The 112,558-nt window shown below is 68.0% G+C and carries 110 protein-coding genes, 1 pseudogene and 1 riboswitch (1 of these 112 cut by a window edge); of the genes and pseudogenes, 68 read left to right on the top strand and 43 right to left on the bottom strand.

The window, feature by feature from the left end; all coding sequences use genetic code 11:
* The first annotated feature begins 314 nt into the window (after positions 1-314).
* The gene (locus NJ1_RS24835) at positions 315-1,556 is read left to right on the top strand and encodes a PucR family transcriptional regulator (RefSeq protein ID WP_067698794.1); all 1,242 of its coding nucleotides are present in this window, start codon (positions 315-317) and stop codon (positions 1,554-1,556) included.
* Positions 1,557-1,569: 13 nt separating this feature from the next.
* On the opposite strand, the gene NJ1_RS24840 is transcribed toward NJ1_RS24835, so the two are convergent.
* Positions 1,570-1,836, bottom strand: coding sequence for a DUF2277 family protein (locus NJ1_RS24840; RefSeq protein ID WP_067698529.1), 267 nt, complete (start codon positions 1,834-1,836; stop codon positions 1,570-1,572).
* Positions 1,837-1,963: 127 nt separating this feature from the next.
* On the opposite strand from NJ1_RS24840, the gene NJ1_RS24845 reads away from it, so the two are divergent.
* Complete coding sequence (locus NJ1_RS24845; protein WP_067698531.1) at positions 1,964-2,809, top strand: DUF1266 domain-containing protein; 846 nt, start codon at positions 1,964-1,966, stop codon at positions 2,807-2,809.
* 120 nt (positions 2,810-2,929) lie between these two features.
* Here NJ1_RS24845 and NJ1_RS24850 read toward each other — a convergent pair whose 3' ends face one another.
* Complete coding sequence (locus NJ1_RS24850; RefSeq protein WP_245717573.1) at positions 2,930-3,796, bottom strand: hypothetical protein; 867 nt, start codon at positions 3,794-3,796, stop codon at positions 2,930-2,932.
* A gap of 401 nt (positions 3,797-4,197) precedes the next feature.
* Between NJ1_RS24850 and ftsH the strand changes: the two genes are divergently transcribed.
* The 20 genes from ftsH (at position 4,198) to NJ1_RS24950 (ending at position 24,769) form a co-directional block, all read left to right on the top strand.
* Complete coding sequence (ftsH, locus tag NJ1_RS24855) at positions 4,198-6,612, top strand: ATP-dependent zinc metalloprotease FtsH (RefSeq protein WP_067698535.1); 2,415 nt, start codon at positions 4,198-4,200, stop codon at positions 6,610-6,612.
* A gap of 174 nt (positions 6,613-6,786) precedes the next feature.
* Positions 6,787-7,407, top strand: a complete 621-nt coding sequence (gene folE, locus NJ1_RS24860; protein WP_157574191.1) for a GTP cyclohydrolase I FolE — start codon at positions 6,787-6,789, stop codon at positions 7,405-7,407.
* Positions 7,408-7,418: 11 nt separating this feature from the next.
* Positions 7,419-8,321 (top strand): dihydropteroate synthase, encoded by a 903-nt coding sequence (gene folP, locus NJ1_RS24865; protein ID WP_084478803.1) that lies wholly within the window; start codon positions 7,419-7,421, stop codon positions 8,319-8,321.
* A 131-nt stretch (positions 8,322-8,452) separates the two neighbouring features.
* Positions 8,453-8,815 (top strand): dihydroneopterin aldolase, encoded by a 363-nt coding sequence (gene folB, locus NJ1_RS24870; protein ID WP_067698801.1) that lies wholly within the window; start codon positions 8,453-8,455, stop codon positions 8,813-8,815.
* A 3-nt stretch (positions 8,816-8,818) separates the two neighbouring features.
* Entirely contained in the window at positions 8,819-9,352 is a 534-nt protein-coding gene (folK, locus tag NJ1_RS24875) for a 2-amino-4-hydroxy-6-hydroxymethyldihydropteridine diphosphokinase (RefSeq protein WP_067698537.1), read from the top strand.
* A gap of 193 nt (positions 9,353-9,545) precedes the next feature.
* Entirely contained in the window at positions 9,546-10,016 is a 471-nt protein-coding gene (locus NJ1_RS24880) for a DUF3180 domain-containing protein (RefSeq protein ID WP_067698539.1), read from the top strand.
* Positions 10,017-10,085: 69 nt separating this feature from the next.
* Positions 10,086-11,423: a DUF6779 domain-containing protein gene (locus NJ1_RS24885; protein WP_067698541.1), complete on the top strand. Its 1,338-nt coding sequence runs from the start codon at positions 10,086-10,088 to the stop codon at positions 11,421-11,423.
* A gap of 238 nt (positions 11,424-11,661) precedes the next feature.
* On the top strand, positions 11,662-12,591 hold the full coding sequence (locus NJ1_RS24890; RefSeq protein WP_067698543.1) for a Rossmann-like and DUF2520 domain-containing protein: 930 nt from the start codon (positions 11,662-11,664) through the stop codon (positions 12,589-12,591).
* Positions 12,591-13,517: a pantoate--beta-alanine ligase gene (panC, locus tag NJ1_RS24895; protein ID WP_067698545.1), complete on the top strand. Its 927-nt coding sequence runs from the start codon at positions 12,591-12,593 to the stop codon at positions 13,515-13,517. The genes NJ1_RS24890 and panC overlap by 1 nt, the downstream gene beginning before the upstream one ends.
* A 13-nt stretch (positions 13,518-13,530) precedes the next feature.
* Positions 13,531-13,953: an aspartate 1-decarboxylase gene (gene panD / locus NJ1_RS24900; protein ID WP_067698547.1), complete on the top strand. Its 423-nt coding sequence runs from the start codon at positions 13,531-13,533 to the stop codon at positions 13,951-13,953.
* Between the two features lie 18 nt (positions 13,954-13,971).
* Complete coding sequence (locus NJ1_RS24905) at positions 13,972-14,766, top strand: type III pantothenate kinase (RefSeq protein WP_067698549.1); 795 nt, start codon at positions 13,972-13,974, stop codon at positions 14,764-14,766.
* Between the two features lie 208 nt (positions 14,767-14,974).
* Entirely contained in the window at positions 14,975-15,580 is a 606-nt protein-coding gene (locus NJ1_RS24910) for a cupin domain-containing protein (protein WP_084478776.1), read from the top strand.
* Positions 15,577-16,008, top strand: coding sequence for a rhodanese-like domain-containing protein (locus NJ1_RS24915; protein ID WP_174557116.1), 432 nt, complete (start codon positions 15,577-15,579; stop codon positions 16,006-16,008). Before NJ1_RS24910 ends, NJ1_RS24915 begins: the two co-directional genes overlap by 4 nt.
* Positions 16,009-16,165: 157 nt before the next feature.
* Positions 16,166-17,632, top strand: coding sequence for a lysine--tRNA ligase (gene lysS, locus NJ1_RS24920; RefSeq protein WP_067698807.1), 1,467 nt, complete (start codon positions 16,166-16,168; stop codon positions 17,630-17,632).
* Positions 17,633-17,750: 118 nt separating this feature from the next.
* Positions 17,751-18,113 carry a histone-like nucleoid-structuring protein Lsr2 gene (locus NJ1_RS24925; protein ID WP_067698552.1) on the top strand — a complete coding sequence of 121 codons (363 nt, stop codon included), beginning with the start codon at positions 17,751-17,753 and terminating at the stop codon, positions 18,111-18,113.
* Between the two features lie 259 nt (positions 18,114-18,372).
* Positions 18,373-18,933 (top strand): FHA domain-containing protein, encoded by a 561-nt coding sequence (locus NJ1_RS24930; RefSeq protein ID WP_084478805.1) that lies wholly within the window; start codon positions 18,373-18,375, stop codon positions 18,931-18,933.
* A gap of 163 nt (positions 18,934-19,096) precedes the next feature.
* Positions 19,097-19,774, top strand: coding sequence for an anthrone oxygenase family protein (locus NJ1_RS24935; RefSeq protein ID WP_084478778.1), 678 nt, complete (start codon positions 19,097-19,099; stop codon positions 19,772-19,774).
* Positions 19,775-20,021: 247 nt separating this feature from the next.
* A complete protein-coding gene (locus NJ1_RS24940; RefSeq protein ID WP_422615777.1) occupies positions 20,022-20,996 on the top strand; it encodes an esterase/lipase family protein in 975 nt (324 codons plus the stop codon).
* A gap of 249 nt (positions 20,997-21,245) precedes the next feature.
* Positions 21,246-23,798 (top strand): ATP-dependent Clp protease ATP-binding subunit, encoded by a 2,553-nt coding sequence (locus NJ1_RS24945; protein WP_067698556.1) that lies wholly within the window; start codon positions 21,246-21,248, stop codon positions 23,796-23,798.
* 200 nt (positions 23,799-23,998) lie between these two features.
* Positions 23,999-24,769 carry a phytanoyl-CoA dioxygenase family protein gene (locus NJ1_RS24950; RefSeq protein WP_067698558.1) on the top strand — a complete coding sequence of 257 codons (771 nt, stop codon included), beginning with the start codon at positions 23,999-24,001 and terminating at the stop codon, positions 24,767-24,769.
* Between the two features lie 40 nt (positions 24,770-24,809).
* Here NJ1_RS24950 and NJ1_RS24955 read toward each other — a convergent pair whose 3' ends face one another.
* Together NJ1_RS24955 and NJ1_RS24965 are read right to left on the bottom strand one after the other, a co-directional pair.
* Complete coding sequence (locus NJ1_RS24955) at positions 24,810-25,475, bottom strand: response regulator (protein ID WP_067698560.1); 666 nt, start codon at positions 25,473-25,475, stop codon at positions 24,810-24,812.
* Between the two features lie 196 nt (positions 25,476-25,671).
* Positions 25,672-26,889, bottom strand: coding sequence for a sensor histidine kinase (locus tag NJ1_RS24965; RefSeq protein WP_067698564.1), 1,218 nt, complete (start codon positions 26,887-26,889; stop codon positions 25,672-25,674).
* 126 nt (positions 26,890-27,015) lie between these two features.
* Here NJ1_RS24965 and NJ1_RS24970 point away from each other — a divergent pair, with 126 nt between their 5' ends.
* A complete protein-coding gene (locus tag NJ1_RS24970; RefSeq protein WP_084478780.1) occupies positions 27,016-27,975 on the top strand; it encodes an ABC transporter ATP-binding protein in 960 nt (319 codons plus the stop codon).
* On the top strand, positions 27,972-28,820 hold the full coding sequence (locus tag NJ1_RS24975; protein ID WP_067698566.1) for an ABC transporter permease subunit: 849 nt from the start codon (positions 27,972-27,974) through the stop codon (positions 28,818-28,820). The genes NJ1_RS24970 and NJ1_RS24975 overlap by 4 nt, the downstream gene beginning before the upstream one ends.
* A gap of 120 nt (positions 28,821-28,940) precedes the next feature.
* Here the strand turns inward: NJ1_RS24975 and NJ1_RS24980 are convergent, their stop codons facing one another.
* Positions 28,941-29,573, bottom strand: coding sequence for a TetR/AcrR family transcriptional regulator (locus tag NJ1_RS24980; RefSeq protein ID WP_084478782.1), 633 nt, complete (start codon positions 29,571-29,573; stop codon positions 28,941-28,943).
* A gap of 105 nt (positions 29,574-29,678) precedes the next feature.
* Between NJ1_RS24980 and NJ1_RS24985 the strand changes: the two genes are divergently transcribed.
* The 4 genes from NJ1_RS24985 to NJ1_RS25000 all read left to right on the top strand — a co-directional run bounded on the left by NJ1_RS24985 (position 29,679) and on the right by NJ1_RS25000 (position 31,695).
* The gene (locus NJ1_RS24985; protein ID WP_067698568.1) at positions 29,679-30,326 is read left to right on the top strand and encodes an FMN-dependent NADH-azoreductase; all 648 of its coding nucleotides are present in this window, start codon (positions 29,679-29,681) and stop codon (positions 30,324-30,326) included.
* Position 30,327: 1 nt separating this feature from the next.
* Positions 30,328-30,648, top strand: coding sequence for a DMT family transporter (locus NJ1_RS24990; protein ID WP_067698570.1), 321 nt, complete (start codon positions 30,328-30,330; stop codon positions 30,646-30,648).
* 25 nt (positions 30,649-30,673) lie between these two features.
* The gene (locus NJ1_RS24995) at positions 30,674-31,120 is read left to right on the top strand and encodes an SRPBCC family protein (protein WP_067698573.1); all 447 of its coding nucleotides are present in this window, start codon (positions 30,674-30,676) and stop codon (positions 31,118-31,120) included.
* 131 nt (positions 31,121-31,251) lie between these two features.
* Positions 31,252-31,695 (top strand): OsmC family peroxiredoxin, encoded by a 444-nt coding sequence (locus tag NJ1_RS25000; protein ID WP_067698575.1) that lies wholly within the window; start codon positions 31,252-31,254, stop codon positions 31,693-31,695.
* A gap of 99 nt (positions 31,696-31,794) precedes the next feature.
* Here NJ1_RS25000 and NJ1_RS25005 read toward each other — a convergent pair whose 3' ends face one another.
* From NJ1_RS25005 to NJ1_RS25015, 3 genes are all read right to left on the bottom strand, one after another.
* Positions 31,795-32,589, bottom strand: coding sequence for a CbtA family protein (locus NJ1_RS25005; RefSeq protein WP_067698577.1), 795 nt, complete (start codon positions 32,587-32,589; stop codon positions 31,795-31,797).
* A complete protein-coding gene (locus NJ1_RS25010) occupies positions 32,580-32,774 on the bottom strand; it encodes a CbtB domain-containing protein (protein ID WP_067698579.1) in 195 nt (64 codons plus the stop codon). The genes NJ1_RS25005 and NJ1_RS25010 overlap by 10 nt, the downstream gene beginning before the upstream one ends.
* Before the next feature lie 29 nt (positions 32,775-32,803).
* A riboswitch (cobalamin riboswitch) is annotated at positions 32,804-32,937 on the bottom strand.
* A gap of 41 nt (positions 32,938-32,978) precedes the next feature.
* Positions 32,979-33,299, bottom strand: a complete 321-nt coding sequence (locus tag NJ1_RS25015; RefSeq protein ID WP_067698581.1) for an antibiotic biosynthesis monooxygenase family protein — start codon at positions 33,297-33,299, stop codon at positions 32,979-32,981.
* A gap of 72 nt (positions 33,300-33,371) precedes the next feature.
* Between NJ1_RS25015 and NJ1_RS25020 the strand changes: the two genes are divergently transcribed.
* The 3 genes from NJ1_RS25020 (at position 33,372) to NJ1_RS25030 (ending at position 36,287) form a co-directional block, all read left to right on the top strand.
* Positions 33,372-34,154 (top strand): alpha/beta fold hydrolase, encoded by a 783-nt coding sequence (locus tag NJ1_RS25020; RefSeq protein WP_067698583.1) that lies wholly within the window; start codon positions 33,372-33,374, stop codon positions 34,152-34,154.
* Positions 34,155-34,232: 78 nt separating this feature from the next.
* On the top strand, positions 34,233-35,402 hold the full coding sequence (locus NJ1_RS25025) for an acyl-CoA dehydrogenase family protein (RefSeq protein ID WP_067698585.1): 1,170 nt from the start codon (positions 34,233-34,235) through the stop codon (positions 35,400-35,402).
* A 72-nt stretch (positions 35,403-35,474) separates the two neighbouring features.
* A complete protein-coding gene (locus tag NJ1_RS25030) occupies positions 35,475-36,287 on the top strand; it encodes an enoyl-CoA hydratase/isomerase family protein (protein WP_067698587.1) in 813 nt (270 codons plus the stop codon).
* A gap of 1 nt (position 36,288) precedes the next feature.
* Here NJ1_RS25030 and NJ1_RS25035 read toward each other — a convergent pair whose 3' ends face one another.
* The 6 genes from NJ1_RS25035 to NJ1_RS25060 form a co-directional block, all read right to left on the bottom strand.
* The gene (locus tag NJ1_RS25035) at positions 36,289-36,564 is read right to left on the bottom strand and encodes a DUF4190 domain-containing protein (protein ID WP_067698590.1); all 276 of its coding nucleotides are present in this window, start codon (positions 36,562-36,564) and stop codon (positions 36,289-36,291) included.
* A gap of 301 nt (positions 36,565-36,865) precedes the next feature.
* Complete coding sequence (gene rlmB / locus NJ1_RS25040; RefSeq protein ID WP_067698592.1) at positions 36,866-37,849, bottom strand: 23S rRNA (guanosine(2251)-2'-O)-methyltransferase RlmB; 984 nt, start codon at positions 37,847-37,849, stop codon at positions 36,866-36,868.
* 145 nt (positions 37,850-37,994) lie between these two features.
* The gene (gene cysS, locus NJ1_RS25045; protein WP_067698594.1) at positions 37,995-39,395 is read right to left on the bottom strand and encodes a cysteine--tRNA ligase; all 1,401 of its coding nucleotides are present in this window, start codon (positions 39,393-39,395) and stop codon (positions 37,995-37,997) included.
* Positions 39,396-39,559: 164 nt separating this feature from the next.
* Positions 39,560-40,027, bottom strand: a complete 468-nt coding sequence (ispF, locus tag NJ1_RS25050) for a 2-C-methyl-D-erythritol 2,4-cyclodiphosphate synthase (protein ID WP_067698815.1) — start codon at positions 40,025-40,027, stop codon at positions 39,560-39,562.
* 14 nt (positions 40,028-40,041) lie between these two features.
* On the bottom strand, positions 40,042-40,743 hold the full coding sequence (gene ispD, locus NJ1_RS25055) for a 2-C-methyl-D-erythritol 4-phosphate cytidylyltransferase (RefSeq protein WP_067698596.1): 702 nt from the start codon (positions 40,741-40,743) through the stop codon (positions 40,042-40,044).
* A 2-nt stretch (positions 40,744-40,745) separates the two neighbouring features.
* Positions 40,746-41,234 (bottom strand): CarD family transcriptional regulator, encoded by a 489-nt coding sequence (locus tag NJ1_RS25060; RefSeq protein ID WP_067698598.1) that lies wholly within the window; start codon positions 41,232-41,234, stop codon positions 40,746-40,748.
* A 531-nt stretch (positions 41,235-41,765) separates the two neighbouring features.
* Between NJ1_RS25060 and NJ1_RS25065 the strand changes: the two genes are divergently transcribed.
* From NJ1_RS25065 to disA, 3 genes are all read left to right on the top strand, one after another.
* Positions 41,766-42,431 (top strand): copper chaperone PCu(A)C domain-containing protein, encoded by a 666-nt coding sequence (locus tag NJ1_RS25065; protein WP_084478807.1) that lies wholly within the window; start codon positions 41,766-41,768, stop codon positions 42,429-42,431.
* 318 nt (positions 42,432-42,749) lie between these two features.
* Positions 42,750-44,144: a DNA repair protein RadA gene (gene radA / locus NJ1_RS25070; RefSeq protein WP_084478784.1), complete on the top strand. Its 1,395-nt coding sequence runs from the start codon at positions 42,750-42,752 to the stop codon at positions 44,142-44,144.
* Positions 44,144-45,313 (top strand): DNA integrity scanning diadenylate cyclase DisA, encoded by a 1,170-nt coding sequence (gene disA / locus NJ1_RS25075; RefSeq protein ID WP_084478786.1) that lies wholly within the window; start codon positions 44,144-44,146, stop codon positions 45,311-45,313. Before radA ends, disA begins: the two co-directional genes overlap by 1 nt.
* Positions 45,314-45,534: 221 nt before the next feature.
* Here the strand turns inward: disA and NJ1_RS25080 are convergent, their stop codons facing one another.
* Both NJ1_RS25080 and NJ1_RS25085 read right to left on the bottom strand, forming a co-directional pair.
* Positions 45,535-46,203, bottom strand: a complete 669-nt coding sequence (locus NJ1_RS25080; protein WP_067698602.1) for a DUF4232 domain-containing protein — start codon at positions 46,201-46,203, stop codon at positions 45,535-45,537.
* 150 nt (positions 46,204-46,353) lie between these two features.
* The gene (locus NJ1_RS25085) at positions 46,354-46,977 is read right to left on the bottom strand and encodes a carbonic anhydrase (RefSeq protein WP_067698821.1); all 624 of its coding nucleotides are present in this window, start codon (positions 46,975-46,977) and stop codon (positions 46,354-46,356) included.
* A gap of 368 nt (positions 46,978-47,345) precedes the next feature.
* Here NJ1_RS25085 and NJ1_RS25090 point away from each other — a divergent pair, with 368 nt between their 5' ends.
* Positions 47,346-48,215 carry an iron-sulfur binding domain-containing protein gene (locus tag NJ1_RS25090; protein ID WP_245717575.1) on the top strand — a complete coding sequence of 290 codons (870 nt, stop codon included), beginning with the start codon at positions 47,346-47,348 and terminating at the stop codon, positions 48,213-48,215.
* A 143-nt stretch (positions 48,216-48,358) separates the two neighbouring features.
* Here the strand turns inward: NJ1_RS25090 and NJ1_RS25095 are convergent, their stop codons facing one another.
* The 5 genes and pseudogenes from NJ1_RS25095 to kstR form a co-directional block, all read right to left on the bottom strand.
* Positions 48,359-49,237, bottom strand: coding sequence for a metal ABC transporter permease (locus NJ1_RS25095; protein WP_067698604.1), 879 nt, complete (start codon positions 49,235-49,237; stop codon positions 48,359-48,361).
* A 149-nt stretch (positions 49,238-49,386) separates the two neighbouring features.
* Positions 49,387-50,160, bottom strand: a pseudogene (locus NJ1_RS25100) (metal ABC transporter ATP-binding protein); the annotation flags it as partial.
* Between the two features lie 509 nt (positions 50,161-50,669).
* On the bottom strand, positions 50,670-51,584 hold the full coding sequence (locus NJ1_RS25105) for a metal ABC transporter solute-binding protein, Zn/Mn family (protein ID WP_157574198.1): 915 nt from the start codon (positions 51,582-51,584) through the stop codon (positions 50,670-50,672).
* Positions 51,585-51,848: 264 nt separating this feature from the next.
* Positions 51,849-54,431 carry a trehalose-phosphatase gene (otsB, locus tag NJ1_RS25110; RefSeq protein WP_067698608.1) on the bottom strand — a complete coding sequence of 861 codons (2,583 nt, stop codon included), beginning with the start codon at positions 54,429-54,431 and terminating at the stop codon, positions 51,849-51,851.
* A 327-nt stretch (positions 54,432-54,758) separates the two neighbouring features.
* Positions 54,759-55,424 (bottom strand): cholesterol catabolism transcriptional regulator KstR, encoded by a 666-nt coding sequence (kstR, locus tag NJ1_RS25115; RefSeq protein ID WP_084478789.1) that lies wholly within the window; start codon positions 55,422-55,424, stop codon positions 54,759-54,761.
* A gap of 126 nt (positions 55,425-55,550) precedes the next feature.
* On the opposite strand from kstR, the gene NJ1_RS25120 reads away from it, so the two are divergent.
* The 7 genes from NJ1_RS25120 to NJ1_RS25150 all read left to right on the top strand — a co-directional run bounded on the left by NJ1_RS25120 (position 55,551) and on the right by NJ1_RS25150 (position 62,985).
* Positions 55,551-57,740 carry an acyl-CoA dehydrogenase family protein gene (locus tag NJ1_RS25120; RefSeq protein ID WP_067698610.1) on the top strand — a complete coding sequence of 730 codons (2,190 nt, stop codon included), beginning with the start codon at positions 55,551-55,553 and terminating at the stop codon, positions 57,738-57,740.
* A gap of 35 nt (positions 57,741-57,775) precedes the next feature.
* The gene (locus NJ1_RS25125; protein ID WP_067698612.1) at positions 57,776-58,843 is read left to right on the top strand and encodes an acyl-CoA dehydrogenase family protein; all 1,068 of its coding nucleotides are present in this window, start codon (positions 57,776-57,778) and stop codon (positions 58,841-58,843) included.
* Positions 58,828-59,997, top strand: coding sequence for an acyl-CoA dehydrogenase family protein (locus NJ1_RS25130; RefSeq protein ID WP_067698614.1), 1,170 nt, complete (start codon positions 58,828-58,830; stop codon positions 59,995-59,997). Before NJ1_RS25125 ends, NJ1_RS25130 begins: the two co-directional genes overlap by 16 nt.
* 10 nt (positions 59,998-60,007) lie before the next feature.
* Positions 60,008-60,955 (top strand): bifunctional MaoC family dehydratase N-terminal/OB-fold nucleic acid binding domain-containing protein, encoded by a 948-nt coding sequence (locus NJ1_RS25135; RefSeq protein ID WP_067698616.1) that lies wholly within the window; start codon positions 60,008-60,010, stop codon positions 60,953-60,955.
* Positions 60,952-61,371 (top strand): MaoC family dehydratase, encoded by a 420-nt coding sequence (locus NJ1_RS25140; protein ID WP_067698618.1) that lies wholly within the window; start codon positions 60,952-60,954, stop codon positions 61,369-61,371. The genes NJ1_RS25135 and NJ1_RS25140 overlap by 4 nt, the downstream gene beginning before the upstream one ends.
* On the top strand, positions 61,368-62,540 hold the full coding sequence (locus NJ1_RS25145; RefSeq protein WP_067698620.1) for a lipid-transfer protein: 1,173 nt from the start codon (positions 61,368-61,370) through the stop codon (positions 62,538-62,540). Before NJ1_RS25140 ends, NJ1_RS25145 begins: the two co-directional genes overlap by 4 nt.
* 133 nt (positions 62,541-62,673) lie before the next feature.
* Positions 62,674-62,985 (top strand): hypothetical protein, encoded by a 312-nt coding sequence (locus tag NJ1_RS25150; protein ID WP_067698622.1) that lies wholly within the window; start codon positions 62,674-62,676, stop codon positions 62,983-62,985.
* On the opposite strand, the gene NJ1_RS40665 is transcribed toward NJ1_RS25150, so the two are convergent.
* Positions 62,969-63,676 carry a TetR/AcrR family transcriptional regulator gene (locus tag NJ1_RS40665; protein ID WP_067698624.1) on the bottom strand — a complete coding sequence of 236 codons (708 nt, stop codon included), beginning with the start codon at positions 63,674-63,676 and terminating at the stop codon, positions 62,969-62,971. The two genes, NJ1_RS25150 and NJ1_RS40665, sit on opposite strands and share 17 nt — an antisense overlap.
* An 80-nt stretch (positions 63,677-63,756) precedes the next feature.
* Here NJ1_RS40665 and zapE point away from each other — a divergent pair, with 80 nt between their 5' ends.
* The 9 genes from zapE to NJ1_RS25200 all read left to right on the top strand — a co-directional run bounded on the left by zapE (position 63,757) and on the right by NJ1_RS25200 (position 72,946).
* Positions 63,757-64,725 carry a cell division protein ZapE gene (gene zapE, locus NJ1_RS25160; protein ID WP_067698625.1) on the top strand — a complete coding sequence of 323 codons (969 nt, stop codon included), beginning with the start codon at positions 63,757-63,759 and terminating at the stop codon, positions 64,723-64,725.
* 226 nt (positions 64,726-64,951) lie between these two features.
* On the top strand, positions 64,952-66,106 hold the full coding sequence (locus tag NJ1_RS25165) for a glycosyltransferase family 4 protein (protein ID WP_218025262.1): 1,155 nt from the start codon (positions 64,952-64,954) through the stop codon (positions 66,104-66,106).
* A complete protein-coding gene (locus NJ1_RS25170; protein ID WP_067698629.1) occupies positions 66,106-67,581 on the top strand; it encodes a UDP-glucose dehydrogenase family protein in 1,476 nt (491 codons plus the stop codon). The genes NJ1_RS25165 and NJ1_RS25170 overlap by 1 nt, the downstream gene beginning before the upstream one ends.
* 509 nt (positions 67,582-68,090) lie before the next feature.
* Positions 68,091-69,014 (top strand): DUF4129 domain-containing protein, encoded by a 924-nt coding sequence (locus NJ1_RS25175; protein ID WP_245717576.1) that lies wholly within the window; start codon positions 68,091-68,093, stop codon positions 69,012-69,014.
* Positions 69,015-69,066: 52 nt separating this feature from the next.
* The gene (locus NJ1_RS25180; protein WP_067698631.1) at positions 69,067-69,570 is read left to right on the top strand and encodes a hypothetical protein; all 504 of its coding nucleotides are present in this window, start codon (positions 69,067-69,069) and stop codon (positions 69,568-69,570) included.
* A 41-nt stretch (positions 69,571-69,611) separates the two neighbouring features.
* Positions 69,612-70,574, top strand: coding sequence for an AAA family ATPase (locus NJ1_RS25185; RefSeq protein WP_067698633.1), 963 nt, complete (start codon positions 69,612-69,614; stop codon positions 70,572-70,574).
* Positions 70,571-71,845, top strand: a complete 1,275-nt coding sequence (locus tag NJ1_RS25190; RefSeq protein ID WP_067698635.1) for a DUF58 domain-containing protein — start codon at positions 70,571-70,573, stop codon at positions 71,843-71,845. Before NJ1_RS25185 ends, NJ1_RS25190 begins: the two co-directional genes overlap by 4 nt.
* Positions 71,842-72,306 (top strand): hypothetical protein, encoded by a 465-nt coding sequence (locus NJ1_RS25195; protein WP_067698637.1) that lies wholly within the window; start codon positions 71,842-71,844, stop codon positions 72,304-72,306. The genes NJ1_RS25190 and NJ1_RS25195 overlap by 4 nt, the downstream gene beginning before the upstream one ends.
* 94 nt (positions 72,307-72,400) lie before the next feature.
* Complete coding sequence (locus NJ1_RS25200; RefSeq protein WP_067698639.1) at positions 72,401-72,946, top strand: RNA 2'-phosphotransferase; 546 nt, start codon at positions 72,401-72,403, stop codon at positions 72,944-72,946.
* Positions 72,947-73,013: 67 nt separating this feature from the next.
* Here NJ1_RS25200 and NJ1_RS25205 read toward each other — a convergent pair whose 3' ends face one another.
* Positions 73,014-73,361: a hypothetical protein gene (locus tag NJ1_RS25205; RefSeq protein WP_067698641.1), complete on the bottom strand. Its 348-nt coding sequence runs from the start codon at positions 73,359-73,361 to the stop codon at positions 73,014-73,016.
* Between the two features lie 176 nt (positions 73,362-73,537).
* Here NJ1_RS25205 and NJ1_RS25210 point away from each other — a divergent pair, with 176 nt between their 5' ends.
* Complete coding sequence (locus NJ1_RS25210; RefSeq protein ID WP_157574192.1) at positions 73,538-74,572, top strand: AraC family transcriptional regulator; 1,035 nt, start codon at positions 73,538-73,540, stop codon at positions 74,570-74,572.
* 114 nt (positions 74,573-74,686) lie between these two features.
* Here the strand turns inward: NJ1_RS25210 and dmpG are convergent, their stop codons facing one another.
* Genes dmpG through NJ1_RS25225 form a run of 3 tightly spaced genes read right to left on the bottom strand, consistent with a single transcriptional unit; the run spans position 74,687 to position 77,474 of the window.
* Complete coding sequence (gene dmpG, locus NJ1_RS25215; protein ID WP_067698645.1) at positions 74,687-75,733, bottom strand: 4-hydroxy-2-oxovalerate aldolase; 1,047 nt, start codon at positions 75,731-75,733, stop codon at positions 74,687-74,689.
* A gap of 12 nt (positions 75,734-75,745) precedes the next feature.
* A complete protein-coding gene (locus tag NJ1_RS25220) occupies positions 75,746-76,654 on the bottom strand; it encodes an acetaldehyde dehydrogenase (acetylating) (RefSeq protein WP_067698647.1) in 909 nt (302 codons plus the stop codon).
* 34 nt (positions 76,655-76,688) lie between these two features.
* Positions 76,689-77,474: a 2-keto-4-pentenoate hydratase gene (locus NJ1_RS25225; protein ID WP_067698829.1), complete on the bottom strand. Its 786-nt coding sequence runs from the start codon at positions 77,472-77,474 to the stop codon at positions 76,689-76,691.
* A 143-nt stretch (positions 77,475-77,617) separates the two neighbouring features.
* Between NJ1_RS25225 and kstD the strand changes: the two genes are divergently transcribed.
* From kstD to NJ1_RS25245, 4 genes are all read left to right on the top strand, one after another.
* A complete protein-coding gene (gene kstD, locus NJ1_RS25230; protein ID WP_067698649.1) occupies positions 77,618-79,336 on the top strand; it encodes a 3-oxosteroid 1-dehydrogenase in 1,719 nt (572 codons plus the stop codon).
* Between the two features lie 568 nt (positions 79,337-79,904).
* The gene (gene chsH3 / locus NJ1_RS25235) at positions 79,905-80,768 is read left to right on the top strand and encodes an enoyl-CoA hydratase ChsH3 (RefSeq protein WP_067698651.1); all 864 of its coding nucleotides are present in this window, start codon (positions 79,905-79,907) and stop codon (positions 80,766-80,768) included.
* Between the two features lie 442 nt (positions 80,769-81,210).
* Positions 81,211-82,158 (top strand): NADP-dependent oxidoreductase, encoded by a 948-nt coding sequence (locus tag NJ1_RS25240; protein WP_245717577.1) that lies wholly within the window; start codon positions 81,211-81,213, stop codon positions 82,156-82,158.
* 36 nt (positions 82,159-82,194) lie between these two features.
* Positions 82,195-83,127 carry an AraC family transcriptional regulator gene (locus NJ1_RS25245; RefSeq protein ID WP_067698652.1) on the top strand — a complete coding sequence of 311 codons (933 nt, stop codon included), beginning with the start codon at positions 82,195-82,197 and terminating at the stop codon, positions 83,125-83,127.
* Positions 83,128-83,290: 163 nt separating this feature from the next.
* Here the strand turns inward: NJ1_RS25245 and hsaB are convergent, their stop codons facing one another.
* Genes hsaB through hsaA form a run of 4 tightly spaced genes read right to left on the bottom strand, consistent with a single transcriptional unit; the run spans position 83,291 to position 86,833 of the window.
* On the bottom strand, positions 83,291-83,863 hold the full coding sequence (gene hsaB / locus NJ1_RS25250; RefSeq protein WP_067698654.1) for a 3-hydroxy-9,10-secoandrosta-1,3,5(10)-triene-9,17-dione monooxygenase reductase subunit: 573 nt from the start codon (positions 83,861-83,863) through the stop codon (positions 83,291-83,293).
* Between the two features lie 16 nt (positions 83,864-83,879).
* Positions 83,880-84,779, bottom strand: a complete 900-nt coding sequence (gene hsaC, locus NJ1_RS25255) for an iron-dependent extradiol dioxygenase HsaC (protein WP_067698657.1) — start codon at positions 84,777-84,779, stop codon at positions 83,880-83,882.
* A 2-nt stretch (positions 84,780-84,781) separates the two neighbouring features.
* Positions 84,782-85,660, bottom strand: a complete 879-nt coding sequence (gene hsaD, locus NJ1_RS25260; protein WP_067698659.1) for a 4,5:9,10-diseco-3-hydroxy-5,9,17-trioxoandrosta-1(10),2-diene-4-oate hydrolase — start codon at positions 85,658-85,660, stop codon at positions 84,782-84,784.
* 3 nt (positions 85,661-85,663) lie between these two features.
* Positions 85,664-86,833: a 3-hydroxy-9,10-secoandrosta-1,3,5(10)-triene-9,17-dione monooxygenase oxygenase subunit gene (gene hsaA / locus NJ1_RS25265; RefSeq protein ID WP_067698661.1), complete on the bottom strand. Its 1,170-nt coding sequence runs from the start codon at positions 86,831-86,833 to the stop codon at positions 85,664-85,666.
* A gap of 226 nt (positions 86,834-87,059) precedes the next feature.
* Here hsaA and NJ1_RS25270 point away from each other — a divergent pair, with 226 nt between their 5' ends.
* Together NJ1_RS25270 and NJ1_RS25275 are read left to right on the top strand one after the other, a co-directional pair.
* Entirely contained in the window at positions 87,060-88,280 is a 1,221-nt protein-coding gene (locus NJ1_RS25270; RefSeq protein ID WP_067698663.1) for a 3-ketosteroid-9-alpha-monooxygenase, oxygenase component, read from the top strand.
* Complete coding sequence (locus tag NJ1_RS25275; RefSeq protein WP_067698665.1) at positions 88,280-88,609, top strand: hypothetical protein; 330 nt, start codon at positions 88,280-88,282, stop codon at positions 88,607-88,609. Before NJ1_RS25270 ends, NJ1_RS25275 begins: the two co-directional genes overlap by 1 nt.
* 63 nt (positions 88,610-88,672) lie before the next feature.
* On the opposite strand, the gene NJ1_RS25280 is transcribed toward NJ1_RS25275, so the two are convergent.
* Positions 88,673-89,083 (bottom strand): cupin domain-containing protein, encoded by a 411-nt coding sequence (locus tag NJ1_RS25280; RefSeq protein ID WP_067698667.1) that lies wholly within the window; start codon positions 89,081-89,083, stop codon positions 88,673-88,675.
* A gap of 144 nt (positions 89,084-89,227) precedes the next feature.
* Here NJ1_RS25280 and NJ1_RS25285 point away from each other — a divergent pair, with 144 nt between their 5' ends.
* Positions 89,228-90,151, top strand: coding sequence for an AraC family transcriptional regulator (locus NJ1_RS25285; RefSeq protein ID WP_067698669.1), 924 nt, complete (start codon positions 89,228-89,230; stop codon positions 90,149-90,151).
* Between the two features lie 111 nt (positions 90,152-90,262).
* On the top strand, positions 90,263-91,000 hold the full coding sequence (locus NJ1_RS25290; RefSeq protein ID WP_067698670.1) for an SIR2 family NAD-dependent protein deacylase: 738 nt from the start codon (positions 90,263-90,265) through the stop codon (positions 90,998-91,000).
* 13 nt (positions 91,001-91,013) lie between these two features.
* Here NJ1_RS25290 and NJ1_RS25295 read toward each other — a convergent pair whose 3' ends face one another.
* On the bottom strand, positions 91,014-91,766 hold the full coding sequence (locus NJ1_RS25295; RefSeq protein ID WP_067698672.1) for a DUF427 domain-containing protein: 753 nt from the start codon (positions 91,764-91,766) through the stop codon (positions 91,014-91,016).
* Between the two features lie 161 nt (positions 91,767-91,927).
* Between NJ1_RS25295 and NJ1_RS25300 the strand changes: the two genes are divergently transcribed.
* The gene (locus NJ1_RS25300) at positions 91,928-93,343 is read left to right on the top strand and encodes an amino acid permease (RefSeq protein ID WP_067698675.1); all 1,416 of its coding nucleotides are present in this window, start codon (positions 91,928-91,930) and stop codon (positions 93,341-93,343) included.
* A 148-nt stretch (positions 93,344-93,491) separates the two neighbouring features.
* Here the strand turns inward: NJ1_RS25300 and NJ1_RS25305 are convergent, their stop codons facing one another.
* The 7 genes from NJ1_RS25305 to NJ1_RS25335 form a co-directional block, all read right to left on the bottom strand.
* Positions 93,492-94,739, bottom strand: coding sequence for an MFS transporter (locus tag NJ1_RS25305; protein WP_067698677.1), 1,248 nt, complete (start codon positions 94,737-94,739; stop codon positions 93,492-93,494).
* 65 nt (positions 94,740-94,804) lie between these two features.
* Complete coding sequence (locus NJ1_RS25310) at positions 94,805-95,257, bottom strand: MarR family winged helix-turn-helix transcriptional regulator (protein ID WP_067698679.1); 453 nt, start codon at positions 95,255-95,257, stop codon at positions 94,805-94,807.
* Positions 95,258-95,488: 231 nt separating this feature from the next.
* Entirely contained in the window at positions 95,489-96,529 is a 1,041-nt protein-coding gene (locus NJ1_RS25315; protein ID WP_067698681.1) for an acyl-CoA dehydrogenase family protein, read from the bottom strand.
* A gap of 85 nt (positions 96,530-96,614) precedes the next feature.
* Positions 96,615-97,682, bottom strand: coding sequence for an acyl-CoA dehydrogenase family protein (locus NJ1_RS25320; RefSeq protein ID WP_067698682.1), 1,068 nt, complete (start codon positions 97,680-97,682; stop codon positions 96,615-96,617).
* A 28-nt stretch (positions 97,683-97,710) separates the two neighbouring features.
* Complete coding sequence (locus NJ1_RS25325) at positions 97,711-98,841, bottom strand: acyl-CoA dehydrogenase family protein (protein ID WP_067698684.1); 1,131 nt, start codon at positions 98,839-98,841, stop codon at positions 97,711-97,713.
* Positions 98,842-99,813, bottom strand: a complete 972-nt coding sequence (locus NJ1_RS25330; RefSeq protein WP_084478793.1) for an enoyl-CoA hydratase — start codon at positions 99,811-99,813, stop codon at positions 98,842-98,844.
* Positions 99,810-101,357, bottom strand: coding sequence for a FadD3 family acyl-CoA ligase (locus NJ1_RS25335; RefSeq protein WP_067698686.1), 1,548 nt, complete (start codon positions 101,355-101,357; stop codon positions 99,810-99,812). The genes NJ1_RS25330 and NJ1_RS25335 overlap by 4 nt, the downstream gene beginning before the upstream one ends.
* 69 nt (positions 101,358-101,426) lie before the next feature.
* Between NJ1_RS25335 and NJ1_RS25340 the strand changes: the two genes are divergently transcribed.
* The 6 genes from NJ1_RS25340 to NJ1_RS25365 all read left to right on the top strand — a co-directional run bounded on the left by NJ1_RS25340 (position 101,427) and on the right by NJ1_RS25365 (position 108,236).
* Positions 101,427-102,647, top strand: coding sequence for an acyl-CoA dehydrogenase family protein (locus NJ1_RS25340; protein WP_067698834.1), 1,221 nt, complete (start codon positions 101,427-101,429; stop codon positions 102,645-102,647).
* Complete coding sequence (locus tag NJ1_RS25345; RefSeq protein WP_067698688.1) at positions 102,644-103,468, top strand: SDR family oxidoreductase; 825 nt, start codon at positions 102,644-102,646, stop codon at positions 103,466-103,468. Before NJ1_RS25340 ends, NJ1_RS25345 begins: the two co-directional genes overlap by 4 nt.
* Positions 103,469-103,772: 304 nt before the next feature.
* Positions 103,773-104,528: a hypothetical protein gene (locus NJ1_RS25350; RefSeq protein ID WP_067698690.1), complete on the top strand. Its 756-nt coding sequence runs from the start codon at positions 103,773-103,775 to the stop codon at positions 104,526-104,528.
* A 205-nt stretch (positions 104,529-104,733) separates the two neighbouring features.
* Positions 104,734-105,357: a TetR/AcrR family transcriptional regulator gene (locus NJ1_RS25355; protein ID WP_157574201.1), complete on the top strand. Its 624-nt coding sequence runs from the start codon at positions 104,734-104,736 to the stop codon at positions 105,355-105,357.
* 40 nt (positions 105,358-105,397) lie between these two features.
* Positions 105,398-106,582 carry an acetyl-CoA C-acetyltransferase gene (locus NJ1_RS25360; RefSeq protein ID WP_067698694.1) on the top strand — a complete coding sequence of 395 codons (1,185 nt, stop codon included), beginning with the start codon at positions 105,398-105,400 and terminating at the stop codon, positions 106,580-106,582.
* 268 nt (positions 106,583-106,850) lie between these two features.
* On the top strand, positions 106,851-108,236 hold the full coding sequence (locus NJ1_RS25365) for a uracil-xanthine permease family protein (protein WP_067698696.1): 1,386 nt from the start codon (positions 106,851-106,853) through the stop codon (positions 108,234-108,236).
* Positions 108,237-108,385: 149 nt separating this feature from the next.
* On the opposite strand, the gene NJ1_RS25370 is transcribed toward NJ1_RS25365, so the two are convergent.
* Entirely contained in the window at positions 108,386-109,255 is an 870-nt protein-coding gene (locus NJ1_RS25370; protein ID WP_157574193.1) for a metallophosphoesterase family protein, read from the bottom strand.
* 84 nt (positions 109,256-109,339) lie between these two features.
* Between NJ1_RS25370 and NJ1_RS25375 the strand changes: the two genes are divergently transcribed.
* Positions 109,340-110,173 carry an SDR family oxidoreductase gene (locus NJ1_RS25375; RefSeq protein ID WP_067698836.1) on the top strand — a complete coding sequence of 278 codons (834 nt, stop codon included), beginning with the start codon at positions 109,340-109,342 and terminating at the stop codon, positions 110,171-110,173.
* Positions 110,174-110,361: 188 nt separating this feature from the next.
* Here NJ1_RS25375 and NJ1_RS25380 read toward each other — a convergent pair whose 3' ends face one another.
* The 3 genes in view from NJ1_RS25380 to NJ1_RS25390 are tightly spaced (each overlapping or abutting the next) and all read right to left on the bottom strand, a layout consistent with a single transcriptional unit that may run on beyond the window.
* Entirely contained in the window at positions 110,362-111,444 is a 1,083-nt protein-coding gene (locus NJ1_RS25380; RefSeq protein ID WP_067698700.1) for an NAD(P)H-dependent flavin oxidoreductase, read from the bottom strand.
* On the bottom strand, positions 111,441-112,214 hold the full coding sequence (locus tag NJ1_RS25385) for a CoA-transferase subunit beta (protein ID WP_067698702.1): 774 nt from the start codon (positions 112,212-112,214) through the stop codon (positions 111,441-111,443). Before NJ1_RS25385 ends, NJ1_RS25380 begins: the two co-directional genes overlap by 4 nt.
* A protein-coding gene (locus NJ1_RS25390; protein WP_067698704.1) for a CoA transferase subunit A crosses the window boundary here: on the bottom strand, positions 112,214-112,558 show its 3' end. It continues 534 nt past the right edge of the window; the window shows 345 of its 879 coding nt (coding positions 535-879); its start codon lies off the right edge, out of view — the gene reads right to left on this strand; its stop codon occupies positions 112,214-112,216. The genes NJ1_RS25385 and NJ1_RS25390 overlap by 1 nt, the downstream gene beginning before the upstream one ends.

Here is a 112,558-nt window from a genome sequence, read left to right on the forward strand (position 1 = left end):
CTTGCGCGTCCCGGTCTTGCGGGTGGTCCCGGTGGCTCGTTCGGTATTTGTCACGTTGTGCTCTCCCACGTGCGCGGCGTCGTTGCCTTGGTGCAGGGCCCTACGGTCGTGCTGTTCCATGCGGTGCGCTGACCCAGAGGCAAGTGCGGGCGTGCAGTGCCCCCGAATGGCAGGCAGTGCGAACAGCGAGCTGTGCGACAGCTCACTGGACTATGATCGTGACACAATTTCGGCCGGACATTCTTGGCTCATCGGGTCAATTATTCGGTTCGGTTTTGTGCTTTGGATACAAAATTGGAGGCCGACTGGTGGCGATGACCGCGCCCAGCGCCGAGATTCGGCAGTGGATCGCCGACTTCGTCGCCGAGACCCTGCACGCCGAGGCGCTCGAACAGGTCGTGACCCGGCTCGACACCGCGATCATCGCCCGCGTCCCGGAACTGCGTGACCCGGACATCCGCCGCGACCTCGCCGCCAGCAGCCGCGCGCACGCCCTGGAAGTGCTCAGCGGCCTCACCCAGGACCGGATCGACTATCCGGTCCCCGCCGAAGCCCACGCCTTCGCCCGCACCCTCGCCCGGCGCGGTCACGACCTCCGGCTGCTGCTGCGCGTCTATCACTTCGGGCAGGAGGCGGTCATCGACTACATGACCGACATCCTCGAGGAGCGCCGACTGCCGCACGACATCGAACGGGCGGTGCTGCTGCGCCTGTTCGAGCGCACCACCCGCTGGGTCGGCACCTCGGTCGAGGCCCTCACCGACACCTACACCGAGGAGCGCGAACGCGGTCTGCGCGCGGCCCTGACCCAGCGCGCGGAGGTGGTGCGCAGCCTGCTCGACGATGTGGACCTGGACCTCGAACAGGCCTCGACCCGGCTCGGATACCGCCTGGCGCAACGACATCTGGCCCTGCTGCTGTGGACCGACGAGGACGCCGCACCGGCGCCGCCGGGCGGCAACGGCGACGCGGCCGGTCTGCTGGAGCGGATCGCCACCCGCTTCGCCCTGTCCCTCGGCAACGGCAGCGTCCTGACGATGCCGTCCGGCGCCACCGCGCTGTGGGCGTGGATCGGTGTGGACGATGGGCTGCCGGAGCCGTCAGAGGCCGCCTGGGCGGTCGAAACGCCTGTCCGGGTGGCGGTCGGAATCCCGGCCACGCACCTCGCCGGGTTCCGGGGCAGTCACCGGGAGGCCGTCGCGGCGCGGCACGTCGCCGAACGCGCGCGGCCCGGACGGCCCCGCGTCGTGCACTACCGGGATGTGGAGGTCGCCTACCTCGCGGGCGCCGACGAGATCGCCATGCGGGCCTTGATCGACAGGGAACTGGGGGCGCTCGCCGCGAACGACGCACACTCGGCGCGATTACGCGACACGCTGCACGCTTATCTGCGCGCCCGGCGCAGCCCGGACGCCGCCGCCAAAGCGCTCGGGGTGCACAAGAACACGGTGCGCTATCGGATCCAGCGCATAGAGGAACTCCTGGGTCACTCCATCGACCAGCGAGGATCGCGACTCGAGATCGCGCTCGACTGCGTGGCCGTCTACGGCGTCTGAACGCTCGCGGAACTCAGCTCGCGTCCTCGGCGACCGCCTCCCGGCCCCGTCGCGCCGGCGGCTCGTCCGGCACCGGCAAACCCCGCTCCGGCAGTTCCGCCAGCAGTGCGGTGGTGGCCGCCGCGATCGTCGCCACCGCCTTGTCGACCGCCGTCTTCGTCGCCGTCGTCAATCCCGATACTCCGCCGACCTTGCGCACGAACTCCTGTGCCGCCGCGTAGATCTCCTGCTCGGTGGCCGGTGGTTCCAGCCCTCGCAAGAGGGTGATATTCCTGCTCATGCCCCAGAGGCTAGTGCCCGATTTCCTTGTGTGACAGGGCAAGAATCAGACACGTGCGCAGGAGAGCCGCCACACGCGATCGGCGAATACTCGGCCACCCCAAGATCGATGAGACACAATCGAGGGTATGCCCGCCCGCGACGTGCCCACGCTGACGACCTTCCCCTACCCGGAGCTCGACCAGCGCGAGGACGACCACTGGTCCGGCGCGCAGGTCGCGGACGACGAATTGCGCGCCCTGGCGCTCGGCGGTTTCTACTCCGCCCGGTGGGACGCCTTCCACGACGCCCTGCTGCTCGGCCCCGAGCGCGAGCATCCGCTCGGCGATCGCCGCGAACTCGCCATCGACACGCTGACCGGAGCGTGGGGCATCACGGACGGCACCGAGGCCATGGCATCCATGGAGCAACTACTGGAAGGCATGCACTCACCGCTCTACGCACTCGTGCACCCACTGGTGCAGGCCGCCCTCGATTCCCCCGAGCGCGACCGCTTCGGCGAGCGCGCCGACCGGCACCGCGCCTTCCTGCGTCAGGTCGGCTCGTTCCGCGGCATGGAGAATCCCGAAGCGCTGGTTCGCGATTACGACATCTGGTCCCAGGCCATCAAGCTCGGCCTCACCGACCATCTGGTGCGCCCGCTGCCCACCGACATCCAGGCCTGGGATCTGGCCCGGGTGGTCGCCGTCGCGCGAATGGCGTACACCGCCGGATACCTGGACGCCGAGGTCGCCTGGGACTACCTGCTGCGCGCCCTGCCGCTGGCGCAGCGCAAGTACCGCAACTGGCGGCAATTCGGCGACGCCTACCTGGCCGGCTGGACCTACTGGCAGGCGTGCGAGGACCTCGCCGAACTCAAGTCCGGCGGCGTGGACCGGCGCATGGAACTGCTGCGGCTGTGGATGCGTCCGACCAGCCCCTGGCGGCGCATCACGCTGCAGCCCGAGGAACAGCAGCCCGCTCCGAGCGAATAGCGGCACGCGCACCTGCCCGGCTCCGGATCGCTCCGGCCGGGCAGAAATCCAGCGGGCCGGAAATCCAGCGGGCGGAGCGAAGTCGGATCGACCGATCTTTTCCGGAGAGCCGGGTGGTGCTCAGTCGGGTAGCGACCGCAGAATTCCGCGACCGTAACGCTGGAATTGCGCGTCGTCGACCATGCCGAGCGAATGCCGCTCGACGAGCAATTCCCATTCGGAATACAGCTTCGAGACGCCGGGGTCCGCGGGCCCGGCCGCACCATCGGCGACCTCGCGCTGAATCGCGAAATTCAGTGCGCCCGTTACCCTTTCGGTATCGGCGCGATCCGTTCCGATGAAATGCCAGGTCTGATTGCCGTCATTGACCTCGACACCGTATTCGCCCGGCGCGACGCCCGAGGTTCCGGAATCGTCGGTGGTGCGAGCCCACAGCAGCGCGGCGATCGGCAGTTCGTGCGCGAAGCGCTTGGTTGCACCGAGTGAAACGAAGATCAGCCGGGTGGTGGTGACGGCGAGCAGGCCGGTGCCGCGCGCGGTGGGCGGCTGCGCCGAGACGATCGCACTCTCGAGCACGAATTCGTCGGGCGTGACGTAGCGGTGCAGCGCGGCGACGGCCGGTTTGGCATCGCGCCTGGGAACCATGCGGCGGACCGCGCGATCCACATCGGCACGAGCCGGCCCGGTACGACCCCAGGACGGCGTGGGCGGGGTCAGGTCGGGGGAGGCGACATCCAGACGCTGGGTGGCCAGAATCTGATTGTTGATCCGCTCGACGATGACCGTGGCGGTGGGCACGTCGTGTTCGGCGATGAGCACCGGCAGGGGAGTCCGGTCGGCGGGAACGCCGGTGAGCACGGGGGTGGGGTATCGCAGATAGATCTCGATGACGACGGCGTCATCCGCGCGCCGGTTCAACCGAACCTTGAGAAGTTCGGCGACCGGCACGTCGAGCACGCGCTCGCCGTCGGTTCCGGGTCGCAGCACCGTCAAACGCCCGTTGCCATGACGCACAATCGCTGTGGGTGTCCGTAGCTCGACTATGTCCATACCCCCTGCGCTCTGTTGTGTCGTCGATCGTTGTGTCGTCGATCACGATAAGACGACCATGCCATCATTGTGACCACTCGGTCCGACACCAGGGGGTGCTCGCTCCGAAGTGTTGCCGCAGATGATCGGGGAACCACCTGCGTTCTTCAGCCGTTTACCTGTTGAACTGCACCAGCTGCCGAACTGCGCGATGTAACGACTAGACCGTACGCGGTAACGTGGCATGTCCGCATCCGTTCGCCGGAACGGGCGCGCCCCGCCCCTCGAACTCATAACGACAAGCATCGCAGGCAACCGGATACACCCCCCGGAAAGGATTGGCCGCCGGCCGACGCTCTATGACCCGCAAGAATGTGTTCCGCAACCTGGCCATAGTCGCGGGCTTTCTGCTCGTGATCTACCTGGTCAGCATCTTCAGTGACAACACGCGCGGCTGGAAGAGCGTCGACACGTCGGTGGCGCTCTCCCAGCTGCAAGACAAAGGCAATATCGACACCGTCCAGATCGACGACAAAGAACAGCAGATTCGCATCACGCTGAAAAACGGCAACGATGCGACGGGCAACGAGAAGAAGATCATCGCCAAGTACCCCGGCGGTGGTGAGGTGTCGCAGCAGGTCTTCAAGGCCGCGCAGGACACCGGCGCGAAGGTGAACACCAGCGTCAAGCAGGACAGCTGGCTCAGCCAGATCCTGCTCTTCATGCTGCCCATGCTGATTCTGCTGGGCCTGTTCATCTTCGTGATGTCCCGCATGCAGGGCGGTGGCCGCGGCGGCATGATGGGCTTCGGTAAATCGAAGGCCAAGCAGCTGTCCAAGGACATGCCCAAGACCACGTTCGCGGACGTGGCCGGTGCCGACGAGGCCGTCGAAGAGCTGTACGAGATCAAGGACTTCCTGCAGAACCCGACGCGCTACCAGGCGCTGGGCGCGAAGATCCCGAAGGGCGTGCTGCTGTACGGCCCGCCCGGTACCGGTAAGACGCTGCTCGCCCGCGCTGTCGCGGGTGAGGCCGGAGTGCCGTTCTTCACGATCTCCGGCTCGGACTTCGTGGAGATGTTCGTCGGCGTCGGCGCGTCCCGCGTGCGCGATCTGTTCGATCAGGCCAAGCAGAACAGCCCCTGCATCATCTTCGTCGACGAGATCGACGCGGTCGGCCGCCAGCGCGGCGCCGGCCTCGGCGGTGGCCACGACGAACGTGAGCAGACGCTGAACCAGCTGCTGGTCGAGATGGACGGCTTCGGTGAGCGCACCGGCGTCATCATCATCGCGGCCACCAACCGGCCCGACATCCTCGATCCCGCGCTGCTGCGCCCGGGCCGCTTCGACCGGCAGATTCCGGTCAGCAATCCGGACCTGGCCGGTCGTCGCTCGATCCTGCGGGTGCACTCGCAGGGCAAGCCGATCGCGCCCGACGCGGACCTCGAGGGTCTGGCCAAGCGGACCGTCGGCATGTCCGGCGCCGACCTGGCCAACGTGATCAACGAGGCCGCCCTGCTCACCGCCCGTGAGCACGGCACGGTCATCACCGGCGCCTCGCTCGAGGAATCGGTGGATCGCGTGATCGGCGGCCCGCGCCGCAAGTCCCGCATCATCAGCGAGGAAGAGAAGAAGATCACCGCGTACCACGAGGCCGGGCACACCCTGGCCGCGTGGGCGATGCCGGACATCGAACCCGTCTACAAGGTCACCATCCTGGCTCGCGGCCGCACCGGCGGCCATGCCATGACGGTGCCCGAGGACGACAAGGGCCTGATGACCCGCTCGGAGATGATCGCCCGCCTGGTCATGGCCATGGGTGGTCGCGCGGCCGAGGAACTGGTGTTCCACGAGCCGACGACGGGCGCGTCCTCCGATATCGACCAGGCCACCAAGATCGCCCGGGCCATGGTCACCGAGTACGGCATGAGCGCTCGCCTGGGTGCGGTGCGCTACGGCCAGGAACAGGGCGACCCGTTCCTGGGCCGCTCGATGGGCACCGCGTCGGATTACTCGCACGAGGTCGCCCGCGAGATCGACGAGGAGGTGCGCAACCTCATCGAGGCCGCGCACACCGAGGCCTGGTCGGTGCTCAACGAGTACCGCGACGAACTCGACGCCCTGGCCACCGCCCTGCTCGAGCGGGAGACCCTGCACCGCAAGGATCTCGAGGTCGTGCTCGCCACCATCGACAAGCGCCCGCGCATCACGGCGTTCAACGATTTCGGCGGCCGCACTCCCTCGGATCGCCCGCCGGTGAAGACCCCGCGCGAGCTGGCCACCGAACGCGGTGAGCCGTGGCCCGAGGAGCCGGTGCGCCAGGAGCGTCCGGTCACCGCCGGAGCCCCGGCCAACGGTGGGTACGCCGATCCGGCGTACGGCGCGCCGCAGCCGCAGTACGGCTACCCCGCGCCGGCCGGTTACCCGGCGCCGCCGCAGCAGCAGCCCGCGTACCCGCGGCACGGCAGCGGCACGCACGGCTCGCGTCCGGACTACGGCGCTCCGGCCGGGTGGTCCGCTCCGGGCTGGCCGCCGCAGGAGGATCAGCCGCAGACTCCGGCCCGTCCCGCGTACGGCGGCTGGGCGCCCGCCGGTGGGCAGCGTTACCAGCAGCCGCCCGAGTACGGGCAGCAGCCGGGAGCGCAAGCGCCGCAACCGGAGTACCCGCAACCGGGTTACGGCCAGGCTCCGGACCGTGAATCCCCGCAGCCCCCGGCCTCCGGGAATGACGAGGACGACAACAACGGTTGGGACGGACCGAACGGTCGTCGCTGACCGGGGCCCGGATATTCTCTACATGTTCGTGGCCCGGCTCGGGTCTGCTCGACCGGAGGGGTGACGCCCGCCGCCGGCCACACAGGTCGGCGGACCGGCGGGCAGCCCGAGCCGTCTTGGCGTCACGAACACGCCGCCCCTCACGGGCGCGGCATTTCACACAGGAGGTGTCGATTGTCGGCAAACAGCCGTGTCGTCTCCGGCCCGATCGCGCTCGACACCGGTCGGCCGTTCGATCAGGCGCGCGCGGAAGCCGCCGTGCGGGAGCTGCTGATCGCGGTCGGCGAGAACCCGGATCGTCCCGGGCTCGCCGATACCCCGGCCCGGGTGGCCCGGGCCTATCGCGAAATGTTCGCGGGACTTTTCACCGACCCGTCCGAGGTGCTCAACACCACCTTCGACGAGGGGCATCAGGAATTGGTGCTGGTGCGCGACATTCCCATGTACTCGACCTGTGAGCACCATCTGGTGTCCTTCCACGGGGTCGCGCACGTCGGGTACATCCCCGGCCCGCACGGCCGTGTGACGGGTTTGTCCAAGCTGGCCCGCGTGGTGGATCTGTACGCCAAGCGCCCGCAGGTGCAGGAGCGCCTCACCAGCCAGATCGCCGACGCGGTCATGAAGAAGCTGGATCCGCGGGGCGCCATCGTGGTGGTCGAGGCCGAGCATCTATGCATGGCGATGCGCGGTATTCGCAAGCCGGGCGCCAGCACCACCACCTCGGCGGTACGCGGGCTGCTGCAATCCAACGCCGCCTCGCGTTCCGAGGCGCTGGACCTCATTCTGCGAAAGTGAGCGCCCCGACCATGACGCAGAGCGGAGCGCGGGGGGCGGGACTGATCGTTCCTCGCGCGGGCCGCTCGTGTGTGGTGATTGGCGTCGTGAACGTCACCAGCGACTCGTTCTCCGATGGTGGCCGCTACCTGGATCAGAGCCTGGCGGTGGCGCACGGTCTGGAGCTGTACGACATGGGTGCGGACATCGTCGATGTCGGCGGTGAGTCGACCCGTCCCGGCGCGCACCGCATCGATCCGGAAACCGAAGCGGCGCGGGTGGTTCCGGTGATCCGGGAACTCGTCGCGGCGGGTGTTCCGACCAGTGTGGACACCATGCGGGCCTCGGTCGCGGAGGCCGCCATCGCGGCGGGCGCGTCGGTGGTCAACGACGTGTCCGGCGGTCGCGCCGACGTCGATATGGTGAAAGTCGTCGCGGCGGCGCATGTTCCGTGGATTCTCATGCACTGGCGGTCCGAGGCCGACTACGTGCACACCGGTGCGGCCGATCACTACGACGATGTCGTGGCCGAGGTGTGGCGGGAGTTGCGCGCCCAGGTCGATCTGGCCATCGCGGGCGGGGTCGACTTCGGCAATCTGATTCTCGATCCGGGACTGGGGTTCGCCAAGAACGCCGGGCACAACTGGGAATTGCTGGGCGGCATCGACGAATTCGTCGACAGCGGGCTGCCGATCCTGATCGGCGCGTCCCGCAAACGCTTCCTCGGGTCGCTGCTGGCCGATGGTGAGACCCCGCGTCCGCCGAGCGGCCGCGAGGTCGCCACGGCGACCATTTCCGCGCTGGCGGCCGAGCACGGGGCCTGGGGCGTGCGCGTGCACGATGTGCGCGGTTCCGTGGATGCCATCACCGTCAGCGATGCCTGGCGGCGGGCCTCCGGGCGCTCGCAGCGCCATTCGCAGAGGGAGAACCGGTGAGCACCGACCGTAGGGAGACTTCGGGGGCTGACCGTAGGGAGACTTCGGGCACCGACCGGAGGGAGACTTCGGGCGCTGACCGAGGGGAGACTTCGGGCGCTGACCACCGCGACGCCTGGGGTGCCGACCGCATCGAGCTGCGCGGGCTGCGCGTGTTCGGCCATCACGGGGTGTTCGATTTCGAGAAGCGCGACGGCCAGGAGTTCGTGGTCGACGTGACGGTCTGGACCGATTTCACCGCCGCGGCGAAGTCCGACCATATCGGCGACACCATCCACTACGGCGAACTGGCCGATCGGGTGGTCGCCATCGTGTCCGGTGAGGCGCGCGATCTGATCGAGACGGTGGTCTCCGAGGTCGCGGATCAGGTGCTGGTGTTCGATCCGCGGATCGCGGCCGTGGAAGTGGTGCTGCACAAGCCTTCCGCGCCGATTCCGCACACTTTCGAGGACGTCCGGGTGGTCACCTCCCGGCGTCGCGAGGCAGGGGAGTAGCCGGTGAGCCGTGTCGTCCTGTCGATCGGATCCAATCTCGGGGATCGGCTCTCGCACCTGCGCAGCGTCGTCGACGCCCTGCGTCCGCGCCTGCTGGCCGTGTCCTCGGTGTACTCGACTCCGCCGTGGGGCGGCGTGCCGCAGCAGGACTACCTCAATGCCGTTGTGGTGGCCGAGGATCCGGCCCTGGAGCCCAGCGATTGGCTGCGGCTGGGCCAAGAGCTCGAACAGGCCGCCGAGCGTGTCCGCGAAGTGCGCTGGGGCGCACGCACTCTCGATGTGGACGTGGTCTGGGCCGCCCAGCTGCGCCGCGACGTCCAGGTCGAATTCCGCAGTACCGATCCGACTCTCACCCTCCCGCATCCCCAGGCCCACAATCGCGCCTTCGTGCTGATCCCGTGGCTGGAGGTCGAGCCCGCCGCGGTCCTGGACGCCACCGGCACCCCGCGTCCGGTCCACGAGTGGCTCACCGCCCTGCCCGCCGACGAGCGGGTCGGGGTGCGCCGCACCGAACTGTCCCTGGGCTGGAATTCGTGACTTCTCGCTCGCGGTCGACGCACGGTTGGGTGCGAGATGACCGCACGTCGGCCCTGCGCCGGTGTGGGTGTCACGCGGCCGTCGGCGGCGAGTCCGGTGCCGCGGGGAAAATCCGGCGGCGCGGAGTCGGTGCCGTACGGCACTCTGGTGGAGTGTGGGCGAATGGTGACGGTGTGCGGGTGAGGTCGGTGCGGTGAGGCCGACCCGGGTGTGGGATCTGTGTGCGAACGTGGCGCTGGCGGCGGTGATCGCCTGGCTCGCGACCAATCTCGCGTATTCGAGCTTTCCGCCGATCTCGGTGTTCTCCGGCGCTTCGCTGCTGCCGGTGGCGGTGCTGGAGGTGGTGCTGGCGTTCATGATTCGCCAGCGCGTGGAGAACCGGGGGATCGGCGACGGGTCGCGGCAGTTGCATCCGATCACGGCGGCGCGGGCGATGGCGCTGGCGAAGGCGTCGGCTCAGGTGGGTTCGCTGGTGGGCGGCATCTGGCTGGGGTTCGTGATCTGGCTGCTGCCGCAGTATTCGGCCCTGCGTGCGGCGTCCGCGGATATGCCCGGAGCCGTGGTGGGTCTGGTGGCCGGAATCGCCTTGGTGGCGGCCGCGCTGTGGCTGGAGTATTGCTGCCGTGCACCGATAGATCCGCCCGATGAGGCAGCTACCTCGTAGCTAACGGATTGGTTGTGAAGACCACCAAGGTAGGAGCCGTTGTCGGAAGATCACGCTACGCTGGCTGACATGGTTTCACCCTCCCGTAGCAGTGCTTCCCGTCGTCGGCGGGACGACGCGGGAAAATTCTTCACCGGCCTGCTGCTGCTCCTCGGTCTGGTTGCCAGTATTTTCCTGGTCTTCAGCGAGAACGTCCACATGGTCCGGATCGGGCTCGTCGCGGCGCTCTGGGCGGCCGCCATCGGAGCCCTCGCCGCGACCCGTTTTCGCAGGGAATCGGCCATCGACAAGGCCAAAGTGGGTGATCTACAGAAGGTCTACACACTGCAGCTGGAGCGCGAGGTTGCTGCCCGCCGCGAATACGAGCACTCGGTCGAGGCACGGGTCCGCGGCGAGGTCGGCGCCGACGCCGAGGAGATGGCCGCGCTGCGCACCGAACTGACCGTCCTGCGTGAGAGTCTGCAGCGCCTTTTCGACGGCGACCTGCTCTTCGAGCGGCCCGCACTCCATGCCGAGGCCGTCCGAGTCCAGGAACTCCCGCGCCGGGCGAGCACGGCGGACTCCGATGCGGCGAACGATAACTGGGACGATGCGGAGCCGTGGGACCCCTGGTCCGCTCCCGATGATTCCGACGCGCGCAGCCGCATCACGCCCGTCTTCGAGCCCGATCACCCCGAGCCGCCCGCCTTCGCCACCCCCTTCGACGACCCCGTCACCGCCGAGACGTCGGTGGTCACCGAGTCGATGCGCCTGGACTACGAGCGGGCCGAAGCCCTCAAGGCGGAGGGTCTCCGCAAAACCGCCGAGCCCACCCGCCCGACCCCCAAGCCCGACCGCGAGTCGACCCCGGCGTCCGCCTCGGCAGGCGCGACTGCACCGGGTGCGGCCACCGACCCGGCGGACACGAGTACCTCGGCAGGCACGCCCGCCTCGGACAGCGTTCCCGCCCCGGCCTCCGCCTCCGCCTCCGCCTCGGCGTCGTCCCACCCCGCGAACTCCTCCGACGCGCTCTCCTCGACCGAGTCGAAGTCCACCCGCCGCACCGAGCCGATCCCGGTGAACCGCGACAACCTCCAAGAGGTCCCGTGGTTCGAAACCGATCTCTCCCCGGCCGGCAACGCCTCCCTCACCAACCTCGGTGCCGCATCGAACGACGCCGGCGAACCCAAGCAGACCACCGGCAACTCCACCGGCGCCCCCGCGGCCCGCAACGGCGCCCCCGAATCCACCGGCAAATCCAACCCCCCGGTCCCGCGCCTGGCCCCCCAACCCGAACCCGCCGCCCCCATCGGCACAGCCAGCGCCCGCCGCCGGCGCCGAGCCGACGAAGACAACCCCACCACCGGCCCGCGCCTCTCGGTAGCGGAGATCATGGCCAACCTCCGCTCCGAAAAAAGCGAGCCCTGACCGTCTCGACCAATTCGAGTCCGGCCGCGGGACTCGGCGAGCAGGTCGAAGCCTCGGATTCGGCGGGGTCCGGGGCGGAGTCCCGAGTCTCGAGGGGGTGCGGGGGCGAAGCCCCTGAGAGCCACGAGAGTTGTTTATCCCACAGTCGATGGCCTCGGCGAATCGTCGGCGATATTCTCGGGCGGTAACGTCCGGTACCCGCAGCGCGGGACTGGAACGACTTTTCGAGAGGACAAGGGTGACCTCGGACAAGGATGTCTGCGGAACCGATCTTGCGCCTGCACGGTTGACGGTGGGAATCGTCTCGGCGGGACGCGTCGGGTCCGCTCTGGGTGTGGCGCTCGAGCGCGCCGGTCATGTCGTCTTCGGTGTTTCCGCGATTTCGGATGCGTCGTTGCGGCGGGCCGAGTCGCGGCTTCCCGATTCGCGGGTGTTGCCCGCGGAAGAGGTGGCAGCGCGCAGCGAGCTGCTGATTCTCGCGGTGCCGGACAGTGAATTGGCCGGTCTGGTTTCGGGTTTGGCGGCCGCGGGTGTGGTGCGGCCGGGCACGATCGTGGTGCACACCTCGGGTGCGAACGGTGTCGGAATTCTGGCTCCGCTGACCGAATCGGGTGTGCTGCCGCTGGCGATTCATCCGGCCATGACGTTCACCGGTCACGACGAGGACATCGCCCGGTTGGGCAATGCCTGCTTCGGGGTGACCGCCGCGGACGACATCGGCTATGCCATCGCGCAGTCGCTGGTGATCGAAATGGGTGGTGAGCCGGTCCGGGTGGAGGAGGCGAACCGCCCGCTCTATCACGCGGCGCTGGCGCACGGCAGCAATCACTTGGTGACCTTGATCGTGGATGCGGTCGAGGCCCTGCGCGCCGCACTGGCCGGCCCCGGCCTGCTGGGCCAGCAGCTGATCGACGATCAGCCGAACGGCCTGGCCGAACGCATGCTGGCCCCGCTGGCCTCGGCCGCTCTGGACAATGCGCTGCGTCGCGGCCAGGCCGCGTTGACCGGTCCGGTGGCGCGCGGTGACGTGGCCGCGGTGGCCGCGCACCTGACCGCGCTGGACCAGGTGGATCCGCGCCTGAGCGCCGGTTACCGCGCACTCTCGTTGCGCACGGCCGAGCGTGCCCGGACCAATCCCGCCTTGATCGATCTGTTGGAAGGACGCTGATGGACGCGACTTTGCGCGGAACCTACCGCCGAGGTGAGTTGACCGTGCTGCACGATCCCGCGATCGTGCAGAAGGTCGTCGGCGCGCTGCGTTCGGTCGGCCGCACGGTAGCGCTGGTTCCGACGATGGGGGCCCTGCACGAGGGTCATCTGGAATTGGTGCGCCGCGCCAAACGCACCAACCAGGTCGTCGTCGTCTCGATCTTCGTGAATCCCTTGCAGTTCGGCGCGGGCGAGGATCTGGACAAGTACCCGCGCACCCTGGACGCGGATGTGGAACTGCTGCGCGGCGAGGGCGTGGAACTCGTCTTCGCCCCGAGCGCCGCCGATATGTACCCCGACGGACCGCGTACCACGGTGCACCCCGGCCCGCTCGGTGACGAGCTCGAAGGGGCAACGCGCCCAGGGCATTTCGCGGGCGTGCTGACGGTGGTGGCGAAGCTGTTCCAGGCCTGCCGACCGAACGAGGCGTTCTTCGGCGAGAAGGACTACCAGCAGCTGACCATGATCCGCCAGATGGTCCGCGACCTGAACTTCGATCTGAAGGTCATCGCGGTCCCGACCGTCCGCGAGCACGACGGGCTGGCCCTGTCCTCACGCAATCGGTTCCTCGACGCCGAGCAGCGCGAACTCGCCACGGCCCTGTCCGCGGCGCTGATCGCCGGTCGGCACGTCGCCGGTTTCGGTGCGGACGCCGTGCTCGAGGCCGCGCGTTCGGTGCTGAGCACCGCGCCCGCGATCGAACTCGACTACCTGGAGCTTCGCGGCTCCGATCTCGGCGCGGTGCAGGCCAGCGGTAATGCCCGCCTGCTGGTGGCGGCCCGCGTGGGCAGCACCCGCCTGATCGACAACATGCCCGTCACCATCGGCATCACGATGGACGGGCACCCGACCACTCCCGCTGCGCCGGCCTCGGCGAATCTCTAGGAAGGCGACGACGATGTTGCGCACCATGATGAAGTCGAAGATCCACCGCGCCGTGGTCACCCACGCCGACCTGCACTACGTCGGTTCGGTGACGGTCGATCAGGACCTGCTCGACGCCGCCGATCTGCTCGAGGGCGAGCAGGTCTGCATCGTCGATATCACCAACGGCGCCCGCCTCGAGACCTATGTGATCGCGGGTGAGCGTGGTTCCGGCGTGATCGGAATCAACGGCGCCGCAGCACATCTCGTGCACCCGGGCGATCTGGTGATCCTGATCGCCTACGGCATGATGGACGAGGCGGAGCTGAAGGAATACGCCCCGCGCGTGGTCTTCGTGGACGACCGCAACCGTCAGGTGGAGCTGGGTTCGGATCCGGCGCACGCGCCCGAGGGCTCGGGTCTGACCTCGCCGCGTTCGCTGACCTTCGCCGGCTGAGCGGCGGCGGGCACAGCCATGCTGCTGACCATCGACGTCCGCAACACCAGTATCGAGCTGGGCCTGTTCTCCGGCAGCGGTGAGCACGCGAAGCTGGTGCGGCAGTGGCGGACTCACACCAACCCATTGCTCACCGCCGATGAGTTCGCCATGCAGGTGCGCGGCCTGATCGGCGCGGATGCCGAACAGGTGGTGGGCGTTTCGGCATTGTCGACGGTGCCGCCGGTATTGCGCGAGCTACGCGAGATGCTGTCGCGCTATTGGGGTCATGTCCCGAATGTGGTGGTGGAACCCGGTGTGCGCACCGGTATTCCGCTGCTGGTGGACAATCCCAAAGAGGTCGGCGCGGACCGCATCGTGAATTGTCTTGCGGCATATCACCGTTATCAGTCGCCGTCGATCGTGGTGGATTTCGGCACGGCGATCTGTGTGGATCTGGTGTCGGCGAAGGGGGAGTTCGTCGGCGGCGTCATCGCTCCGGGCGTGGAGATCTCCACCGAGGCGCTCGTGGAGCGCAGCGCACTGCGTCGCGCGGAATTGGCGCGCCCGCGTTCGGTGGTCGGCAAGAACAGCATGGAGTGCATGCAGTCCGGCGCGGTATTCGGTTTCGCCGGCATGGTGGACGGTCTGATCGACCGCATCCGGGACGAATTCGACGCCTTCGCCGGCGACGACGTGGCAATCGTGGCGACCGGCGCGACGGCCCCGCTGATCGTCCCGGAGTCCGAGACCATCGAGCACCACGAACCCCATCTCACCCTGGACGGCCTGCGCCTGGTCTACGAGCGCAACCAACAGCGTCGCCGCCCGTGAGGCGTCGGAGGGGACGGGTCGCAAGAACATGCCGGTTGGTCGGAATGTGATGCGGTCGGTGTTTGCCAGGCCGCGAACCGCTGTTAGACTCCCTCTCGTGTATTCCAGCGTGACCACCCAGGAGTGTTGTCGAGGCTAATTCGCCTCGGCTCGTCGAGGCATGAATTTTTCTGCCCCGACCGCTGACACACTCTTTGGAGTTTCGCTGATGCGTTCCTCTTTACTTTCCCTGTCCGGCCGCACGCCGTCCTCGCGTCTTTTGCCCGAGGTGACCGAGCGCGCGACCGCTTCCGCACTTCCCACCCGGTTGCGTCCGGCCGATCTGTTGCGCCTGACCGATGAGGGCGCCGAGGACGTGCTGGCCGGCCGCTACGATCACCTGCTGCCCGAGGGTGGCCTGTGGCCCACCGAAAAGCGCTGGGCCGCAAGGCTTATCGCCGATGACGAGGTGGACCTGTGGTTGATTTCCTGGGTCGGTGAGAAGTCCACCGAACTGCACGACCATGCCGGTTCGCTCGGCGCATTGACCGTATTGTCCGGTGCGCTCTCGGAATTCCGCTGGAACGGCTCGGAACTGCGCCGTCGCGTTCTTTCCGCGGGCGATCAGGCGTCTTTTCCACTCGGCTGGGTGCACGACGTCGTGCGTGCCCCTGATTCCGAGGCCGGAATTTCCGGCCCACTCGATCCGACTTTGAGCGTGCACGCCTATTCGCCACCGCTGACGGCCATGTCCTATTACGAGGTCACCGGTCACGGCACCCTGCGGCGCACTCGTTCCGTCCTCACCGACCAGCCCGAAGGTGAACTCGAATGACCTACTTGACCATCGACGGCATGCTCGCCGAGGCGCGGCAGCGGTTGCGACGTGTCCTGCCGATCGAATTGCCGCAGGCCCTCGCGCGCGGCGCAATTCTGGTCGATATTCGCCCGCAGGCGCAGCGCCTGCGCGAAGGCACGCTCCCGGGCGCGCTGGTGATCGAGCGCAATGTCTTGGAATGGCGTCTGGACCCGACCAGTTCGGCGCGTCTGGCGCTGGCCGTGGATCACGACGTGGAATGGATCATCGCCTGCTCGGAGGGCTACACCTCGAGCCTCGCGGCGGCGTCGCTGCAGCAGTTGGGGTTGCGTCGCGCCACCGATCTCGAGGGCGGTTATCAGGGTTTGAAAGCGGCCGGACTGCTGACCGTAGCCGCGAGCGCGGCGCACTTCGAGCGTGAGGTCGCGACGCTCGCCTGGTTGTAATCCTGGTTTGCCGGGCGGCGGAAAAAACCGATTCCGCCGCAGGATAGGCTTGGACTCCGTGAGCACCCCCACCCCCTCTTCTCCCGTCGGCGCCAAGGTTTCCGCAGGGCAAACCGGTTCGGCGGCCGCCGCTGTCGATCACGATGTTCCCGAGCAGATGCGGATTCGCCAGGAGAAGCGCGAGCGGTTGCTGGAGTCGGGTCGCGAGGCCTACCCGGTTGTGGTGCCGCGCACGCACAGCCTCGGCGAAATTCGCGCCGCGTACCCGGATCTGGAAGCCGATACCCAGACCGGTCTGGTCGTGGGTGTCGCGGGCCGCGTCATTTTCGTCCGTAATACCGGCAAGCTGTGTTTCGCCACGCTGCAGGAGGGCGACGGCACCAAGTTGCAGGCGATGATCAGCCTCAACGGTGTCGGCGCGGACGCGCTGGCGGCCTGGAAGTCGGATGTGGATCTCGGTGACTTCGTTTTCGTGCACGGTGAGGTGATCTCCTCGCGCACGGGCGAATTGAGCGTCATGGCCGACGAGTGGGAGATGGCGGCCAAGTCGCTGCGCCCGCTGCCGGTGGCGCACAAGGAGATGAACGAGGAGTCCCGCGTCCGTCAGCGGTACGTGGACCTGATCATCCGCCCGGAGGCGCGCGAGAACGCCCGCACCCGGGTGGCGGCCGTGCGCGCGCTGCGTAATGCGTTGGAGCGCAGGGGTTTCCTCGAGGTCGAGACGCCGATGCTGCAGACCATCCACGGTGGTGCGGCCGCGCGTCCGTTCATCACGCACTCCAATGCGCTGGATCTGGAGCTGTTCCTGCGGATCGCACCGGAGCTGTTCCTCAAGCGCTGTGTGGTCGGCGGCATCGAGAAGGTTTTCGAGATCAACCGGAACTTCCGCAACGAGGGTGCGGACTCCACGCATTCCCCGGAGTTCGCAATGCTGGAAACCTACGAGGCGTACGGCACCTACGACGATTCCGCGCGGATGATGCGGGAATTGATCCAGGAAGTCGCACAGGAGGTGTACGGAACGCTGGTGGTGACGCTCGCGGACGGCACCGAATACGATCTGTCGGGCGAGTGGACGTCGGTCGAGATGTACCCGTCGCTGTCCGAGCACATCGGTGTGGAGGTCACGCCGGAAACTTCTGTCGAGGAATTGCTGGCACTCGCCGAACGCGAAGGTCTGGAAATTCCGCAGGACAAGGGCTACGGTCACGGGAAACTGGTCGAGGAACTCTGGGAGCACGTGTACGGCGACAAGCTGTACGCGCCGACTTTTGTCCGCGACTTCCCGGTCGAGACCTCCCCGCTGACCCGCCAGCATCGGAGCAAGCCCGGGGTTACCGAGAAGTGGGACCTCTACGTGCGTGGTTTCGAACTCGCCACCGGCTATTCGGAACTCGTCGATCCGGTGATCCAGCGGGAACGGTTCGTGGACCAGGCGCGTTTGGCCGCCGCCGGTGATGACGAAGCCATGCGCCTGGACGAGGACTTCCTTGCCGCGATGGAGCACGGTATGCCGCCGACGACCGGAACAGGTATGGGAATCGACCGGTTGCTGATGGCCCTGACTGGCTTGGGAATCCGGGAAACGATACTCTTTCCAATTGTGCGTCCGGCTGCTCGTTAGAGTTCGTGGGATTGCATTTCCGAGGCCCGTTCTGGGACTATCGGAATTAGCGGTATTCTGGCGTCGGGTAATCGGCCTGACTATGCGGGTCGCACGATTTCGAGAGGACGTTCATCTCATGGCAAAGAAGGTCACCGTTAGCTTGATCGACGATGTCGACGGTGAGTCCATCGCGGACGAGACCATCGAGTTCGCAATCGATGGCGTCTCGTACGAGATCGACCTGTCGACGGCAAATGCGGCCAAGCTGCGGGACGGGTTGGAGACCTGGGTCTCCGCCGCTCGCCGGGTGAGCGGCCGTCGGCGCACCAAGGTCGCCGCCACGGCGACCGCGGGCCCGAAGAACCGGGTGTCGATCGATCGCGAGCAGAGTGCGGCCATTCGTGAATGGGCGCGCCGAAATGGACACAAGGTGTCGGCGCGGGGGCGTATCTCCGCGGACATCACCGAGGCTTACAACAAGGCTGCTGTCAAGAACTAGTCGCCGATTTCGACTGCCGCTCGGGCGTTTCACTCCCGGGCGGCAGTGGTTTATTCATACACTTTGCACATAACTCTCATAGGTGACCACTGCCTATCTTCGGGGTACGATCTTGCTCGCGCCGGGGTGGGCCGGGCACCATTGAATCCGTGCGGACGATGTCACTGGCTGTGGGGAGAGACGAGGTATCGGCGCAGTGACCGCATTCCATGGTTCACTCTTGCGATTCAAGGATCACGAGGGGCGTCAGCACGATCTGATGCTGTCCCCGGACCTGCCGCGCATCACCATCGGCCGCTCACCGCAGGCCGATCTGTCGCTGTCCTGGGACGCCGAGGTGTCCCGGCTGCACGCGACCGCGGAGTACCTGGGCTCGCACTGGACGATCGTGGACGACGGGCTCTCGCGCAACGGCACCTTCGTCAACGGTGATCGCCTGGTCGGGCGGCATCGGTTGCAACCCGGCGATGTGATCCGGATGGGCACCTCGCGCATCACCTTCCATGATTTCCGCGCTGTCGCGGGCGATGTCACGCAGACCTCCACCGGCGGCCTGCCCACGCTGCGCTCGCTGACCGAGACCCAGCGTTCGGTGCTGGTCGCGCTGTGCCGCCCGTTGCGCGGCAGCGACGGTTTCGCCTCACCCGCCTCGAATCAGCAGATCGCGGCGGAGCTGTTCCTGAGCGTGGACGCGATCAAGACGCATCTGCGCGCGCTGTTCTCGAAGTTCGGCGTGGAGGACCTGCCGCAGAACCAGAAGCGGGTTCGCCTCGCGAGTCTGGCCATGCAGAGCGGCGTCATCTCCGAACGCGATCTCTGAATCCGTTTTCCCGTTGTCGCGTCTCCGATTTCCGTGGTCCGGTGGACGCTCGCTGATGTGTGCGAGCTTCTCGACGATGGAGGCTCGCGCTCGGGAACGGTTGACTGTTGGTAGTTGATCGCCCGGGAAGCATGCGGGTGGCAGACCCAGTCAGGAGAGAACGATGTTCGCACTTCGCATGGCAGCCCTGGTGGCGGCGACACTGTCGTCCGGCCTGATCGCCGGCCTTTTCTACGGCTACGCGAATTCGGTTATGCCGGCGCTGAATCAGAGCGACGATCGCACCATCGTCGATGTGATGCAGCGCATCAACGTGGTGATCATCAACCCGTGGTTCATGATCGGCTTCATGGGCACGGTCGGCTTCTCGATCCTGGCCGCGGCGCTGCATCTGGGCAAGGACGTGCGCACCACATTGATCTGGATCAGCGTGGGCCTGGTGCTCAATCTGATCGCCTTCATGGTGACCTCGGGCCTGAACGTGCCGCTCAACAATCAGCTGGCCGCGGCCGGTGACGTCGGGCAGATCGGTGATCTGGCGGCGGTCCGGGCGCAGTTCGAAACCTCTTGGGTGCGTTGGAACATCGTTCGGGCGGTCCTGCACACCCTGGCCTTCCTGGCGCTGATCGGCGCGCTGTTCGTGGCCGGCGTGCAGCACGGCCGGGCGGACGCCTCGGGTGCGGCGGCCGGTGCGGGCCACGCGCTCGCCGGGCAGTCGGGATTCCGGGCGCTGGGGAACTACTCCGCGCCGATCGTGGCTCGTCAGCAGTACGTCGCTCCGGCCGGGCAGCAGGCGTATTTCCAGGCTCCGCGAACGGGTTTCGCACCCGGTCAGCGGTGATCCGATAGCAGGTGGGACCGGCGCGGGCCGGAATCCTCGGTGCGGCAACACAAGCCGCTCGGGGGTTCCGGCCCGCGCCGTATGTCGCTGGGTGGGGCGGATTTTCGGTGGTCGGGGTGGTTTCCGGCGGGTGTGCCGCGTCCCCACGGGCGATAACGAGTTCCAGAAACCTACTCGCCGGTAAGCCATCTCTCGTGCTTGTTTTCCGTTTACGTTATCGGAACACGTTCTATTTCTGGGAGGGATCATGTCCACCACCGGACAGGCCGGACGGCGCGTTCCGTTACGCCGCTCACTGCTCTCGCTAGTGGTGCTGGCGGTGACCGCGATGCTGTCGATCAGCATGAGCGGCACCGCGAGCGCGGACTATCGGGTCGACTACAACTTCTTCGCCGGCATCCCTTTCGAGCTCACGAATCCCGGTGGCTCGCTGCCCGGTTCGAACGATTGGTCCTGCAAGCCCAGCGCCGCCCACCCCGACCCCGTGGTGCTGCTGCACGGCACCGCGGGCAGTCGCCAGACCAATTGGGGCCTGTACGCCCCGCTGCTGGCCAACGAGGGCTACTGCGTGTACGCCCTCACCTACGGGCAGTTGGACGTGCCGTGGCCGCTCTCGGAGCTGGCCGGCATGCGCACGATCCAGAGCAGCGCCGCGGAGGTGGCGACGTTCGTCGACCGGGTGCTGGCCTCGACCGGGGCGGCGAAGGTGGATCTGGTCGGCCATTCGCAGGGCAATGTGGTCGGCCAGTATTTCGTCAAGCGACTCGGCGGCGCGGATGTGGTGAACCGGTTCGTCGGGATCGCCGCGCCCTGGGAAGGCACGTACGCCGATCAGATGAGCGTGATTCGAACCATGGGCAAAGCCCTCGGCGTCCAGAACGTGGATCCGCTGCTGAGCCTCGGCGTCTGTCAGGCGTGCGGTCAGATGCTCGGCGGCGGGGAATTCATGACGGCGCTGACCGCCGACGGCGTCTACGCCCCGAACGTCACCTACACCGGCATCGGTACCGTGTACGACGAGCTGGTGGTGCCGGTGACCATCGGCCTGGTCCCGGCCCCGAACGCGACGAACTTCCTGATGCAGGACGGTTGCCCGATCGACTTCTCCGATCACCTCGGCATCGCGGGCAGCCCGCGCGTGGCCGCCATCGTGCTGAACGCGCTCGACCCCGATCACCAGCGCCCGGTGCCGTGTCAGTTCGTGGCGCCCTTCACCGGCTGATCCCTCGAGTGTTCGCTGTGGGCGTAGCCGAGATGGAAACGTTCCCGGCTATGCCCCCGTTATGAGGGAATGGGTCGTGTTGTCGCCGGTTCGCAATAGGGTGGACGGGCGACGTGCGACACCCCCGCCAACTACAGTGGAGGCGGGGGATGCAACCCCAGGGCTTCATGGCAGGCTGGCGACCAGAAGGGCAGCACAGGGTCTGAAGCGCCGGATGCCTTTGATGGCGGAGCAGGAAGTGAGGGAGCGATGTTCGAGAGGTTCACCGACCGTGCGCGGCGGGTCGTTGTCCTGGCCCAAGAAGAGGCCAGGATGCTCAACCACAACTACATCGGAACCGAGCACATCCTGCTGGGTCTGATCCACGAGGGTGAGGGCGTCGCGGCGAAGTCGCTGGAGTCCCTTGGGATTTCACTCGAGGGTGTGCGTTCGCAGGTCGAGGAGATCATCGGTCAGGGCCAGCAGGCGCCGTCCGGTCACATCCCCTTCACCCCGCGGGCCAAGAAGGTCTTGGAGCTGTCACTGCGCGAAGCGCTGCAGCTCGGCCACAACTACATCGGCACCGAGCACATTCTGCTCGGCCTGATTCGTGAGGGCGAGGGCGTCGCGGCCCAGGTCCTGGTGAAGCTGGGCGCCGATCTCAACCGTGTGCGTCAGCAGGTCATTCAGCTGCTGTCGGGCTACCAGGGCAAGGAGCCGGTCGGTGAGTCCGGCACTCGCGGTGAGGCGGGTACCCCGTCCACGTCGCTGGTGCTCGACCAGTTCGGCCGCAACCTGACCCAGGCCGCCCTCGAGGGCAAGCTGGACCCGGTCATCGGTCGCGCGAAGGAAATCGAGCGCGTCATGCAGGTGCTGTCTCGCCGCACCAAGAACAACCCGGTCCTGATCGGTGAGCCCGGCGTCGGTAAGACCGCCGTCGTGGAGGGTCTCGCTCAGGCCATCGTCAACGGCGAGGTGCCCGAGACGCTCAAGGACAAGCAGCTGTACACCCTCGACCTGGGTTCCCTGGTCGCGGGCAGCCGCTACCGCGGTGATTTCGAGGAGCGCCTCAAGAAGGTGCTCAAGGAGATCAACACCCGCGGCGACATCATCCTGTTCATCGACGAGCTGCACACCCTGGTGGGTGCGGGCGCGGCCGAGGGCGCCATCGACGCGGCCTCGATCCTCAAGCCCAAGCTGGCTCGCGGTGAGCTGCAGACCATCGGCGCGACGACTCTCGACGAGTACCGCAAGTACATCGAGAAGGACGCCGCACTCGAGCGCCGGTTCCAGCCGGTGCAGGTCGGCGAGCCGACCGTCGAGCACACCATCAACATCCTCAAGGGCCTGCGGGACCGGTACGAGGCGCATCACCGCGTCTCGATCACCGACTCCGCGCTGGTGGCCGCGGCGACGCTGGCCGACCGGTACATCAACGACCGGTTCCTGCCGGACAAGGCGATCGACCTCATCGACGAGGCGGGCGCGCGCATGCGCATCCGCCGGATGACCGCACCGCCGGACCTGCGCGAATTCGACGACAAGATCGCCGATGCTCGTCGCGAGAAGGAAAGCGCCATCGACGCGCAGGACTTCGAGAAGGCCGCTCGCCTTCGCGACAAGGAGAAGCAGCTCGTCGCCAAGCGGGCCGAGCGTGAAAAGCAGTGGCGTTCGGGCGATCTGGACGTCGTGGCCGAGGTCGACGACGAGCAGATCGCGGAGGTGCTGGCCAACTGGACCGGTATCCCCGTCTTCAAGCTCACCGAGGAGGAGACCACCCGTCTGCTCCGCATGGAGGACGAGCTGCACAAGCGGATCATCGGCCAGGAGGATGCCGTCAAGGCGGTCTCCAAGGCGATCCGCCGCACTCGTGCCGGCCTGAAGGATCCCAAGCGTCCCTCGGGCTCGTTCATCTTCGCCGGCCCGTCCGGTGTCGGTAAGACCGAGCTCTCCAAGGCGCTGGCGAACTTCCTGTTCGGCGACGACGACGCGCTCATCCAGATCGACATGGGCGAGTTCCACGACCGCTTCACCGCCTCGCGGCTCTTCGGTGCCCCTCCGGGCTACGTGGGCTACGAAGAGGGCGGCCAGCTCACCGAGAAGGTGCGCCGCAAGCCGTTCTCGGTCGTGCTGTTCGACGAGATCGAGAAGGCACACCAGGAGATCTACAACACCCTGTTGCAGGTCCTCGAGGATGGTCGCCTGACCGACGGTCAGGGTCGCACGGTCGACTTCAAGAACACCGTGCTGATCTTCACCTCGAATCTGGGGACATCCGACATCTCGAAGGCAGTCGGCCTCGGCTTCGCCCAGAGCAACGCCGAGGGCTCGAACTACGAGCGGATGAAGCTCAAGGTCAACGACGAGCTGAAGAAGCACTTCCGCCCCGAGTTCCTCAACCGCATCGACGACGTGATCGTGTTCCACCAGCTGACTCAGGATCAGATCATCCAGATGGTGGACCTGATGATCGCTCGCGTCGCCAAGCAGCTGAAGAACAAGGACATGGAGATCGAGATCTCCGAGCAGGCCAAGAGCCTGCTGGCCAAGCGCGGATTCGATCCGGTGCTCGGTGCGCGCCCGCTGCGTCGCACCATCCAGCGCGAGATCGAGGATCAGCTCTCGGAGAAGATCCTCTTCGGCGAGCTCGGCGCCGGTCAGGTCGTCGTGGTCGATGTCGAAGGCTGGGACGGCGAAGGCCAGGGCGACAAGGCGAAGTTCACCTTCACCGCCAAGGCCAAGCTCACCAAGAAGGACGCTCCGGAAGAGGACAAGCCGGTCGTCGCCCTCGCGGGTGACGCGGCTGCCGCCTCCGGCGAGTAAGTCGTAAGACAGGAAAGCCCCGCATCCATTCCGGATGCGGGGCTTTCCTGTGTACCCAGGGCTGTGGATGCCTGTGGATGAATTCGCGAGAACGGTTTTGTCGCAGCTGACCGAGAGCGTGCCGCCCGGAAATTCGATGGCGCGCCGGGGCAGGCATCGGTCATTGTCGATGTCGCCCGCTGGTGCGACGGAAGGACCGCATGCTCACCGATGCTCAGGTGCAAGGTTTCATCGCCGACGGCTTCGTGAAGGTCGAAGGGGCCTTCCCGCGCGAACTGGCTGATGCCTGCCGCGAGATCCTGTGGCGCGAATCCGGTTGCGACCCCGACGATCCAGGCACCTGGACCAGACCGGTGATCCGCCTCGGCGAGCACGGCGAGGAGCCCTTCGCGCGCGCCGTGAACACCCCCGTCCTGCACGCCGCCTTCGACCGCCTGGTCGGCGCGGGTCGCTGGTTCCCTCGAAACAGCCTCGGCAGCTTCCCCGTTCGCTTTCCCGCCACCGAATCCCCGGGCGACGACGGCTGGCACCTGGACGTCAGTTTCCCCGGCGACGACCCCACCGACTACTTCACCTGGCGCGTCAACCTCCACTCCCGAGGCCGTGCCCTCCTGATGCTCTTCCTGTTCTCCGACGTCACCGACGACGACGCCCCCACCCGCATCAGCTCGGGTTCGCATCTCCGCATCGCCCGGCAACTACGTCATTTCGACGACGACGGCGCCACCCTCGGCCACCTGGACTTCCCCGCCGCCATCGCCGACCTCCCGGTAACCCTGGCCACCGGCCACCCCGGCGACGTCTACCTCTGTCACCCCTTCCTCGTCCACGCCGCCCAACCCCACCGCGGCCACACCCCCCGCTTCCTGGCCCAACCACCCCTGATCCTCCGCACCCCCTGCGTCCTCGACCGCGCCGACGGCGACCATTCCCCGCTCGAGCAAGCGATCAACCTGGGCCTCGACACCTAGCGACACCGCACCGAATCCTCGCGAACCCCACCGCCGGTGATCATTGCCAGCCGGGGCGGACGAGGCCGGATTCGTAGGCCAGGACTACCAGTTGGGTGCGGTCTCGGGCGTTGAGTTTGAGCAGGATTCGGCTCACGTGGGTTCTGGCGGTGGCGGGGCTCATGTAGAGGCGCTGGGCTATTTCGGCGTTGGTGAGGCCCTCGGCGACGTGGGTCATGACCTCGCGTTCGCGGTCGGTGAGGTCGGCCAGGGGGGTGGCGGCGGGGGCGGGTTTGGCGTGGGTGGCGAATTCGGCGACGAGGCGGCGGGTGACGCTGGGGGACAGCAGGGCATCACCGTCGGCGACCACGCGGACGGCCTTGACCAGATCGGCGGGTTCGGTGTGTTTGACGAGGAAACCCGTCGCGCCCGCGCGCATCGCCTCGAAGACGTACTCGTCCAGTTCGAAGGTGGTCAGGACGACCACCCGCACGGTGGAGAGGTCGGGGTCGGCGGCGATCGCGCGGGTGGCGGCGAGACCGTCCAGCACCGGCATGCGGATATCCATCAGGACGACGTCGGGTGCGAGTTCGCGGGCCTTGCGCACGGCCTCCTCGCCGTCCGCGGCCTCGCCGATCACCTCGATATCGTCCTGCGCGTCCAGTAGAGCGGCGAAGCCGCCGCGAACCAGCGCCTGGTCATCGGCGATCAGCACTCGGATCGTCATCGGATCTCCTGTCTCCGCCGGAATATCGTTCGTGGGCAACACATGTCGAGTCTTTCGGGCAGCGTGCGCTCCCACCTCGTGGCCACGCGGTCAGCCGAGCTGTCGAGCTGCGTGATCACGCAATCGGTCGGGGCGCTTTCGGACCCATACGCCACGCAATCTTTGGCCCCGAGCCCGATGCCGTCGAATCTCACGGCTACACAACCGGTTCCGGTAGTGAGAGGTGGGTGGGGAGTCGGGCTTTGACGCGGAATCCGCCGTCCGCCTTGGGCTCGGCGGACAGTTGTCCGCCGAGGGCTTGGGCGCGCTCGGTCATGCCGGTGATGCCGTGTCCGCCGGGGGCCGCCAGGGTCGGGGGTTGACCCGGGGGAGTGTTGTCGACGGTCAACTGCAGCCTGTCCTTCGCATAGTGCAGGGTGACAAGCACATTCGCGCCGGGGGCGTGCCGCACCACATTGGTGAGCGACTCGCGCACGATCCGCGCCGCCGCCACATCCACGACGGCGGGCAGCCGCTGCTGCCGCCCCGTCACCATGGTGTGCACGACCACGCCCGCCGCCCGGGCCGGGGCGGTGAGCCCGTCCAGATCGCTGATGCCGATGGTCGGTGCGACGGGGGCGGCGACGGTCGCGGTCCCGCCGCGAATCGAGCGCAGCAGCGCGTGCACCTCACCGAGCGCGTCCTTGCTGGCGGACTTGATGGCGGCCAGCGCGGTCGCGGCCTGCTCCGGCTTGCGGTCGATGAGTTCCAGTGCGACCGAGGACTGCACATTGATCATCGAGAGACTGTGCGCGAGAACATCATGCAGCTCGCGCGCGATCTCGAGCCGTTCCTCGCTGGCCCGCTGCTCACGCTGAGCGAGCTCCCGCGCCCGGTCGGCGTGATCGCGCTCGCGCTGCGCCTGCTCCCCGCGTCGCGCGGACTCCTCTTTCTGCCGCCGTGCCTGCGCGGCCGCTCGCCGCTGCCGGATGCCCTCGGCGATGGCGACCAGCACGACCAGCCAGGCCAGCAGTCCGAACTGCTGCCAGGTGTTCTGCTCGTAGTCCCGCCAGCCCGGCACCGGCCACACCATCAGCAGATACCCGATAACCACGAAAGGGTAGCTGTACCAGCGTGATCCGACGATTCCGGCGCCCAGGAAACCGGCGATCAGCGACAGGAAGATCGGCCCGTAGCCGTAGCCCGTCACGATGAACGCGGCGGCGGCCGCGAGCGTCACATAGAACACCGCGTGCGGGTACCGCCCGCGCATCAGCAGCGCCACCGGCCCGGCCGCGAGCAATAGGTATCCGAGCAGGTCCAGCCCCCGCATCCCGGTCTGATGCTCGTTGGCCAGGGTCCCCACACCGAGTTGAATCGTGGCGATCACCAGCGCGAGCAGCACATCCCACCATCGTGCCGCACTACTTCCCATAGCTGCACGGTAGCGCCGCAACACCCTTCTCGGCACTGTCCGACGCGGAAATACGTCCAGATACGTACACCGGAACGCGCTGCTCGGCGGATGTTTCCCCGTCGGTCGGAGCGGATCGTTGACCTCATGAACCAAGCAGGGATCCACGGCCGCGAAACAGCCGTCGCCGCGCCGGATGCCGCTGCGGCCGAGCCGGATACGGTCGTCCGCACCACCGGGCTGACCAAGCGCTACGGCTCCCATACCGCCGTGGACGCCGTGGGCATGAGCGTCCGTCGCGGCGAGATCTACGGTTTCCTCGGCCCCAACGGCGCGGGCAAGACCACCACGCTGCGCATGCTGGTGGGCCTGATCCGCCCGACCGCCGGTACCGCGACGGTCCTGGGACATCCTCCAGGTGACCGGAAAGCTCTGCGCCGCATCGGCATTCTCATCGAGGGCCCCGGTTTCTATCCGTACCTGTCCGGCCGGGACAACCTGCGCGTGCTGGCCCGCTACCGGGGCGTCGGCCGCGAGGAGGTGGAGCGCGCCCTGAACCGTGTCGCGCTCGGTTCGCGCGGCGAGGACAGGTTCCGCACCTACTCCCTCGGTATGAAGCAGCGCCTGGGTGTCGCCGCCGCCCTGCTCGGCGGGCCAGACCTGCTGATTCTCGACGAGCCCACGAACGGCCTGGACCCGGCGGGCATGGCCGAGATGCGCGAGCTCATCACCGGACTCGCCGCCGACGGGCACACCGTCGTGCTGTCCAGTCACCTGCTCAGCGAAGTGCAGGAGATCTGTGATCGCGTCGGCGTCATCTCCGCGGGAGCGCTGCTGACCGAGTCCACCGTGCGCGAATTGCGCGGCGCGGCCGCGTTGTTCGTTCGCGCCGATCCGCTGGAACCGGCCTTCCGGGCGGTGTGCGGGGTGGTCGGCGATCGGTCCGCGCAGCTCACCGCCACCGGCATCAGAGTCGATGCCGGTGTGGCGAAGGCGCCTGCGGTGGCTCGCGCGGTGATCGAGTCGGGTGCGGACCTGCTGGAGCTGCGCAGCGACGAAAAGTCCCTGGAGGAAGTCTTTTTCGAGATGACGGAGCAACCGACATGACCGACCTGATCGCCAGTACCCGCGCCGAACTGCTGCGCCTGCGCAAGTGGCCGGCGTTCTGGATCGTGCTCGGGACGTGGATCCTGTTGAATCTCACGTTCGCCTACCTGTTCAACTATCTGGCCTATTCGACCGGCAGCAGTTCGCGAATGTCGAACGGACTGCCGCGCGAGGCCCTGCTGCGGCAGATGCTCCCGGCGGCGGTCCCGGAGGTCTTCACCCAGGGCATGGCCATGTTCGGCGGTGCGCTCATGCTGGTGCTCGGCGCGCTCGCGGTGGGCAGCGGGTACGGCTGGGGAACCTGGAAAACCGTTCTCACCCAGGGTCCTTCGCGCACGGCGGCGATCGGTGCGGTGGTGCTGAGCCTCGCGGTGACCGTATTCGCCCTGGTGGTGGTCGCCTTCACGGTCGACACCGGCGTGGCGGCCCTCATAGGCGGAACCCAAGGACAATCCCTGGCGCTGCCGTCGATGAATCGCATTCTGCTCGGAATACTCTCGGGCACAGCCATTCTGGGTATGTGGACCTTGGCGGGCGCACTGATCGGCGCGCTCGCCAGGGGCCCGGCCCTCGCGGTCGGATTGGGTGTGGTCTGGGTGCTGGTGGTGGAGAACCTGCTGCGCGGGGTGGCCGGAATCTTCTCGCCCATCCAGGCGATCACCGACCACCTGCCCGGCACGGCGGCCGGATCGCTGGCAGGGTCCCTGCGCACCGTGGACGGTCCGGCCACGCCCGGAGTGCTGACCATCCTCGGGCGCGGCGAATCCCTGCTGGTCCTGGCCGTCTATCTCGCGGTATTCGCGGGCGGCACGGTGTGGCTGATCCGGCGCAGGGACATGATCTGAGAATCCCGCCGGTCGAGCGCCGATCGTCGACAGATTTCTGTTGCGGTCGGCGCTCGAGGGTGCAGGAGACGGATCGCTCGGGAGCCGGTAACGCAGGCGGCTATCGGAGTCCGCGAGTGGTCAGGACTCGCGTCCCGGTCCCAGCATCCGATGCGCGAGCCTGGCAAGCCCGCCGGTGATCGCGTCCGGGGTCAGCCCGCGCTCCCGTTGACGCAGATACACCTCGGCGGCCAACGGCGCCAGCAGCGTGTCCACCAGTGAATCCGGTTCCGGCACAGCGGCTTCGGTCAGCAGCGACCGCACATGCACCGCCCAGAACTGATACGCCCCGGTGCGGAACCGGGTGCCCCCGGTTTCGGCTCCGAGCACCAGATGCGCGTGGGTGTCGAGAAGTTCGATCATGGCGGCGTAGAACGCGGCGAGCCGCTCGGCGGGTGGTGCGCCGGGACCCAGCGGCGGTTGCCCGCCCAGCAGCTTCTCCTGCAGCGCCCGCTCGTGTTCGTCCAGCAGCGCGACCGCGATGGACGCGACATCCGGGTACCGGCGATACAGCGTCCCGCGCCCGACGCCCGCGGCCTTGGCGACATCGTCCATGGTGATCGCGCGCGGATCTCGCCCGGCGAACAACTCCGCCGCCGCCGCGAGCACCTTGGCTCGATTGCGCGCCGCGTCCGCCCGCTCGGACGGTGCGCCGCTCGCTGATCCGGCGTCCGGGGCCGCCGAGTCGAACAGGGGTCGGCCGACAAGATCCATGCAGCTCACTGTAGTCACCGGACGGTAAGTGGACAAACTGTCCGTTTACCTCGTACCGTGGAACCGTCAAACGGACACACTGTCCACTTGAATGGAGACTCGCTCATGACCGCCCTGCTGCACCTCGACGCCAGTGCCCGCCGTAACTCCGTCAGCCGCGAACTCGGCGCCGCCTTCGCCGAGTCCTGGCGCGCCCAGCACCCCGGCGGCGCCTACGCGCACCTGGACCTGTCGGCCGATCCGATCCCGTTCATCGGCGAGGGCTGGACACAACTGTGCGATCGAGTGCTCGCTCACGGCAGCACCGATCTCGATCACCTCGCCGAACTGGCGAATTCACCTGAGCAGCAGCGGGCCTGGGCCGTCGTGGAACCGCTGCTGGCCGAGGTTCGCGCCGCCGACGTCGTCCTGATCGGCACCCCGATGTACAACTACTCGATCCCCGCATCCCTCAAGGCCTGGCTGGACCAGATCACCTTCCCGCGAATGTCGCTGGCGCCCAGGCGATTCGTGGTCGTCACCGCGCGCGGCGGTTCCTACGCCCCGGGTGCGCCGAAGGCTGCCTACGACTACCAGGAGCGCTTCCTGCGGGACTTCTTCGCCGGCCACTTCGCGGTCCAGGACTCGGTGTTCGTCAATGCGGAACTGGTGAACTCCCGCCACGATCCCGTTCTCGCGCACCTGCGCGAGCGGCATGAACAGTCCTACGCCGCCGCACTCGCGCAGGCCCGCCGACTCGGTAAGGAGTACTGAGATGGCCTGGCTGATACTGATTTTGGCCGGTGCGGTGGAGATCGCCTGGTCGCAGTCCATCAAACCGACGGAGGGTTTCACCAAGCCGCTGGCGACGCTCGTGTGCTTCGCGCTGGCCGCCGTGGCGGTGTACCTGCTCTCGTATTCGATGAAGACCCTGCCCGTCGGCACCGCCTACGCGGTGTTCACGGGTATCGGCGCGGTGGGCGCGATCGGCCTGGGCGTGGCGGTGCAGAAGGATCCGATGAGCGTGGGCCGCGCGCTGGCGCTGGCGCTGATCGTCGGCGGCATCGTGCTGGCGCGGGTCACCGATCCGGAGTGATTCGGGACGAGTATCGTGCTCGCGCATGGACGTAGCGCCGATCCGGCCTCCCGACCTCTCCACGCGGCCATTCTCGCTGGTCGCCGAGCGCATCATGACCGCCTCGCCCGATGAGCTCTACCTCATGTGCACCCGCCAGCTCGGCCGCTGGTTCGCCGATCCCGGCTCGGTGCTGTCCCGCCCCGCGGTGAACGAGCCCTTCTTCTTCACCGCGGGCGGCGGCCACCCCCATTACGGCCGCTTCCTGCGCCTGATCCCCGACCGCCTGGTCGAACTGACCTGGGTCACCGGCGAAGGCGGCACCGAGGGCGCGGAAACCGTACTCACCGTGCGACTCTCACAGCACGGCGCGGGCACCGCCCTCGTGCTCACCCACGCCGGTTTCGCGACCGCGGCGGCTCGCGACCGCCACGAGGAATCCTGGCCCACCATCCTCGAGCAACTCGATCTGCGCGCCACCACCCTCGTCTGACCCCGGCCCGCCTCGAATCGGAGGGCGGGGCCCGAGAACTTTCCCGGAGGTTCGGGGCGAAGCCCGGGAGAGTCCGGCGAGTTCGACTACCTTCGGGCGGGTAAGTCTTTCGATCCCTTGAAAGGACAGTGATGCCTACACGTACCGCGCGCACCGCTTGGACCGGCGGCCTGCAGGACGGCTCCGGTCAGGTCGAGCTGGTCAGCTCCGGTGTCGGCAAGTACGACGTGTCGTTCCCCAAGCGGGCGGCCGACAATGCGGACGGCACCACCAGCCCGGAAGAGCTGATCGCCGCCGCGCACTCCTCCTGCTACGCCATGGCGCTCTCGGCCGAGGTGGCCCGGCTCGGCGGTACCCCGCAGAGCCTGGACGTCAACGCCGATGTGACGTTGAGCCCCGATCCGGCCGGCGGCTTCCGCATCGCCAAGATCAAGCTGACCGTCGTCGGCCGCGCCGCGGGCATCGATGCCGACGGCTTCGCCGAGGCCGCCGCCGCGGCGAAGGCGGGCTGCCCGATCTCCAAGGCGCTCACCGGTGTCGACACCATCGAGTTGGACGCCACCTTCGAGGCCTGAGTTCGAAACGGAAAATGGGCGGTGCCGAAATTCGGCACCGCCCATTCCCCGTCTTGCGTGGTTACGCCCTCATCAGCCGCAATCACGCGTCGGCCGCGATTACGCCTTGGCCGGTTCGACCGCCCGCGTTGTGCGCGAGGCGAATTCGGTCAGCGCCGCGAAACCGAGTCCGAGCGCCAGCCACAGCGTGCCGGTCTCGGCCAGCGAGGTCGCCCGGAACTGCCACAGCAGGGTCGCGGGGAAGTCGGCCTTCACCTCGTTGATGCCCGGCAGCAGGATGTACCCGGCGGCCGCGATGATCAGGAATACCGCGACTCCGCCGATCAGGCGAATCGTGTCCAGCTGACCGCGCAGCGCCTTGTAGACGTACACGCCCGCGCCCACGGCCGCGAAGCCGAGCAGTACGGCCGCGACCCACAACCAGGTGCGCTCGTTGATGGTGTCCGGTTCGCCCACCGCCGGTGGGTTGGCCGGATATTTGAAGAACGGCACCGCGACGATGGCGAGCCAGCCTCCGGCCGCGAGTCCCAGCGCCAGCTTGGGTCCCGAGAGCGTGGTGTACCGGCGCGCGACATTGAGTGCGGTGGCGAAGATGGCTCCGATGGCCAGGCCGTACAGGCCCAGTGCCAGGAATTGACCGGCCTTCTGGCCGTCGCGGCTCACGAGGGGTGCTTCCTCGTCGCCGTGCGAATGCCCGCCCGCGGCGGGAGCTTCCGCGGCCTCGGCCGCCTGGCTGTTCGCTTCCTCGATCGAGATCGCGGCATCGATCTTGGGTTCACCGATGAAGAAGCCCACCGACGCGGCCAGCAGACCGGCGATGAGGCCGGCCAGCAGGCCACGTAGGAGGAGCGTCTTCAGCGAACCCGTCAGAGAAGGGGATTCGCTCAGTGGCATGGGACACCCAGCAGGTGACGTCCGTCGTGCATGAGCTCGTGCATGTACATGCCGCTGCGCGAGATCGCGCCCTGATCGAAGCCGACCAGGTACAGCGTGAGCAATGCCAGAAGTACGACACCGGCGGAGATGAGCAGCGCGGTCAGCGCGCTGTCGGTCCCACTGGGGTTGTGAACGATGGCCATGGAAGCCTCCTAGGGATTTCGCGTCCCCGTCGAAACGGATCGCGACGGTGCCGGTGTCTGGCTCTCCCGGCACTGGGCCCGCAGGCTCGGTGCATGGAAACAGTGGCGCGACCGCCCCGGACTCTCACCGGGTTACCGCGTCACCGTCGCTACTTGCATCTCGAACTGTGACATCCCCGTCGGCCGCTCGTCAACCGGGGGTGATCAGGCGTTCTTGCCCTGAACGTCCAGGACGACCTCGAATTCGAGCAGGGACGCACCGGTGGAGACGGGCTTGCGCGCCTCGCCGCCCTCTCCCGCGTGGGCGGCCCGTGCCGGCCCGTCCCGCCAGGCCTCGAAGGATTCCTCCGAATCCCACTGTGTGACAACGAAGTACCGCTTGTCACCGGCGACCGGGCGCAGCAGCTGGAAACCCAGGAACCCGGGGGAGTTCTCCACGGCGTGTGCCCGCGCGGCGAAGCGCTTCTCCAGTTCGGGGCCCGCTGCCTCGGGGACCTCGATTGCATTGATCTTGACGACTGCCATGCGGACGAGGCTACGCCGCGGTGGAGCGGGGGCATCGTCCGAATGTGGGCTTCGCACCCATACATTGGGGGTGTGTTGTACGACGAAGGCGGCAGCGGAGTCCCGATCCTGCTGCTGCACGGTTTGATGGGCAGTGCGCGCACCTGGCGATCCCAGCTGGACTGGCTGCGCGAGTTCGGGCACGTGTACACCTTCGACGCCGCGGGCCACGGCCGCCCGCTGCCGGAGCATTGGCGCACCGATTCCCCCGGCGCCGCGCCGTACCGTTTCAGCACCGAGGACTTCGTCGCGGACCTGCACGGGCAGATCCGGACGGTGATCGACGAGCCGATGGTGGTGATCGGGCACTCCATGGGCGGCCTGCACGGGCTGACGCTCACCGCCGCGCATCCGGAACTGGTGCGTGCGCTCGTGGTCGAGGACATCGCCCCGGACTTTCGCGGCCGGACGGCCGACGACTGGGCCGCGGTGATTTCCGCGTGGCCGCAGCCGTTCCCGGACGAGGCCGCCGTGCTGGAGTTCTTCGGACCGGTGGCGGGACGCTACTTCCTCGATTCCTTCGTGCACGGCCCCGACGGCTATCGGCTGCACGGTGAGGTCGAGATCTTCCGGCTGATCTCCGAGGAGTGGGGCTCCCGTGATTTCTGGGACGAGTGGAAGGTCGTGACCGTGCCCGCGCTGCTGCTGGAAGGCGAGTACACCATCACCCCGCCGGGCCAGATGGCAGAGATGGCACGTGTGCACCCGATGGCCCGGCATGTGGTGATCTCCGGGGCCGGACACCTCGTGCACGATGACCAACCGGCCGCCTACCGGGCCGAAGTCGAGGATTTCCTGCGCCGCGTCCTCGTTTGATGGCGGGTGCCTTCAGTCCCGGCGGGCGGTCGTCGTATGCTCGGCACGCACGCCCTCCGGAATGATTGGTGACCACCGATGATCGACTTTTCGATTCCCGCCGAACTCGCCGCCGAACGTGATCGGGTCCGCCAGTTCGTCATCGACAAGATCGTCCCCTTCGAGCGTGACCCGCGGCTGACCGCGCACGGCCCGAACGACGAAATGCGCCAGGAAATGGTCGAATTGGCGCGCGCGGAGAAGCTGCTGACCATCCAGGCTCCCGTGGAGCTGGGCGGACGCGGGCTGACCCACGTCGAGCAGGCCGTGCTGTACGAGGCCGCCGGCTGGTCCACCCTCGGCCCGGTCGCGATGAACTGCGCCGCCCCCGACGAGGGCAATATGTTCCTGCTCTCCAAGGTCGCGAACCAGGAGCAGGCCGAGCGCTACCTGCAGCCGCTGATCGACGGCCACCAGCGTTCGGTGTTCGCCATGACCGAGCCGAACGGCGCGGGCTCGGACCCGAACCAGCTCGCCACCGAGGCCACCTTCGACGGCGAGAACTTCACCATCAGCGGCCGCAAATGGCTGATCACCGGCGCGGACGGCGCGAAGGTGTGGATCATCATGGCCCGTCTGACCGACAACCCGCACCTGCCCTCGGGCCCGACGCTGTTCCTCACCGACGGCGATCAGCCCGGCATCGTCATCGAGCGCATCATGAACACGATGGACCGCAATTACGTCGGCGGCCATGCGGTGGTGAACTTCGAGAACCTGGTGCTGCCCAAGGAGTCCGTGCTCGGCGAGACCGGTCAGGCCCTGCGGTACGCGCAGCTGCGACTGGCCCCGGCCCGCCTCACCCACTGCATGCGCTGGCTGGGCGCGGGCGAGCGCGTGCAGTCCATCGCGATCGACTACGCCAAGACCCGCACCGCCTTCGGCAAGCCGATCGGCGAGCACGAGGGCGTGTCGTTCATGTTGGCGGACAACGAGATCGCGCTGCACCAGTGCCGCCTCACCATCTGGCACGCCTGCTGGCTGATGGATCAGGGCGAGAAGGCGCGGCACGAGAGCTCGATCGCCAAGTCCTTCGTCTCGGAGGAACTGTTCAAGGTCACCGACCGCGCCGTGCAGGTGCTGGGCGGCATCGGCATCAGCGACGAGACCGTGGTGGAGATGATCTTCCGCGATATGCGCGCCTTCCGGCTCTACGACGGACCCACCGAGGTGCACAAGTACGCCATCGGCCGCAAGATCCTGCGCTGACGAGCAACTTTTATTCGCCGAACGAACAGGCATTCGGGCACGGCGTCCCCGGGTTGACTAGGATTCGTGCGCATGAGTTCGGAATTGCAGGTCGACGTTTCCGGTGGGGTCGCGGTGCTCACGCTCAACCGGCCCGCCCAGCAGAATGCGCTCACTCCGGCGATGGCGTCGGAACTCGGTGCGGCGCTACGCCGCTGCGATACCGACGACGCCATCGGCGCGGTCGTCATCACCGGCACCCCGCCCGCGTTCTGCGCGGGCGCGGACCTGTCGATGAAGGTGGGCGAGGTGAACGGGCTCATCGATCCTGCGCCGTTCAAGATTCGTAAGCCGGTCATCGCGGCGGTGAACGGGCATGCGGTCGGCATCGGCCTGGAGATCGCGCTGCAGTGCGATCTGCGCTATGTGGCGCGCGATGCGGTGTACGCGCTCAACCAGGTGCGCCGCGGCGCCCTCGCGGACGGGTACGCGCACTGGACGCTGCCCCGCCTGATCGGCAGCGCCAATGCCGCCGACCTCCTGCTCACCGGCCGCACCTTCGATGGTGACGAGGCCAAGTCGCTCGGCATCGCCAATGCCTGCCTCTACGCGAGCGAGGTGCTCCCGACCGCGCTGGAGGTCGCGCACGACATCGCGCAGGGCTCCGCGCCGCTGCCGGTGGCGCTGTCCAAGCGCCTGCTGTGGGAGGCGCCCACCATGTCCCCGGAAACCGTCGGGCGCCTGGAAACCGAGCTCAACGACTACGTCGCCAAGAGTTCCGACGGTGGTGAGGGAGTCGCCGCGCTGAAGGACCGCCGCTCGCCCAAGTGGAGCGGCAGCGTCAGCACCGAGTGGCCGGCCTGGGACGCGGTCACCGAGGGCGAACGCCGCCCCGGACTCGACTGAGCTAGCCGCCGCTGATCATCAGGAACACGGCCAGGATCGCCATGCAGATCATCAGGATCGTGCCGACGATTCCGAGCCCGTAGCCGACCACGGCCTGCACCCGGCCGCCGTAGGCGCCGCCGGACGCGTCGATCTCGTTGAGGGCTCGCCGGCCCAGCACCCAGGCCACCGGCCCCAGAATGCCGCAGCAGAACACGCTCAGCGCCCCGAGTAGCAGCACCGCCGTCGCATGCTCGTGCTCGACGGGGGAGCCGATGGGCTGCTCAGGGATGACCACCGCTCGATTTTACGTTCGAAACGTCCCCGTCGGCAGGCTGACGCGCGGACTCCGGGCGCGCCGTCTCGTGCGCCACGGTCGAAATGGTCGCTCTACCTGCGCTATCGCCCGGCATTGCGCGCCCGAAAACACGAAACGCGCCGACGCTGTCGGATAGCGTTGGCGCGCAATCGCATTCGAACTCGTGATGTGGTGGCGTCGCTTCGGAACGGCAACGCCCGCAATGCTTCTCGACCGCGGGGTGCGGGCACCAGCCCGGACCGCCGCCGATCGTTCGATCGGCGCGCGTATCGGGTCCCGCTCAGCCGCGCCGCTGGCGGGCGACCTCGGCCAGCACCACACCCGCCGCGACCGAGGCGTTCAGCGACTCGACCGGTCCCGCCATCGGGATGCTCAGGATGCTGTCGCAGGTTTCGCGCACCAGGCGCGAGAGGCCCTTGCCCTCGGAGCCCACCACGATGACAGTCGGTGTGCTGCCGTCGAATTCGTCGAGGGTGGTGTCCCCGCCCGCGTCGAGGCCGATGATCTGGTAGCCCTTGGCGGCCCAATCCTTCAGCGTGCGAGTCAGATTGGTGGCACGGGCGACGGGCAGTCGAGCCGCCGCACCCGCGCTGGTGCGCCATGCGACCGCGGTGATGCTGGCGCTGCGGCGCTGCGGGATGACCACGCCGTGCCCGCCGAACGCCGCCACCGAGCGCACGACCGCGCCCAGGTTGCGAGGATCGGTGATGTTGTCGAGCGCGACCAGCAACGCCGGCTCGGATGCGGCGCGCGCCCGCTCGACCAGATCGTCCGGATGCGCGTAGCGGTACGCGGGCACCTGCAGGGCCAGGCCCTGGTGCATGCCGTTGCTGCTCATCTTGTCCAGGTCGGTGCGCGGCAGTTCGAGGATGGAGATGCCGGTGTCGGCGGCGATCTTCACGGCCTCGGTGAGCCGTTCGTCGTTCTCGGTGCCGACGGCGACGTACAGCGCGGTCGCCGGAACCCCGGCGCGCAGGCACTCCACGACCGGGTTGCGACCGAGCACCAACTCCGGACCGTCGCCGTCCTTGCGCCCGGCGATCGGACGCCCGGCATTGCGCGAACGTGTGGTGGCGGCGGCGTTCTCGGCCTTCGCCTTGGCCCGGGCCTTCTTGGCCGCCGGGTGGTAGCTGCGCTCCGAGGCGGGCGGGGTGGCGCCCTTGGCCTCGAGCCCGCGCCTGCGCACACCGCCGGAACCGACGGTCTGCCCCTTCTTGGTGCCCGTCTTGCGCGTCGCGCCGCGGCGCTGCGAATTGCCTGCCATTACTTCGCCTTCCGTGTCATGAGAGGACCCAGCACCCGTCCGGCCGCGTGGATCTCATGCGGCCGGGCGATCATGCGGGACGCCCGCATCCGGTCGGCGCAGCGAACGGCTGCGCCTGAGTTGCCCCTGCTCTCGTCGGGGACGCTCACCGTTTTTCCTTGGTGAGCGACCATTCCGGTCCATTGGGAGTATCTGTGACTTCGACGCCGGCAGCCTTGAGCCGGTCGCGTACCGCGTCGGCCCCGGCCCAGTCCTTGGCGGCCCGGGCTTCCTGGCGGCGCTGCAGTTCCGCGTTGATGAGCACGTCCAGCGCGTCCATCGCGGAGGAGGAGTCGGCGGGCGCGGCCCAGCGCGGATCGAGCGGGTCGACCCCGAGGATGGCGAGCATGGCCCGTACCTGACCGGCCAGCGTGCGCGCGCCCTCCAGATCGCCGGACTCCACGGCCTTGTTGCCCTCGTGCACGAGCCGGTGAATCTCGGCCAGCGCCTTGGGAACTCCGAGATCGTCGTTCAGCGCGGCCGCGAAGCCCTCGGTCCACTCGCCGACCGGGATCTCGCCCGCCCGCTCGGCCACGCGCAGCAGGAATCCCTCGAGCCGCTGGTACGAGGCGGCGGCCTCGGTGAGCGCCTGATCGGAGTACTCGAGCATCGAGCGGTAGTGCGCGCTGCCCAGGTAGAAGCGCAGCTCGACGGCGCGCACCCCGACCCGTTCGAGCACGTTCGGGATCGAGAGCACATTGCCCAGCGATTTGGACATCTTCTCGCCGGCCATGGTCACCCAGCCGTTGTGCAGCCAGTAGCGGGCGAACCCGTCTCCGGCCGCACGCGATTGCGCGATCTCGTTCTCGTGGTGCGGGAAGATCAGATCCATTCCGCCGCAATGGATATCGAAATCGGGTCCGAGATAGTACTCGGCCATGGCGGAGCATTCCAGATGCCAGCCCGGACGGCCCGGACCCCACGGCGACGGCCAGCTGGGCTCGCCCGGCTTGGCGGCCTTCCACATGGTGAAGTCGAGCGGGTCCTTCTTGCCCATCCCGGCGGTCTCGCCCTGGTGCACGTCATCGAGCTTGTGCCCGGACAGCTTGCCGTAGTCGGGGTAGCTGCGGACGTCGAAGTAGACGTTGCCCTCGGAGGGGTACGCGTGCCCGCGGTCGATGAGTCGCTGCATCATCTCGACCATCTGCGTGATGGTTCCGGTGGCGCGCGGCTCGTACGAGGGCGGCAGCACCCCGAGCGTCTCGTAGGCGCGATCGAAGGCGCGCTCGTGCGTGAGCGCCCACTCCCACCACGGCCGGCCGGCGTCGGCGGCCTTGTTCAGAATCTTGTCGTCGATATCGGTGACATTGCGAATGAAGGCCACGTCGAATCCATTGGCGCCGAGCCAGCGTCGCAGCACGTCGAAGGCCACGCCGCTGCGCACGTGTCCGATGTGGGGTTCGCCCTGCACCGTCGCGCCACACAGGTACACCGATGCATGGCCGGGGACCAGCGGAGTGAAATCACGCAGGGTCCGCGTCTCGGTGTCGAAAAGGCGCAGAGTCACGACCAGCCATCCTAGCTGTTGGTTTGTGGCGGATTACGGGCGGATACGGCCTGCGGTCCGGCCGTACGACAGGTAATCGTGCGCGAGCCGTGTTCGTGTCGCGGATTCAGCCCCGGCGGTGCGGATTCAGTCCCGACAACACGGGCGATTCACCGCACGTGTCTTCAGGAACGACAACACAGCAGCGCGGAGGCGATCGCCGCCACGCCTTCACCGCGGCCGGTGAGTCCCAGCCCGTCGGTGGTGGTACCGGATACCGAAATCGGTGCGCCGAGGATTTCTCCGAGCGTGTTTTGCGCTTCGGCGCGTCGGGGACCGATCTTGGGCCGATTACCGATTACTTGTACAGCCGCATTGACAATCTGGAAGCCCGCGTCGTCCAGCAGACGGCGAACCTCCTTCAACATGGCCGCCCCCGACACGCCTTCCCACTCCGGACGGCCGGTGCCGAAGACCGCGCCCACATCGCCGAGACCGGCGGCGGACAGCAGCGCGTCGCACAGCGCGTGGGCGGCGACGTCGCCGTCCGAGTGGCCCGCGCACCCGCTCTCACCCTCGAACGAAAGGCCCGCCATCCAGCATGGACGTCCGGGTTCGATGGGGTGGACATCGCTGCCGATGCCGGTGCGCAGGGCGGTCGGGTCGATCATGCGCGCACCGACTCCTGCGGGTCCATGAGCGCTTCGGCGAGCATCAGATCGAGCGGAGTGGTGATCTTGAAAGCCAGGGGAGAGCCGGGCAGCGTCTTGACGGCCGTGCCCATGAGTTCCACCAGGCTCGCGTCGTCGGTCGCCTCGATGCCGATGGCATAGGCGTCGCGAAGCAGGTCGGCGTCGAAACCCTGCGGTGTCTGCACAGCGCGCAGGGTCGAGCGGATCAGGGTGCCGGTCACCGTGCCCGCGTCGTTCACGGACTTGATGGTGTCGGTCACCGGCAGTGCGGGCACCACGGCTTTCACGCCGGAGCGCAGCTCGGCGACGACCCGGGAGACGAGCGACGGCGGCGTCAGGGCACGAGCCGCGTCGTGGACGAGGATGAAGGAGGCGTCGCGGGCGGCGCGAAGGCCGGCCCGGACCGAGTCGGTGCGCTCTGCTCCACCGGGTACGACGGTGACGGGGACATCGGTCCCGTCCAGAAGATCGCGGGTCTCGTCGACGAGCTCGGCGGGCACCATAACCACAACCTCGTCGACCGCCCCGGAGGCGATCAGTCCGTCCACAGCCAGTACGAGCATGGGACTGCCGCCAACCGGGACGAAAGCCTTCGGCATGTTTTCACCGAGACGTACGCCCTGGCCGGCGGCAGGCACCAGCGCAACGACACGGCCTTCGCCGTGCGAATTATTCACTGTCAGGAAGCCGCTGCGAGAACCTCGTCGAGCAGGGTGTCGGCCCGAACATCGTCGGTACCCTCCGCGAGCGCGAGCTCGCCGACGAGGATCTGACGTGCCTTGGCGAGCATGCGCTTCTCGCCGGCGGACAGGCCGCGGTCCTGCTCACGGCGCCAGAGGTCACGAACAACCTCGGCCACCTTGTTGACGTCTCCCGAAGCGAGCTTTTCCAGGTTCGCCTTGTAGCGGCGAGACCAGTTGGTCGGCTCCTCGGTGTGGGGAGCGCGGAGTACCTGGAAGACTTTGTCCAAGCCCTCCTGGCCGACGACGTCGCGGACGCCGACATACTCTGCGTTCTCTGCGGGAACTCGAACGGTCAGGTCGCCTTGTGCAACCTTCAGGACCAGATACTCCTTTTGCACACCCTTGATGGTGCGGTTTTCGATAGCTTCGATCAACGCCGCTCCGTGGTGGGGGTAAACGACGGTGTCTCCGACCTTAAAAATCATGTGTCCCGTGCCCCTTTCGATGTTCACAGTTTAACATGCGACTCGGTAACGGCGCGATCAACGACGCAGGTCAGGGCCACAACGAGGCGGCGGCGGGGGTTGACAGAACGCGAATCGTGTGCATCTTGTTGTGGCATAACGGGATACCGCGCAGTGTCGTCCGAACGCATATGCCAACGCGCAGATGACATACGCGAGTGCGCGCCCCCGTGAATTCGGCAATGGGGCAATGAGAAGAACTCGCGAATCTCTGTCGCGGATGACCTTGAAACACCCCTCGCGCGACACGGCGTCACTTGCGCACATGAGATCGTTTCACTCGAACGCGCCGGAACGAGTCACTCGAGTACTCCGCGGCCACTCCCGCATCGTGGCGGCGGCCCGCTTCGTCGCGGTGTCGCTCGCCCGCTTCGCCGTCGTGACACTCGCCCGTCCGACCGTGCCCGCGTGTGTGGCGCGCGGAGGGAAGCATTACTCTTCTTGACTACTACTCTCCATAGTGGAGTTGAGCCGGTCGACATGGAGGACCCCGTGACTGCCCTGAAAGCCACCACAGCGTCGAAGGCGCGACGGCGTGCCGTGACAGTTGCTGCTCTCGCCGCGGGCGCGGTGCTGGCCCTGTCGGGATGCGGCGCCGGTCAGATCTCGCAGACCGCCGCGCAGACCGCGGCGGTCAACGGAAACCATGCCGACGTCGGCAAGATCGCGCTGCGCGACGTGCGCTTCCTGCTGCCCCAGGGCGAGGAGTACAACAACGCCAAGGGCGGCAAGGCCGTGCTGGCCTTCAGCGCCGCGAATCTCGGTGAAGCCAAGGCGGACAACCTGGTCGGCATCACCACCGATCTGGGCCAGGTGAAGATCGACGGCAAGGCCGAGATCAAGCCGCAGTCCACCCTGGTCGCCGATCTGAGCACCAAGAGCGCCGCCAAGACCGACGAGCACGGCGCGTCGGCGGCCCCGGACGCGCACGGCGCGCCCGCCGAGGCGGCCTCGGACAAGGTCACCGATCCCGATGCCAAGCCGCTGCTGGTCGAGGTCACCGGCCTGACCAAGGACGTCACCCCGGGCCTGACCTACCAGGTCACCTTCATCTTCAAGGACAACGGCACCGTCGCGGTCAACGTCCCGGTCGACGCCGGGCCGGACAACCCGCGCCCCGAGCCGGTCAACAACGAGGAGAAGAAGTCCGGCCACTGAACCGGCTTCACCCCGAACACCGAAACGCCGCACCCCCTTCGCAATTCGAGGCGGGTGCGGCGTTCTTCGTACCCGGTCCGGGTGCGGCCGCGGTCGAGTCGCGAGGGTAGAGCCAGGCGGGCTAGCTGCTCGGCGGCGTAGCGCGCCGGAGGGCCCACATGCCCGAGGTGCCCGATCCCTGCGAAGGCGATCGCACCGTCCGGAAGGGGCGGGGAAGAGGGGGCGCGCGGGTGAGCCGCAGGGCGCGCGGAGCGGCCCGGTGCGGGCCCGGCGGCGCGGGTTGCGAGCCCTGTCGGCCCCGCTGACTAGGCTGCCCGCGTGGCCAAGGTGAAATCGATGTATCGCTGCGCGGACTGCGCATACGAGGTCGCCAAGTGGGTGGGCCGCTGCCCCTCGTGCTCGGGCTGGGGGACCATCGCGGAGGCCGCCATGGCCTCGCCCGTCGCGGCGACCGGGCGGCGCGCCATGCTGCCGAGCACGGCGGCGACGCCGATCTCCAGCGTGGACGCCAACTTCACGCAGTCCCGCTCGACCGGCGTCTCGGAGCTCGACCGGGTGCTGGGCGGGGGCATCATCCCGGGGTCGGTCGTGTTGCTGTCCGGCGAGCCCGGGGTCGGCAAATCGACCCTGCTGCTCGAGGTCGCGCACCGCTGGGCGCGCTCGCGCGACGAGATCGCGCTGTACGTGACCGCCGAGGAATCCGCGGGCCAGGTGCGCCTGCGCGCGGACCGGACCGGCGCGGTGCACGAAAAGGTCTATCTCGCGGCCGAATCCGATCTCGCCACCATCCTCGGCCATGTCGAACAGGTGCGCCCGACCCTGCTGGTGGTCGACTCGGTGCAGACCATGCTGGCCGGCGATGTGGACGGCGTGATCGGCGGCGTCACCCAGGTGCGCTCGGTGACCGCGGCGCTCACCACGCTCGCCAAGTCCAGCGGGATCGCGGTGCTGCTGGTCGGACACGTCACCAAGGACGGCGCGGTGGCCGGTCCGCGCACACTCGAGCACCTGGTGGACGTGGTGCTGCACTTCGAGGGCGACAAGCACACCTCCCTGCGCATGGTGCGCGGCGTCAAGAACCGGTTCGGCAGCACCGACGAGGTGGGCTGCTTCGAGATGCGCGAGGCCGGGATCCACTGCGTGGACGACCCGTCCGGCCTGTTTCTGCATCACCGCGACAGCGCGGTGCCCGGCACCGCTGTCACCGTCGCCATGGACGGCAAGCGGCCGATGCTGGGCGAGGTGCAGGGTCTGACCGTGGACACCTCGGTGCCCGCGCCGCGGCGTGCGGTGAGCGGTCTGGACTACAACCGCGTTTCCATGGTCCTGGCCGTGCTGCAGAGCCGCTGCGGGGTCTATGTGGGCAAGCAGGACGTCTACGCCGCCACGGTGGGCGGCATGCGCCTCATCGAGCCGGCGGCGGATCTGGCTGTGGCCCTTGCCATCGCGAGCGCCAGTCAGGACCGGGCCCTGCCCAGTCGCATGGTGGTGCTCGGTGAGGTCGGCCTGGCGGGGGAGGTGCGCCAGGTCACGGGGCTCTCGCGCCGGCTCGCGGAGGCGGAGCGGCTCGGCTTCACCGAGGCGCTGGTGCCCCCGGGTGTGGAGCGCGTGAGCCGCGGTATGAAGCTGCGCGAGGTCTCCGATCTCGGTGCGGCCCTGGCGATCACCGGTCTGCGTCCCCGGCGCCGGGACCGCGCGGCGGCGGGCGAGTGATGGCGGCGCGCGGACAGCGCGAGAAATGGCTGGGCCGGATCGGCCGTTCCGGAGTGGTCGCCGGGCGCGATCTCGATATCGGCGATTCCGAAATCGTCGGGGCGCAGGACAATTCACCGAATCCGGTGCCGGAGGTGATCGCGCGGCTGGTGCCCGGAACGCAATTGCGGGACGGAATCGATCGCATTCTGCGTGCGGGCAGTGGCGGTCTGGTGGTGCTCGGTTACGACGAACGAGTGGAACGACTGTGCGACGGCGGATTCGAATTGGATGTCGAATTCTCACCGACCCGGTTGCGTGAATTGTCGAAAATGGATGGGGCCGTGGTTCTTTCCACCGACGGTTCCCGAATCGTGCGCGCCAATGTGCATCTGGTTCCCGATCCGGGATTGCCGACGGTGGAATCGGGGACGCGGCACAAGGCGGCCGAACGCACCGCCCGGCAAACCGGTTATCCGATCGTTTCGGTGAGCAGTTCCACCGGTCTGGTCACCGTGTACGTGAACGGTGAGCGGTATCCGGTGCAGGATTCCTCGGCCATCCTCTCGCGGGCGAATCAGGCCATGGCGACGTTGCAGCGCTATCGATTCCGGCTCGACGAGCTGACCCGCCGCCTGTCCGGGCTGGAGATCGAGGACTTCGCGACGCTGCGCGACGTGCTCACGGTGATGCACTGCCTGGAGCTCATGCGGCGCACCGCGGGCGGGATCGAGCGGGATGTGCTGGAACTGGGGGTGGACGGCCGTCAGATCGCCCTGCAGCTGACCGAACAGGTGGTGGACACCGACAATCTGCGCCGACTGCTGGTGCGCGACTACGTGGTCGGTGAGGTGGTGGGGGAGGCGCAGGTGGATCGGGCGCTGGCCCGGCTGGACGCGCTCGCGGACAACGATCTGCTCGAACTGGCGAATCTCGCTCCCGCGCTGGGCCGTCCGGCCACCCTGGAGTCGCTGGACACCGCGGTCGGCCCGCGCGGCTATCGCCTGCTGGCCCAGATCCCGCGGGTGCCGTTCCGGAAGGTGGAACCCCTGATCGACGCCTTCGGCACGCTCCGGGCGCTGCTGGGGGCCGAGCAGACCGAACTGGAGGCGGTCGAGGGGATGAATGCCCAACTGGCGGGCCGGATCCGCGAGGGGCTGGCGCGGATCGGCGAGCACGGCTACGCCTGAACCCCTCGGGGCGCGGCCGAACCGGGCCCCCTGCGACCGGACAGGGCCGGGGCACAGGTAGTGTGCCCCGGCCCCGCACGTATCGCGAGTGCTGGAATCAGGCGGGTGTCGAACTGCCTGGATCAGGCGGTGTCGAAACAGCCTGGATCAGGCGGTGTCGAACGAGCCTGGATCAGGCGGTGTCGAACGAGCCTGGATCAGGCGGTGTCGAACAGCCCGGATCAGGCGATGTTGAACGGCTCCGGGGCGCTGCGCACCGAACCGAGTTGAGCGACAACGGTGTACGGCCCCGCGGGCACCGCCACCCGGTCACCGGCGCACTGGGGCTGCGAGGTGGCCCCGGACCAGGTCACGGTGAACGCGGCCTGCTGGCCCGGATTCAGTGCGCGGACATCGGGTGTGCCGTCCGGGTAGCAGTCGGTGCTGGACCAGAGCCGGCGCTGCCCGTCGAGGGATTGCACCGAGACCAGCTGCAGCCCCGAGCCCATGTCGCGCTCGCAGGTAGAGCTGGAGATATTGGTGATGACGATGCCGAACACCGGCTGCTCACCGGTCTTGTAGGTGGGCTGTCCGACGTTCACCTTCACGGCCAGGGACTGGTCGGGGCATTGGCCCTGTGCGGCCGCGGGCGCGGCGCTGCCGCCCGAGGCGGACGGCTTGGCCGACGCCGACGCCGAGTCCGGTGCGCCGGAGGAACTTCCGGAGGGTTTGGTGGTCGCGGACGTGGAGGTGGCGCCCTTGGCGTCGGCCTTGGGATCGTCACCGCCTCCGCGCAGCAGCGCGAAGCCCACCCACAGCACTATCGCGAGCGCGACCACGATCGCGCCGATCGCGAGCGCGCGACGGCGCCAGTAGATTTCCGGCGGCAGCGGTCCATTCGGTTCCAGCACGCCCCAACGGTAAGGGCACCGTCTCTCGCATCCCCGGCAGGGTCTCGGCGTGTCGGCGGTGAAACGGCATACGAGGCAGGTAGATTTCGCCGCTTCTCGAACCCGCCCAGCTCAGCGCCGAGAACCCTGGTCACCGGGATGTGCTCGCGGTCAGGCCACTTCGCCGATATTGCCGATGACCCGCTTGAGCCGGATCTCGCCCTCGCCCAGGTTGTAGGTGACGCAGGCGATGGCGCACTCGCCGGTCGCCACGGCCTGGGAAATGATCATGGAACGCTGCATGAGCAGGCGCGCGGTCTCCTCGACGTGCCGGGCTTCGAGCTCGTCGACCGAGCTGAGACCCTCGCGGCGGCCGAGCAGAATGGACGGGGTGACGCGTTCGACGACGCTGCGGATGAAGCCGCCGGGCACATTGCCGTTGTCGAGCGCGTCGATGGTGGCCGAGACCGCGCCGCAGGAGTCGTGGCCGAGCACCACGATCAGCGGAACCTTCAGCACGTGCACGCCGTACTCGATGGAGCCCAGCACCGAGCTGTCCACGACGTGACCGGCGGTGCGGACCACGAACATCTCGCCCAGGCCCTGGTCGAAGATGATCTCGGCGGCCACGCGCGAGTCGCCGCAGCCGAAGAGAATGGCGTGCGGCTGCTGCCCGCCGACGAGCTTCGCGCGGTCGGCGATTCCCTGGCTAGGGTGCTGCAATGCGCCGTTGACGAAGCGCTCGTTGCCCTCACGCAGGGCTTTCCATGCACTGATCGGGTTGGAATGCGGCATGTGTCCCATTTTCCATAGCCCTTCGGTTACCGGCGAGTCCATAAAGTTACGGTCGGGCAAAGACGATCTGGCGACAGGGCGTCGCGGGCGGTGAGAGTGCTCGCGTGCGGGTGCGCCGATGCCTTGCCCGAGCGTGCGTCGTGCTGCGGACGGTGGTGCCGTGCGGATGGTGTCGATCCGAGGATGGCCCGCCCGTCGGCTGTTGTCCCGACAATCGGGGAGGGTCGTCCTGCGAACGGGTTGTCGATGCGTGGACGGGGTTTCGGGCGGCCTCGCACCAATAGCGTTCGGGTATGTCGGCGCGACTCGATAGCATCGCGCGTGATGCCGGTGGATGTTCCGGCGTTCGGGCCGGGAGAAGGGTCGAAGTGGACAGCGACGTGCTGATCGAATGGTACCGGGAGACCGCCCGGGACCTGCCGTGGCGACGACCGGGCGTGAGCGCCTGGCAGATCCTCATGAGCGAGATCATGCTGCAGCAGACGCCCGTGGTGCGGGTCGAGCCCATCTGGCGCGAGTGGGTGGCGCGCTGGCCGGTGCCCTCGGCCATGGCCGCCGCGCCGCAGGGTGAGGTGCTGCGCGCGTGGGGCAAGCTCGGCTATCCGCGCCGTGCGCTGCGCCTGCACGAGTGCGCGCAGGTGCTGGCGCGCGAGCACGGCGACGAGGTTCCCGCCGATGTCGATGTGCTGCTCGGTCTTCCGGGCATCGGCGCGTACACCGCGCGCGCCGTAGCGTGTTTCGCCTACGGCCAGCGAGTTCCCGTGGTGGACACCAATGTTCGCCGGGTCGTGGCGCGCGCCGTGCACGGCCGTGCCGAAGCGGGTAACCCCGCCACCCGCGATCTCGGCGAGACCGAGGCCCTGCTGCCCGCGCACATCGCCCGCGCGGCCACCTTCTCCGCCGCCCTGATGGAGCTCGGCGCGACCATCTGCACGGCCCGGAACCCCGCCTGCGACAACTGCCCGCTTCCGAGCTGCGCGTGGATCTCCGCCGGCCGCCCCGCCTCCGACGTGGTCCGCCGCGTCCAGAAATTCGAGGGCACCGACCGCCAGGCCCGCGGCCGCCTGCTCGATGTCCTGCGGGATTCGACGGGGCCGGTCGAACGCGTCCGCCTGGATCTGGCCTGGACCAGAGACCCGGGCCAGCGGGACCGGGCACTGGATTCGCTATTGCTCGACGGCCTGATCGAACAGACCTCCGACGGCCTCTTCGCGCTGGCGGGAGAGGGCTCCCGCTGAGCTGATACGCCGTCGCCCTCTCGAAGGCACCGTCTCGAAGGCGCCCTCTCGGAGCGGGACGAGGGGTGTCGCTCCGAGAGGGCGCCCGGGCACGATCTGCCGCCTCTCATACGGCAGATCGAGTGCGGGGAGCGCCGGAAGGTTCAGGCGGCTGTCAGGGCTCGGCGCCGATTGCGGGTGCGCGAGCCGATGAGGCGGCAGATCAGGTACGTCGCGAACGAGATGGTCGTGACGAAGGTGGAGACCGGAACACCGGGGGCGAGGGACAGCAGAATGCCTCCGACAGCGGCGATCTCGGCGAACACGATCGCGAGGATCGTCGCGCGCACCGGACTCGCGGTGAGCTGACCGGCCGCGGCGGCGGGGGTGATCAGCAGCGACAGCACCAGCAGCGCGCCCACGATCTGCACGCCGAACGCGGCGGTGACGCCCAGCAGCACCGCGAACACGATGGACAGCGCACGCACCGGAACCCCGCGTGCCACAGCCACTTCCGGATCGGTGCTGGCGAACAGCAGCGGCCGGTAGATGGCGGCCAGCACGATCAGCACCGCGGCGGTGCAGGTGGCCAGCAGTGAGAGCCCGCTGTAGCCGACGCTCACCACCTGCCCGGTGAGCAGCGAGAACTTCGATCCCGCGCGTTCGGGTCCGAGCCACAGGAACAGCACCGACAGGCCGAGTCCGAAGGACAGCACCACGGCGATGACCGAATCCCGTTCGCGGGCACGTGAACCCAGCACTCCGAACAGCACGGCCGCCACCACCGACCCGAAGATCGCGCCGATTCCGACGCCGACTCCGGCCAGCAGCGCCGCCGCCGCACCGGTCAGCGACAGCTCGCTGGTGCCGTGCACCGCGAACGACATCTGCCGGCTGATGATCAGCGGCCCGATGGCACCGGCCAGCAGCCCGAGCAGCGCGGCGGCCAGCACCGCCTGCTGCACGAAGTCGTATCCGAGCAGGTGCGCGGTGGTCGAGAAGTCGAACATCTGCGAAAACACCGTGGACAGTTTGTCGATCATGCTCGCGCCCCGTTCATGTCATCGCCGGCTCCGGCGCCGCTGCGCGATCCGACGGCGCCGGCGGAGGAGCCACGGTCGGGCTCCGCGTCGTCCACGCGCGCAGCGCCGCCCGCCTTCGGGTTCTGCCCGTGGCAGTGCTGTGCGCTGTCCGCGCCGAGCGCGTCCATGGCGTCGCCGGTGCCGACGACGACCAGCCGGCCCCGCACTCGCAGTACATCGACCTCGGTCCGATACAGCTGCGAGAGCACCTCGGAGGTCATCACCTCGTCGGGGGTGCCGATCCGGAACTTCCCGTCCACCAGGTACAGCACCCGATCCACCAGCGGCAGAATCGGATTGATCTCGTGCGTCACGAAGAGCACGGCGGTGTCGTGTGTGCGCCGCCGCCGGTCGATGAGCTCGGACACCAGCCGCTGATTCGCCAGATCCAGTGACAGCAGGGGTTCATCGCACAGCAGCACCTTGGGATCCCCGACCAGCGCCTGCGCCACCCGGAGTCGTTGCTGCTCACCGCCGGAGAGCACGTCCAGCGGCGCGTAGGCGAACTTCTCCGCCCCCACATCCGTGATGGCCTGTGTCACCTTGCGTTTGCGCTCCTTGCGATCGCGGAAGCCGATTCCCCACCGATGCCCGTCCACGCCGAGCCCGACCAGGTCGACTCCGCGCAGTTGCGCACCGCCGTCGATCGTCTTCTGCTGCGGCACATACCCGATATCCGGATTGCCGACCCGCGCCGGGGCGCCGGAGATCTCGGCCGTTCCCGCCGACAGGGCCAACTGCCCCAGCAGCATTCGCAGCATCGAGGTCTTCCCGGACCCGTTGGGGCCGAGCACCGCGATGAATTCACCGGGCTGGATCTCCAGATCCAGCCCGTCCCACAGGGTCCGCGCTCCGAACGACAATCGCGCACCGGTGAGCCGCACCGCGGGGGCCGTGCCCGAAACCCCGCCGCCGACTACGGCATCTCGCGTCTGTCCCTGGGCGGCAACGCTTCCCGCCGAGGAATCGACGGTTGCGCCGTGTGCCGAGGCATCGAGATCCGCGCGCGCCGCGTCGGGCTCGGGTGTCGTCGTGGCGGGAGTCGCGCCGTCGGTGCGCAGGGCATGGTCGGCGGTACCGGCCGCTTGATCCGCCGGAGTGGATCCGCCGCGGCCCGTGGCCGGGCAACCGGCATCGGGTGCGGTGGCGCGATTGTCCACGGCGAGATCGGGTTCGGTGTCCATGGCGGCGCTCCCGGTGTCGGCGGCTGGGGCGGTCCGGGTGGTGGCGGGGGCTGTCGAGCCGGCGTCGCGGGATGCGGCGGAACGGGTTTCGCGCGCGAGCGAACCGCCGGGCGCGGATGCGCTCGACGGTTGCGGGAGGACCCGTTCTGTGGGCTCGGTCAGCGCGACTCCCTCACTCGACGCGAAGGTGGAAGACATGGCGGCGGAGCTCAGGCGAGCGCCGCGGCGAGTGCCGAGACGTTGCCGGTCATCCATTTTACGTAATCCAGCCCGGCGGGGAGCGTTTCGGTCACCTCGACGACGGTCACGCCGGCCTTCTCGGCGGAGGCCCGCACATCCTCGGTGGTCTTGTCCTCGGTCTGCTTGTTGTAGACCAGTGCGCGAACCTGCTTGCCGGACAGCAGATCACGGACCGTGGCGACGTCGGCGGGTGAGGGATCGGTACCCTGCTCGACGGCCTCCTGGAACGCGTGCGGGGTGCGGTCCTGCGCCTTGGCCGCGGTCAGCAGGTAGTACGCGAGCGGCTCGGTCTGCAGGACCGGCTGATTCGGGTGCTCGGCGGCGGTCTTGGCGCTGACGGCCTCGATGCCCGCGAGTTGCGCACGGAACGCGGTGGCGCGGTCGAGGTAGGCCTGCTTGTGCTCGGGGTCGAGTGCGCCGAGTCCGTCCGCGATCAGCCCGGCCACCTTGTCGACGCCCGGCAGGTCGTACCAGACGTGCTCGTTCGCGTGCTCGTGTCCGTCATCGTGCCCGCCGCTCTCGCCGGTGATGCTCTCGTAGGCGTTCACGGCGCGCTTGTTCTTGCCGGAAATGGCCTTGTCGATGAACTCGTCGTACCCGCCGCCGTTGTAGACGATCAGGTCGGCGTCGCTGACCTTGGCCGCCTGCACGGGGGAGAAGTCGAACGAGTGCGGGTCCACGGTCGGATCGCTGATCAGCGACTCCACCGTGACGTCGGGCCCGGCGATGGCCTGGGTGATATCTCCCCACACATTGGTGGAGGCGAGCACGGTCAGCCCGTCCGAGCCGTCTTTCGCGTTTCCGCAGGCGGTCAGGGTGGCCACGGCGGCGAGGCTCGCGGCGAACGCGGCGAATCCTTTGGCGAAGCTTCTTCTCACGCGGATACTCCTGAGCCTGCTTAACAATAACGAAAACGATTGCCAATAAAATGTAGCGCACCTGTCCACCCCCACCCGAATCGCGGCGTGCAGATGTGTTGCTGAACACGTCCCCGCCGGACGACCGCGGCCCCCACGAATGGATATTCGTGGGGGCCGCGGCGAAGGAGCGGTGCCAGCCGATTTCGTGACGGCGGGGTGACCCGCCGGGCACGTCCGGAACTCGAGTGGTGCCCGACCGCCGTTGCGCGAATCGGACGGTATGGGCTCCTAGCTGTGCGCTGAAGTCACGGAGTGGCGGGGGAGACTCAACAGCTGCGCGCAGCGCAGGAGGCCGAGGTGGCTGTACGCCTGCGGATGGTTGCCGAGGGATCGTTCGGCGACCGGGTCGTATTCCTCGGAGAGGAGGCCGGTCGGGCCTGCCACGTCTACGAGTTGGGCGAAGAGCGCCTCGGCGTCCTCGCGCTTGCCGATCAGGAGGTAGGCCTCGACGAGCCAGGCGGCGCAGAGGTGGAAGCCGCCCTCACCTCCGGGGAGGCCGTCGTCGTGGTGGTAGCGGTAGACGGTGGAACCGCTGCGGAGTTCGGCTTCGGTCGCCACGACGGTGGCGGCGAAGCGCGGATCGGACGGGTCGATGAGCCCGCTGAGCCCGATGTGCAGGGTGGCCGCGTCGAGGTCGGTGCCCTCGTAGGCGGCGGTGTAGGACTGGACCTCTTCGTTCCAGCCCTGGTCCTTGACCTCGTCGGAAATGGTGTCGCGCAACACTTCCCACTCGGGATCGACCGTGCGGTCGAACTGCCGGGCCAGGGTGATGGCGCGATCGGCGGTCAGCCAGCCCATGACCTTGGAGTACACGTGGTGCCGCGGGTTGCCGCGGATCTCCCAGATGCCGTGGTCGGGTTCCCGCCAGCGCCGCTGCACGGCGGACACCATGGCGTGCACGAGCTCCCAATCCGCGTCCGGCAGAGCCTTCTTCGGATCGTTGATGCCCTTGCGCTCGCGAGCGTGCGCGAGCTGCGAGATCAGGTCCACGATCGGCCCGAACACGTCCAGCTGCACCTGCATGTTCGCCGCGTTGCCGACGCGCACCGGCCGCGACCCGGCGTACCCGGGCAGCTGATCGATGACGGCCTCGGGCGGCAGCGTCTCGCCGTAGAGCGTGTACAGCGGGTGCAGTCGCTCGGGTCCGGGCAGCGTCTCGAGCACCCGGTGCGTCCACGCCAGCAGCTCCTCGGCCTCGCCGAGCGAGCCGAGCGATACCAGGGCGGCCGCGGTCAGCGACGCGTCGCGCAGCCAGCAGTACCGGTAGTCCCAGTTGCGCACGCCGCCGATGTCCTCGGGCAGCGAGGTCGTCGCCGCCGCGAGGATGGAGCCGGAGGGCGCGTGCACGAGTCCGCGCAGGGTGAGCGCGGACCGCTTCATGAGATCCGGCTTGAGCGGCGGCAATTCGAGCGTGGTCGCCCAATCCGCCCAGTACCGTTCGGCTTCCCGGCGACGGTCCGCCTCGGGAGTCATGCACGGAGCGAGATCCGAAGTGCCGCAGCGCATTTCCAGCACAACGGGGCCCTTGGAGGGGTCGACCACGGCGCGGGCGGTGTGGTGATTGCCCTCGTCGATGATCTCCCAGTCGACGCCGGGGGAGCGCAGCACCATCGGATCGTTGGTGCCCTGCACCCGAAGTCCGCCCGCGGCGGGCACGATCCGCACCGGCACCTGACCGAATTCCGGTCGCGGCGCGAAGGTCACGATGGCCTTGGTGTCGCCGGTGATGACCCGGGTCAGGTCGGTGCGCTCGGACACCACGTCGTGCGGCATGTAGTCCACGACGGACAAACTGGCCCAACGGGTTTCGACGGTCATGGTGCCGTCGAGGTATCGCTGCGAGAGCGGCAGTCCGGCCCGCTCGGGATGAATGGTGAAGTGTCCGGCCCCGGGACCGCCCAGCAGGTGCGCGAACACCGCCGCCGAATCCGGTTCCGGATGGCACAGCCAGGTGATGGTGCCGTCCGGGGTGACGAGCGATTTGGATCGCGGGCTGGCCATCATGGTCAGCCGCTCGATCCGGGGTGCGCTCGCTCCGGCCAGCCAGGTGCGGCGTTCCTCGAGCAGGAAGGCCAGTGCCTTGGAGACCTCTTCGGTGCTGGCGACCCGGTACTTGGCGAGGCTCTCGCCGTCGCCGACCTTGATCCCGACGTCCGGCCCGGAAAGGCGGGTGAACGCCTTCTCGTCGGTCACGTCGTCGCCGATGAACAGCGCGGCCGAGGCGCCCTGCTGGTGCCGGACGATATCGAGCGCCGCGCCCTTGTCGGTCTCGACGACCGCGAGTTCGATGACTTCCTTGCCCTCGGTGACCTGAACACCGACCCAGCTGGCCGGCCCCTGACGGACCGCGACCAGTGCCCGGCGGCCGATCTCGGGGCTGGCGTTGCGGACGTGCAGGGCAACGCTGGCGGGTTTGATCTCGACGGATGCGCCCGGATTGTCCTGAGCGATCTGGGTCAGTGTGTTGGTTACCTCTTGCAGTAACTGTTTGGCGTCGTTGTCGATCGCGTGCACGAAGCCGACGTCGAATTCCGAACCGTGGCTTCCGATCAGCTGGACCTCGACGGGCAGCCTGGACAGGGCCGCGAGATCACGCAGGGCACGCCCCGAGATCACTGCGGCGGTGGTGCCGGTGAGTCCGGCGAGCGCGCGCAGCGCATTCACCGACTCCCGATGGGGATAGGCCTTCGCCGGGTCCGAGACGATGGGCGCGATGGTCCCGTCGTAGTCGGAGGCGACCAATAGCCGTGGCACGCGGGCAATGGCCGCCAACGCACGGCGAAGTTCGAGTGACAAATCCTGTGCGCTCACGCATCCAACCTAGTGATAGGAGGAGATTTTTCAGGGCGCGAGTGATGCTACTGGTTGTGGATTACCCGCTTGTTCTGGTGGTGATACATAGCGTTTACAAGACGCTTTCCCGCCGTTCACCAGGTGTCCGATTTTCGCTGGTGGAGTTGGGGTTCCGGCCTGTTGACCAGTAGCGATGCCATACAACGCAGCGGGGCTGCGCACCCTCCGGGGGTGCGCAGCCCCGCTGCGGTTCTCCTGCGAACGCCCGGGATGCGTTCGCGCACTGTGCGAAATCTCTCCGTGCCACGTTCGCCCGATATCGGGGCCGAGGCGCCGGAAAAACGCCTACTTGTCGCCGATGAGCAGATCGACGGTCAGCTCGAGGCGCTCGGTGACGTCGGTCGCGGAAGCCCTGCGGGTCAGCCAGGCAACCAGATTCGAGAGCCACACATCGCTGATGACGCGGGCGATGGCGAGCTGGCGATCGGTCGGATTGTCGTCGGCGAGCGCACGGGCGAAGAAGCGGTCCATCACCTTGCCGACGCGATCGACCTCGGCGGCCGCGGAGGCGTCGGCGAACATGAACGCTCGCGTCATGGCCTCGGTCAACAGCGGATCGCGCTGCATGGCCCGGGTGATCTGGGTCAGCATCAGGTGCATGCGTTCACGCGGGTCGCCGCCGGCGAGCGGCTTGCGCCGGCCCTCCAGCTGTTCGAATTCACGGGCGAGCGCGGACACCAGCAGGTGCACCTTGGACGGGAAATACCGGTAGAGCGTGCCGACCGCGACATCGGCGCGTTCGGCGACGGCTCGCATCTGAACCGCGTCGTAGCCGCCCTTGGAGGCCAGTGCCAGGGTCGCATCGAGAATGCGTTTGCGGCGGTCGCGCTGGGCAGCCGAGCTCAGGTCGTCTTCGCTCAGGGTGGTGACGGGCGCGGTGCGCCCGGTCGCCGGCGCACTGGGCGCAGCGGCTACCCCGTCGGCGGCCTGCGATCGGGAGGGACTGGCCATCTGTTGAAAGTCCTTTCCTACGCGAATCGTTTTGTACCGCGACCGGACGGCGCTTGACTTCCGCCCGACCGGAACATTAGAACATGTTCTAGGGATGGAAGTCACGCCGGAAAGGCGGTATGGAGTGTGACCATAGCCACCACTGACGAGCATAAAGCCGTCCAAGAGTCGATGCGCGGATGGGCCGCAGCGGTGCGCCCAATTGCAACAATGCGAACGGGTGCAACCGATTACTGGCGCGAATACTGGTCGCGCCTGGCCGACCTCGGAATCTTCCGAGTGGCGGTCGCGGAAGAATCCGGTGGAGCGGGCGGGTCCGTCGCGGATCTGGCCGTTCTGGTGGAGCAGGCGGCGCATGATCTGGTCGGCGGGCCGGTGCTCTCGACGGCGCTGGCGGGACTCGTTGCCGCCGAGATGCTCGACGAGAATACGCCCTGCGGCGTCGCCCTCGAGGGCGAAATCGCGATATCGGTGGACGGCTCCGGGGCCGTCGTGTCCGGTGAGTGGGACTCGGTTCTGGGCGCGGCACCCGGCACCGCGGTGTTGCTCCCGGTACGCGAGGGCGAGCGGCACCTCTGGTGTCTGATCGACGCCGATACGGCGGGGGTGCGGGTGGAGCCGCTGAACCCGCTGGACCTCACCTCGCCGCTGGCACGGGTGGTGTGCACGGAAGTTGCTGTGCCGCAGGACCATCTGTTCGAGCCGTCGCAGAACGTGCTCGATCTGGCCGCCGTGCTGATCTCCGCCGAGGCCGCCGGTATCGCCGGCTGGTGCTTGGAGACCGCGACCGAATACGCCAAGGTGCGTGAACAATTCGGCCGCAGGATCGGCGAATTCCAAGCGGTGAAACACATTTGCGCGTGGATGCTGTGCCGGGCGGAACAGATTCGCTCCGTTGCCGCCGACGCGGCCGCCGCGGTGGATTCCGGGAGTGCGGAACTGCAGTTGGCCGCGGCCATCTCGCTGACCGTGTCGCTGGACGCCGCCGTGGAGACCGCCAAGGACTGCATTCAGGTCCTGGGCGGAATCGGTTTCACCTGGGAGCACGACGCGCACCTGTACCTGCGCCGGGCGACCGCGCTGCGACAGCTGCTCGGTGGCAGCGCGCGCTGGCGCGCCCGGGTCACCGAACTGACCCGGGCCGGTCAGCGCCGCACGGTCGGACTCGACCTGGGTGCGCTCGGGTTGACCGAGGATGCGCCGGAAGCCGTTGCCGCCGAGGGCGACTCGATCTGGGACGTGGTCGGGATGGACGCGGCCGAGGCCGCGGTGCTGGCCGCCGACCTGGCGAAGATCGCCGCGCTGCCGCTCGCGCAGCAGCGCACCGCGCTGGCCGAGGCGGGCCTGCTGGCCTCGCACTGGCCCGCGCCCTACGGCCGGGGCGCGAGCCCGATCACGCGTTCCTGGTTGGACGACCAGGTGCGTCGGGCGGGCATCGACCTGCCGGAGCTGGCCATCGCGAACTGGGCGATTCCCACACTTCTGCAGTGGGGTACGCCCGAGCAGATCGAGCGCTTCGCGCTGCCGACCCTGACCGGGGAGGTGGTGTGGTGCCAGCTGTTCTCCGAGCCCGGAGCGGGTTCGGATCTGGCGGCGCTGCGCACCGTGGCCGAGCGGGTCGAGGGCGGCTGGAAGCTGCGCGGGCAGAAGGTGTGGACCTCGCTCGCGGATCAGGCCACGCACGGTATCTGCCTGGCGCGCACCGATACCGCCGCGCCGAAGCACAAGGGCATCAGCTACTTCGTGGTGGACATGAACAGCGCCGGACTCGACATTCGCCCGCTGGTGGAGATCACCGGTGAGGCGCGATTCAACGAGGTCTTCCTCGACGATGTCTTCGTCCCGGACGAAGGCTTGGTCGGCGAGCTGGAGAACGGCTGGAAGATCGCCCGCTCCACCTTGACCGCGGAGCGGGTCGCCATGGGCGGCAAGGGGATCGGGGCGGAGTTGGAGGCGTTGATCGCCGCCGCGCCCGTCTCGGGCCCGGGCGTCGAAGTGGTGGCCGATCGACTGGGCGGGCTCATCGCCGAATCGGTTGCTGGAACGTTGCTAGAAGCTCGCGCCGCGCAGAAGCTGCTGTCCGGCGGGGACCCCGCCGCGCAGAGCAGTGTGCGCAAACTGGTCGGTGTGCGACACCGTCAGGCGGTGGCCGAATTTGCCGTCGAAGTGTCCGGAGCGGCGGGTGCTCTCGATACCGATGTGGTGAAAGAATTCCTGCTCACACGCTGTTTGTCGATCGCAGGCGGTACCGAGCAGATTCTGTTGACCGTCGCCGGTGAACGGATCCTCGGGCTGCCGCGCGACTCGCACGGCTAGCCCACTAGCTCACACCTCTTACCGGGAGCACGAAATTGGACTTCACCAGGGACGAGAGCCAGGACGCTGTCGCCGAGGTTGTCGTAAGTTTGCTGGAACATGAAAGTGCACGCGATATAGCGCTGTGGCCGGTCCTGACCGGCAGTGGGTTGTTGGCCGTGCCCCTACCCGAGCGCTTCGGCGGCGACGACATGGGCCTGCTCGAGGTCTCGGCTATGCTCACCGAGCTGGCCACCGACGCCGTGCAGATCCCCGCGCTCACCACACTCGGCTTCGGCGTACTGCCGCTGCTGGCGATCGGCGTGCCGGACATCTTGGCGGAGAAGGTATTTCCCGCCGTGGCGGAAGGCGCTGTGCTGACCGCGGCGCTGCACGAAGTCGGTTCTCCGTTCACGACCAAGCCCGAGACCACGGCCGTGCCCGACGGTATGACCGTGCGGATCAGCGGGCAGAAGGTGGCGGTGCCGTACGCCGACACCGCTCGCTGGATTCTGGTGCCCACCGACGGCGGCGTCGCGGTCGTGGACGGAGACGCCCCCGGCATCACCCGGACCGCGAGCCCGACTTCCGATGGCGTGCCCGAGTTTTCGCTGACATTCGACTCGGTGCAGATTCCGGCCGAGCAGCTGCTGCCGGACGGCATCGCCGATCTGCACCGGCAGGCGCTGGCCTGTATGGGCTCGGTCGCCGACGGTCTTCTCAAAGGCGTGCTCGCCCTGACGGCCGAACATGTGCGCACCCGTGAGCAATTCGGCCGCCCGCTGGCCGAGTTCCAGGCGGTGGCGCAACAGATCGCCGATGTCTACGTGGTCTCGCGGACCCTGCATGCCGCGGCGGTCTCGGCGAATTGGGCACTGGCACAGGATGATGCGTCGGCTCAGCATCGTGAGCGCACTGACGACGATCTCGACGTACTGGCGTACACGGTCGCCTCGGAACTGCCCGCGGCCCTGCAGAAGTGTCATCACCTGCACGGCGGCATCGGCGTCGACGTGACCCATCCGCTGCACCGCTACTACTCACAGGCCAAGGACATCGCGCGCTGGTTGGGCGGCGAATCGTTCCGGCTGGACCGTTTGGGAGCCAGATGTTCATCGACCTAACCCCGGAACAGCGGACGCTGCGAGACGAATTGCGTTCGTACTTCACCAATCTCGTCACCCCCGACGAAGAAGCCGAAATGCTGGTGAACCGCCACGGCGACGCCTACCGTGCGGTGGTGCGCCGGATGGGCCGGGACGGCTGGCTCGGCGTCGGCTGGCCCAAGGAGTACGGCGGCCAGGGCTTCGGCCCGGTGGAACAGCAGATCTTCTACAACGAGGCGGTCCGGGCGGACGTGCCCGTGCCACTGGTGACGCTGCTGACCGTCGGCCCGGCCCTGCAGTCGTACGGCACCGATGAGCAGAAGCGGAAGTTCCTGCGCGGAATCCTCGCCGGCGACGTGCATTTCGCGATCGGCTACTCCGAGCCGTCGGCGGGCACCGATCTCGCGGCGCTGCGCACCAGTGCGGTCAAGGACGCCAACGGCGACTGGATCGTCAACGGGCAGAAGATCTTCACCACGGGCGCGCACGAGGCCGACTACGTCTGGATGGCGGTGCGCACCGGGTCGGTGGAGTCCCGGCACCGCGGCATCACGATCTTGATCGTGGACACCAAGGACCCCGGCTACTCGTGGACGCCGATCATCACCGCGGACGGCGCGCATCACACCAACGCCACCTATTTCGACAATGTGCGCGTTCCCGCGGACATGATCGTCGGCGAGGAGAACGGCGGCTGGAAGCTCATCACCACCCAGCTCAACCACGAGCGGGTGAGCCTGGGACCGTCGGGCAAGATCGAGCAGCTCTACAACCGGGTGCACGAGTGGGCGCAGCGCCAGGGTGTGCTCGGTGACGCCGATGTGCGGCGTTCCCTCGGCCGGCTGCACGCCATGGTGCGGCTCAACGAGCTGCTGAACTGGCAGGTCGCCTCGAACATGGAACGTCCCGACGCGGCCCCCGCGGACGTGATCGCGGACGCGTCGGCGACCAAGGTGTTCTCCACCGAGGCCCTGCAGGAGGCGGGCCGGCTGGCCGAGGAGATCGTCGGCCGCTTCGGCGATCCGGCCGACCCGAAGACCGCCGAACTGCTGGTGTGGCTGGACAAGCGCACCAAGCAGAACCTGGTGGTCACCTTCGGCGGCGGCGTCAACGAGGTCATGCGCGAACTGATCGCTCAAATGGGCCTGCGGCTCCCGCGCGTCCCCAGATAGGAGTCACCCTGTGACGCAGAGCTTTACGGCCGACGAGATCCGCGCGGCCGGTGAGAAGATCAAGGACGCCGGTCAGTGCGACCCGCGTCTGGCGCGGGACCCGGTCAACCAGCCCATGATCAACAACTGGGTGGAGGGGATCGGGGACGCCAACCCGATCTACGTCGACGAGGCGGCCGCCCGCGCCGCCGGACATCCCGGGATCGTCGCACCGCCCGCCATGGCGCAGGTGTGGACCATGCTGGGGCTCAACGGCGCCCGCGCGGCGGACGATCCGATGACGGTCACCAACGAGCTGCTGGACGCGGCCGGTTTCACCTCGGTCATCGCCACCAATTGCGAGCAGACCTACCACCGCTATCTGCGGATCGGTGAGCAGGTGACGGTGCGCTCGAGCCTGGACTCGCTGGTCGGTCCGAAGCGGACCGGACTCGGTGAGGGGTGGTTCGCCACCTATCGCACCAGCTGGTACGTCGAGGACGAGCTCGTCACCGAAATGCTCTTCCGCATACTGAAGTTCGCGCCGGGGACGGGGGCGCCCAAGCCGGACCCGGCCGAGGACCTCAGCAAGCGGGTGCGTCCGGTGGTCTCCCAGGACACCGAATTCTTCTGGGCCGGAACAAAAGCCGGTGAACTGCGGGTGCAGCGCAAGCCCGACGGCACGCTGGCGCATCCGCCGGTGCCCGCCATCTGGCAGGACAAGTCCAAGGAGACCGACTACGTCGTGGCCTCCGGCCGCGGCACCGTCTTCAGCTTCGTCGTGCACCACGCGCCCAAGGTGCCGGGCCGGGCGCTGCCGTTCGTGGTCGCCCTGGTGGAGCTCGAGGAGGGCGTCCGCATGCTCGGTGAGCTGCGCGGCATCGATCCCGCCGCGGTGGAGATCGGGCAGGCGGTCGAGGTCGGTTTCGAAGCCCTCGACGAGGACAACACCGTGCCGTACTGGAAGGCAGTTCTGTGACCGCATTCGTCGAACCCGCCTCGATCCAGGTCGGAACCGTGCTGCCGGAGTTGGTGATCGAGGCCGATCCGACCTTCGTGATCAGCTCCGCGCTGGCCACCCGCGATTTCCAGGACGTGCACCACGATCCGGACAAGGCCGTGCAGCGCGGATCGAAGACCATCTTCGTCAACATCCTCACCGACACCGGTCTGGTGCAGCGCTTCGTCACCGATTGGGCGGGTCCCCGCGCCATCGTGAAGTCGATCTCGCTGCGTCTGGGCGTCCCGCTGTACGCGGGGGACACCCTGACGCTGTCCGGCACGGTGACCGCCGTCGCGGGCGACGATATCGCCATCGACGTGGTCGGCAAGGACAGTCTCGGCGACCACATCACGGCGAAAGCCGTTATCTCCCTGCAGGAGGCACCGCAGTGACCGGCTTGAGCCGTAAGGCCGCAATCGTCGGCATCGGCGCGACGGATTTCTCCAAGGACTCCGGGCGCAGCGAACTGCGCCTGGCCGCCGAGGCGGTCACCGCCGCACTCGCGGACGCGGGCCTGACTCCGGCGGACGTGGACGGTCTGACCACCTTCACGATGGACACCAACACCCAGTCCGCCGTGGCCCGGGCCGCCGGTATCCCGAGTCTGAAGTTCTTCTCCAACATCCCCTTCGGTGGTGGCGCGGCCGCCGCGACCGTGCAGCAGGCCGCGATGGCGGTGGCCACCGGTGTCGCGGATGTCGTTGTGGCGTACCGGGCTTTCAACGAGCGCTCCGGGCACCGCTTCGGCCAGTTCTCCACGCAGCTGGCGGGCAACGCGACTTCCTCCGGTGTGGACAACGCGTTCTCCTACACCCACGGCCTCGGCACCCCGGCCGCCCAGGTGGCCATGGTCGCGCGCCGCTACATGCACGTATACGGCGCGCGCAGTGAGGATTTCGGCCGGATCGCGGTCGCCGATCGCAAGCACGCCGCGGTCAATCCCGCCGCGCACTTCTACGGCAAGCCGATCACCTTGCAGGAGCATCAGGCGTCCCGCTTCATCGCCGAGCCCCTGCACCTGCTGGACTGCTGTCAGGAAACGGACGGCGGCGTCGCGATCGTCGTGACCAGCGCCGAGCGGGCCAGGGATCTCCCCAACAAGCCGGCCGTGATCGCCGGTGCCGCACAGGGTTCCGGCGCCGACCAGTACGTGATGACCAGTTACTACCGCGACGCCATGACCGGTCTCCCGGAAATGGGCCTGGTGGGCGACCAGCTCTGGTCACAGTCGGGCCTGCGCCCCGAGGACATGCAGGCCGCCATCCTCTACGACCACTTCACCCCGTTCGTCCTCATGCAGCTCGAGGAACTGGGCTTCTGTGGACGCGGCGAGGCCAAGGACTTCATCAAGGACGGCGCCATCGAACTGGGCGGGCGCCTGCCCTTGAACACCCACGGCGGCCAACTCGGCGAGGCCTACATCCACGGCATGAACGGCATCGCCGAAGGAGTCCGCCAGATCCGCGGCACCTCGGTGAACCAGGTCCAAGCCCTGGAGAACATCGTCGTCACCGCCGGCACCGGCGTCCCCACCTCCGGCCTGGTCCTCACCACCAACTGAACCCGGCCACCGGACAACAACAGTCGCCCAGCGCAATTCACCCCGGACCGCGAGCATCTGCTCGCGGTCCGGGGTTTTTCATCGGTGCTGCGGCGTAGATTGGGGACTTCGGGCCACGGGGAAGAGGTTCAGGATGACCACTGTGCGGGAACAGGTCGAGAAAGCCGTGGCATTGGGGGCCGACGCTGTGTACAGCGCGCCCTACGAGACCGCGGACGGCACGACGATCGTGACGGCGTACAGCGCCGGAGGGTGGTTCGGGGGGCCTCGGGTGATCGGGGTGTTCGCGGTGAAGGACGGGCAGGTTCGGTACGAGGCCGCCATCGATGGGTCGCGGATCGCGACCATCGGCGTGCTGACGGGGTTGGTGGCGGCGGCGCTCTCGACGCTGGCGGTGCTGCGGCGGCCGCCGTGGCCGGACCTGAGGATCACACAGAACCTGTGAGGTGAACGGCCAGGACCCTCGCCAGCTGGTCGACGCTGGCGGGTGTGCCGGGGGTGAGTGCTGTTCTGGCGCCCGCGAATCGGTCGAAGATCAGGCCTTCTATGACGGCGATGAAGTCGGCCGCCCGGGTCTCGGGATCGGTGGATCCGAGCGAGCGGAACAGGCTGGTCGCGTGCCGGTGTGAGAACAGGCAGCCGGTGAGCCGTTCGTGCAGGGTTGGGTCGCCGAGCAGGTCGATGATGAGGGCGTGGCGGGTGATCAGATGGGTACGGCGGTGTGCCAGTAGTTGATCGAGCCAGGTCGCGATGTTCCGGGCCGGGATGTCCGCATCTGTCCGGGCGGGCGGATCGTGGGGGACGGCCGATTCGACGAGCGCGGCCGGTTCCCCGGGCGGGTCCGGTTCACCCAGGATGGCTGGGTCGTTGGGATCGGCCGGTTCGCCGGGGCCGCCCGGGGGCGGGCGCAGGGTGTTCGCCGCGGCGAAATCGATGCGTGAGCGCAGCGCGATCCGCTCGACGACGGCCTCGATCAGCCTGCGCTTGGTGCGGAAGTAGTAGGAGGTCGAGCCCGGGGGCAGGTCGAGTGCCGTATCCAGGGCGCGGTGGGTCAGAGCCCGGAGTCCCTGTGCCGCAATGAGATCGATGGCGCAATCCACGATCAGTGTGCGGCGTTCGGGTGTGGAAGTGATCACTGTGGGCCCTCCGCGGTCGCTCGATCCTCTACAACTATAGAGGAGGCTCTACGGATGTAGAGACGGGCAGGGAGGCCGCCATGGATACCCCGGAGATCGTTCTGGACCGCGATCAGCTGATCGCCGCCGACCGCCTCGACGCCGTCGCGGCCCGCGTCGGCAGGCGGTTCCGCCGTCCCCGCGGGCTGTACCTGTACGGCGGGCCGGGACGCGGCAAGACCATGCTGATGGACCGGTTCTTCGCCTCGGTGCGCACCGAGCGCAAGCGGCGCTTGCACTTTCACGGCTTCTTCGCCCAACTGAACGCGGCCATCCACGAATACGGTTCGGTCGACGCCGCGTCCGACGCGCTGCTCGGTGACGCCGATCTGATCTGCTTCGACGAATTCCACGTGCACGATACCGGCGACGCCCGGCTCGTCGCCCGGCTGCTGGAGCGGCTCTTCGACCGGCGCATCACCCTCGTGGTGACCTCGAACTACCCACCGGAACAGCTCCTGCCCAACCCGATCGCGCATCCGATGTTCGAGCCGACCATCGAGCGGATCCTCGAGCACCTCGACGTGCTGTCGGTCAACGGCCCACAGGATTACCGCCGCCTCGGTGGCCGGCGCACGGGGTTCGCGGCCGGGCACTATGTGATCGGCCCGTGCGCGGTGATCGGCCCGTGTGGAACCGCAGGCGCTGCCGAGGTGCCGATCGCGCATCGGCTCCTGCATGCCCGCCGGGCCGAGAGCGGCACGCTGACGGTCGATTTCGCGCAGCTGTGCGGTATCCCTGTGTCTGCGGCCGATTTCCTGGAGCTGGCCCGCCGGTATCAGCGCTGGACCCTCTGCGAGGTGCCCGCGATGGACGCCGTGCCCCCGGAGTGGGTGATGCGGTTCGTGAACCTGGTGGATGTGCTCTACGACGCCGATCTCGAGCTCTCGATCCACGCTCGGGTCCCGCTGGAACGGCTGAGCGCGGAGGTCGAGCGGGTTCCCGACCTCTATCGCACCGTCAGCCGCCTCGGTGAACTCGCTGTTCAGGAGGCTGCGGTCCGGGTGTAGTCGCCCGTACCGGTCGCCCGCGCGTCGGGAGGGCAACGCACCGGTGAACGCGCCGACTCGATCGACAGGCACGGTTCACGTGCCGTCAACGCGGAGGGGGTCTGGCGTTGCGGGCGGCTTCCTACCGTGCTTGCAGGAGGCAGCACCGAACCGGAGGGGACCGATGCGAATCCGCGAGCAGGCAAGGGGTTCCGAGCCACGGAATCCGAGTATCCCGGGCGGCCGGCTGCGAGTGCTGGTTGTCGCCGAGTCCTTCCTTCCCCAGGTCAACGGCGTCACCAATTCGGTTCGGCGAGTGCTGGATCATCTCGCGGCCAAGGGCCACGAAGCAGTGCTGGTCGCGCCCACCGGGCCGGCCGAGTACGCCGGGTTCCGCGTGCACGTGGTGCGCGGGGCCCGGCTGCCGTTCTATCGGGACTTCCGGATCGGCCTGGAGACCCGCCGTCGATTGCGCCGAGTCATCAGGGAATTCGAGCCGGATGTCGTACACATCGCGTCGCCGGCCACGCTCGGCTATCAGGCGGCCAGGGTGGCGAAGGAACTCGATGTTCCGACCGTCGCCATTTACCAGACCGATCTGGTGGGTTTCGCCGAGCGCTACGACCTTCCGGGTGGCGTCCGGACCATGGCCGCCCTCACCCGGCGGATCCACCTGCAGGTGAATCGCACTCTCGCGCCCTCGAGCGCCAGTCTGCGTCAGCTCGAACTGCTGGGGATTCCCAACCTCTCCCGGTGGCCGCGCGGCGTCGATCTGGAGCAGTTCGGCCCGTTCCGGCGGTCCGAGGAATTGCGAAAGCGCCTGGCCCCCAACGGCGAAGCCCTGGTCGGCTACATCGGCCGCCTCGCCCCCGAGAAGGAGCTCGAACTGCTGGCGCACCTGCGCCCGCTGCCGGGCGTGCGCCTGGTCATCGTCGGCGGTGGCCCGGAGGAGAAGCGGCTGCGCAAATTGCTGCCCGGCGCGGCCTTCCTCGGCGTGCTGCACGGCGAGGAACTCGGCGCGGCGTACGCCTCCCTCGACGTCTTCGTGCACACCGGCAGACACGAAACCTATTGCCAGGCAGCGCAGGAGGCACTGGCCTCCGGTGTCCCGGTGGTCGCGCCCCGCTCGGGCGGCCCGATCGACGTGGTCGAACCGGGCGCCGGATTCCTCTACCCGCCCGGTGACGCCACCGCCATGACCGAGCTGGTCCAGCGGCTGGTGCAGGACCGGGACCTGCACGCGCGCACCGCGTCCGCCGCCTGCCGCAGTGTCCGGAACCGCTCCTGGTCCGCCGTCAACGATCTGCTCGTCCGCCACTATCGCGAAGTGATCGCGGAGGCGCTGATGCCCGACTCGGCTCAGACCGACCTCTGCGGCCCGCTCTCCAAGGAGGCCTCCTGATGCTCCGCATCTCCGTCATCGGCACCGGCTATCTGGGCGCCACGCATGCCGCGGGCATGGCCGAACTCGGCTTCGAGGTGCTCGGCGTGGACAACAATCCGGCCAAGGCGGACGCGCTGTCCGCGGGCCGGGTGCCGTTCCACGAGCCGGGTCTGCCCGAATTGCTCTCCGGGCACGTCGCGTCCGGCCGTCTGCGCTTCGGCACCTCGCTGCTCGCCGCCGCGCGTTTCGCGGATGTCCACTTCCTCTGTGTGGGAACGCCTCCCGGACCGAACGGCGCGGCCGATCTCTCCCAGCTGTACGCCGCCCTGGACGGTCTGGTCCCGAACCTGACCCGCAATTGCCTGATCGTGGGCAAGTCAACGGTTCCGGTGGGCACCGCCGAGGCCCTCACCGCGCATATCGCCGAACTAGTGCCTCCGGGCATCTCGGTGGATCTGGCCTGGAACCCGGAGTTCCTGCGCGAGGGCCACGCGGTGTTCGACACCCTGCACCCGAACCGCCTGGTCTTCGGCGTCACGACGCCGGACGCGGAATGGGCGCTGCGCCAGGTCTATGCGACTCCGATCGCGGCGGGCTCCCCGGTCGTGATCACCAATCTCCCGACGGCCGAGCTGATCAAGGTCTCGGCCAATGCCTTTCTGGCCACGAAGATCTCGTTCATCAACGCGATGGCCGAGCTGTGTGAGATCGCGGGGGCCGATGTGACCCTGCTGGCCGACGCGCTCGGTCACGACGATCGCATCGGCCGCAAGTTCCTCGGCGCGGGGCTGGGTTACGGCGGCGGCTGCCTGCCCAAGGACGTGCGCGCTCTGATCGCCCGCGCCACCGAACTGGGCGCGGGTGAAGCGGTCGATTTCCTGCGTGACGTCGACGCCGTGAACGTGCGCCGCCGCGAACGCGTGGTGCGCGACACCCTGGAACTGCTGCGCGACCGAGGAATCGAAGACAGTTGCCGCGTAGGCATTCTCGGCGCGGCCTTCAAGCCGCTGTCGGACGACGTCCGTGATTCCCCGGCCCTGGACGTCGCCACCAGCCTGCATGCCGCCGGTGTCGAGGTGACCGTATTCGACCCCGCCGCAACGAGTACCGCGCGTGCCGTCGCGCCCCAGCTGGTCTACGCCGCCACCGCCGCTGCCGCCCTGCACCAGGCCGACGTGGTCCTGCATCTCACCGAGTGGAGCGAATTCCGGGACCTGGACCCGGTTTTCCTGCGCACGGTCGCGCGCGGGGGAGTGATCATCGACGCTCGCAACACCCTCGATCCGGAGCCCTGGCTGGCCGCGGGCTGGGACTTCCGCTCCCTCGGCCGACTCGTCGAGCACCGCTCGGCGCCGGTCCGGGTCGAGCCGCTGCCGGCGCCCGCCCACTCCCAGCCGTCCCGGCACCAGCCTCGCGTTCTCCCCGATCCGTCACGCGCACTGTCCGATTCGCCCCTGAACCGGCTGCGCGCCAGAGTGCGCCGCATCGCGTAGAAGTCCGCACACTCCGCGAGGACCCGGTCGCATCGCGCATCGAGCTTCCTCGCACACAGGGATTCGACGATGCGCCCGCGCCCGTCCAAGGTGCGGAGCCGGGCCGTAGGCAGGCGGCGAGTTCCGCTCACTGCCAGTCGATCTCGGCTCACCGACCGAATCGGCGACCGGGTTCGCGTGAATCTCCACGCCCGCCGCCCTGACCGGATGTGCCAGTGGGCCTCGCCCGCGTCACCATGGCAAACCCTTGTCACCCCCGCCTGACAGTCGCCGATTTGCCGGGGTGGTGAATGAACGACCCACTCGGGCGGAAGCCATCGTGCGACCGGTATCCCCGTGCTTGCTGGGCAGATAGCCGACATACCTCTCGAACCGTCCGGTCCTATTTAGGTCGGATTTGCATGTAACCCGTGTTCGCCGTTTCCCTCCAGAGAAACCGCTTGGCATGTAACTATGTGCCTGATTTTGCAGGACTCCGGTTAGGGGGTGTGGTGACTGGAGCGGGGTCGGTGGCAACGCGCGCGATCGGACTGATCGCGCTGCTGGCGCTTGCCGTGGTCGCCCTGCGCGGATACCTGCCGGGCACCGGCGGACCCGATGCCCCGCATGCTTCCTCGGCGGTCACCATCGCCCTGATGCCGGTGCTGCTGCTGGTTTCGATCGTCATCCTGGCAGCCGGAGTGATCAACAGTCAGCACCGGTTGCCACTGGCCATGCCGGAACCCGATCACGATCGGGACCGTCCGACCGTGCGGCTGAACCGGGTCGCGCTACTGGCCCTGATCGGGGCGGCGGCCGTCGCGCTGCTGCTCACCGCGGCGGTGTCGGTCTACCTGGTCGGACCCGGCCGGGACGACTCCTCCGAGACGGCGCCGACCCAGTCTCCGGGCGCGACCGCGGACGCTCCCGTGCAAACCCTTTCGCCGCCGCCGGAATCCATCTCCTCGCCGCCGCTCACCGGAACCGCGCTGCTGCTGGTCGGCATCGGCGCGGCGGCTCTGGTTGGGGTGGCCATGGCGGGGCTGGTCGTGGTCGCGGTGAGTTCGTCCCGGCGTCCGGCCCGGCAACCCGGCACCGCCGTTCCGGTCACTCCCGTCGAGGCGGTCTCGCTGGCGAAGGTCGCGGAGATGGGTCTGGCGGCCATGATCGCGCCGGGCCAGGATCCCCGCACGGCCATCATCGCCTGCTACGTGGCCATGGAGTACGGCCTGACCCAGGCGCGGGAGGTGGCGCCGCTGATCTCCGACACCCCCTCGGAGGTGTTGGCGCGCGCCTTCGATCGCGGATTCCTGCACGACGCGTCCGCGCGCGAGCTGGTCGCGCTGTTCGAGGAGGCCCGTTTCAGCCCGCACTCCATGCTGGAGTGGCAGCGGATGCGGGCCGAGCAGTTGCTGCGTATCGTGTTGGCTGATCTGCAGCGGCAGGCCGCATGAAACTTGTTGTGGCAGTGACGCCTGCCGTTCGGGACGGAACGGGGGGTCCCTCATGAACCGCATCGCGATCGTCGTCGGCGCGGTGGCGCTGGTCGGCCTGTTCGAGGTGCTGACCCTGAGCGATCAACGCGAGTCGCTGCTGCCGATCGCCGCGATCCCGGTGGCCGGAGCACTCTGGTTGCTGGTCTGGTCGCTGGTGCAACGCTCACGGCGGCCCGCCCCGGCCGGGCCCGAGGAACACGAAATCGACAACGGTCCAGCCGAAATGCTGCAACGCTGGCAGGCCAGGGCGCAGATGCTCGCGGACCGCGCCGACGGCTCCCGGGCAGACTGGGACCGGCACCTGCGGCCCCTGCTGGCCAAGGAGTTCGAGCTGACCAGCGGCCACCGCTCGGCCAAGAACCGGCGCGCCACCGAGGCCGCCGGCCTGCTGCAGTTCGGACCGGACCTGTGGCGCTGGGTGGATCCGGCCAATTCCGCCCCGCGCGATCAGGTCAATCGCGCGCCCGGGCCCGCGGCGCTGGACGAGATCCTGCGCCGCCTGCAGAACATGTGAACCGATTTAGCGAGAGCTGTGCCGAAATTGCTTGGAGTGAGATGACATCCCCGATGGACGTGACGGTCAAGCGCACCGATGCCGTGCTGCGCGAAATCTCCCGGGTCGTGGTCGGCAAGCGGGACGAACTGCAGCTGATCATGATCGCGGTGCTCGCCGGCGGACACATCCTGATCGAGGATCTTCCCGGACTGGGCAAGACCCTCATCGCGCGCTCGTTCGCGACGGCGCTGGGCCTGGACTTCACCCGCGTGCAGTTCACCCCGGACCTGTTGCCCGCCGACCTGATCGGCTCGACCATCTACGACATGCATTCGGGCCGCTTCAGTTTCCGCCGCGGCCCGGTGTTCACGAACATGCTGCTCGCCGACGAGATCAACCGCACTCCGCCCAAGACCCAGGCGGCGCTGCTGGAGGCGATGGGCGAGGGACAGGTCTCCATCGACGGTGAAACCTTCCCGCTGCCCGACCCTTTCATCGTCATAGCCACCGACAACCCGATCGAATACGAGGGCACCTATCCGTTGCCCGAGGCGCAGCTGGACCGCTTCGCCATGCAACTGCGGCTCGGCTACCTGTCCGAGGCCGACGAGATGAGCATGATCCGCCGCCGCCTCGAGCGCGGCTCGCAACCGGCTCAGATCGGCCAGGTGGTGGATGCCCTGGGCCTGATCGAGATGCGTCAGAGCGTCGAATTCGTGACCGTGCACCCCGATGTGGTCGGCTACGTGGTCTCGCTCGCCGCCGCCACCCGCGGCCATCCACAGGTGGAGGTGGGCGCCAGCCCGCGCGCGGAACTCGACCTGGTGCAGATGGCGCGCGCCCGCGCCCTGCTCAGCGGCCGCGACTACGTGGTGCCCGAAGACGTGAAGGCGCTGGCCGTCACGGCCATGGCGCACCGCATCACCCTGCGTCCCGAGATGTGGGTGCGCCGCATCCGCGGTGAGGACGTGATCTCCGAACTACTGCGCCGCCTGCCGGTGCCGCGCGCGACACCCGCATGAGGCATCGCGACACCAGTACCTCGACCGAGGCCGAATTGCGGTGGCGGCCCGCGCCTCTGGTGTTCATGCTGGCCGCGGTGTCGGGCCCGGCGCTGGTGCTGGCGATCGTGTTCGGGCAGTGGCAGCCGCTGGTCTTCGCCGCGCCCATGCTCGGTGTGCTCGCCAGTGCGCCGCTGCAGCAGTCCCGCACCCGCATCCAGGTGGACGGCGCGGGGGTGCAGCGCTGCTTCGAGACCGAGGAGGTGGTGCTGACCGCCGCCGCCTTCGTGGAGAGCGGGCACGCGCTGCTGCGACTGCACCCGGAATCCATCGGCGGCATGGAGTTGCGCGTGGAGGAGTCGGTCGACTCGGGCGCGGCCCCGGCCGGTCTGCGGCTGGCGCTGTCCGCGCCACGCTGGGGCCGCTATCTGGTGCCGATGCGGGTCACCGCGCTGAGTCCGGCCGGCCTGTCGGTGGCCTCGGTGCAACTGCCCGCCGGTGAGGTCTACGTGTATCCCATCGCGGACCCGCAGCGAATGCGACTGCCGCGCACCGAACTTCCCGAACGCATGGGCACGCACCTGACCCGGCGGCACGGCCCCGGCGTCGAATACGCCGATATTCGCGCCTACACCCCCGGTGATCAGCTGCGCACCGTCAACTGGCCGGTGAGCGCGCAGCGCGGGCAGCTGTTCGTCACCGAGCGCTTCACCCACCGCGCGGCCGATGTGGTCGTCCTGGTGGACACCTCGATGCAGGCTCCCGGCCCCGCCTCGGACTCGCTGGAGCTGTCCGTGCGCGGCGCGGCCCAGGTGGCCCAGTCCGCGCTGCAGGCGGGGGACCGCACCGCCGTGGTCTGTCTCGGCCGCGAGCCGCGCTGGCTGCGACCCGACATCGGCCGCCGCCAGTTCTATCGGATCGTGGACAGCGTGCTCGGTGTCGGCGATGAGCACATCGCGACCTCCGGCACGCTCGCTCCGCACGCCGCGGTGCCGATCGGAGCGATCGTGGTGGCCTTCTCGACCCTGCTCGACACGCAGTTCGCGTTGTCGCTCATCGATCTTCGCAAGCGCGGGCACGTGGTCGTGGTGGTGGACGTGCTGCGCGGCCCGCCCTTCCACGGCGGCCTGGATTCCACCCTGGCCCGCATGTGGCAGCTGGAGCGCACCTCGATGTATCGCGATATGGGCACCGTCGGGGTGGACATCGTCTCCTGGCCCGAGGGCACCCGGCTCGATCAGGTCATGCGCCTGATCCCCGAACACCGTCGCACCGTGCGGGTGCGCCGATGACCAGATTCCTCGCCGTCCTGTCCGGCCTGCTGCTCACGCTCGCGGTGGGTCTGGTGGAGCCCTTCGCGGCGGCCCCGGTGCTGGCGCTGGTCATCGCGGGCTGGCGCTGGCGGGTGGCCGCGGTCGGCGCGGCGCTGGTCGCGCTCGGGGTGCTCACCTTCGCCGACACCGGTGCGTTGATCGCGGGCGCAACGGGTTTGGTGGCCACCACCTACCTGTTGAACACCGCCACGGTGCGTGCGCCGGTCGGCGTGGTTCCCACGACCATCCCGTCGGTGACCGGCGCCATCGTGTTCACGGTGGCGGCCGGTGCGGCTACCCTGCTGCCGACCGGTGTCGCGTGGCTGCCGATCGCCGCGCCTGTCGCGGTGATCCTGTTGTACGCCTTGCTCGTTCGAGGTCTGAGCACCGACCCTCGCGCCCGCGAGCCTGTCGCGGCGGAACCCGCGGCCTCGGACTGAGCGGCGGTCGACCAGGACTGAGCGGCGGTCGCCGATTCCCCGTGCCCACGAAAAGCACTATCGGTGTCGCCGTCCGACCTGCTTCACTTTTCGCATGAACGATGCACAGCTGATCACAACCTCGAAGCGGCTGTCGTATCACCTGCGGCACGCGCCGGAGAAGATCGGTCTCGAACCCGACGCGGCCGGTTGGGTGGAGGTCGCCGCGTTGCTGGCGGGGCTGGGCGGCGCCGGGCGGGCGGTCAGCCGGGCCGAGCTGGACGAAGTGGTGGCACGAAACGACAAGCGCCGCTTCGAGTTCGACGAGTCGGGAACCCGCATCCGGGCGAGCCAGGGGCATTCCATCGACGTGGAGCTCGACTATCCGCGCAGCACACCGCCGGATCTGCTGTTCCACGGGACGGTCGCCGCGGCGCTGCCGAGCATTCGGATCGAGGGCCTGAAACCCATGCGCCGCCACGATGTTCATCTCTCGGCGCTGCACGATACGGCGGTGAGGGTCGGGTCCAGACGCGGCAAACCCGTGGTGCTGACGGTGGATTCGGCCGCCATGCAGCGCGACGGCTACGAATTCAGGGTCAGCACCAACGGGGTGTGGTTGGTTGCCGGGGTCCCGCCGGACTATCTGTCCGGGCTCTGAGCGCTTCCGGGCAGGGAGCGCCGCGTGCGAGCGTGGAGCGGGTGCCCGATCCAGGTGGGCGCCGGACCTACTGGAGCGCGGGTGGCATGTGGGTCGGCTTGATCCGCCCGGCATCGATGAGGACTCGGAACGCGGCGGCCTTGCGTCCGCATTCGGCCACCACGCACCGGCGGTGCTGCTGCATGGTCCGGTGCGCTTCCTGCACGCCCAGTGGTTCATCGGGCGCGACGTGGGACCATGCGGAGGGGGCGAGGCTCAGAACGGTGGATGCGGTGTGCTCGTTGCTGATTCGCTCGCGGATCCGGTCCACCGAAAGTCTGTCCGGATCGCGATGGGGGTGGTGCAGGCTCAGAACCGTGACGGTCATGAGAGCCAGCATTACAAGGGTGGCCGTGAACACCTGCCAGGCGGCCATTGGTTCACCTTCTCCATGTCTATCGGGTGTAAGTTCGCTAGATATTCACTGTAAGTCTCGCGACGCTACTTCTTCCAGCGCGAGATGGGTCAGGAACAAGCGATTTTCGGCCTATTTCAGCAACTTACCTGCTGGTTCCGAGGTTTCGTACGCCGAAAGTTTGCGACCATTCAGTGGTGACCGACGGTCAGGCACAACTGCGCTCCATCACCAGTGCGGCACTGCTGGTCGAATTCGCCGCCGGACGCGGCCTCGAGACCCCTGCGCTCTTGCGCGACACCGGCATTCGGGACAGAGATCTGCTCGATTCGGCGGCCGAGATCACCCTCGGCCAAGAATTGGCCCTGATGCGCAATGTCGTGGCCGGAGTGGGGGACGAACCCGGAATGGGCCTGATGGCCGGGTTGCTCTGTCATCCACCGAGTCTCGGCGTGCTCGGGTTCGCGCTGATGAGCTGCCCGACCGTGCGCGACGCGGTGGATCTGGCCCTGCGCTACGCCGATCTGTCGTTCACCGTGGCGCGGCACCACCTGGTGATGACCGAGACGGAAGTGTCCATCGTGCGGGATGATTCGGGTATTCCACCGGAATTGCGCAGGTTCGCCGTGGAGCGCGACGTGGCCGCCATCTGGTCCATCCAGCAGGACGTCATGCCGATGCGCCCGCCCATCATCCGGGTCGCGGTCGCCTTCCCACCGCATCCGGTCTACGAGATGTTCGGTGCGATGCTGGGGGTCGAGGAGGTCGTGTTCGACGCCGCGTGCTCGGTGGTGACCGGCCCGTCGGGTCTGCAGTATCTGCAACTCCCGCAGGCGAACGCGGCCACGGCGCGCTTCTACGAGCAGCAGTGCGCCGATCTCGTGCAGCGGCGCAGGAGCAGGCAGGGGATCAGCGGTCAGGTGCGGCAGCTGCTCATCTCCCGCGGCGGCATCACCGATCAGGCCGGGATCGCGGCCGAGCTCGATGTCAGCGTCCGCACCCTGCGCCGCCGGCTCGCGGATGAGGGCACCACGTTCCGCGAACTCACCACCGAGACCGTCGGATTGCTCGCAGAGGAACTGCTGGTGGCCGGAATGACGGTGGAACAGGCCGCAATTCGACTCGGCTACAGCAGCGTGTCGGCCTTCACGTCGGCGTTTCGCGCCTGGAAGGGACAGGCACCCGGACAATTCGCCCGCGAGAACCGTGGCCGGGTGTCCTCGAAGATCTGATACCGGCCGCGCCCGGACCGACGAGTCTCGTGAAAGCAAATGGGCCGCGACCGGTTTCCCGGTCGCGGCCCATTCACTCGAAGGGCTCTACCCGTGCGCGCACAGCACGGTGAATCAGGCGTTCGCCTTCTCCCGCTGCAGTTCCAGCGCGATATCGATGAGCTGGTCCTCCTGGCCGCCGACCAGCTTGCGCTTGCCCGCGCGCACCAGCATCTCCGCGGCGGAGACGCCGTAGCGCTCGGCCTGACGCTCGGCATGGCGCAGGAACGAGGAGTAGACGCCCGCGTAACCCATCATCAGGGCCTGGCGGTCCAGCAGGCATTCGGACGGCATGGCCGGTCGCACAACGTCTTCCGCGGCATCGGTGACGGCGAAGAAGTCCACGCCCGTCTTGATGCCCAGCTTGTCGCAGACGCCGATGAAGGCCTCGACCGGCAGGTTGCCCGCGCCCGCGCCGAAGCGCCGCGCCGAACCGTCGATCTGGGTGGCGCCCGCGCGCACCGCGTACACGGAGTTGGCCACGGCCAGGCCCAGGTTCTCGTGGCCGTGGAAACCGACCTGCGCGTCGCTGCCCAGTTCGGCGACCAGAGCGGACACCCGATCCGAGACCTGCTCCAGCACAAGCGCGCCGGCCGAGTCGACCACGTAGACGCACTGGCAGCCCGCGTCGGCCATGATGCGGGCCTGCTTGGCCAGCAGCTCCGGCGTGGTGCTGTGCGCCATCATCAGGAAGCCGACGGTCTCGAGGCCCAGATCCCGCGCGTAGCCGAAGTGCTGGATGGACACATCGGCCTCGGTGCAGTGCGTGGCGATGCGGCAGATGGACGCGCCGTTGTCCTGCGAGATCTTGATGTCCTCCTTGATGCCCACGCCCGGCAGCATCAGGAAGGCGATCTTGGCCTGCTTGGCGGTCTCGGCCGCGGCCTTGATCAGTTCCTGCTCAGGGGTTTTGGAGAACCCGTAGTTGAACGAGGAGCCGGCCAGGCCGTCGCCGTGGGTCACCTCGATCACCGGCACGCCGGAGTTGTCCAGGGCGGCGACGATATCGCGCACCTCGGTGACGGTGAACTGGTGACGCTTGTGATGCGAGCCGTCACGCAGCGAGGTGTCGGTGACACGCACATCGAGTTCGCCCGAGAAGGGCGTCAGCACATTGTTCATGGTCGAATCTCCTTACACCCGAGCCGAGATGATCTGATCGGCGATCACGTCACCCACGCGGGTGGCCGCGGCGGTCATGATGTCCAAGTTGCCGGCGTACGGCGGCAGGAAGTCGCCCGCACCCTCGACCTCGACGAAGATCGACACCTTCGCCAGGCCGCCGGACACCAGCGACGGGTCGTCGAACTGCGGTTCGTTCAGCAGCCGGTAGCCGGGCACGTACTCCTGGATCGCCTTCTCCATCTCGTGGATCGAGGCCGTGATCGCGTCACGGTCGGCATCCTCGGGGATCGCGCAGAAGATGGTGTCGCGCATGATCATCGGCGGCTCGGCCGGATTCAGAATGATGATGGCCTTGCCGCGCTGCGCACCGCCGATCGTCTCCACGCCCGCGGAGGTGGTCTTGGTGAATTCGTCGATATTGGCGCGGGTTCCGGGTCCGGCCGAGACCGACGACACCGACGCCACGATCTCGGCGTACGCCACCGGAACGACCCGCGACACTGCGGCTACCATCGGGATGGTCGCCTGACCACCACAGGTGATCATGTTGACGTTCGGTGCGTCCCGCAGCGAATCGAGGTTCACCGGCGGGATCACGGCCGGGCCGACGGCAGCGGGGGTGAGGTCAACGGCGCGGATTCCCGCCGCCTCGTACTTGGGTGCGTACGCGCGGTGCACGTACGCCGAGGTGGCCTCGAACAGCAGATCGGGCTTCTCATCCAGTGCCAGAAGCCAATCCGCGCCTTCGGCGGAGGTCTCCAGGCCCAGTCCGCGCGCCCGCTTGAGGCCCTCGGAATCGGGATCGATGCCGATCATCCAGCGCGGCTCGATCTTCTCCGAACGCAGCAGCTTGTACAGCAGATCGGTGCTGATATTGCCGGACCCGACGATCGCGGCGGTGACTTTGCTTGCAGTCACGGCTTTCTCCTACTCGGTGAACTCGGTATCAGCGTCAGCTGAAACGCAGGCGGACGGAGCCGAGTCCGGTGAACTCGGCGGTGAAGTCGTCGCCCGGGCGGGCGTCGATGGCGCGGGTGCAGGAACCGGGCAGCACGATGTCGCCCTTCTTCAGGCGCACGCCGAACTGGGCGACCTTGCGCGCCAGCCACGCCACGCCGATGGTCGGATCGCCGAGCACCGCATCGCTGCGGCCCTCCGCGACGACCTCGCCGTTACGCGTCAGCACCGCGTCGATCTTCTTGATATCCAGCTCGTTCGGGGCGACCCGTTCGGGGCCGAGCACCCAGCCCGCCGAGGAAGCGTTGTCGGCGATGGTGTCGCACAGACCGATCTTCCAGTCCTTGATGCGGGTGTCGATGAGCTCGATGGCCGGCGCGTAGGCGACGGTCGCGGCGAGCACATCCTCCTCGGTGCAGTCCTCGCCGGGCAGATCCGCGCCCAGGACGAAGCCGACCTCGACCTCGACCCGCGGGTACAGGAATGCCGAGGTGTCCACCGGGACGTTCTCGAACACCTCCATCTCGCCGAGCAGGTGCCCGTAGTCGGGTTCGTCGACGCCCATCATCTGCTGCATGGCCTTCGAGGACAGGCCCACCTTGTGCCCGATGATGCGGGATCCGGCCGCGACCCGCCGCCGGATATTGATCAGCTGGATCTCGTAGGCATCGACCACATCGATGCCCGGATGCCGTGCGACCAGCGGGTCGAGCGGAACGCGGTCCCGCTCTGCGAGGGCGAGCTCTTCCGCCAGTTCAGTCCGAAGCGCGTCGGTCAGCACGCTGATTCCTTCCATTGCGGGGGGACGGCCGGTGGCCAGTCGGTTACGAGCCTAGAAACTGAAACGAGTTTTTGTGAAGAAGATCGCTTCAGCAGTCCCATCTGCCAGACCAACATAGACCAAACCAGGATTGATTCTATAACGTGTTCTACATGACTGATCGGGATTACGACGTGGTGGTGGTCGGCAGCGGTGCCGCCGGTATGACCGCCGCTCTCACCGCCGCCCACAACGGGCTGAAAGTGGTGCTCATCGAGAAGGCCGCGCACTTCGGCGGCTCGACCGCACGCTCCGGCGGTGGCGTCTGGATTCCCGGAAACAAGGCGCTGAAGGCGTCCGGGCGGCCCGACGACCGCGAAGAGGCTCGCACCTACCTGCACAGCATCATCGGCGATGTCGGTGTGCCCAAGGAGAAGATCGACACCTACATCGACCGGGGCGCGGAGGCATTCGACTTCGTGCTGGACCACTCGCCGCTGAAGATGAAGTGGGTTCCGGGTTACTCCGACTACTACCCCGAAGCACCGGGCGGCAAGGCGGACGGCCGCTCGTGCGAGCCCAAGCCGTTCAACACCAAGAAGCTCGGCGCGGAGCGTGCCCATCTGGAGCCGCCGTACAGCAAGGCCCCGCTCGACGTGGTCATCCTGCAGGCCGACTACAAGAAGCTGAACCTGTTGCGCCGCCACCCGATCGGGTTCGTCACCGTGCTGCGCGTCGGCTCGCGCTGGGCGTGGGGCAAGGTCACCGGCAAGAAGCTGGTCGGCATGGGCCAGGCCATCATCGCCGGTATGCGCACGGGTCTGCTGGACGCGAATGTGCCTGTGCTGCTGAACACTCCGCTCAGCGGGCTGGTGATCGAGAACGGTGTGGTCACCGGCGTCGAGGCCGAGCAGAACGGCGAGACGGTCCGGTTCAACGCCAAATACGGCGTGGTGCTGGCCGCGGGCGGTTTCGAGCACAACGCCGACATGCGGCACAAATACCAGCGTGAGCCCATCACCACCGAGTGGACGACGGGCGCCGCCGCCAACACCGGCGACGCCATTCGAGCGGGCATCGACGCGGGCGCGGCCATCGACTTCATGGAAGACGCGTGGTGGGGTCCGACGACGCTCAAGGGCGAGGGCAAGCCGTGGTTCGCCCTGGCCGAGCGCAACCTGCCCGGCTGCATCATCGTCAACCAGGACGGCAAGCGATTCGGTAATGAGTCCGCTCCTTACGTCGAGGCTGTGCACACCATGTACGGCGGCGAATACGGGCAGGGTGAAGGCCCCGGCGAGAACGTGCCGTCCTGGCTGGTTTTCGACCAGCGCTACCGGAGTCGCTACATCTTCGCTGGTCTGCAGCCCGGACAGCGTTTTCCGTCCCGCTGGATGGAAAACGACAACATCGTCGTGGCTCCGACCCTGGCCGAACTCGCCGAGAAGCTGGGCGTCCCCGCGGACACCCTGGCGAGCACCGTCGAGCGGTTCAACGGCTTCGCCGAGACCGGCAAGGACGAGGACTTCAACCGCGGCGACAGCGCCTACGACCGCTACTACGGCGATCCGACCATCAAGCCGAATCCGTGCTTGAACAAGCTCGAGGTCGGGCCGTTCTACGGCGTGCGCATGGTGCCGGGCGACCTCGGCACCAAGGGCGGTCTGGTCACCGACGTCAACGGCCGCGTCCAGCGCGAGGACGGCACCGTGATCGAGGGTCTGTACGCGGCGGGCAACACCTCCTCGCCGGTCATGGGCCATACCTACGCCGGACCCGGCGCGACCATCGGACCCGCGATCACCTGGGGTTACCTGTCCGTTCTCGACATCGTGGCGCGGGCGAGGAACGGCGCGCCCGTCGTCGCCGACAGCAAGTCCTGAACGCTGAGCCTCATCCAACGCAGAGCCTCATCCAACGCTGAGCCTCATCCAACGCAGAGCCCTGTTCAACGCAGAGCCCTATCCAACGCAGAGACCTCCTGAACCGTCCCAACCCGGTTCAGGACGGGCCGATCGCGAGTCCGAGTCACGTCGGACCCGCGGTCGGCCCACCCCGCCCGGCCGCGCCGATCCCGGAACCCCCTGCCCGGGGTCGGCGTGGGCGGGTACGACAAGCGGTACCGCGACACCGCACGGCAATCGCGACATCGCACGGCAGTACGGCATGCGGTACACCGCATGGCATTGCACGGCAGTTCCGCGATGCCGCACAGCGCGGCATCGCGGCACATGGCGATCCCGGCGAGCGGGCTCGCGTCTTGCGACCGCAGTAGGTTGCATCGCAGGATCGGACCCGAGTGGGGCCGCCTCGGGCGGATACGTCCGCGGTTACCCCGGGTGCGGGCTGCCCGCGCGCCACGAGCGCCGTCCGGCGGCCGGCCGAGCAGGGACCGCGGACCGACGATCGCCCGTGGGTGAGTGCCCACAGATCTCACGAGGAGAGAACTTCATGCCCATCGATCCGACTATCGCCCTCGGCGCGCAGCTGCCGAGTATCGAATTCAGCTGGACGCCAACCGATGTGCAGCACTACAACCTGGCGCTGGGCGCGGGTTCGCGGTGGACCGATCCGGCCGAGCTGCGCTATCTCGACGACCGCGCTCCCCAGGTGCTCCCGACCTTCGCCGCCGTGGCGCCCTTCTTCCACGACACCGATCCGCCGAAGGTGCAGTTCCCCGGCATCGACATCGACCTCGCGAAGGTCGTGCACGGCAGCCAGGAGATCGTGGTGCACCGCCCGATCCCGGCATCCGGCAAGGCCACCTTCGAGCGCCGGATCAGCGAGATCTGGGACAAGGGCTCGGCCGCTGTCATCTGGCAGGAGCACACCGCCATCAGCTCGGACGGCGAACAGCTCTGGACCGCGCGCTCCTCCATCTTCGCCAAGGGCGAGGGCGGTTTCGGCGGCGAGCGCGGCCCCAGTTCCAAGACCGAACTCCCGGACCGCGCACCCGATTTCGAGATCCTGACCCCCACCCTCCCGCAGCAGGCCCTGCTCTACCGCATGTGCGGCGACCGCAACCCCCTGCACTCGGATCCCGAATTCGCCCGCGCCGCAGGCTTCCCCAACCCGATCATGCACGGCCTCGGCACCTACGGCCTGGTCTGCAAGGCGGCCACCGACGGCGTCCTGAACTCCGACGCCTCGCGCGTAACCGGCATCCGCACCCGCTTCGCCGGAGTCCTCTACCCCGGCGAAACCCTCCGCAGCCGAATCTGGCAGCAGGACAACGAACTCCACATCGCGGTCACCGTCGTGGAACGAGAAGACGCCCCCGTCCTGGCCGACGTGGTCCTCACCTACATCCCCTGAGATACGTCCCGAGATAGTCGAAAGAGGCGGGGCTGCTACCGAATTCGGTAGCAGCCCCGCCTCTTTCGTCAGGCTCGGGCTCGCCTGTGAATCGCTCGCCGAACTGCGGAGTCCAGGGGTTGCGGGTCAGCGGGCGGGAGCGAGAGTGGCGCTCTGCCAGGGCGGGGCGGGGTGGGGTACCGGCGGGCGGCGCGGAGGTCTTCGGAGTGAGGCTGGGGGAGTCGGTGAGGAATTCCCCGGGGGGTGATGCCCGCGGAGAGTTCGTCAGTCAGCCGTTCCAGGGGGTCAGCGGATGCCTCGGCTGGCGGGCGCGCGGGGGCAGGATGAAGTGAGACGTGCGGATAAAATCTGGAGACTTCGAGGCATTCAGAGTCTCGTTGCGGCTGCCTAGTGTTGCTGATGTTCGGTTCGACGGAACAGCCGGAGGACGAGCGTCAGAGCAATGGAGAAGATGATGCGTGCGGTGATCCAGAAGGCGTTCGGCGGTCCCGAGGTGCTGGAAGTGGTGGAGCTGGACAAGCCGGAACTGCGCTCGGGTGAGGTGCTGGTGCGGGTGCGCGCCAGCGGTGTGAACCCGGTGGACGTCGCGGTGCGATCGGGGGCCTTCCCGCTGCTGGGCGAGCCGCCGTACGGCGTCGGCTGGGACATCTCCGGCGTGGTCGAGGAGGCCGGGCCGGGTGCGCGCTACGAGATCGGCGAGGAAGTGTTCGGGATGCCGTTCTTCCCCCGCGCCGCCACCGGATACGCGGAGTACGTCGCGACGCCGTCGCGGCAGGTCGCCCGCAAGCCCGCGAGCCTCACCCATGTGGAAGCCGCGGCCCTGCCGCTGGCCGCCCTGACCGCCTGGCAGGGCCTGGTGGACCGGGCCGGAGTGCGGGAAGGCGACCGTGTGCTGATCCACCGCGCCGCCGGCGGCGTCGGACATCTGGCCGTGCAGATCGCCAAGGCGCGCGGCGCGTATGTGATCGCGCTGGCCTCGGCCGCCAAGCACGATTTCGTGCGCGGCCTCGGCGCGGACGAGGTGATCGACTACCGCACAACCGATTTCACCGAGGCGGTGCGCGATATCGACGTGGTGTTCGACTCCGTCGCCGACGGCGAACGCTCATTGAGCGTGCTGAAGCCGGGCGGTGTGCTGGTGAGCATTCTGGAACACCCGAACCAGGAGCTGGCGGCCACCGTGAAGGCCGCGGGCCGCCGTTTCGCCGGTGTCTCGGTGGAGCCGGATTACGCCGCGCTGGAAGCGATCGCGGAATTGGTGGAGGCGGGAAAGCTGCGTCCCACCGTCGCGGAGACCCTGCCGCTCGCCGAGGTGAGCAAGGCCCACGAGGTCGTCGCCTCGGGACAGACGGTCGGCAAGGTCGTACTGACGGTCGACCCCGCCCGATAGGTTGTACGGTTTCGACGCAGAGGCAGGGAGAGCCGAATGGATGTCCTGAGCGAGGCGCTGGCCTCGATGCGTACCGGCGCACCCCACTCGGTGCGCACCGACGGCCGCGCCCCGTGGGGACTTCGGCTGCCCGAGACCGCGGGCGCGGGCTTTCACGTTGTCCTGCACGGCGATTGCTGGATCTACCCGTGCGCGGACAGTTCGGATCCGATCGCGCTGGGCCCCGGCGACGTGATCTTCGTCCGGGACGGTTCCGGCCATGTCCTGGCCGACCACCCGGACACTCCCGCCGCCCCGGCCCGGCCGGACCAATACGTCTTCTGTCCGCCGGTGGGCTCGGTGCGGCTGGGCGGGGACGGCCCGGCCACCAGCCTGCTCTGCGGCAACTATCACCTGGACGGGCAGCGCCCGCATCCGCTGCTGCGGCAGTTGCCCGAGGTGATCCACCTGCCCGCCGGTCCGGATCGCAGTCCCGAACTCTCCGCCGCGATCACGCTGCTGTGTGCGGAACTGGACAACCCGCGCATCGGCTCGCACGGCATCGTGCCCGCACTCATCGACTCGCTGCTGCTCTACATCCTGCGCGACTGGGTGGAGGGACAGCCTCGCGCAGCGGCCACGGGTTGGGCTGCGGCGCTTCGTGATCCGGTGGTCGCACCGGCCCTGACCGCCATGCACGACGACCCGTCCGCGGGCTGGACCGTGCAGTCGCTGGCCGATCACGCCGGCCTGTCCCGCGCCGCCTTCGCCCGCAAGTTCACCGCCATGGTCGGCGAACCCCCGCTCGCGTACCTGACCCGCTGGCGACTGACCACCGCCGCCCGCCTGCTCCGCGAGGACGACCTGTCCATGGACACGGTCGCCGCCCGCGCGGGCTACAGCTCCGAATTCGCCTTCGGCAAGGCCTTCAAACGCGAATACGGGCTGGCCCCCGGACAATATCGCCGTCAGTCCAGAGCCGCCGCCTGAGGAGGCGACCCGTCGCGGGCGTGCACAGGCGGGCGCTCGTCGTGGCGGACGCGGGGACCGGTGTCCCCACATTTGTCCACAGATCCCCACACATGTGAAGTGCCCCTGTGGATAAATCCACAGGGGCACTTCGTCTATCGCCAGGGTCCAGGAGGAACCCGCCTCACAACCACGTGTCGAGCGTCGTGGTGGTGAGGAAGTGCTCGAGGTCTGCCCGCCACGGAGCGGGCGTCGACTTCTCGGGCTCTATCGCGGTGTACTGCCCGCGGTAGAAGAGCAGGGGCCTGCCGGAATCCGAGGATTCCGACAGGGCCTGTACTCGGCCGATCACGATGTAGTGATCGCCGCCGTCGACGACCCTGTCCACGGTGCACTGGATAGTGGCCAGGGCGTCGTCGAGGACCGGAACGCCGAACTCGGAGGTATTCCAGCCGATTCCGGCGAACTTGTCGGGTTCACGCGAGCCGAAGCGGGCGCAGACGGGCTGCTGTTCCTCGGCGAGCATGTTGACGCAGAACTTGCCGTTCAGTTCGATCGCCGCCCAGGAACGTGACTCCTTGGTGGGACAGAACAGAACCAGCGGGGGATCGAGGGAGAGTGCGGCGAACGACTGGCAGGCGAAGCCGATCGGTTCGCCCGCCACGTCGAGTGTCGTGATGACGGTGATACCGGTGCAGAAGGAGCCCAGCACATTACGGAACTGACGTGCGTCGATCACGGGATCCGTCGTGGTCATGAGTTCGCCGCCCTCGCTACTTGAATCCGATGGTGAAGTCGTGGCCCCACAGGCTGACCGCCGTGGACTCGCGTGCGATCCACGACTCGTCCTCGACTTCCAAACCCTCGCAGCCGAATTCGATGTCGAATCCACCGGGCGTCTTCATGTAGAAGGAGAGCATCTTGTCGTTGATGTGCCGCCCGAGGGAGGCCGACATCTTCACCTTCTTGCGCATCGCGCGATCCAGGCAGAGGCCGACGTCGTCGGAGTTCTCCACCTCGACCATGAGATGCACGATGCCGGTCGGGTTGGGCAGCGGCAGGAACGCCAGCGCGTGGTGGCGCGGGTTGCAGCCGTAGAACCGCAGCCAGGCCGGATCGCCGTCGGCGGGCCGCCCGACCATCTGCGGCGGCAGCCGCATCGAGTCACGCAGCCGGAAGCCGAGCACATCCTGGTAGAACGCCTGTGCCGCGGCATCATCGGAGCAGGTGAGCACGACGTGACCCAGACCCTGCTCGGCGGTGACGAACTTGTGGCCGTAGGGGCTGACGAACCGGCGGCCCAGGTACTGCGCGCCGTAGAACGCCTCGAGCGTATTGCCCGAGGGATCCTCGAAGCGGATCATGCCCTCGACGCGACGCTCGGCGAGCTCGTCCTTCTCGCCCTCGACATAGGCGACGCCCGCCTTGCCGAGGGTCTCCCGAAGCTGCTGCAGCCCTTTGGCATCGGTGACTTCCCAGCCCGAGACCAGCAGCCGGTCCCGCTCGCCCGGCACGATCACCAGGCGCGCGGCGAAATCGTCCATGCGCAGGTAGAGGGCGTCCGGATTGTTGCCCGTGCCCTCCATCATGCCGAGCACCTTGAGCCCGTACTCGCGCCAGGCCGCCATATCGGTGGCCTCGATGCGCATGTAGCCGAGCGCCTTGATACTCATGCTCACTTCTCCTTGACGCCGAGCAGGAAGTCGCTTGCCAGACGGTTGAATTCGTCGAACTTCTCCAGCTGAGCCCAGTGGCCGCAGCCGCCGAACACGTGCAGCTGAACACGCGGCACCATCTTCAGTGCTACCAGCGCGCCGTCGATCGGGTTCACCCGGTCCTCACGGCCCCAGATGAGCAGCACCGGCTGGCGCAGCTTGAACGCGTCACGCCAGATCATGCCCTTGGCGAAATCCGCTCCGGCGAAGGACTTCCCCATCGCGCGGGTGGCCGCCAGCGATTCGGGCTGGCTGGCCGAGGCGAAGCGATCCTCGATCAGTTCCGGCGTGATCATCTTCTGGTCGAAGACCATGATCCGCAGGAACGCCTCGAGGTTCTCGCGCGTCGGCTCGTAGTTGAACTTCGAGAGCAGCTTGACGCCCTCGGTCGGGTCCGGCGCGAAGAGGTTGGTGCTCAGCCCGCCCGGGCCCATCAGCACCAGCTTGCCGGCGCGGTCCGGGTAGTCCAGCGCGAATCGGGTGGCCGCGCCGCCGCCGAGCGAATTGCCCAGCAGGTGAACACGATCGGTGATGCCGAGGGTGTCGAGCAGATCCTTCAGCGCGGAGGACGAGTGCACGAAGTACTGCGGGTGATCCACCGGCTTGTCGGACAGTCCGAAGCCGGGCTGATCGACCGCCAGCACGTGGAACTCACGCGCCAGCACCGGAATGTTCTTGGCGAAGTTCGACCACGAGGACGCGCCGGGGCCGCCGCCGTGCAGCAGCACGATGGTGGGACCGTTGCCCACGCCCGCCTCGTGGTAATGCAGCTTCAGATCCGGCCGCACCTGCGCGTAGCGCGAGGTCGACTCGAAGGTGATTTCCTCCACAGTGGTCATGGGCTACACCATCGTGTCGGTGATCGGGAGCCCGAACGCGTGGGTGCCGTACATCACGTAGGCGCGCTCGGCATCGTTCGCGGCGTGCACCCGGCCGGCGTGCGCGTCACGCCAGAAGCGCTGCAGCGGAGTGCCGTTGGCGAGCGCGGTCGCGCCCGAGGCCTCGAAGAGGCGGTCGATCGAGGCGATCGCGCGGCCGGTGGCGCGCACCTGATCGCGGCGAGCGCTGGCGCGCAGCGCGAACGGAACGTCCTGCCCCGCCACCAGCAGTGCGTACTCGTCCGCGACATTGCCGGACAGCTGACGCCAGGCGGCGTCGATGTCACTGGCGGCCTCGGCGATGCGCACCTTGCCGAACGGATCGTCCTTGGCGTTCTCGCCGGCGTAGGCCGCGCGCACGCGCTTGCCCTGGTGCTCGACGTGAGCCTCGTACGCGCCGTACGCCATTCCCACGATCGGGGTGGAGATGGTGGTGGGATGGATTGTGCCCCAAGGCATCTTGTACACCGGATCGGTGTTCTGCTCCAGGCCCGGCGACTTCAGCTCACCCATGGTGCGGAAGCTGAGGAAGCGGTGCTTGGGCACGAACACGTTCTCCACGACGACCGTGTTGGAGCCGGTGCCGCGCAGGCCGACCACGTTCCACACGTCATCGACGCGGTAATCGGTGCGCGGGATGAGGAACGAGCCGAAATCGACCGGCTTGCCGTTCTTGATCACCGGGCCGCCGACGACCACCCAGGAGGCGTGATCCGAGCCCGAGGACCAGGCCCACTTGCCGCTCACGGTGTAACCGTCGCCGTCTTCGGTCACCACGCCCGCGCCCATGGGGGCATAGGACGAGGAGATGCGCACGTCGGTGTCCTCGCCCCACACCTCTTCCTGCGCACGCTGATCGAACAGCGCCAGGTGCCAGTTGTGGACGCCGATGATGCCCGCGACCCAGCCGGTCGAACCGCAGGCGCTGGCGATCTTGCGGACCGTGTCGTAGAAGACGACCGGGTCGGCGGCGTAGCCGCCCCACTGGCGCGGCTGCAGCAGTTTGAAGAACCCGGTCTCCTGCAGGTCCTTGACGGACTCCTCGGGAAGGCGGCGCAGATCCTCGGCCTCCTGCGCGCGTTCGCGCAGCGTGGGCAGCAACGCCTCGACCCGCTCGACTACTTCTTGGCTCATCTCGCCAGTTGCTCCTGCCTGGTGCGATTCCCTATGAGAACGCGCCGGCCCGCGAATCCGGGAAGCGGTTCTCGTGTGTCCCTGAGAGTAGAACACGTTCCTATTCCTGTCGAGAACCGTGTTCAAGCGCGGCTGAGACCGGCCTCATCCTGCTAGTTGGGCGTATCGCTGGCGCCGGGGCTCGCAATTTTGTAACGTGTTCTAGTACTTCCAAGGAGGATGAACGATGGCGACAACCCCCCAAGGGCCCCGCGGGAAGGTCCGCGAGATCGACGTGGGCTCGATGCCCACCCGCTATGCCCGGGGCTGGCATTGCCTCGGCTTGACCAGCACGTTCCGTGACGGCAAGCCGCACTCGGTCAATGCGTTCGGCACCAAGCTGGTCGTCTTCGCGGACAGCAAGGGTGAACTCAAGGTGCTCGACGGCTACTGCCGGCACCTCGGCGGCGACCTGTCGATGGGCGAGGTCAAGGGCGATTCGATCGCCTGCCCGTTCCACGACTGGCGCTGGGGCGGCGATGGCAAGTGCACGGGCATCCCGTATGCCCGTCGCGTGCCGCCGCTGGCTCGCACCCGCTCGTGGGTCACGCTGGAGCGTAACGATCAGCTCTTCGTGTGGCACGACCACGAGGGCAGCAAGCCCACCGACGAGGTCACCATCCCTTATATCGAGGGACCGTTCACCGAAGCCGGCGGCAAGGGCCTGGAGACGCTGTCCGACGAGTGGACACCGTGGACCTGGCACTCGCTGCTGATCGAGGGCGCCAACTGCCGCGAGATCATCGACAACGTCGTGGACATGGCGCACTTCTTCTATATCCACTACGCGTTCCCGACGTTCTTCAAGAACGTGCTCGAGGGTCATATCGCGACCCAGTACCTCGAGACCCGGGGCCGGCCCGATATCGGCCAGGCGGCCGAGTCCGGCGTCGACGTGCTGCTCAAGTCCGAGGCGTCGTACTTCGGCCCCTCGTACATGATCAACCCGCTGGTCAATATCTACAGCGGCTACGAGGTCAAGACCGTTCTGATCAACTGCCACTACCCGGTCACGCAGAACTCGTTCATGCTGCAGTGGGGTGTGACGCTGCAGAAGCCGAAGGGACTGCCCGAAGAGCAGGCCCAGTCCTTCGCGGCGCGGATGACCGAGGGAGTCAGCGAAGGCTTCCTGCAGGACGTCGAGATCTGGAAGCACAAGTCCAAGATCGAGAATCCGCTCCTCACCGAGGAGGACGGCCCGGTCTACCAGCTGCGCCGGTGGTACGACCAGTTCTATGTGGACGTGGCCGACATCGACCCCAAGTCGACCCAGCGCTTCGAGTTCGAGGTCGATACCACCAAGGCCAATGAGGCCTGGGCGGTCGAGGTCGAGGAGAATCTGGCCAAGAAGCGTGAGGCCAAGGAAGCCGCCGAGGCCACAGCCGCTTCCGAGGAGGCGAACGTCTGATGACCACCTGGGCGAAAGCACCCGACTTCGCGGACCGTCCGGAGCGACGGGCGCAGGTGCGCGCCCAGACGGTCTTGGACAAAGAGCACTACATGGAGTCCGGTCTGACGCCGATCGCGTGTCAGACCTGCGGCACCGAGGTGCTGGTGCGCAAGCACAGCAGCAACCAGAAGACGGTGCAGTGGACGGTCAATCCGGCCGATCACTGCCCGGTGTTCGGCAAGATGGCCGAGGCCGGACCGATCTTCGGCAAGCCGGACTCCTGCCCCAACCTCGAGAAGACCATCGACCACGCGACCGCCGAGGGTCTGCTCGAAATCGACGACTGACACCGTCGCACAGCATCATTCGCGCCCGCCGCGGTTCCGCGGCGGGCGCGAATGTGCCCCGGCTCAGTCGAGCCGGAAGTCGGCGAAGTCGAAACCCGGTGCGACGACACAGCTCACCAGTGTGTACTCCGCTCCCGCCGGGCGGGCGGCCTGGCTCACCCCACCGGGGACCACCGCCTGGGGCCGCTGCCCCTGCTCGACATCGGGACCGAGGACGATCTCCTCGCCCCCGATGTTCAGCAGCAGCGGGCCGCCCCGATGCCACATCCAGATCTCGTCCGAGCGCACCGTGTGCGGTGCGGATTTCTCGCCGGGCAGCAGCAGGAAGTAGATCGCGGTCGCGCTCGCGCGCGGGCCGTCGTAGCCCTCGGGGGCGAATTCGACCCCGCTGCGCCAGGTTTCGCGAAACCAGCCGCCTTCGGGATGTGGTTGGAGATCGAGTTCTGCGGCCAGTTCCGGGCGGTCATCGCTCATGCCGACACTGTATTTCCCTCGAGACGGGGGCGTCGTCGTGCGTACCCGGCGTGTGAACGTCGGTGCCGTACTTGATGAGACCGGGCATTCACCTGGCGATATCGATGTCTGAAACACTCGATCGCCGAGCGGTATGGTGTCCATGTGGACATTCTCAGCGAAACCATCGCGGCCATCCGGACCGGTAATCCGGCGTCCGGAATGTTCGTCAGGCACGCGCCGTGGGGGCGGCGGTATCCGGTCGTGCCGGGCGCGGGATTCCATGTGATGCTGCAGGGTTCGTGCTGGATGGTGCCGCCCGAGGGGGAGTCGATCGCACTGGGTCCGGGGGATGTGCTGTTCATGCCGCGCGGCGCGAACCATGTTCTCGTGGACAGTCTGGACACGCCGATCACGGAGGTCGCGCGCCCGGGCGAGCCACGCGAGATCACCGGACCCGGCGTGCGTGCGGCGCTGGTCTGCGGGGCCTACGAGCTCGGGCGGTCGCGCAGTCATCCGCTGCTCGACGAGCTGCCCGAATTCATTCATCTGCCCGCCCGGCCCGGACGGCATCCGGCGCTGCGGGCCGCGGTGGATCTGCTCGCCGCCGAGATCGCCGAACCGCGCCCGGGAACCGATGCCGCGATTCCGGCACTGCTGGACACCCTGCTGCTGTTCATGCTGCGTGCCTGGTTCGACGAGCAGGCCGAGGTCGAGCGCGAATCGCCCGGGTGGGCGGGTGCGTTCACCGATCCGGCCGTGGCGGCCGCCCTGCACGCCATTCACGGTGAGCCCGAAAGATCATGGACCGTACCGGAATTGGGAGTCATCGCCGGAGTTTCGCGGGCGACGCTGGCCAGGCGATTCACCGCGACGGTGGGGGAGCCGCCGCTGTCGTATGTCACGCGGTGGCGCATGCTTTCCGCCGCACGGCTGTTGCGCGAGACCGATATCCCGCTGGCGAGCGTCGCCCGAAAAGTCGGCTATCAAAGCGAATTCGCGTTCGCCAAGGCATTCAAACGCGAATACGGGCAGGCGCCGGGGCAATACCGTCGGGCGGAGGACAAACCGTCCGTCATCGCGGTCTGACGCGATCGTCGGCATGAGTCGCCTGGTCTACCTGTGCTTTTCGGAGCCGCTGCCCGATGTCGCGAGGAAAAGTCCTGGCCGCCGACACCGGATCGGCATACGCTGAAGCGAATGACGGATTGGCGTACGCGCAAAGGTCCGATCGGGGTGCTCACCGGGGCGGGCATCTCCACCGATTCGGGCATCCCGGATTTTCGCGGGCCACGCGGAGTGTGGACCAGCGACCCCATCGCGGAATTGCTTTCCACGTACCAGAACTACGTGTCGGATCCGGAATTGCGGGTGCGGTCCTGGGTGGCGCGCCGCGACAATCCCGCCTGGCGCGCGACACCGAATTCGGCGCATCAGGCGCTGGTGCGGCTGGCTTCGGCGGGGCGTGAGGTCGCGATCATCACCCAGAACATCGACCGGCTGCATCAGCGCGCGGGCTCGGAGTCGGTGGTCGAGATCCACGGCAATATGTTCGAGGTGGTCTGCATCGACTGCGGGTACACCGCGTCGATGGCCGACACGCTCGAACGGGTCGCCGCGGGTGATCCGGATCCGGCCTGTCCCGACTGCGACGGCATCCTGAAGGCGGCCGTTGTCATGTTCGGTCAGCACCTGGATCCGGTCGCCATTCGCTCGGCCGTGCAGATCGCCGAGACCAGCGAACTGTTCCTGGCGGTCGGCACCTCCCTGCAGGTGGAACCGGCCGCCTCGATGTGCGCGGTCGCCGTGGACTCCGGGGCGCAGCTGGTCATCGTGAACGCCGAGCCGACCCCGTACGACGTCTACGCCGCCGAGATCGTGCGCGAGCCGATCGGGGCGGCGCTGCCCCGACTGGTGTCGGAGCTGCTGGGGGACTGAGGTTTTCGGCGCCTCAGCTGAACTTGCTCACCGGGCGGGGCTGTAGTTCGCCGTCGATCCAGATGTCGAGCTTCTCGTTGTAGAAACAGGCGAGGCCGGCGATCTTCTGGCTCTCCGGCAGTGGCGTGCGGTAGATCCAGACCAGGTCGGGGTGGTCGGTGTCGCCGAGCCGGATCGAGAAGTACGCGGCGGTGCCCTTGTACGGGCAGCGGGTCTGGGTGCCGGAGGGGCGCAGCAGTTCCATGCGCACATCGGTGAGCGGCAGGTAGTAGCGCGCGGGCAGGCCGGTCTCGAACAGAATGCGGGGCGAGTGCGAGTCCGCGAGGGTCTCACCGTTCAACTCCACGCGGATGTGCCGGGAGCTGGCCAGAATGTCCACCCGGGTGTACGGGTCGCGCGGGTGCACATAGATCGGCTCGTCCTCCTCGAACCATTCGTCCATGGCCTCGAAGTCGACCCGGACCAGGCCGCGCAATTCCTCGACGGGGGAGTCGGGATAGGACACGGCCGCGCCGGGGGCGGTCACATCCTCGGTGACCAGATCGAACTCGATGCCGTCGCCGCGCTCGCGCGAATGGTGGGTCTTGCCGGTCGGCTCCAGCTTGCCTCGCACGTCGGCGGCGGGCAGGTAGTAGGTGGGGTAGTAGGGGTGTTCCCACACCAGCCGGGGTTGGACGCTGTCGACGGCGAGATGGCCGCCCAGATAGGCGCGCACCCGCTTGGCACACGGTTCGACGCGTACCTGCCCGTTGTTCGGTTCGGTCATCTTTTCGACGTTACTCCCGAGCCGAAGGGGCAGCCGTGGAACGCAATTCGCTCATCTCCGGCGTCGACCGTCAAAGTTGCCCGTACCTGCGATTCTGTTCGGCTGACCAGCCTCGATAGGGTGGGTCGGCAACATCGGGGCAACAGGATCGAGGCGGAGAAATGTCGGAACCGAGCAGCACCGGCGCGTTGGACGAGACGCGGCAGCCGGGACTGCGGACCGGCCTGCGCCGCCGCCACATGACGATGCTGGCGATCGGCGGCGCGATCGGCGCGGGCTTGTTCGTGGGCAGCGGCTCGGTGATCGGGACCGCCGGACCGGCCGCCATCGTGTCCTACGGCGCCGCCGGGCTGCTGGTGCTGTGCGTCATGCGGGCGCTGGGGGAAATGGTGGTGGCCCGACCGGTCGCGGGCTCGCTGGCCGAGTACTCGCGCATGGCGCTGGGGCCGTTCGCGGGCTTCACCATCGGCTGGCTGTACTGGTATCTGTACGTCATCCTGGTCGGCGCGGAGGCCGTTGCGGGCGCGGCGATCCTGGCCAACTGGATCGAGCTGCCGCAGTGGACGCTCTCGGCCGGGCTGCTGGTGGTGATGACCTCGGTCAATCTGGTGTCGGTGCGGTCGTTCGGCGAGTTCGAATTCTGGTTCGCCTCGATCAAGGTCGTGGCGATCGTGGTCTTCCTGGCCATGGGCGCGGCCTGGGTGTTCGGGCTCTGGCCCGATGCCGAGAGCGGGTTCGGAAACCTCACCGGGCACGGCGGATTCGCGCCCAACGGTGTCGCCGGCATCTTCTCCGCGATCGTGGTGGTGATGTTCGCCTTCGGCGGCACCGAGATCGTGACGGTCGCCGCGGCCGAATCCCGTGAACCCGGGCAGGCCGTCGCCCGCGCCACCAACAATGTGCTGTGGCGGGTGGGCCTGTTCTACGTGGCGTCCATCTTCCTGGTGGTGACGATCCTGCCGTGGAACGACGCCGAGGTGCTGCGGAGTCCGTTCGTCAGCGCCCTCGATCACATGGGCGTGCCCGCCGCGGCGACGATCATGCAGGTGGTCATCCTCACGGCGGTCCTGTCCGTCCTGAACTCCGCCATCTACGTCTCCTCCCGCATGCTCTACGTCCTGACCCGCGACGGCGACGCACCCGCGGCCCTGGTCAAGGTCAACAAGCGCGGCGTTCCCGCCCGCGCGGTCCTGCTCGGCACCGTCGCGGCCTGGGGCGCGGTCGTCGCCTCCTACGTTTCCCCCGACCAGGTCTTCACGTTCCTGGTCAACTCCATCGGCGTCGTGCTGGCATTCGTGTACGTGGCAATCATGTTCTCCCAGTTGCGACTCCGAGCCCGCCTGCGCCGCGAAGACCCGTCGGCCCTCACCTACCGCATGTGGGGCTACCCCTACATCAGCTGGCTCGTCATCCTCGCCATCGCCGCCGTCTTCATCGCCATGGCCCGCAACCCCGACCAACGCCCCCAACTCCTGGCCTCCACCGCCAGCCTCGCATTCGTAGCCGCCCTCTACCCCCTCCGAGTCAAGTTCGCCCGCAAACCCCCCGTCCGCGAAGTCGAAGTTCTCCACCCCTGACCAACCCTCTTGCGGCTCACCGAATCGCGCAGAGATTCAGGCACTTCGGTCAGGGGATGTGGTCGCGGCCGTATTCGCGGCTGGGAGAGTGAAATGGGAACGGCGTCCGTGGTGCCGGACGCCGTGCTCGGATCAGATGGGGCTGGGCTCAGTCGTCGCCGAGGGCGATGGCTTGGGCCTCTGCCGGGGTGTGGGTGGCGGGGGCGCGGTCGTCCATGTGGGACAGCAGCTTTCGGCCCGAGAGTAGGACTGCCACGGCGGCTGCCGTGCAGGCCGCGCCGACCCAGAAGGGGAGGGCCATGTGGTGTTCGCCGAGTTTGCCCGCCAGGTAGGGGGCGGCCGCACCACCGGCGAAGCGGACGAAGCTGTAGGCGGCCGAGGCGGTGGCGCGCTCGACGGGGGCCGATTCCATGACGGCCTCGGTGATGAGGGTGTTGTTGACGCCGAGGAACAGTCCGGACAGGACGGTGCCGATGATCAGCACGGGCTTGTGCTCGGCGAAGGCGGCCATGACGCCGAGGTCGGCGGCGAACAACCCGAGTGCGATCGCCATCATTCGCACCGTGCCGAAGGCGCGCTGCAACCGGGGAGCCAGGAACACCGAGGAGAACGCCAGCAGCAGACCCCAGCCGAAGAAGATGAACCCGATCGCGTAGGTGCCCATGTTCAGCGGGAACGGGGTGTAGGCGAGCAGGGTGAAGAAGCCGTAGTTGTAGAGCAGCGCGGTGACGCTCACCAGCAGCAGCCCGGGATAGGTCAGGGCCTTGAACGGCGCCGTGATCGAGGTGGCGTGCGCGGGTTTGGGGGCCTCGGGCAGCAGCACGATCAGACCGACGAAGGCGATCGCCATCAGCACCGAAACACCGAAGAACGGTGCGCGCCAGCTGAAGTGGCCGAGGAATCCGCCCACCAGTGGCCCGGCAGCGATGCCGATGCCCAGCGCCGCCTCGTACAGGATGATGGCGCGGGCGACCCCGCCGCTGGCCGCGCCGACGATGGTGGCCAGCGCCGTCGCGATGAACAGCGCGTTGCCCAGCCCCCATCCCGCGCGGAAGCCGACGATCTCGCCCACGGTGCCGGAACTGCCTGCGAGAGCGGCGAATACGATGATGATGCCGAGGCCTGCGAGCAGTGTCCTCTTGGCGCCGAACCGGCTGGAGATCACGCCCGTGATCAGCATGGCCACGCCCGTCACCAGCATGTAACTGGTGAACAGCAGCGTCACCTGCGAGGGCGAGGCGTGCAACTGCTCGCCGATCGGCTTGAGAATGGGGTCGACCAGGCCGATCCCCATGAACGCGATCACCGATGCGAACGCGACGGCCCACACGGCCTTGGGTTGTGTGCTTGCTGCGGGTTCGGCGGCTACCGGCCGCGCGACCGACAAGGTGCTCATGCGTGTGTCCTCATCTACGAGACGTGCTGTGTCCCAGCTGTTGTCGATAGATGTCGGGGTCCTGCTCAGGCGTCAGGCGTCTTCAGGGCTTCGACGAGTGCGTGCAGTTCGCGGTCCAGGCGCGCCAGCCGTTCCGGATCGAAATCCGTGAGCCGTCGCGTCAGGGCGGTTCCGAAGCGTTCCCGGGTGGTGGCCAGCCGGTCCCGGCCCGCGGGCGTCAGTTCGGCGACCACGGCTCTGGAGTCGTCGGGATCTTTCGTCCGCGTGGCCAGACCGGCCTCGGCCAGCCGTCCGAGCAGCGCCGTTGCTGCCGGCTGAGAGCATCGGTCGATCCGTGCGAATTCGCTGATCCGCATCGCGCCGTATTCGTCGAGGGTCGAGAGGGCCCGCAGAACGGCACGGGGCAGATCATCGCCGCCGATGGCTCCGGTGAGGCGGGTGAGCCGCGCCGCGGCGACCACTACGTCGACCAGTCGGTCCTCGGTGGAGGTGGGCTCGGTTGCCTGCTTCAGCTGCACTCAACGATTGTTGCATAAGCTAACTATGTATTTACATAGGCTAACGATATTTACCTCGTGAAATAAGACACAGGCCGGGGACCAGGGATGATCCCGGTCCCCGGCCTGTGGAGGCAGAGTCTTGTGGGCAATCCCCGAAGGGAAGAACACGGCCCACCCGAGGTGGGGCCCAGCGCCCGCTCGCGGAGGGCGAGCCCCACTGTTGCGCCCGGCCGCCGGCCGGGCGTGCGGTCAGGCCGGGCGGGGGAGCGGGCGGCTCGGCGCCCCGAAGAGCTGGGCGTCGCCGTGGGCGCGCTTGAAGAACAGGTGGGCGTCGTGCTCCCAGGTGATGGCGATGCCGCCGTGCATCTGGACGGTTTCCGAGACCACGGAGTTGAGTGCGGTGACGGCATGCAGGCGGGCAGCCGCGACATCGACGGGTTCGGCGGTGCCGTCGGCGAGGCCCGCGATCGCCAGGTAGACGATCGAGCGGGTGGACTCGACCAGCACGTACATATCGGCCATGCGGTGCTTGAGAGCCTGGAAGCTGCCGATCGGGCGGCCGAACTGCACGCGGGACTTGCTGTACTCGACCGTCAGGTCCAGGCACTGCTCCGCCGCGCCGAGCTGCTCGGCAGCGACTGCCGCCCAGCCGATTTCGCGCAGACGAGCCAGATCGAGGTCGCCGAGCCGTCGGGCCGGGACGGCATCGAACTCGATCGTGGTGAGGCGACGGGTCGGGTCCATGGCCGGCACCACCGTGCGGGTGATGCCGGTGGCCGAACCGTCCACCTCGTGCAGGCCGTCGGCGGTCACCACCAGCAGGGTGTCCGCGCTGCCGTCGAGCACGTAATGGGCAGTGCCGGAGACGGTGTCGCCGTCGGAACGGACCCCGAAGGAGTCCCAGCCACTCGCGCCCGCCCAGCACACCGCGAGAGTGCGCGCACCCTCGGCCACCCCGGGCAGCAGCCGTTCGTTGGCCTCGGCGTCGCCCGCGAGCAGCAGCGCCTGCACCCCGAGCACGGCCGAACCGAGCATCGGCGGCGCGGCCAGCGTGCGCCCGAGTTCCTCGACAACCAGCAACGATTCGACCAGTCCGACGCCGACGCCGCCGAATTCCTCCGGAATCGCCAGCGCCGCGACGCCGACCTGCTCGCACAGCAGCGTCCAGAGCGCCGCGTCGTACCCGTTCTCGCCGTCGAGCCCGCGCCGCATGGCCGCGCTGGTGCCGTGCTTGCTCAGCACCGCACGCACGGTGGTCGCGAGTTCCTGCTGTTCGGCCGTGATGCTCATGCATTCACTCCCATCGTGTCGAGGTACCGGGCGGGGTGCGCATCGGCCGACGCGCACCCGTGGTCATGCTGCGGCGCAACCGCTTTCACGCAGGCGCTCCGGCGGTCTCCGCGCGCAGGGCGGCGGCGATGCGCGCGCGGTGCAGATCCGGCGTGCCCCAGGCCGAGCGCAGTGCGGTGACCTTGGTCAGCCAGAGCGAGAGGTCGAACTCGGCGGTGTAGCCGATCGCGCCGTGCACCTGGAGCCCGATGCGCGCGGCCTGGTACGCCGCTTCGCCGCAGGCGAGCTTGGCCGCGGAGACATCCCGAGCGCGGACTGCGGGATCGGTCTCGTCCTGCAGGGTCAGCGCGGCCCGGTAGAGCAGCGGTTGCGCCATCTCCAGTCCGATCGACACATTGGCCAGGTGATGCTTGATCGACTGGTACTGCCCGATCGGCTTGCCGAACTGCTTGCGCTGCTTCACATAGTCGACGCTCGTCTCCAGCAGCGCGCGCCCCGCACCGAGCAGCTGCGCCGCCGTCGCGAGAGCCGCTGTGTCGAAGGCCTTTTCGACGGCTTCGCGCACGCCCTCACCCTCGGCCAGCACCTCGCTGGGCTGCAGCGGGAACAGGCGGCGCGCGGCATCGATCGAGGTGACCGGCTCGCCCGCGGTGGCGACCGAAACCCGATCACCCTCCGCGATCAGCACCAGGCCCGCGATGTCGGCATCCAGGGCGAGGGGAGCGCCGCCGGCCGCGGTACCGCCGCTCGCGGCGACCCCGGTTCCGGTCGCGACGGCCAGCGCGAGGGTCCCCAGCGTGGCTCCCTCGGCGAACTCCGGCAGCCACCGCGCGGCGAGCGCGCCGTCCGGAAGCGCCTGCAGCAGTGCGGGAATCGCGGCGGCGGTCTCCACCAGCGGCCCGGGCACGGCGGCCCGGCCGATCTCGGTGAACGCCACGATCAACTCCAGCGCACCCGCGCCGAATCCGCCGTTGTCCTCGGTGATGGTGAGTCCCAGCGTGCCCGCCTCGGCGAGCTGGCGGATCAGCGCCAGCCCGGTGGCGGATTCGCCCTCGCCCCAGGCGCGCACGACGCCGGGGGTCTTGGCCGCCTCGCCCATCTTGCGCAGGCTGGCGGCGAAATCGATCTGTTCTTCGGTCAGTGCGAAGCGCATGTCGTCCTCTTCTTTCGGCGCGAGGGTCTCAGCGCGGCAGGCCGAGCAGGCGTTCGGCGATGATGTTGCGTTGAATCTCGTTGGTGCCCGCGTAGATCGGGCCCGCCAGCGAGAAGAGATAACCGTCGGTCCACGCCGATTCCTGTTCGGCGGCGGCACCGTGCAGATCCAGCGCGGTCTCGTGCATGGCGATATCCAGTTCGGACCAGAACACCTTGTTCACCGAGGATTCCGCGCCGAGCTGCCCGCCGTCGGCGAGACGGGTGACGGTGGCCCAGGTATTGAGCCGGTAGGCCTCGGCCCCGACCCAGGCCTCCACCACGCGGTCGCGCAGGGCGGTGTCGGTCTCGGCGGCAGTGGCGCGCCACAGATCGATCAGCTTGGCGGCGGTGGCATTGAACCGGCCGGGGCTGCGCAGCGACAGGCCGCGCTCGTTGCTCGAGGTCGCCATCGCGACCTTCCAGCCGTTGTTCGCCTCACCGATCACGTCGGAGTCCGGCACGAACACGTTGTCCAGGAAGATCTCCGCGAACCCGGGCTCGCCGTCCAGCTGGGCGATCGGGCGCACGGTGACGCCCTCGGCCGTGAGCGGGAACATCAGGTAGGTGAGCCCGCGATGGCGCTCGGCCTCCGGATCGCTGCGGAACAGGCCGAAGCCCCAATCCGCGTACGAGGCACGGGAACTCCAGGTCTTCTGGCCGTTGAGAATCCAGCCGCCCTCGCCGCGCGTCGCGGTGGAGCGGATGCCGGCCAGATCGCTACCGGCCTCCGGCTCGGACCACGCCTGTGCCCAGATATCGTCGGCGCGAGCCATTCTCGGCAGAATGCGGGCCAGCTGCTCGGGGGAGCCGTGCTCGAAGAGCGTCGGCGCGAGCAGGAAGATGCCGTTCTGCGAGACGCGGCCGGGCGCACCGGCGGCGTAGTACTCCTCCTCGAAGATGACCCATTCGGTCAGCGAGGCATCCCGGCCGCCGTATTCGGCGGGCCAGGCCACACAGGAGAGCCGGGCGTCGGCGAGCTTCGCCTCCCACGCGCGGTGGGCCTCGAAGCCCTCCTCGGTGTCCATCGACGGCAGGGGAGCGGCGGGAGCGTTGGCGGCCAGGAACTCCCGGACCTCCCGCCGGAATTCCTCTGTCTTGGCGTCGAATTCGAGATCCACTTATTTCGCCCCGTTCGTCTTGGTGCCTGCGGCGGTATCGGTGTCGGCGCCGGTGTGGGTGTCGGCGCCGGTGTCGGCGCTGCGGGATTCCGCAGTCGCCGCCGCTGCCTTCATGGCCTTGATGTTCATGCCGCCCAGCGAATCCGCGTCGACCTCGGCATTGTGTGCGTGTGCGAAATGGTGCAGGCCGAACACCGAGTCCATGCCCGACCGCATACCCATGAGGTCCTCGCACTGATTGACCGCGCGCTTGGCCAGCGCCAACCCGAACTGCGGCATCTGCGAGATCTTCCCGGCGAGCGCGAAGGTCTCGATCTCGAGCTCCTCCCGCGCCACGACCCGGTTCACCATGCCCCAGTCATAGGCCTGCGCGGCGCTGAACTGCTCACCGGTGAACAGGATCTCCTTGGCCCGGCGCGGCCCGATCATCCACGGGTGCGCGAAGTACTCGACCCCCGGAATGCCCATCCGCACAACAGGATCGGAGAAGAACGCATCCTCGGAAGCCACGATCATGTCGCACGACCAGGCCAACATGAGCGCCCCCGCGATGCACGCGCCCTGCACCATCGCGATGGTCGGCTTGGGCAGCTCGCGCCACCGGCGGCACATGCCCAGGTAGACCTCGGACTCGCGCGCGAAGCGCTGGTCGCCGCCGGGTCGGCCGACATGGTCCCACCAGGTGACGGCCTTGTTCTCGTAGCTGATGTGATGATCGCGCCCCGGCGTGCCGAGATCGTGTCCGGCGCTGAAATGCTTTCCGGCGCCCGCCAGTACGATCACCTTGACCTCGGCGTCCTCGACGGCCCGGGTGAAGGCGGCATCGAGCGCGTAGGTCATGACCGAGTTCTGCGCGTTGCGGTAGTCCGGTCGATTCAGGGTGACGACGGCGATCGGCCCGCGCTTCTCGTAGAGCACGACCTCACCCTCGTCGGGGACGGGCCCCGGGGTTGCCTGCTCGAGCGCGCTCACGCCTTCTCCTCACGTAGTTCTCGCTTGAGGACCTTGCCGGCCGCGCTGTACGGCAGCTGATCGCGGAACTCGACGAACCGCGGCACCTTGAAGTTGGCCAGCAGTTGCTTGGCGTGCGCGACAACGTCATCGACGCTCAGCTCCGCGCCGGGCTTGCGCACCACGAAGGCCTTGCCGACCTCGCCCATGCGCTCGTCCGCCACCCCGATGACCGCGGTCTCGGCGACCCCGTCCAGCCGGGCCAGGGCCTGCTCGACCTCGGCGGGATACACATTGAACCCGCCGGAGATGTACAGATCCTTGAGCCGATCGGTGATCTTCAGGTATCCGCGCTCGTCGATGACGGCGACGTCACCGGTGTGCAGCCAGCCATCGGTGTCGATGGTGTCCGCGGTGGCCTGTGGATCGTCCAGGTATCCGAGCATCACCTGCGAGCCGCGGATCAGCAGTTCGCCGTTGTCGGCCAGCTTGATCTCGAAGTCGCCGATGGCGCGTCCGCAGGTGTTGGCCACGGTCTCCGCGGAGTCCTCGGGTCGGCACATGGTGCCGAATCCGCCGGACTCGGACAGCCCATAGGCGGTCAGCACGACCTCGAATTGCAGTGCGCTGCGCATTCTCTCGATGAGCACGACCGGAACGGTGGCCGCACCGGTGACCGCGACCCGCAGTGTCGAGAGATCGGCGTCGTGGCGGGCGGGATGCTCGAGAATGGTCTGGTAGATGGTCGGCGGCCCGGTGAGCACGGTGATGCGCTCGTCGTGCACCAGTCGCATGGTCTCGGGAACGTCGAACACGGCCTGCGGCACGATGGCCGCGCCGGTCACAAGGCAGGCGAGAATGCCTGCCTTGTAACCGAAGTTGTGGAAGAACGGCGGCACCACCAGATACCGGTCGGAGCTGTTCAGCGTCGAGCACTCGGTCCAGGCCCGCGCGCCCGCGAGCGCTTGGCGGTGCGCGATCAGCGTGCCCTTGCTGCGCCCGGTGGTGCCGGAGGTGAACAGGATGTCGGAAAGGTCGTCCGGCGAGACGGATTCGGCCCGCGCGATCACGTCCTCGAGGCTCACGGCCTCGGCGAGCTTCGGCAGGTCGGACCAGACGATGGCGTCGGCGACCGGTTCCTCGCGCTCGGAGGGGATCACGATGACGGTGTCGATCGCCAGTTGCGGTGCGGCGGCGCGCAGTTCGGCCAGCCGGTCGCGGCCGAGGAAGGCGCCCGCGATGAACAGCGCCTTGGCATCGACGCGGTCGAGCACGTCGGCGGCCTCGTCGGCGACGTACCGGGTATTCAAGGGAACGATGGCCGCGCCCACGTAGTGGGTGGCCAGTACCGCGGTCACCCAGTGATGGGTGTTGGGAGCCCAGATGCCGATCCGGTCGCCACGCCGCACGCCGCGCGCGATCAGCACGCGGGCGGTCTCGCGGACCGAGTCGAGCAGTTGCGTCCAACTCAGGCGCACGGCACCGTCGGCGACGGCGGGCGCCGAGCCGAAGACGCTGGCCGCCTCGTGCAGGGCGAGCGGTGTGGTCTGTGGCGGGGATGTCACAGGGGTCCTCCGGCGTCTGGGATCGGTCTAACAAGCAAGTGCTTGGTAGGTTACTCTACGGGGGTGAGCATGATCCAGACCCCCGAACCGGCCAGCGGGACAACCTCCGAGGCGGATATCGCTTTCCGCTCCGAAGTGCGGGAATGGCTCGCCGAAGCCCTGAACGGACAGTTCAGCCACCTGCGCGGACTCGGTGGCCCCGGCCGCGAGCACGAAGCCTTCGAGGAGCGACTCGAGTGGGACCGCGCCCTCGCCGCCGCGGGCCTCACCTGCCTCGGCTGGCCGAAAGAGTGGGGCGGCCGCGACGCCACCCTCGCACAGCAGGTCATCTTCCACGAGGAATACGCGAAGGCCGATGCGCCCAGCCGCGTCTCGCACCTCGGTGAGGAACTGCTCGGCCCGACCGTGCTCGCCTTCGGGACGCAGGAGCAGAAGCAGCGCTTCCTGCCCGGCATCCGCAATGTCACCGAGCTGTGGTGCCAGGGCTATTCCGAACCCGGCGCGGGCTCGGATCTCGCCGCGGTCTCCACCTCGGCGTACCTGGACGGCGACGAATGGTCGATCACCGGCCAGAAGGTCTGGACCTCGCTCGCGCACCTGTCGGACTGGTGCTTCGTCGTCGCGCGCACGGAGAAGGGATCGAGCCGGCACCACGGTCTCTCCTATCTCCTGGTGCCGATGAAGCAGCCCGGCGTCGAGGTGCGGCCGATCATCCAGCTCACCGGGACCGCGGAATTCAACGAGGTCTACTTCGACAATGCCCGCACCGCAGCCGATCTCGTGGTCGGTCAGCCCGGAGACGGGTGGAAGGTCGCGATGGGCACGCTCACCTTCGAGCGTGGCATCTCCACCGTCGGTCAGCAGATCCGCTACGCGCGTGAGCTCGCGGACCTGGAGGCGGTCGCCCGCAAGAACGGCGCCATCGACGACGCGGTGGTCGCGGATCGCTTCGACAAGGCGTGGGTGGGCCTGCGCGTGCTGCGCGCCCATGTGCTGCGCACCCTCGAATCCGGACACGACGGCGCATCCGTCGACGCCCGCACCGCGGCCGGTCAGGCCTCGGTCACCAAGCTGCTGTGGGCCAACTGGCACCGCGATCTGGGCGAGCTGGCCATGGACGTGCTCGGCGCGCCCGGCCTGATCGCCGACGCCGAGGGCGATGATCTCAACGCCTGGCAGCGCATGTTCCTCTTCACTCGTGCGGACACCATCTACGGCGGGTCCAACGAAGTGCAGCGCAATATCATCTCCGAGCGGGTGCTCGGACTTCCCCGAGAGGCTCGTCCATGAGTGAGCGCAGCGAACGCCCAGCCGGCGCCGTTGATCTGTCCGTCGCCCCCGAGATCGTCACGGGGCACAACCTGCTCGCGGGCAAGACCGCGGTCGTCACCGCGGCGGCGGGTACCGGCATCGGTTCCGCGACCGCGCGCCGCCTGCTCTCCGAGGGCGCGGATGTCGTCGTGTCGGACTGGCACGAGCGTCGGCTCAAGGAGACCGAAGAGGCGCTGAAGGCCGAATTCCCGGACCGCAGAATCGCTTCCGTGGTCTGCGACGTGAGCAGCACCGAACAGGTGGATCAGTTGATCACCGCGGCCGTGCGGGCGCTGGGCCGGATCGACATCATGGTCAACAACGCCGGCCTGGGCGGTGAGACGCCGGTCGTGGACATGACCGACGAGCAGTGGGACAAGGTCCTGGACATCACCTTGAACGGGACCTTCCGCGCCACCCGCGCGGTGCTGCGGTACTTCCGCGAGGCCGGGCACGGCGGCGTCGTGGTCAACAACGCCAGCGTGCTGGGTTGGCGCGCGCAGCACGGCCAGGCGCATTACGCCGCGGCCAAGGCGGGCGTCATGGCGCTGACCCGATGCAGCGCCGTCGAGGCCGCCGAGTACGGCGTGCGGATCAATGCCGTGGCCCCGAGCATCGCGCGGCACGCGTTCCTGGACAAGGTGTCCTCGAGCGATCTGCTGGATCGCTTGGCCGCCGGTGAGGCGTTCGGTCGCGCGGCCGAGCCGTGGGAGGTCGCGGCGACCATCGCCATGCTGGCGAGTGATTACACCTCGTACCTGACGGGTGAGGTGGTTTCCATCTCCAGTCAGCGCGCCTGAGTGCTGTCCGTTTAGTCCGTATTTACCTGTGGCCCCGCCCGATTACCGGGTGGGGCCACAGCTCTTTCGCCGCGATTGCCGATAGCGGAGCTGATTACCGCTCCGCGCAATCGAATTCGTGCATTCGCCCGATGTGGAAAGCCGTGCCCACGGGTCGCAGTTTTTCTCACCGAGCGTGCCGAAGGCCGCGGCGGAGCGCTTTTTATTCGCGGCGGGCCCTTCTGGGGAAAAAGGCTGGCGCGCTATCGGTGTCCCTGTGCAATCCTGGGATAGGCCGGTTCCGCACAGTCGAAGGGCACGACCCATGGGTCCGGATCGCCGTTACGAAGCAACCCACGAACAAGCCCGCGAGGAATTGGAACTCGAGCTCGTCCGCGAGGTGGTCCTCGCGCGCCGCAGGCTCGACAACGTAGTTCTGGCCGCACTGACATTGGGTGCGGAATTGCTCGAACACGACTCCGAGCGGGCCACCGCGATGCGGGCCGCGCAGATCCTGGAGCAGCACGCCGTCGACGAGAGCGATATCGCTCGCGATCCTCGCGGCGCCCTGAACCGGGACATGATGCGAGACCGCCGGCGCGCCTATCGGATCGGCCTCGCGCGTGAGGCGGGCCATGGAGATTCCGAAGCCGAGCAGCGGCGCCGAAGACAGACGGCGCTCCTGCGGGAAGTGCGCTCCGACCTACTCGAGGTGGTGCGCGACTGCGGCAGGCTCAGCGTCGATCACGTCGCTTTCACCGATGTCATCGCGCAGGGATTATGCGCCGCCACCGATAAACTGGTCATCGGCGCGGATATGGAGACATACCGAGCCTGGCAACGCGGAATGATTCTCAAGATCACCGAAGAACCCAGCCCCGACGGCGGTCCACCCCGCGTCATGGCAACGGTCGATGCCGGCCCCGGCCGCGGTCTCCTCACCGTCGAATGGGACAGCCAGGAACGACGCCTGGCGCTCGTGGCAAGAATGGCCCGAGCCGGAATTTCCCCGGTAATAATCTGCGACCGCCTACTCGCCGACTTATCCGTATCGTCCCCGCTGCGCTACTCGGTGCGCTGAGACCCGAACCGGGTCCCGGGCGAAGGTCTGCGTGCGGTCCGAAGGTTGGTGCGGTCGGCGTGAAGCCTCGAAAGGGTCCGGGCGGAGCCTGAACGGGGTCCGGGGCGAAGCCCCGAACGCTCACCCCGGGGGTTCGGGGGCGGAGCCCCCCCCTGAGAGCTACGAGAGTCGGACTCCCCTCGACCAAGCAAATGCTTGGTTGTATATTGGGGCGGTGACCCCACCATCAGACCCGTCCAAATCGGCGCGACGCAACGAACTGCTCGGCCTGGCAGCCGGTCTGTTCGCCGAGCGTGGCCTACGCGCCACCACGGTCCGCGACATTGCGGACGCGGCGGGAATTCTATCGGGGAGTCTCTACCACCACTTCGATTCCAAGGAAGCGATGGTGGACGAAATTCTGCGCAGCTTCCTGGACGACCTGTTCGGACACTACCGGGAGATCGTCGGCTCGGGCCTGCCGGCCCGCGACACCCTCGAGGCCCTGGTGATCGCCTCCTACGAATCGTTCGACCGTTCGCACGCCGCCGTGGCCATCTACCAGGCCGAAGCCAAACGTCTCAGCGGCACACCGCGATTCGGCTACATCGACGAGTACAACAAGGAGTTCCGCGAGCTGTGGCACCAGGTGCTGACCACCGGCGTCGCCGACGGCAGTTTCCGCGCGGAACTCGATATCGAACTGGCCTACCGGTTCCTGCGCGACACCGTGTGGGTGTCGGTGCGCTGGTACCAGCCCGGCGGCCGGATCACCGTCGACAGCCTGGCCAAGCAGTACCTGACCATCGTCCTGGACGGGCTCACCGCGCCCGATCAGCGCAGCAGCTAGCTCAACACAGCCCGGAAGCTTTCAGCAGTAGGAGTTTCACATGTCAGCACCGTCCCGCCGTCAGTACTCGCCCGTGCGTGAGGCGTATGTCATCGACGCCGTGCGCACGCCGGTCGGCAAGCGCGGCGGTTCGCTCGCCGGCGTGCACCCGGCCGATCTGGGTGCGGCGGCGCTGAAGGGACTCATGGGCCGCAGCACGCTGGACCCGAGGTTCGTCGACGACGTGGTCTTCGGTTGCTGCGACACCATCGGCCCGCAGGCCGGAAACATCGCTCGCTCTTCGTGGTTGGCGGCCGGTTACCCGGAATCGGTGCCGGGCGTGACGGTGGACCGCCAGTGCGGATCCTCGCAGCAGGCGATCTCCTTCGGCGCGCAGGCCATCATGTCCGGCACCGCCGAGGTGATCGTCGCGGGCGGCATCCAGAACATGAGCGCCATCCCGATCTCCTCGGCCATGCTGGCTGGGCAGCAGTACGGCTTCGAGGGCCCGTTCGTGGGCGCGCACGGCTGGGACCACCGCTACGGCACCGGTGAAGTGTCGCAGTTCAATTCGGCGAACATGATCGCCGAGAAGTGGGACATCTCGCGCACCGATATGGAGGAGTGGGCGTTGCGCAGCAACGAGCGCGCCCGCAAGGCCATCGTCGACGGCAAGTTCGATCGCGAGATCGTCGCGGTCGGTGATTTCTGGATCGACGAGTGCCCGCGCGAGACCACCATGGAGAAGATGGCCGGGCTCAAGCCGCTGGCCGAGGGCAGCCGCATCACCGCCGCGGTCGCCAGCCAGATCTCCGACGGATCCGCGGCCACCCTGCTCGCCTCGGAGTGGGCGGTGCAGGAATACGGCCTCACCCCGCGCGCTCGTATCCACCACGTGAGCGCACGCGGCGCGGACCCGATCATGATGCTCACCGCGCCGATCCCGGCCACCAAGTGGGCGCTGGAGAAGACCGGCCTGAGCATCGACGACATGGATGTCATCGAGATCAACGAGGCCTTCGCCTCGGTGGTGCTGGCCTGGCTGAAGGACACCGGCGCGAATCCGGACAAGGTCAACGTCAACGGCGGCGCGATCGCGCTGGGCCACCCCCTGGGCGCCACCGGCGCGAAGCTCTTCGCCTCGCTGCTCAACGAGCTGGAGCGGGTGAACGGTCGCTACGGCATGCTCACCATCTGTGAGGGCGGCGGCACGGCCAACGTCACCATCATCGAGCGCCTCGGCTGAAACCCGCTGCGCCGGTAGGCATTCGGAGCCGCACACCGTGAACGGTGTGCGGCTCCTGCTTTTTCGGTCACCGCATCCGCCCGGATACCTTCCGGGCGGCCCGATCAGGGGGCGCGTCGTCCGCCCGAGGCCGCGACTCCGTCGGCCGTGCCCCACCGCCGTAGTCCCGTCCGCGACGAGAGCCCGGGCCGGGACTGCGGTGTCCGGGCGTTTGCCGGGATTACGATTGCCGGGATTGTCCCCATCCGAGGAGAAAGCGGGCGGCGAAATGGATCTGGGTGTCCGCTGGAAACTGCACGGTGGGGACGGGCGTACGCCCGCGCCGGGCGCGGTGGTCGCGCCGGACGAGCGGTTGACGTGGCCGCGCACGCTCGGGCTCGGCGCGCAGCACGTGGTCGCCATGTTCGGGGCCAGTTTCGTGGCGCCCGTGCTGATGGGGCTGGACCCCAATCTGGCGATCATGATGTCCGGCGTCGCGACGATCGTGTTCCTGCTCGCCACCCGCGGCCGGGTGCCGAGCTATCTCGGTTGTTCGCTGTCGTTCGTCGGTGTGGCGGCGGTGATCCGGGCACAGGGCGGCGATAGCGCGACGGTTACCGGGGCCTGTCTGGCCGTGGGCGCGGTGCTGTTCCTGATCGGCCTGGCCGTGCAGAAGTTCGGGGCGCGAATCATTCACGCCGCCATGCCGCCGGTGGTGACCGGTGCGGTGGTGATGCTGATCGGATTCAATCTGGCTCCGGTGACCGCCTCGACCTATTGGCCGCAGGACCAGTGGACGGCGCTGCTGGTCATGCTGTTCACCGGCCTCGGGGTGGTCGCGCTGCGTGGATTCTTCTCGCGCATAGCGATTTTCCTGGGCCTGGTGTTCGGCTACGGCCTCTCGTGGCTGCTCGATCGCGTGTTCGGCACGATCCATTCGGCGGACGGCACCGGCGCGGTGAGCGATCACTGGCGGCTGGATCTGTCCGGTGTGGCGCACGCGGAGTGGATCGGTCTGCCGCAATTACACGCGCCCTCGTTCGAATTCTCGGCGGTGCTGGTGGCGCTGCCGGTGGTGATCGCGCTGGTCGCGGAGAACGCCGGGCACGTGAAGGCGGTCGGTGAGATCACCGGCAGGTCGCTCGACGACAAGCTCGGCACCGCCATCGCCGCGGACGGTGCGGCCTCCATGCTCTCCACCGCGGTCGGCGGCCCGCCCAACACCACGTATTCGGAGAACATCGGCGTCATGGCCGCCACCCGGGTCTATTCGACCGCGGCCTATTGGGCCGCAGCGGGTTTCGCGCTGCTGTTCGGTCTGTGCCCGAAGTTCGGCGCGGTGGTCGCGGCCATTCCCGGCGGCGTCCTGGGCGGCATCACGGTCATTCTCTACGGCATGATCGGCCTGCTCGGCGCGCAGATCTGGACCAATGCCGGAGTGGATCTGCGCAATCCGCTGAATCTGGTGCCCGCCGCCGCCGGTCTGATCATCGGCATCGGCAATGTCAGCATGAAGTTCACCGACTCCTTCACTCTCAGCGGGATCGCGCTGGGCACGGTGGTCGTCATCACCGGCTATCACGCCCTGCGACTGCTCGCTCCCGCGCACTTCAAGGTCTCCGAACCCCTGTTGGACGAGGGCACCTCCTCGTACGACGAGCACGATCAGCGCTGAGAGTCGCGGGCGCTCGAGCCGAGATGCGCGACTCGATCGGATCGGCTTCGCTCTGCGCGCAGGGTGTTGCCCGTCAGGTTCGCGGTCGGTTCGTAGCGGGCGGGGCCGATCTGCGTCGGCCGGGGCGGTCGGCGGTGCCGGTGAGTCGCTCAGCCGGTTGCCGCGTCGCTGGCGGTATCGGCAAGTTGAACCTGAGAGTGGGGGAGCGGCAGCAGCATCCACGACTGGTCGACGATGTAGCTGGGATGGTGTGAGGCCTCCGGATCCGCCGCCAGTCCCTCGACGCGGGTCCACCGATCACCGCCGCACGCGATGATGTCGGTATAGCGGTAGTGCAGGTGCCCGTGCACGAGCAGGGTCGGCCGCAGCGCCCACACCAGCCGCTGGATGCGGTCCTGGTTCGGGAAGCACTCGGGCTTGTTCTTGCGGTTGAACTTCGGCTCGGTGGCACGCGGTTTGTCGTGTGTCAGAAGCACTTCCACCGGCGAGCTGTTCGCCTCGAGCAGGTCGGTCAGCTCGTTGTCGGTCATCTCCTCCTCCGGGAACCAGAGCATTCCCGAGGTGGCGGGCCGGCGTCTCGAACCGTAGCCGCGCCGCTTCTCGGCCTGCTCCTGCTTGCGCGCCTCCCGGGCGAGCCGCCAGCCCTTGTCGGTGGAGCGCGCACCGCCGAAGGCGGCGAAAGTGGTTCCGTCCCACGACCATCGGTGCCCGCGAGGCGCGTACCGCACGTGCTTGCGGCACATCAGGAAGCCCTCGTCGTCCGGCTTGCCGTCGTACATCTCGTGCAGCAGCGAGCTCTTGTCGTGATTGCCGTCCAGGAAGTAGACCGTCACCCCGGCCCGGCGGGCCGCCTTGTTCACCACGTCGAAGTACCGCCGTCCCGACGGCATGTGCTCCCAGGCTCCGAAATCGCCCACCACGAACATCCGTGCACAGTCGTGACGTGCGGCCATCTGCACCATGGCCAGGGCATGACTGCTGTTGCCATGTAGATCTCCGACAATCAAGACATTCCCCATCGCCACATGGTCGCAGTCCGATGGCCGGAAGGCACGCACAATACCGTCGTGCCGGATCCGAATGCCCTGATTAGGCTGCCGGTCATGAGATCTGTTCTGGTTACCGGCGCGGCACGCGGAATCGGCAGGGCGATATGCCTGCGCCTGGCCCGGCAGGGCTGGACCGTCTACGCCGGGGTTCGCAAGCTGTCCGATGCGGATGCCCTGGTGGCCGAGGCCCCCACCATCGTCCCGATCGTCCTCGACGTCACCGACGCCGAGCACATCGCCGCCCTCGACGAGGTTCTGCCCGCAGACCTCTACGCGGTCGTGAACAATGCCGGAATCGTCGCCGACGGTCCCGTCGAACTCCTGGATCTGGATGTGGTCCGCCAGGAGTTCGAGGTCAATGTCTTCGGTGCGCTGGCGGTCACCCAGGCGGTGCTGCCGCGCCTGCGCGCATCCACGGGCAGGGTCGTGTTCATCTCGTCGCTGTCGGGCCGCATCTCCACGCCGGGCACCGGTGCTTACAACTCCTCGAAGTACGCGCTCGAGGGGCTGGTGGACGCGCTGCGAGTAGAACTGCGCCCCTGGCGGATTCGTACCTCGCTGATCGAGCCGGGGCCGATCGCGACCGACATGTGGTCCGACGCCGTCGATATGGTCGATCGCACCACCGCGGGCCTGACCGATGCCCAGCGTGACCTCTACGGCGGCCATCTGGCCGGTATGCGCAAGGTGGCCACACAGGTCCAGCGCATCGCCGCCCCGGTCGAGTCGGTAGTCGCCGAGGTGGAGAAAGCGCTGACGTCCTCGCGTCCCAAGGCTCGCTACGTGGTCGGCATCGTCAACAAGGTGCAGGCGCTGAGCACCCAGTTCACCCCGACCCCGGTGCTGGACGCGATCTTCGCGCTGGCCACGGGTATCCGCCGCAAGTAGCCGCGCCGCGCGCACGAAGGCCGCCCCCGGGCGAGAGGTTCCGGGGGCGGCCAGTGCGCTTCCGCAGCGAGTGCGGAGACGCAACGGATCGGTGGGTGTCCGATCCGTTCGATGCGCGGCCGATCGTGTCGGGCCGCGCAGTTCGGGACGCCGCGGGCATCGAGCCCGCGGCGTGGAGGGAGGGCGTATCAGGCGGTGGCGGTATCGCTCACGCGGTAGGTGGCGAGACTGTCGATGCGCGCGACGGCGTCGGTGATGATGCGGTCGATCAGGTCCTGCACGGTGGGCAGGTCTTCGATGATGCCCGCGACCTGACCGGAGGCGAGCACACCCGCGTGGGTATTGCCCTCCACCAGACCGGCTTTGAGCAGCATCGGAGTGTTGGCGGCCATGATCACCTGGGACCAGGTCAGGTCCTTGTGCTTGCGCATGGCGAGGCCGTCCTTGACCAGGGTGGTCCACTTCATGCCGGTCATGCCCTTGAACTTCAGCGCATTGGACGCGGCCGCGGCGAATCCGCGTGCCCGGCCGGAGTTTTCGAGCTTCTGCACCAGTTCGGTGTTGAGCACCCGGTGCGGCATGCCGTCGACCTTGGTGGACACGACCGTGTCCTGCAGGCCGCGCGCCAGGTACTCCCGCTTCACCGCCTCCGGGACGCTGCTCTCCTGGGTGAGCAGGAAGCGGGTTCCCATCGCGACCCCGGCCGCGCCGTAGGACAGCGCGGCGGCCAGGCCACGGCCGTCGAAGAAGCCGCCACCGGCCACGACCGGGATGTCCACGGCGTCCAGCACCGACGGGAGCAGCAGGGTGGTCGCGACGGAACCGGTGTGGCCACCGCCCTCACCGCCCTGCACGATCACCGCGTCCGCACCCCAGGCCGCGACCTTCACCGCGTGCTTGGCCGCACCGATCGACGGAACCACCACCACGCCATTGTCTTTCAGGCGCGCGATGAGTTCCTTCTTGGGCGCGAGCGCGAAGGACGCGACCTTCACCCCTTCGCGAATGAGCAGTTCGATGCGCTCGGGAGCATCGAAGCCGTCGGCCCGGATGTTCACGCCGAACGGCTTGTCCGTCTGTGACTTGGTCTTGGCGATGGCCACTTCGAGTTCTTCGAAGGTCATCGTGGCCGAGGCCAGAATGCCGAGGCCGCCCGCGTTTGCGGTGGCCGCGACCAGGCCGGGACCGGCCACCCAGCCCATGCCGGTCTGCACGATCGGGTGCTCGATGCCGACCAGCTCGGTCAGCGAGGTCTTCAGCCGAGCGCTCATGAGGTGACTTCCTTCTCACGGAAACCCTTGGGATCCAGCACGGTACGAATGATCCGCAGCTCTTCCTCGGTCGGCTGCCGGGTCTCGCCCGCCTCCGCGAGACCGGCGATCTCGAAGGAGGTGTTCTCGGCGACCTCGTCGGCGCTCACGCCCGGATGCAGCGACAGCGCGCGCAGGGTGTGCTCGGGTCCGCCGAAGTCGAAGACGCCCAGGTTCGACACCACGCGGTGCAGGTGGTGGAACCGGAACGCCGGATTCTCGGGATCGATCTTGTCGTAACCGATTCCGGAGACGATGTCGACCTGATCCACGAACACCCGCTTGTTGTGCTTGGGCACGAAGTAGCTGGTGGCGTGGTTGATGGTGTTGCCCGGTGCGCCGCGCACGCCGAACATCTGGCGCGAAGGCTGTTGCAGCGCACCGAAAGCCGACAGGTTCTGATTGCCGAACCGGTCGATCTGGTTGGCGCCCATGACCACGTGGCGACGCCCCGAGGCGACCACGTCGAACACCCGCGAGAACGGAATCCAGCCCTCGATGGGAGCCTTGCCGCCGATCGGCGGCACCTCGGCGAACAGCAGCGCCTCGCCGTCGGACAGCAGCAGATCCGGCTCGAAGGTCAATCGCGCCAGTCGCGCGCCGATGGTGGTGACGGTCGACATCGGGCTGGCCATGATCTCGCCCGCGCCACGGAAGATTTCGGCCGCGGCGACGACGCAGGTCTCGGCCCGCGTCACGGTGGTGGTGTCGTTCGTACCTTCAGCACTCATTACTTCTGCTCCTCGGCGAAAGCGCGGACGGCGGCCTGGTAGTCGTCCTCGGACACGTCCAGGTAGGTCGCCTTGAACTCGGCCCACGCCTCGGGCGTCTTGGCCGCCTCGACGTAGTGGCGCTGGAACTTCTCGTCGCGGCCGTAACCACCGGCGAAGGTGAAGTGCGCGCCGCCCGGGGCCTCGACCACGCCGTCGACCATCATGCGATTGAGGATGATCGCCTGCTGCGGAACGGCTTTCACCAGCTCGTCGGTGTCGACCAGGCGATCGACCGAGAGGTAGCGGCGCTCGGCGGCCAGCGAGTACAGATCGTCGAAGTAGGGATCGACGCCGGTGTACGC

The organism is Nocardia jejuensis NBRC 103114 (assembly GCF_001613145.1).
In the GTDB taxonomy this organism is placed as follows: domain Bacteria; phylum Actinomycetota; class Actinomycetes; order Mycobacteriales; family Mycobacteriaceae; genus Nocardia; species Nocardia jejuensis.

What these genes read in the sequence shown, in the direction of transcription:
- NJ1_RS24835 (WP_067698794.1), top strand. Translation starts at nt 315, where the DNA reads ATGACCGCGCCCAGCGCCGAGATTCGGCAGTGGATCGCCGACTTCGTC.
- NJ1_RS24840 (WP_067698529.1), bottom strand. Translation starts at nt 1,836, where the DNA reads ATGAGCAGGAATATCACCCTCTTGCGAGGGCTGGAACCACCGGCCACC.
- NJ1_RS24845 (WP_067698531.1), top strand. Translation starts at nt 1,964, where the DNA reads ATGCCCGCCCGCGACGTGCCCACGCTGACGACCTTCCCCTACCCGGAG.
- ftsH (WP_067698535.1), top strand. Translation starts at nt 4,198, where the DNA reads ATGACCCGCAAGAATGTGTTCCGCAACCTGGCCATAGTCGCGGGCTTT.
- folP (WP_084478803.1), top strand. Translation starts at nt 7,419, where the DNA reads ATGACGCAGAGCGGAGCGCGGGGGGCGGGACTGATCGTTCCTCGCGCG.
- NJ1_RS24885 (WP_067698541.1), top strand. Translation starts at nt 10,086, where the DNA reads ATGGTTTCACCCTCCCGTAGCAGTGCTTCCCGTCGTCGGCGGGACGAC.
- panC (WP_067698545.1), top strand. Translation starts at nt 12,591, where the DNA reads ATGGACGCGACTTTGCGCGGAACCTACCGCCGAGGTGAGTTGACCGTG.
- panD (WP_067698547.1), top strand. Translation starts at nt 13,531, where the DNA reads ATGTTGCGCACCATGATGAAGTCGAAGATCCACCGCGCCGTGGTCACC.
- NJ1_RS24905 (WP_067698549.1), top strand. Translation starts at nt 13,972, where the DNA reads ATGCTGCTGACCATCGACGTCCGCAACACCAGTATCGAGCTGGGCCTG.
- NJ1_RS24910 (WP_084478776.1), top strand. Translation starts at nt 14,975, where the DNA reads ATGCGTTCCTCTTTACTTTCCCTGTCCGGCCGCACGCCGTCCTCGCGT.
- NJ1_RS24915 (WP_174557116.1), top strand. Translation starts at nt 15,577, where the DNA reads ATGACCTACTTGACCATCGACGGCATGCTCGCCGAGGCGCGGCAGCGG.
- lysS (WP_067698807.1), top strand. Translation starts at nt 16,166, where the DNA reads ATGCGGATTCGCCAGGAGAAGCGCGAGCGGTTGCTGGAGTCGGGTCGC.
- NJ1_RS24925 (WP_067698552.1), top strand. Translation starts at nt 17,751, where the DNA reads ATGGCAAAGAAGGTCACCGTTAGCTTGATCGACGATGTCGACGGTGAG.
- NJ1_RS24930 (WP_084478805.1), top strand. Translation starts at nt 18,373, where the DNA reads ATGCTGTCCCCGGACCTGCCGCGCATCACCATCGGCCGCTCACCGCAG.
- NJ1_RS24935 (WP_084478778.1), top strand. Translation starts at nt 19,097, where the DNA reads ATGTTCGCACTTCGCATGGCAGCCCTGGTGGCGGCGACACTGTCGTCC.
- NJ1_RS24940 (WP_422615777.1), top strand. Translation starts at nt 20,022, where the DNA reads ATGTCCACCACCGGACAGGCCGGACGGCGCGTTCCGTTACGCCGCTCA.
- NJ1_RS24945 (WP_067698556.1), top strand. Translation starts at nt 21,246, where the DNA reads ATGTTCGAGAGGTTCACCGACCGTGCGCGGCGGGTCGTTGTCCTGGCC.
- NJ1_RS24950 (WP_067698558.1), top strand. Translation starts at nt 23,999, where the DNA reads ATGCTCACCGATGCTCAGGTGCAAGGTTTCATCGCCGACGGCTTCGTG.
- NJ1_RS24955 (WP_067698560.1), bottom strand. Translation starts at nt 25,475, where the DNA reads ATGACGATCCGAGTGCTGATCGCCGATGACCAGGCGCTGGTTCGCGGC.
- NJ1_RS24965 (WP_067698564.1), bottom strand. Translation starts at nt 26,889, where the DNA reads ATGGGAAGTAGTGCGGCACGATGGTGGGATGTGCTGCTCGCGCTGGTG.
- NJ1_RS24970 (WP_084478780.1), top strand. Translation starts at nt 27,016, where the DNA reads ATGAACCAAGCAGGGATCCACGGCCGCGAAACAGCCGTCGCCGCGCCG.
- NJ1_RS24975 (WP_067698566.1), top strand. Translation starts at nt 27,972, where the DNA reads ATGACCGACCTGATCGCCAGTACCCGCGCCGAACTGCTGCGCCTGCGC.
- NJ1_RS24980 (WP_084478782.1), bottom strand. Translation starts at nt 29,573, where the DNA reads ATGGATCTTGTCGGCCGACCCCTGTTCGACTCGGCGGCCCCGGACGCC.
- NJ1_RS24985 (WP_067698568.1), top strand. Translation starts at nt 29,679, where the DNA reads ATGACCGCCCTGCTGCACCTCGACGCCAGTGCCCGCCGTAACTCCGTC.
- NJ1_RS24990 (WP_067698570.1), top strand. Translation starts at nt 30,328, where the DNA reads ATGGCCTGGCTGATACTGATTTTGGCCGGTGCGGTGGAGATCGCCTGG.
- NJ1_RS24995 (WP_067698573.1), top strand. Translation starts at nt 30,674, where the DNA reads ATGGACGTAGCGCCGATCCGGCCTCCCGACCTCTCCACGCGGCCATTC.
- NJ1_RS25000 (WP_067698575.1), top strand. Translation starts at nt 31,252, where the DNA reads ATGCCTACACGTACCGCGCGCACCGCTTGGACCGGCGGCCTGCAGGAC.
- NJ1_RS25005 (WP_067698577.1), bottom strand. Translation starts at nt 32,589, where the DNA reads ATGCCACTGAGCGAATCCCCTTCTCTGACGGGTTCGCTGAAGACGCTC.
- NJ1_RS25010 (WP_067698579.1), bottom strand. Translation starts at nt 32,774, where the DNA reads ATGGCCATCGTTCACAACCCCAGTGGGACCGACAGCGCGCTGACCGCG.
- NJ1_RS25015 (WP_067698581.1), bottom strand. Translation starts at nt 33,299, where the DNA reads ATGGCAGTCGTCAAGATCAATGCAATCGAGGTCCCCGAGGCAGCGGGC.
- NJ1_RS25025 (WP_067698585.1), top strand. Translation starts at nt 34,233, where the DNA reads ATGATCGACTTTTCGATTCCCGCCGAACTCGCCGCCGAACGTGATCGG.
- NJ1_RS25030 (WP_067698587.1), top strand. Translation starts at nt 35,475, where the DNA reads ATGAGTTCGGAATTGCAGGTCGACGTTTCCGGTGGGGTCGCGGTGCTC.
- rlmB (WP_067698592.1), bottom strand. Translation starts at nt 37,849, where the DNA reads ATGGCAGGCAATTCGCAGCGCCGCGGCGCGACGCGCAAGACGGGCACC.
- NJ1_RS25060 (WP_067698598.1), bottom strand. Translation starts at nt 41,234, where the DNA reads ATGATTTTTAAGGTCGGAGACACCGTCGTTTACCCCCACCACGGAGCG.
- disA (WP_084478786.1), top strand. Translation starts at nt 44,144, where the DNA reads ATGGCGGCGCGCGGACAGCGCGAGAAATGGCTGGGCCGGATCGGCCGT.
- NJ1_RS25085 (WP_067698821.1), bottom strand. Translation starts at nt 46,977, where the DNA reads ATGCCGCATTCCAACCCGATCAGTGCATGGAAAGCCCTGCGTGAGGGC.
- NJ1_RS25095 (WP_067698604.1), bottom strand. Translation starts at nt 49,237, where the DNA reads ATGATCGACAAACTGTCCACGGTGTTTTCGCAGATGTTCGACTTCTCG.
- kstR (WP_084478789.1), bottom strand. Translation starts at nt 55,424, where the DNA reads ATGGCCAGTCCCTCCCGATCGCAGGCCGCCGACGGGGTAGCCGCTGCG.
- NJ1_RS25130 (WP_067698614.1), top strand. Translation starts at nt 58,828, where the DNA reads ATGTTCATCGACCTAACCCCGGAACAGCGGACGCTGCGAGACGAATTG.
- NJ1_RS25150 (WP_067698622.1), top strand. Translation starts at nt 62,674, where the DNA reads ATGACCACTGTGCGGGAACAGGTCGAGAAAGCCGTGGCATTGGGGGCC.
- zapE (WP_067698625.1), top strand. Translation starts at nt 63,757, where the DNA reads ATGGATACCCCGGAGATCGTTCTGGACCGCGATCAGCTGATCGCCGCC.
- NJ1_RS25170 (WP_067698629.1), top strand. Translation starts at nt 66,106, where the DNA reads ATGCTCCGCATCTCCGTCATCGGCACCGGCTATCTGGGCGCCACGCAT.
- NJ1_RS25180 (WP_067698631.1), top strand. Translation starts at nt 69,067, where the DNA reads ATGAACCGCATCGCGATCGTCGTCGGCGCGGTGGCGCTGGTCGGCCTG.
- NJ1_RS25185 (WP_067698633.1), top strand. Translation starts at nt 69,612, where the DNA reads ATGACATCCCCGATGGACGTGACGGTCAAGCGCACCGATGCCGTGCTG.
- NJ1_RS25190 (WP_067698635.1), top strand. Translation starts at nt 70,571, where the DNA reads ATGAGGCATCGCGACACCAGTACCTCGACCGAGGCCGAATTGCGGTGG.
- NJ1_RS25195 (WP_067698637.1), top strand. Translation starts at nt 71,842, where the DNA reads ATGACCAGATTCCTCGCCGTCCTGTCCGGCCTGCTGCTCACGCTCGCG.
- NJ1_RS25200 (WP_067698639.1), top strand. Translation starts at nt 72,401, where the DNA reads ATGAACGATGCACAGCTGATCACAACCTCGAAGCGGCTGTCGTATCAC.
- NJ1_RS25205 (WP_067698641.1), bottom strand. Translation starts at nt 73,361, where the DNA reads ATGGCCGCCTGGCAGGTGTTCACGGCCACCCTTGTAATGCTGGCTCTC.
- dmpG (WP_067698645.1), bottom strand. Translation starts at nt 75,733, where the DNA reads ATGAACAATGTGCTGACGCCCTTCTCGGGCGAACTCGATGTGCGTGTC.
- chsH3 (WP_067698651.1), top strand. Translation starts at nt 79,905, where the DNA reads ATGCCCATCGATCCGACTATCGCCCTCGGCGCGCAGCTGCCGAGTATC.
- NJ1_RS25240 (WP_245717577.1), top strand. Translation starts at nt 81,211, where the DNA reads ATGGAGAAGATGATGCGTGCGGTGATCCAGAAGGCGTTCGGCGGTCCC.
- NJ1_RS25245 (WP_067698652.1), top strand. Translation starts at nt 82,195, where the DNA reads ATGGATGTCCTGAGCGAGGCGCTGGCCTCGATGCGTACCGGCGCACCC.
- hsaB (WP_067698654.1), bottom strand. Translation starts at nt 83,863, where the DNA reads ATGACCACGACGGATCCCGTGATCGACGCACGTCAGTTCCGTAATGTG.
- hsaC (WP_067698657.1), bottom strand. Translation starts at nt 84,779, where the DNA reads ATGAGTATCAAGGCGCTCGGCTACATGCGCATCGAGGCCACCGATATG.
- hsaD (WP_067698659.1), bottom strand. Translation starts at nt 85,660, where the DNA reads ATGACCACTGTGGAGGAAATCACCTTCGAGTCGACCTCGCGCTACGCG.
- hsaA (WP_067698661.1), bottom strand. Translation starts at nt 86,833, where the DNA reads ATGAGCCAAGAAGTAGTCGAGCGGGTCGAGGCGTTGCTGCCCACGCTG.
- NJ1_RS25270 (WP_067698663.1), top strand. Translation starts at nt 87,060, where the DNA reads ATGGCGACAACCCCCCAAGGGCCCCGCGGGAAGGTCCGCGAGATCGAC.
- NJ1_RS25275 (WP_067698665.1), top strand. Translation starts at nt 88,280, where the DNA reads ATGACCACCTGGGCGAAAGCACCCGACTTCGCGGACCGTCCGGAGCGA.
- NJ1_RS25280 (WP_067698667.1), bottom strand. Translation starts at nt 89,083, where the DNA reads ATGAGCGATGACCGCCCGGAACTGGCCGCAGAACTCGATCTCCAACCA.
- NJ1_RS25290 (WP_067698670.1), top strand. Translation starts at nt 90,263, where the DNA reads ATGACGGATTGGCGTACGCGCAAAGGTCCGATCGGGGTGCTCACCGGG.
- NJ1_RS25295 (WP_067698672.1), bottom strand. Translation starts at nt 91,766, where the DNA reads ATGACCGAACCGAACAACGGGCAGGTACGCGTCGAACCGTGTGCCAAG.
- NJ1_RS25300 (WP_067698675.1), top strand. Translation starts at nt 91,928, where the DNA reads ATGTCGGAACCGAGCAGCACCGGCGCGTTGGACGAGACGCGGCAGCCG.
- NJ1_RS25305 (WP_067698677.1), bottom strand. Translation starts at nt 94,739, where the DNA reads ATGAGCACCTTGTCGGTCGCGCGGCCGGTAGCCGCCGAACCCGCAGCA.
- NJ1_RS25315 (WP_067698681.1), bottom strand. Translation starts at nt 96,529, where the DNA reads ATGAGCATCACGGCCGAACAGCAGGAACTCGCGACCACCGTGCGTGCG.
- NJ1_RS25320 (WP_067698682.1), bottom strand. Translation starts at nt 97,682, where the DNA reads ATGCGCTTCGCACTGACCGAAGAACAGATCGATTTCGCCGCCAGCCTG.
- NJ1_RS25340 (WP_067698834.1), top strand. Translation starts at nt 101,427, where the DNA reads ATGATCCAGACCCCCGAACCGGCCAGCGGGACAACCTCCGAGGCGGAT.
- NJ1_RS25345 (WP_067698688.1), top strand. Translation starts at nt 102,644, where the DNA reads ATGAGTGAGCGCAGCGAACGCCCAGCCGGCGCCGTTGATCTGTCCGTC.
- NJ1_RS25350 (WP_067698690.1), top strand. Translation starts at nt 103,773, where the DNA reads ATGGGTCCGGATCGCCGTTACGAAGCAACCCACGAACAAGCCCGCGAG.
- NJ1_RS25360 (WP_067698694.1), top strand. Translation starts at nt 105,398, where the DNA reads ATGTCAGCACCGTCCCGCCGTCAGTACTCGCCCGTGCGTGAGGCGTAT.
- NJ1_RS25365 (WP_067698696.1), top strand. Translation starts at nt 106,851, where the DNA reads ATGGATCTGGGTGTCCGCTGGAAACTGCACGGTGGGGACGGGCGTACG.
- NJ1_RS25370 (WP_157574193.1), bottom strand. Translation starts at nt 109,255, where the DNA reads ATGGGGAATGTCTTGATTGTCGGAGATCTACATGGCAACAGCAGTCAT.
- NJ1_RS25375 (WP_067698836.1), top strand. Translation starts at nt 109,340, where the DNA reads ATGAGATCTGTTCTGGTTACCGGCGCGGCACGCGGAATCGGCAGGGCG.
- NJ1_RS25380 (WP_067698700.1), bottom strand. Translation starts at nt 111,444, where the DNA reads ATGAGCGCTCGGCTGAAGACCTCGCTGACCGAGCTGGTCGGCATCGAG.
- NJ1_RS25385 (WP_067698702.1), bottom strand. Translation starts at nt 112,214, where the DNA reads ATGAGTGCTGAAGGTACGAACGACACCACCACCGTGACGCGGGCCGAG.